The sequence below is a fragment of the Deltaproteobacteria bacterium genome (genome assembly GCA_016875225.1).
GTDB lineage: Bacteria > Myxococcota_A > UBA9160 > SZUA-336 > SZUA-336 > VGRW01.
Genome location: VGRW01000001.1, coordinates 1 through 113179, shown reverse-complemented (window position 1 = coordinate 113179; position 113179 = coordinate 1). Strand labels below are relative to the sequence as shown.

Below are 113179 nucleotides of genomic sequence, written 5' to 3'. Positions count from 1 at the left end.
TCCGGGGCTACGGCCAGATGGTGATCGTGGACCACGGTTCTGGCGATCTGTCGGTTTCGGGCTATCTGGACGCGGTCCACGTAGCGGCCGGCGACAGTGTCGCGCTCGGCCAGCCGATCGGATCGGTGGGCGAGACTGGATCGGCGTCCGGACCCGGGCTTTACTTCGAGATTCGACACGACGGAAAGGCCGTCGACCCGGCGCTCTGGCTAGGGAAATGAGCTCCACCGAGGAAGGCATCCATGAGCACGAAACGAAGCGCACTCGGCAAGATGATCCGGATCGCGGCCCCGCTCGCGCTGCTGGCGGCGCTGGTCGCGGGCGGCGCGCAGTCGCTGCGCTCGAGCCCGACCGGGCCGAGCTACGAGGATCTCTCGCTGCTGACGAACGTCCTGCACCTGGTGCGGCAGCACTACGTGAAGGACGTCGACGAGCACCAGCTCGTCGAAGGCGCGCTGAAGGGAATGCTCGACACGCTCGATCCCCACACCTCGTACCTCTCGCGCGATCTGTACAAGGAGATGCAGCGCGACACGAAGGGTGAGTTCGAGGGCCTCGGCATCGAGATCACCAAGGGCGACGGCGAGAAGGGCGACGGCTTCGTGACCGTGGTCGCTCCGATCGACGGCACGCCCGCGGCGCTCGCCGGTCTGCAGGCCAAGGACCAGATCGTCGCGGTCTGCCCCGATGCCACCGAGAAGTCGTGCAAGGGCACGCAGGACATGAACCTGCTCGAGGCCGTGAAGATGATGCGCGGCCCGCGCGGCACCAAGATCATGATCCAGATCCTGCGCTCGGGCTGGAACCAGCCCAAGCCGTTCATCATCAAGCGCGCGTCGATCCGGGTCTCGAGCGTGCAGCTGCACATGATCGAGAAGGATCTCCCGTACGTGCGCATCTCGCAGTTCCAGGAGCGCACCGCCGAAGACCTGCAGGACGCGCTGAAGCTGGCGCACGCGAAGGCGGGTGGGCCGCTGCGCGGGCTCGTGCTCGACCTGCGCGACAATCCGGGCGGGCTGCTCGATCAGGCCGTCAAGGTCGGCGACGTCTGGCTCGAGAGTGGCCTGATCGTCTTCTCCGAGGGGCGCAGCGGCGGCAATCGCATGGAGTGGCACGCCAAGCGCGAGGGCACCGAGGGCGAGTACCCGATGATCGTGCTCGTGAACGGCGGCAGCGCGTCGGCCTCGGAGATCGTCTCGGGCGCGCTCCAGGACCACAAGCGCGCGCTCCTGCTCGGCTCGCAGACCTTCGGCAAGGGCTCGGTGCAGACCATCATCCCGCTGGAAGACGGGTCGGGCCTGCGCCTGACCACGGCGCTCTACTACCTGCCGAGCGGCCGCTCGATCCAGGAGGTGCGCGTGCAGCCCGACGTCCTGGTCGAGCCGTTCAGCGAGGCGGAGCTCACCGCGGCGCAGGAGTCCCGAACCCAGGAGCGCCGCCGCTCCACCGGCGAGGTCGACCTCGAGGGTCACTTCGAGAACAAGCCCGGTGCAGGCGCCGGAGCAAAGGAAACCGCGCCGATTCCCGAGCCGATCGCAGAGCCGGAGGGCGAGCCCGCCAATACCGAAGAGGCAAAGGAAGCGCGCTTCCAGCAGCAGCTCGGCATCGACCGGCAGCTGACCCGAGCCGTCGAGCTCCTCAAGAGCTGGACCATCTTCTCCAAACTCACCTCCGAAGGCGGCGCCTGACGATCTTCCTCTGACTCCGACCAGCGTCCGCGGCCTCGGCGGCCGCGCCGGCGTCGACGAGGAGGGTCGAGGGTCCTCCCGAGGGGACCCCCGAGGAGACCCGGTGCGGCCGCCGAGGCCCGCCGAGGCCTCGCCCTCCGAGTTCCGGTACCGTCCCGGGATGGTCTCGAAGCCAGGCGACGCCAAGGGCGCACCCGCGCTCCAGGTTTCGGAGCTCGTCGAGCTCCTGCGCGGCACGCTTCGCGAAGCGTTTGGCGAGGTCTTGGTCGAGGGCGAGATCGCCTCGCTCTTCCGCTCGCGGCCGGGGCACCTCTACTTCGATCTGAAGGACGAGGGCGCGCTGCTTCGCGCGGTGATGTTCCGCGGCGCGGCGAGCGCGATCGACTTCGAGCCGCGCGACGGGATGCTCGTGCAGGCGCGCGGCCGGGTCGACCTGTACGCGGAGCGGGGCAGCCTGCAGCTCGTGCTCTCGGAGCTGCGCCCCGCCGGCGAGGGCGCGCTTCGCGCCGCGTTCGAGAAGCTCAAGGCGCGGCTGGCCGCGGAAGGCCTCTTCGACGCCGAGCACAAGCGGCCGCTGCCGTTCCTGCCCCGGCGCATCGGTCTCGTGACGTCGATCCAGGGAGCGGTGATCCACGACTTCCTGCGCGCGCTGCGCGCGCGCTTTCCCGCAAGCGAGGTCGTGGTCTGGGACGCGCGCGTGCAGGGCGAGGGAGCCTGGCGCGAGATCGTGCGCGGGCTGCACCTGCTCGACGCCGACCCGAGCGTCGAGGTGATCGTGCTCGCGCGCGGCGGCGGATCGCTCGAGGATCTCTGGAACTTCAACCGCGAAGAGCTCGTGCGCGCGGTCTTCGAGCTTGCGACCCCGGTCGTCTCGGCGATCGGCCACGAGAGCGACTGGGTGCTCTGCGATCTCGTCGCAGACGCTCGCGCGGCCACGCCGACCGCCGCAGCGGCGCTCGTCGCGCCCGACGCCGCGCAGCTGCTGCAGCGGGTCGACGAGCTCGAGCTGCGCATGGCCAGAAGCGTGCGCGCTCTGCTGCGCGAGCTCTCGCACCGGCTCTTGGCGCTGCGCCGCGGTCTGATCCACCCCGCGCTCCGTCTGCGCGAGAGCGCTCTGCGGCTGCGCGAGCTGCGCCTGCGCCTCTCGGCCGCCGCGGCCCGCGCGCACGAACGGGCCGGCGCCCGGCTCGCGGCACTGGCGGGCCGGCTCGACGCGCTCTCGCCGCTCGCGGTGCTCGGGCGCGGCTTTGCCCTGGCGACCCGCGAGTCCGACGGCGCGATCCTGCGCGACGCGCGCCAGGCGCCGGCCGGTGAGAGTATCCTGGTGAGGCTCGCCCGCGGCCGGCTCCGCGCCACGGTACGCGAGTCCCTGGAGGACGGATGACCCCGCGCCGCGCGCGAAGCAAGGAAGCCGGCGAGCCCGATACTGGAGTCGCCGAGCCGCGCTTCGAGCAGGCGCTCGCGCAGCTCGAGTCACTCGTGCACAAGCTCGAGATCGGCGAGCTCGACCTCGAGCAGGCGCTCGGCACCTTCGAGGAGGGCGTGGCGCTCGCGAAGCTCTGCTCGGCGCGGCTCGAGGCCGCGGAGCTGCGCATCTCGAAGCTCGAAGCGGTCGCCGGCGAGACGGTGGAGCGCGAGCTCGAGCTCGGGGACGACGAGTGAGGGACGAGGACTCGCACGAGGCGTTCCTCGCCGAGAGCGCGGCGCGGATCGACGTCTATCTGGACGACGTGCTGCCGCGAGCGAGCGAGCCGCCCGAATCGCTCCACGAGGGCATGCGCTACGCGGTCTTCTCCGGCGGCAAGCGGCTTCGCCCGGTGCTGGTCTTCGCCGCCGCGCGCGCCTGCGGCCTCGACGCGGATCGCGCGCTGCCGCTCGCCGCGGCGATCGAGCTGGTGCACACCTACTCCCTGGTGCACGACGACCTTCCGGCGATGGACGACGACGACCTGCGCCGCGGCCGGCCCACCGTGCACGTGAAGTTCGGCGAGGCGAACGCGATCCTGGTCGGCGACGCGCTGCTCGCCGAGGCATTCGCCGTGCTGGCTCGCGGCGAGGCTCCGATCCCGGTGTTCGCGCGGCTCGCTCACGCGGCGGGCTCGCGCGCGCTGGTGGGAGGGCAGGTCGACGACCTGGCGTTCCGCCCCGAGCATGCGACGGCGCGGCTGGTGGGCTCGATCCACGAGCGCAAGACCGCGGCGCTGTTTCGCTTCTGCGCCTGGGCGCCCGGCGCGCTCGCGGGCCGGCCGGCGCGCGAGCTCGAGCTCCTGGACCGCTTCGGCCTGGCCTACGGGCTGGCCTTCCAGCTGGTCGACGACTTGCTCGACGACGATCCGCAGGAGTGCTCGATCCTGCGCGTCTGCGACGCGCAGGCGGCCCGCGCGCGGATCGCGAGTGAGGTGGCCGAGGCGATCGACGCCGCCGAGGGCTTCGGCCGTTCGGGTCTGTACCTGCGCGGGCTGGCTAGCGCGGTCAGCGGGCGGCTACCGTAGGGGCCGCATGAGCGAGATCCTGAACTCGATCGATTCCCCCGAGGACCTGCGCAAGCTGCCCGAAGCCCGGCTGCCGGAAGTCGCGACCGCGGTGCGCTCGGCGATCATCGACACGATCTCGCGTACCGGCGGGCACCTGGCGGCAGGCCTCGGCGCGGTCGAGCTCACGGTCGCGCTGCACTACGTCTTCGACACCCCGCGCGACCGGCTGATCTGGGACGTCGGCCACCAGGGCTATCCGCACAAGATGCTGACCGGGCGCCGCAAGGCGTTCGGGACCATCGGGGCGAAGGACGGGATGGGGAAGTTCCTGCGCCGGCAGGAGTCCGAGTACGACGTCTTCGGCGCGGGTCACGCCGGAACCTCGATCTCGGCGGCGACCGGCATCGCCGAGGCGATCCGCCGCCGCGGCGGGCGCGAGAAGGTGGTCGCGGTGATCGGCGACGGCGCGATGACCGCGGGCATGGCCTACGAGGGCCTGAACAACGCCGGCTACCTGCGGCTCTCGAACCTGATCGTCGTGCTGAACGACAACGAGATGTCGATCTCGAAGAACGTCGGTGCGCTGACCAGCTTCCTGGCGCGGCGTTGGTCGGCGCCGCAGACGCGGCGCCTCAAGCACGCGTTGAAGTCGTTCCTCGAGTCGATCCCGCGCGCCGGCGACGAGCTGGTCGAGATGGCGCGCCGCGCGGAGCAGAGCTTCAAGGGCTTCATCTCGCCCGCGCACCTCTTCGAAGGGCTCGGCTTCAACTACATCGGCCCGATCGACGGTCACGACCTGCCGCAGCTGGTCGAGACGTTCCGCAATGCGCGCGACATCGAGAGCAACGAGCACCCGGTGCTGATCCACTGCCGCACCGAGAAGGGCTACGGCTACGAATACTCGCAGGCCGATCCCGTGAAGTACCACGGCGTCGAGCAGTTCGAGGTCAGCTCGGGCGCGATGAAGAAGTCGACGCCGGGCGCGCCGTCGTGGACCGGCGCCTTCGCCGACGCCCTGATCGAGCTGGCCAAGGACGATCCGCGCATCGTCGGCATCACCGCGGCCATGAGCGGCGGCACCGGCCTCGACAAGTTCCAGGCCAGCTTTCCCGACCGCTTCTACGACGTGGGGATCGCCGAGCAGCACGCGGTGACGTTCGCGGCGGGGCTCGCGACCGAGGGGCTGAAGCCGGTCTGCGCGATCTACTCGACGTTCTTGCAGCGCGCCTACGACCAGATCGTGCACGACGTCTGCCTGCAGGGTCTCGGCGTGACGTTCGTGCTCGACCGAGCCGGCCTGGTCGGCGCCGACGGCGCGACGCACCAGGGCTTCTACGACATCGCCTACCTGCGAGCGCTGCCGAACATCGTGCTGATGGCGCCGAAGGACGAGAACGAGCTGCGCCAGATGCTGAAGACCGCGATCGAGTACCCGGGCCCGGCCGCGCTGCGCATCCCGCGCGGCGCGGCGCTCGGCGTCCCGCTGGACAACGACGTGAAGAGCCTCGCGATCGGCGAGGCGGAGCTGCTTCGCGACGGCCGCGACCTCGGCATCGTCGCGCTCGGGCATTCGGTCGCTCCCGCGCTCGACGCCGCCGAGCGGCTCTCCGAGCACGGGATCTCCGCCGCGGTGCTGAACGCCCGCTTTGCCAAGCCCGTCGACGTGGGCCGGATCGGCGAGCTCGCGCGCCGCTGCGGAGCGCTGCTCGTGGTCGAGGAGCACAGCGCGATCGGAGGGATGGGAGATGCCGTGCTCGCCGCGCTGGCGGAGCAGCGCATCTCGATTCCGGTCCGCGAGCTCGGCATCCCCGATCGCGTGATCGAGCACGGCTCCCAGGCGGAGTGGCGCGAAGCGCTCGGAATCGATGCCGCCGGCATCGAGCGCGCGGCCCGCGAGCTGCTCGGGCGCTAGGCCGTGGCGAAGGCGCGCGTGCGTCTCGACGAGCGGCTCGTCGCGCTCGGGCTCGAGGCGTCGCTATCGCGCGCACGCGCGCGAATCCTCGCCGGCGAGGTGAGGCTCGGCGATCGAGTGCTCGACAAGGCGGGCCTGCAGGTGCCGGCCGATGCGCAGCTCGTGCTGGCCACGCGCGCGCGCTTCGTCTCGCGTGGCGGCGAGAAGCTCGCGGGCGCGCTCGACGCGTTCGGGCTCGACGTCACGGGCCTGCGCTGCGCGGACGTCGGCGCCTCGACCGGCGGCTTCACCGACTGCCTGCTCCAGCGCGGCGCGCGGCAGGTTCTCGCGCTCGACGTCGGCTACGGGCAGCTCGCGGCGTCGCTTCGCGGCGATCCCCGCGTTCGGGTGCGCGAGCGCACGAACCTGCGCCACTTCGAGCTCGAGCCGGGCGACGAACGCTTCGACCTCGTCTGCGCCGACGTGTCGTTCATCTCGCTCCGGCAGCTCCTGCCGCGTCTGATCGCGCTCGCACGACCGGGCGCGAGACTGCTGCTTCTGGTCAAGCCGCAGTTCGAGCTCGAGCGCGGCGCGGTCGGGAAGGGCGGAGTGGTCCGCGACCCGGAGCTCCGCGCGCGCGCGGTGCGCGAGGTGCGCGAGGCGGGCCTCGCCGCGGGGCTCGTCGCACTCGGCGAGGCCGAGAGCGATCTTGCCGGACCGAAGGGAAACCTCGAGGTATTCCTGCTGTTCCGGCGGCCCGATTTGCGCGAGGAACCTCGCCGATTAGACTAGGCGCATGTCGGTCATCACTCTCACGGAATCGGCCGCGGCAAAGGTCAAGCAGCTCACCGAACGCGACGGCCGCGCGGGCTACAGCCTGCGGCTCAAGGTCGTGGGCGGCGGCTGCAGCGGACTGCAGTACCAGCTCATGTTCGACGACAAGGTCGGGGACTGGGATCAGACCGGAAGAAGCAACGGCGTGAACGTCGTCGTCGACTCGAAGAGCGCCGTGTACCTGCTCGGAACCAAGGTCGACTACGTCGACGATCTGAACGGCTCGGGCTTCAAGATCGAGAACCCCAACGCCTCATCGACCTGCGGCTGCGGCCAGTCCTTCGGCGCCTAGCGCCTAGAAGGACGGAAGCCGGCCGCGCGCGAGCTGGGTCAGCGTGAAGGCGTCGTCCGGCACGTCGGTCCCGATCAGGATGTTGCGCACCTGCCGCACCGTGTGGCGGCCGCTGCGCAGGTCGATCATCTCGTCCTGCATCGGCACCCACCAGTCGAAGTTCCGCTCGATGTCCTGCGGCCGCGCGCGGTAGCGCTTCCAGAGCCCCTGCTCGTCGAAGTAGTCGGTGCGAAGCATGACCGGCCGCTCCTGCGAGACCCACGCGAGAAGCATCGTGTACGGACCCTCGATCGGTCGCAGTCGCAGCACGCGGCACGCCTCGCCGCCGATCCGATCCTCGCCGAGCACCTCGATCCGGTAGTCCGCCGCCGAGTGCGCGCGGAAGTCGGCGTAGTTGAAGTCGCTGCCGAAGAGCGAGCCCTTGTGGCGCCCGACGCTCACCGCGCGGACCTGTCCGCGGGTGCCCTCCGAGGCGAAGGCGCGGTCCTGGGCTCCGGGACGCTGGAAGAGCAGGAGCCGCGAGGCGTCGCGGCTACCGTCTCCGGTGTAGACCAGCGTGCGCGTCTCGCCGCCCTTGTTCTTGCGCCCGTACGCGAACGTCACGTCTTCGGCGTCGGGCTGGCCCTCGTCGATGCGCAGCTCGACCGCGACGAGCATGTCCGGCGAGTAGAGATTTCGGAACACGGTGTCGAGCGCCTCGCGCGCCTCGGGGCCGTCGAAGCCGGTGAGGAACGGGAAGAGCCCGACGATCAGCAGGAATAGGGGGGTATTCCGACGCATGCCGCACCATGGGTCGCTCCCATCGCGCGGCCGGCTCGGCCTAGTACGAGGGGAAGCGTCCCGCCTTCAGGTTCTGGGTCGTGAAGAGCTGATCGGGAAACGGCGGGTCGAGCATGAGCTGGCCAAGCTCGTACACCTGTGTGCCGGATCCCGGCCGCTCCACGCTGCGGCGGGTGGGCAGGAATCGGCCCGAGTAGTCGCGCACGTCGCCCGGTGCGATCGTGACCCGTCGAACCAGCGTTTCGCGGAGCCACCAGACCGTCTCGAGCGACACACCCGTCTCCTGCGCCAGCGAGTACCGGACGCGATCGAAGCCCAGGTCTCCGGCGCGCGGCCGCGCCTCGATCACGCGGCAGGGCTGGTTCGCGACGACCTGATCCGGGAGGCGCGCGTACGCGTAGTCCGAGATCCGCGGCGGCTGGATCTCGGCGAGCGCGGGCAGACCCGGCACGAAGGGAAGCCGGTCGATCGGCGACGGGACCACGGCCGGCATCACGCGCGCGGCCTTGGCGCCGGCCTTCCAGAGCTTGGGCGTGCGGTAGTAGAGCAGCTCGAGCCGGCCCGCGTCGCCGTCGCGGAGCAGGAAGTTCAGCTCGTCGTAGGCGCGCGGAGAGACCAGGTGGACGAACGTCTCCGGGCGACCGTCCTGCCAGCGGCGCGCCAGCGCGAAGACGATCTCTCCGCCGGCCCACTCCGTCGACCAGGCCTCGATGGAGCTCGCGCCGAAGAGCTGGTCGAACCAGCCCCGGGCGAGCGCCTCCGCAGACGGCTCGGCGGGTTCCTCTGCGCCGACGGACGGCGCGGCCAGCGCGAGAGCCAGGGCGGTTGCGAGCGCGGCCGTCGACCTGTTCATGGCTTCCCCCTTCGTCTGGCGACCCCGGTCGCGACGCCGCAGAATGCCGCGAGTGACGCGCCCGATCTACCTCGACCACAACGCGACGACGCCCTGCGATCCGGCCGTCGTCCGGGCGATGCTGCCGTATTTCAGCGAGGACTTCGGCAACGCCGCCAGCCGCACCCACGCATTCGGCTTCCGCGCCGACGCTGCCGTCGAGCGCGCGCGGGCGCAGGTCGCGGCGCTGGTGGGGGCGGACCCGCGCGAGATCGTCTTCACGTCCGGCGCGACCGAGGCGAACAACCTGGCCTTGCTCGGCGCAGCGCGCGCGCAGCATCGGGCGAGCGGAGGCAAGCGCGATCACGTGGTGAGCTGCCGCACGGAGCACCGCGCGGTTCTGGATCCGTGTCTCGCGCTCGAGCGCGAGGGCTTCCGCGTGACGCTGCTCGGGGTCGACGCGGACGGCCTCGTCGATCCGGACGGTCTTCGCGCGGCGCTCGAGCCGCGCACCGCGCTGGTCTCGATCATGCACGCGAACAACGAGATCGGCGTGATCCAGCCGATCGCGCAGCTTTCGAGGATCGCGGCCGAGGCCGGCGTCGCGTTCCACTGCGACGCCGCGCAGTCGGCGGGCGCGCTCGAGGTCGACGTGACACGGCTCGGTGTGGAGTTCCTGTCGCTCTCGGCGCACAAGCTCTACGGCCCCAAGGGGATCGGTGCGCTGGTCGTGCGCAGGCGCTCGAGCCGGGCGCGGATCGAGCCGATCCTGCACGGCGGGGGACACGAACGCGGTCTGCGCAGCGGCACCCTGCCGGTGCCGCTCTGCGTCGGCTTCGGCGCGGCTGCGGAGCTCGCGGCTGGGGCGCGCGTCGCGGACTTCGCCCGGCACGAGCGCCTGCGCGCGCGGCTGCTGGCGCGGCTCGAATCGTCGCTACCGAACCTGGCGCTGAACGGCCATCCGAGCGCGCGCCTGCCGGGCAACCTGAACCTCTCGTTCCTCGGCGTCGAGGGCGAGGCGCTGCTCGCGGCGCTTCCGGAGCTCGCGCTCTCGGTCGGCTCGGCCTGCACCTCCGCGAAGCGCGAGCCGTCCCACGTGCTGCGCGCGCTCGGCGCGGGCGAGGCGCGCTCCCTCTCCGCGCTGCGCTTCGGCATCGGACGCGGCAACGACGAGGCGCAGATCGACGCCGCCGCGGAGCTCGTGATCGCGCAGGTCCGCCGCCTGCGCGCGCTCTCGCCGGCCTGGGACGATCTCCGGCGGGCCGACGGCCGGACGTGACGCAGTACAGCGCGGCCGTGCTCGAGCACTTCCGGAACCCGCGCGGCCCGGGCCGATTGCCTGCGGGAGCCCCGGGCACGGTCTCTGGCGAGGCGCGACACGACGACGGGGGACAGCGCGTGCGGCTCCACCTCTGCGTCGACGGCGCCGGGCGGATCACGCACGCACGCTTCCAGGCGTTCGGCTGTCCGATCGCGATTGCGGTCGCGAGCGCCGCGGTCGCGCGGATCGAAGGCGCGAGCGTCGAGGCCGCGCTCCGGGTCGGCGCCGACGAGATCGCGCACGAGCTCGAGCTGCTGCCGGAGCAGAGGCGGCTTGCCGAGCTTCCGCTCGCGGCGCTGCGCTGCGCGCTCGCGTATCTTCGCGCGCCGTGACGAGCCAACCACCGAAGAGCCAGAACGTCACCTGGAGCGAGAGCCACGTCTCGAAGGCGGAGCGCGAGGCGCTGCTCGGACACCGCGCGGTGACGCTCTGGTTCACCGGGCTCTCCGGCTCTGGCAAGTCGACGCTCGCGCGCGCGCTGGAGCAGGCGCTGATCCGCCGCCGCGTGCTCGCCTACGTGATCGACGGCGACAACGTCCGGCACGGCCTGAACGCGAATCTCGGCTTCTCGCCCGAGGATCGCAGCGAGAACATCCGCCGCGTCGGGGAAGTCGCGAAGCTCCTGAACGACGCCGGGGCGATCGTGCTCACGGCGTTCATCTCGCCCTACCGGCGCGATCGCGATCGCGTGCGAGAGCTGCTGCCCGCGGGGCAGTTCCTCGAGATCTTCGTCGACTGTCCGCTGGAGGTCTGCGAGCGCCGGGACGTGAAGGGGCTGTACCGGAAGGCGCGCGCGGGCGAGATCCCGGAGTTCACGGGCGTGTCGGCTCCGTACGAGCCGCCGCTCGATGCCGAGCTCCGGCTCGACACCGCCGAGCTCGCGCTCGATGCGTGCGTCGAGCGGCTGGCCGCGCTCCTCGAGCAGCTCGGGGTGATCCCCGCACGCGGCTGAGATCCTCCGGGCAAGCCCGACTCGCCCTGCGCCGATACGGGGTGCAGAGACCCTGCGAAGGTCTGATTGCCGCTCCGCAGGGCCGCTGCTAGTCTGGCGAGATTGCGAGGTTTTTCGGTGACGCGAGCGACGAAGGCGGCAACCCTGCGCGCGGCACTCGGCGCGGCGCTCGTGCTCGTCGCTACCGGCTGCGCGAGCCTCGAGCGATTCTCCGAGCGGCTTCGTGGCGGGGACGACTCCGGAGCCGGCCCGTCCTTCCGCGTGGCTCCCGTCTCGCCCGAAGCCGAGGCCGGAGCCGCCTTCATGCGCGGCCGCGCGCTCGAGCTCGACGGCCGGCTGCTCGAAGCCGCCGAGGCGTACGAGCACGCCGCTCGGCTCGACCCGAACTCGCCCGAGCTGCAGCGTGCGCTCGCGCAGGTCTGGGTCTCCGCGGGCGAACCGGAGCGCGCGCTCGGCTACGCGGAGCGGGCGCTCGCGCTGGAGCCGGACGACCACGAGCTGCGCGCGGGGCTGGCGACGCTGCACGTGCGCATGCGCCAGTACGACCGCGCGGTCGAGCTGCTCGAGCCGCTCTTCGAGAAGGGCGGGCTCGATGACGAAGGCTCGTTCACGCTCTTCACGCTCTACCTGAATCTCGACCGCATCGACGGAGCCAGGCGCGTCGCCGAGAAGCTGATCGCGACCTCGCCCGAAGACGTCCGCGGTCATCTCGCGCTCGGCGCGGTGCAGGAGCGCGAGGGCCGACCGGAGCTCGCGGAGAAGACCTACCGCGCGGGTCTCGTGGTCGATCCGGAGCAGCCGGCGCTCTTCGAGGCGCTCGCCCGGCTGCGCAGCGCGCAGAAGGACGCGAAGGGCGAGCTCGCCGTGCTGAAGGAGCGGCTCGCGGTCATGCCCGGAGATCCGGGCGCGCTGATGCGCATCGCACAGATCCAGGAGGACGCCGGCGAACGCGAAGCCGCGACGCAAACCCTCGAGACGCTGGTATCGGAGCACCCGGAGCTCGCCGGTCCGCAGTTCCGCCTCGGGCTCTTCTACTACGAGGCCGGCCGCTACGACGACGCGATCGCGCGGTTCCAGGCCGTGGCTCGAAGCGGCGGCGAGGGCGGCGCCCCGGAGAGCTACGAGAACGAGGTGCGCTACTTCGTCGGGCTGGTGCACGTCGAGGCCGGGCGCAGCGACGAGGCGCTCGCCGAGCTCGAGCAGGTGCCGCAGAGCTCGCCGCGCTTCGTCGACGCCCGCACGGCGATGGCGCGAATCTGGGAGCGCCGCAAGGACTGGCCGCGCGCCCAGGCGGAGCTCAGGCGCGCGATCGCGGCGTCGCCGGACAATCTCACGCTGCAGGTGTATCTCGCAGGCGTGACCCAGCGCAGCGGCGACCTCGCCGGCGCGGTTGCCATCATGGAGACGCTGATTCAGGCGAATCCGGACAAGCCCGACCTGTACTACGACCTCGGTGTGATCCACGGCGAGGCCGGCGACCGCGACCGATCGCTCGAGCTGATGCACGAGGTGCTCGAGATCGACCCCGACAACGCCAGCGCGCTGAACTACATCGGCTACACCTGGGCGGAGCAGGGCGAGAGGCTCGACGAGGCCGAGCAGATGATCCGGCGCGCGATCGCGCTCAAGCCCGGGGATGGCTACATCACGGACAGCCTCGGCTGGCTCTTCTACCAGCGCGGGCTGAAGCAGCTCGCGGCCGGGGAGAGCGATGCGGCCCGAAGCTCCTTCAACGCCGCGCGCACGCAGCTCGAGCACGCGCTGGAGCTGCTCGACAAGGGCGACCCGGTGATCACCTGGCACCTCGGCGACGCCTACCGGTCGCTCGCGCGACTCGAAGACGCGCTGGTCACCTACGAGCGCGCGCTCGCGCTCGAGCCGGAGGCCGACGACGCGGCGCGGATCCAGCGCGAGATCGAGACCCTGCGACTCGAGCTCCGCGGCGCCAAGCGCGAGTGACGCCGCTCGGATCCGCGCTTCGCGCCTCGGGGGCGCTCGCCCTCCTGCTGCTCTCGGCGTGCGTGTCCGCGCGGGGCGTGCCCGCGTTCCGGACCGTCGTCGGCGAGGACGCCGCCATCCGCGCGCGCGTGGAGCGCGCGATCGGCGAAGCCGAGGCGCGCCGCACGCTTCGCGCCGTGGGCAAGCTCAGCGTCACCGGACCGCGCGGGTCGGGCGACGTGAGGCAGGTGATCCTGGTGGAGCGGCCGGCGCGGCTCCGGCTCGAGAGCCTGAACGTGCTCGGCCAGGCGGCGACGCTTCTGGTCACCGACGGCGAGCGCTACGCGTTCTACGACGGCCGGTCGCTCGACGACGGCGAGGTCTCGTCCGAGGTGCTGCGCGAGCGGCTCGGGCTCGACTTCGCGCCCGACGAGGCTGCCGGGGCGTTGCTCGCCACGCCCAGGCCCGTAGCCTGGCCCGCGCTGGCGATCCGCGCGCGGGAAGCCGAGCGCGAGGTCTCGTTCGCCGACCAGAGCCTGCGCTTCTCGGGCGACGGGGAGCTCGCGGGGATCGAATCGCTCGATGGCTCGGGGGCGGTGCGCTGGACCGCGCAGTACGAGGCGTGGCGGGACGTGCCGGGCGGCCGCTATCCGTTCCGCGTGGTGCTGTCGTTTCCGGAGACCGGACTTCGCGCCGAGCTCGCGCTCGAGTCGGTCGAGCTGAATCCGCGCCTCGAGACGAGCCTGTTCCGGGTCGAGCGCGAGGCGACCCCGTGAGCGAGCCCGTGCTCGCGCTGCGCGGCCTGCGCACCAGCTTCGAGACGCCGCGCGGGAAGCTTCCGGCGGTCGACCGGATCGACCTCGAGCTCTTCGCCGGCGAGACGCTCGGCGTCGTGGGCGAGTCCGGCTGCGGGAAGTCGGTCACGGCGCTCTCGATCCTGCGGCTGCTGCCCCAGCCGCCGGCTTCGATCGAGGCCGGAGAGATCGTCTTCGAGGGTCGCGACCTGCTCCGGCTTGGCGACGAGGAGATGCGCCACATCCGCGGCAACCGGATCGCGATGATCTTCCAGGAGCCGATGACCTGCCTGAATCCGGTGTTCCGGATCGGCGACCAGATCGGAGAGGCGCTCACCGTACACCGAACGGTTTCGCGCACCGAGCGCGACGCGCGCGTGATCGAGCTCCTCGAGCTCGTCGGCATTCCCGAGTCGCGAAAGCGCGCACGCGACTACCCGCATCAGCTCTCCGGCGGGATGCGCCAGCGCGTGATGATCGCGATGGCGCTGGCGAACGATCCGGCGGTGCTGATCGCGGACGAGCCGACCACCGCTCTCGACGTCACGATCCAGGCGCAGATCCTCGAGCTGCTGGAGCGGCTGAAGAGCCGCTTCGCGATGGCGGTCCTGCTGATCACGCACGATCTGGGCATCGTGGCCGAGAGCGCGGAACGGCTGGCGGTTCTGTACGCGGGAAGGGTGGTCGAGACCGGCTCGGTGCTGGAGATCTTCGCGGCGCCGCGGCACCCCTACACGGCCGGTCTGCTCGAGGCGCTGCCTTCGGCCCGCACCCGCCCGGGCGAGCGGCTGCACGTGATCGAGGGTCGCGTCCCCGATCTGGTCTCGCGCCCGGCGGGCTGCAGCTTCCGCGAGCGCTGCACGCGGGCGACCGAAGTCTGCGCGGTGCGCGATCCCGAGCTCGGGCCGGGCTCGTCCGGGCATCGGGTGGCATGTCACAATCCGGTGTCGGGCGCCGGGGCTCGGACGTGACGCAGCCGCTGCTGCGGATCCGCGGGCTGCGCAAGAGCTTCCCGGTCGGGGGCGGAAGCTTCGGACGCCGCGCCCGCCTGACGGCCGTCGACGACGTCGATCTCGACGTGGAGGCCGGCGAGACCGTCGGGCTGGTCGGCGAATCGGGCTGCGGCAAGTCGACGCTCGCGCGCCTCGCGCTGCGCCTGATCGAGCCCGACTCGGGCGAGATCCGCTTCGAGGACTGCGATCTGCGCGCGCTGGGTCGCAGCGAGCTGCGCGGCATGCGCCGGCGCATGCAGATTGTCTTCCAGGATCCGTTCGCATCGCTGAACCCGCGCATGACGGTGGGCGAGGCGATCGCGGAGGGCCTTCGCGTGCACGGGCTCGCGCGCGGCGCAGAGCGCGAGCGCCGGGTCTCCGAGCTGCTCGAGATCGTCGGCCTCGCGCCCGAGCACTCCGCACGCTACCCGCACGAGTTCAGCGGCGGCCAGCGGCAGCGGATCGGGATCGCGCGCGCGCTGGCGCTCGAGCCGCGTCTGGTCGTGGCCGACGAGCCGGTCTCGTCGCTCGACGTCTCGATCCAGGCGCAGATCCTGAATCTGCTCCTCGATCTGCAGCGGCGCTTCGGGCTGGCGTACCTGTTCATTTCGCACGACCTGCGCGTCGTGCGCCATCTGTCCCGGCGGGTCGCGGTGATGTACCTGGGCCGGATCGTCGAGTACGGCCCAGCCGATTCGCTCTACGGTCGGCCACAGCACCCCTACACCGAGGCGCTGCTCTCGGCCGTGCCGACGCCCGATCCGACCCGGGTGCAGCGACGGATCGTGCTGTCGGGCGACGTGCCGAGCCCGATCGCGCCCCCTTCGGGCTGCGCGTTCCACCCTCGCTGTCCGAAGGCGATCCTGCGCTGCGCCGCGGAGCGGCCGGAGCTCCGCGAGGTGGCGGACCGGCACGTCACGGCCTGTCACCTGGCACCGTTCTGATCCCACGCCAAACCGAACCGGAGGAGAACCACAAGATGCGCGTCGAATACACCTTCGACCTGGACAAGGTCGACATTCCGTACTTCTCGGTGGAGGCCATGGAGGGCCCCGAGAAGATGTTCCGGCTGGTCACGCTCGTGATGAACGTGCTCTTCGTCCGTCCGCGCGTGGACGTGATCTTCCACAGTCCCAACAAGGACGACCTGCCCAAGAAGATCGCGGCGTTCGAGTCGATCGTGAAGAGCGCGCCGAGCACGCCGCCGCTCGAATTCCGCGAGGGCTCGAGCGGATCGCTCGCGAGCTCCTATTACCGCTGGGTCAGCATCCTCGCCAATGGTGGGAGCGGCGCAGGCTCTCCGCGATGACGTCGCGGCGCAGGCGCGAGGGATCGTCGGCGTAGCTGCTCTCCGCGAGGTAGCGCGCGAGCGCCGCCTCGCGCAGGGCGGCGGGAACCTGGTTCGGAAGCGCGGCGTTGAGCTGTGCGAGATTCTTCACTCGCCTGCGCCTCGAGACGCGTCGACCGAAGCGCACGCGCCCGTAGTCGAGCAGCCGGGCCTCGCGACCCGGCGACCAGACGACGTTGTTCGCCTTCAGGTCGGCGTGGTAGATGCCGCGCCGGTGCAGGGTAGCCAGAAGCGAGCCGAGCCGCGCGGCGAGCTCGTCGCGGACCGCGCCGCTCGCGCCCGCGAGCTCGCGGTCCACCCAGGCGTCGAGCGTCGGGCCCGCGTCCTCCATCACGAGCCAGCGCCCGACCCAGGCGAGCGGGGTTCCGGTCGACAGACCGCGCGCTTCGAGGCCGTTTCCAGCGAGCCACGCTGCACGCGCGTCGCGCGCGCGCGCGTGCAGCTTCACGACGCGCGCGTCCGCGCGGAAGAGCCGCGTCTTGGCCGCGTCCTTGAACGGTGTCTGGCGGTCGAGCGAGGCGAGCAGACGCGTGAGTCGCGCCTCGTCGGAATCGCGGCGGCGAAATCCCTTCAGCCCCTCGAGCTCGAAGGCGGTGAAGCCGCCGCTCTCCGCGAGACAGCGGCGGCTGCGACTTCGCCAGTGCGTCTGCGCGCGGCGGTCGCGCCAGAGGCGGACCCGTGCGAGCTCGGCCGGCAGCGGCTCGCCGAGCGAGTAGGCCAGGTAGCCCAGCTCCCAGCGGCGCAGGAATCCGGGAACCCAGGGCAGGAAGCGCGCGCGCTGCAGGTCGAGGAAGACGATCCGGCCCCGATCGACGAGCAGGTTTCCCAGGTGCAGATCGCCGTGGAGCAGACCGCGCCGGTGCGCGTCGGCGCTGGCCGAGAGGATCGCGGGCAGGTCGGAGCGCGTGGCGGGCCGAGCGTCCGAGAGAAAGCCCGTCGCGTTCCAGTCCGCGCCCGAGCCGCGAAGCTCCGGAACCGGGACTCCGAGCGCGCGGGCTCGCGCCAGCGCGCGCGCCTCGCGCGCGGCGTTCGCCGGCCGCTCCAGGAAGATCTTGAGCAACGTGTCGCCCGCGCGCGCGACGATTCGTGCGGAGTTCCGCTTCAGGATCTCGACACCCGGAAGTGTCGCCCCGGCCCGGAGCGCGGCGGCGATTTCGGCGGGCTCGCTCATGCGCGCGCGCGAAGCCTCTGCCACAGCGCCAGCACGGCGTCGGCGTGCGCGCCCCAGCCGAAGCGCTCGGCGGTGGTTCGGGCCGCGTCGCCCAGCTCGCGCAGCCGGCGGGGATCGTCGAGCGCGCGAAACGCACGTGAAAAGTCCCCGTCGCAGACGAAGCCGTTCGCGCCGTCCACGAGCAGCTCCGCGGCGCCGTTGCTCGGCGTGGTCGCGACCGCCAGGCCCGCGGCCATCGCCTCGAGACACGCGTTCGCGAACGGGTCGTAGCGCGTCGGCAGGACCAGCAGATCCGCGGCCGCGTAGAGCGCCTCGACGTCGCCGCGCACGCCCAGAAAGCGAAGCCGCGAGCCGACGCCTAGCGCCTCGGCCTGGCGCTGGAACGGGCCCGGATCCCCGGCACCCGCGACCAGGAGCTCCGCCTTCACGCCCGAAGCGGCCAGGCCCGCGATCGCGCGGTCCAAGCCCTTGCGCGCGAAGCCGCTGCCGACGAAGAGTGCGAGCGCGCCGTCGACGCGCAGCTCGGCGCGGAGGCGCGCTCCGAGCGATTCGCGCTCGCGCGGGTGGAAGCGCTCGAGATCCACGCCGTTGTAGATCACCGCCAGACGCTCCGCGGGCACGGCGTGGCGCCGCTCCAGATCCGCCGCGACGAGCCGCGAGTTGCACAGGATCGTCTGGCGCGGATCCCGGAAGATCCTCGCTTCGATCGCGAGCAGCGTCCGGTGCCGCGGCGAGAGCCTCGCGCGCAGACCGGCGCTGCCGTGGACGCTCTCCAGGTACGCGGCGTGACTGCCTCCGCCAGCGCGGTACACGTCCTGGTGCAGCGTGCGCGAGAAGGCCTGCACCAGCTCGAAGCGGCCGCCGCTGCTCGCGCGCGCGGCGCGGCGCGAGAACTCGAGCACGCGAAGCGGCTGCCAGAACGCCGGGCCGCCGAGCGGTAGCACTCGAACGCCGGGCGGCGCCTCCCGGGACGCGACGCGACACAGCACGGTGATGTCCGCGCCGCGGCGGCCGAGCTCGCGCGCGAGCTGCCAGGCGACGCCTTCGACGCCACCCGGGCCGGGCCGGAAGCTCTCGATCGTGATCGCGGCGCGCATGTCCGGAGAGTAGCCTGGCGGCCCCGCTCGATCCCCGGTACCTGATCGTCCATGCCGGGGGGGCGCAGCAGGGCAGGGAGACTGGCCGTCTTCGCGCTGCTCGTCGCGGGCCCGTTCGGCTGCGGCGTCGGGAGCGAGGCGCCCGAGCGCGGCGAGCTGCGCATCAATCTCGAGACCGAGCCTCCCTCGCTCGACTGGAGCCTGGCCACGGACGGGGTCTCGATCATCGCGATCGGGCAGCTGATGCGCGGCCTCACGCGCCTGGATCGCGAGCTTCGCGCCGAGCCCGACCTGGCCGAGAGCTGGTCGGTCTCGCCCGACGGACGCACCTACCGCTTCGCGCTCCGCCCGGGCGTGGTCTGGAGCGACGGCGTTCCGCTTCGCGCGCAGCACTTCGTCGACAGCTGGCTGCGGCTGCTGGCGCCGGCGACCGCGGCCGAGTACGCGTACTTCCTGTTCCCGCTGAAGAACGCCCGCGCGTACAACGCGGGGACGATCGACGATCCGGCACAGGTGGGGGTGCGGGCGCTCGGCGATGCGACGCTCGAGGTCGAGCTCGAGGCGCCGATCGTCTACTTCCCCGCGCTGTTGAACTTCATGGTGACCTTTCCGCAGCGGCGCGACCTGATCGAGCGCTACGGCGAGCACTGGACCGAGCCGCCGAACCTGGTCTCGCTCGGGCCGTTCGTGCTCGACGAGTGGCGCCACGAGTACCGGCTCGTGCTGCGCGCGAACGAGCGCTACTGGGAGGGACGCCCGCCGCTCGATCGGATCGTCGCCTACATGATCGAGGAGGACAGCACGGCGCTGGTGCTCTGGGAGCAGGGCCTGATCGATCTGGTGAAGCTTCCGCCGCTCGAGATCCGCCGCTACGAGAATCGTCCGGAGTATCTGCGCCAGCCGCTGCTGCGCGGCTACTACTACGGCTTCGACGTGCGCACGCCGCCGTTCGACGACGCTCGCGTCCGACGCGCGTTCGCGCTCGCGATCGACCGCGCGGATTTCCCCGCGCTGCTGCGCGGCGGCGAGCAGCCCTGGCCGTCGTGGATCCCGCCGGCCATGCCGCACGCGAACCCGGCGATCGGCCTCGGCTTCGAGCCCGAGCGCGCCCGCAGTCTGCTTCGCGAGGCGGGCGTCGACCCCGCGGCGCTCGCGCCGGTTCGCATCGTCTTCAACAGCGACCAGACGCACAAGCTCGTCGCGGAGCGGGTCCAGGCGCTCTGGCGCGAGCACCTCGGCGTGCGCGTCGAGCTCGAGAACCGCGAGTGGAAGGTGTTCCTGAAAGAGCTCTCGACCGCCCCGCCGCCGGTCTTCCGGCTGGGCTGGGGCGCGGATTTCCCCGACCCCGACAACTTCATGAATCTGTTCACCTCGTACAGCGAGAACAACCACACCGGATGGGCGAATCCCCGCTACGACGAGCTGGTCGAGCGCGCTGCGCGCGCGACCGATCCTGCGGCTCGGCAGGAGCTCTACGACCGGGCGCAGGTGATCCTCTGCGAGCGGGACGTGCCGATCGTCCCGCTCTTCGTGACCGCGTCGAACCACGCGGTGGCGCGGCGCGTGCGCGGCTTCGTGCCCAGCGCCATGGACCTGTACTTCTTCGACCGGGTTCGGGCCGAGTGATCGGCTTCGTCGCGCGCAGACTGATCGCGGGCGCAGGCGTGCTCTGGGTGGTCGCCACGCTCACGTTCGCGCTGCTTCGCTTCCTGCCGGGCGGCCCGTTCGACAAGGAGAAGACGCTTCCGCCGGAGATCCTGCGCAATCTCGAGCGCCGCTACGCGCTCGACGGCACGGTCGCGGAGCAGTACTTCGACTATCTGGGACGGGTCCTGAAGGGAGATCTCGGCCCGTCGTACAAGTACCCGGGCCGCGACGTGCGCGAGATCCTCTTCGACGCGCTGCCGGTTTCGGTCGAGCTCGGGCTGCTCGCGCTCGCGATCGCGATCGCGGGCGGAATCGCGCTCGGGCTCGCGGCGGGCACGCGCCGAGGCACGGCGCTCGACCGCTCGGTCGCGTGGCTCTCGCTGGTCGGTGTCTCGGCGCCGAGCTTCGTGATCGGAGCCGGACTGATTCTCGTCGTCGGGCTCTGGCTCGACTGGCTGCCGGCCGGCCTTTGGGAAGGGCCGCGACACGCGATCCTTCCCGCGCTCACGCTCGCGGCGCTGCCGCTCGCCTACGTCACGCAGCTCACCCGCGCTCAGGTCGTCGCCGTGATGGGCCAGGACTTCGTGCGCACGGCGCGCGCCAAGGGTGTTCCGGAGTCGCGACTGAGGCGCCTTCACGTGCTCCGCAACGCGCTGCTCGCGGTGTCGACGTACTTCGGCCCGCTGCTCGCGACCCTGCTCACCGGCTCGTTCGTGGTCGAGAAGATCTACGCGATCCCGGGAATGGGCCGCTTCTTCGTCACCGCCGTGACCAACCGCGACTACCCGCTCGTGCTCGGCGTGACCCTGGTCTACGCGGTGCTGGTGGTGCTCGCGAATCTCGCGGTGGACCTGCTCTACGCCTGGCTCGATCCGCGAATCCGCGTCTCCGGGGACGATGGATGAGCGGCGCGCGAATGACGGGTCTTCTCGGCGCGCTGCTGATCGCCGCGCTCGTCGCGCTCTCGCTCGCCGGCGATCGGGTCGCGGGCGTCCGCTTCGACGCGCAGGATGCGGAGCATGCGCTCGAGCCGCCATCGCGCGCGCACTGGCTGGGCACCGATGCGCTCGGCCGCGATCTGCTCGCCCGCGTGAGTGAGGGCGCGCGCGTCTCGCTCCTGGTCGCGATCGGAGCGACGACGCTCGCGCTGCTGATCGGCCTCGGCTACGGCCTGCTCGCCGGCTGGGTCGGGGGGCGCGTCGACGGGTGGCTCATGCGAATCGTCGACGTCGTGTACGCGCTCCCCGACGTGCTCGTGATCGTGCTCCTGATCGAGGTGCTGCAGGGAACGCTCGCGGCGGTTCCCGACATCGCGCGTCGGGTCGCGGCGCTGGTCGTGGCGCTCGGCTTCGTGGGCTGGGTCGGGATCGCCCGGCTGGTGCGCGCGCTGGTTCTGCAGGCTCGCGAGGAGCTCTGGGTAGAGGCCGCGCGCGCGCTCGGGCTGAGAGACCGCAGGATCCTGCTGCGCCACGTGCTGCCCAACGTCGCGGGTCCGATCCTGGTCGCGGCCGCGTTCCAGATCCCGGCGGCGATCCTGGCGGAATCGACGCTCTCGTTCATCGGGCTCGGCATCCAGCCGCCGTTCTCGAGCTGGGGGACGCTGGCGAGCGACGGATTCGAAGCAATGCGCTCCTACCCGCATCTGATTCTGTTTCCCTGTCTCGCGATCCTGCTCGCGCTCGTCGGCTTTCATCTTCTCGGCGAGGCGATGCGCGCGGCGCTCGACCCGCGCAGCCGCAGTTAGCGGGCGAAAGCGATGCTTGCCCAACCGATCTCGCGGGTTAAACTCGGGCCACTTGCCGCAGCCAGAAGGGAGCAGAGCACTTGATCAAGGCGGACGCACTGACCAAGCGCTACGGAGGACTCACCGCGATCCGCGGTGTCTCGTTCGAGATCGCCAAGTCCGAGGTCGTCGGGTTTCTGGGCCCCAACGGCGCTGGAAAGACGACCACGATGCGAATCCTGACCGGCTACCTGCCGCCGAGCGAGGGCCGAGCCGTCGTCGGCGGCTTCGACCTCGCGGTCGAGCCGAATTCCGCGAAGCGCGTGACGGGCTACCTGCCCGAATCGCCGCCGCTCTACCCGGAGATGCGAGTTCGCGACTACGTGCGCTACGTCGCCACGCTCCACGACGTGCCGCGCGCGGAGCGCGCGGAGAAGGTCGAGCGCGCGCTCGGATCCTGCGGTCTGGATTCGGTCGCGGATCGGGTGATCCGCACGCTCTCGAAGGGTTACCGTCAGCGCGTCGGACTGGCTCAGGCCATCGTGCACGAGCCGGCGGTGCTGATCCTGGACGAGCCGACCTCCGGCCTCGATCCGATCCAGATCGTGGAGATCCGTGAGCTGATCCGCCGGCTCTCCGCCGAGGAGGGGCGCACGGTGATCCTGTCGACGCACATCCTGGCGGAGGTCGAGGCGATCTGTCAGCGCGTGCTCCTGATCGCCTACGGCCAGCTTCGCGTGGACGCGCGGCTCGACGCGCTTCGCGAGCAGGGATCGCTCGAGCAGGTCTTCATGCGCGAGGTCGAAGCGGCCGCGAGCCGCGACGCCAGGGCGGCCGCGGAAGCCTCGGCCGCCGCCGTCGCCGCGATCGCGGAGGGGCAGCCGTGAGTCACGTTCTGGCCATCGCCGGCCGCGAGCTGCGCTCGATCTTCGCGACGCCCGTCGCCTACGTGCTGATCGCGGTCTACATGCTCTTCGCGGGCTTCGTCTTCTTCGCGAGCCTCGGCATGTTCCTGGTGCAGCTCGAGCAGATCCAGGCGCTCGGCATGACGAACCTGCTCGAGCAGTGGAATCTGCAGGCGATCGTGGTCGCGCAGTCGTTCTCGACCTTCGCGATCTTCCTGGCCTTCGTGGTGCCGCTGCTCGCGATGCGCGCGTTCGCGGAGGAGCGCGCGACGGGCTCGATCGAGCTTCTGCTCACGAGCCCGGTCACGAGCACGCAAATCGTGCTCGGAAAGTTCCTCGCGATCGCCGCGTTGCTCGCGCTGGTCACCGCGCTCACGGCGCTCTACCCGCTGCTGCTCTTCGCCTATGGCGATCCGGAGCTCTGGCAGACGCTCGCGGGGCTGCAGACGCTGCTCCTGTACTCGCTGTCGCTCGCGGCGCTGTGCTGCTTCATCTCCGCGCTCACGCGCAGCCAGATCGTGGCGGGACTGGTCGGCGTCGCGGCCGCGCTGGTGCTGCTGCTGATCCCGTTCGCGGCCGAGAGCTCGCAGAGCGAGACGATGAAGGCGGTGCTGCGCTGGCTCGGCACGAGCACGCACTACGAGGCGGGACTCGCCGGTGACGTGCGCTCCGAGGATCTGGCGTATTTCGGACTCACCATCCTCGCGTCGCTCGCGCTGGCCCGCGCCGCGGTCGACTCGCTGCGCTGGAGGTAGGACCGCGATGGACACGCTGCTCGCGATCCTCGGCACGATTCTCACCGTCTTCGGTCTCTTCGGTCTCTTCGCCGCCGCATCGCCGCCGATCGTCGGCTTCCACCTCGTGCTCGGGCTCGGGCTCCTGCTCACAGCCGCCGTGCGCGGCGCAGGACGGGTCACGGAGCTCTTCGGCTCCTCGACCGCGCGCGGCGGCGCGAACGTGCTGGTGCAGACGGTCCTCCTGCTCGTGATCACCGGCGTGCTCGCCTGGCTGTCGATGCGCCACCCGGTGCACTGGGACTGGACCGAGGCGCAGACGCACTCGCTCGCCCAGGGCACGCTCGACGTGCTGGCGGCGATCCCCGAGGACGGACAGGTCGAGGTCTACGCGTTCTACACGCGCGGTGGCGAGGGGCCGGCGCGTCAGGCGCTGGAGAAGTACGCCTACGCGAGCCCGCGGGTGAAGGTCCGCTATTTCGATCCGAACGAGCGCCCGGATCTCGCGCACAAGTTCGAGATCGCGAGCCGCGAGGGCGTGGTCGTCGTCTGCAACGGGCCCTGCGAGTCCGCCCGAGGAACGGTGAAGGCCGTCGACGTGAGCGAGCAGTCTCTCACCCGCGCCGTGCGCCAGGCGCTCTCGACCCAGAAGAAGATCTACTTCCTGAAAGGGCACGGCGAGGCCGCGCCGAGCGACGACAAGGGCCCGGGCGCCTCGGCCGTGCGCGGCGGGCTCGAGGACGAGAACGTCAGCGTGGCGGAGCTCCTGCTCGCCAGCGAGGACGCGGTGCCCGCCGACGCCGATGCCGTGATCGTGGCCGGCCCCGACCACGCGCTCGCCGACCGCGAGCTCGAGCTGCTCGACCAGTACCTGCAGCGCGGCGGATCGCTTCTCGTGGCGGCCGATCCGACCATGAACACCAACCTCGAGGCGCAGCTCGCGAAGTGGGGCGTCGAGCTCGGCGCCGAGATCGTGGTCGAGCAGCAGGTGCAGCTCTTCGCAGGTCCACAGCTCGGTGTACAGCCGGTGGTGCAGACCTACGGGGCCCACCCGATCACCGAGAAGCTCGCCGGAAATCCGACCGTGTTCCGGCTCGCGCGGCCCGTGCGCAAGGTCGAGGGCTCGGATGCGGCGCTCGTGGAGCTCGCGACGACGAGTTCGGAGAGCTGGGGCGAGAGCGACACCGCGGGCCTGCTGGCGTCGCAGCCGGTCGGCCTCGATCCGGCGAAGGACCGGCCCGGACCGCTGGCGGTCGCGGTCGCCCGCGAGTGGAGCCCGCCTGCGGGAAAGACACGCGGCGGGCGGCTGGTCGTCGTCGGGGATTCCGACTTCATGCGCAATCGCTACGTCACGCAGTTCTACAACGGCGACTTCTTCCTGAACGCCGCGAGCTGGCTCACCGGGTCCGAGGAGTTCGCGACCATCGACCGCAAGCGACCGCGCGTGGCTTCGGTGAACATGACGCTCGAGCAGTTCGCCGACTTCCGCTTCCTGGCGCTCTTCGCGCTGCCCGAGGCGATCCTGCTGCTCGGAGTCGTGAGCTGGTGGCGCCGGCGGACCTGACGTGAGCCTGCGTGGGACGCTCGCCCTGCTCGTCGCCCTGCTCGCGCTCGGCGGCTACGTTTGGTTCTTCGAGATCCGCGGCGCCGAGCGCAAGGCCGAGGCCGAAGCGGCCGCGAAGCTGATCTTCCACGTCGATCCCGCGACCGTGACGTCGCTCGAGCTCGAGACTTCGGACGGATCGAAGGCGCAGCTCGTGCGCGGCGCCGCGGACTCCGCGAGCCCGGGCTGGCGCCTCTCGGCGCCGATCTCCTATCCGGCCGACGCCGACGCGGTGGAGCGCGCGCTGCGCGCGCTCGAGAAGCTCTCGTCGACCGCGACGATCGACGAACGCCCCGCGGATCTCGAGCCGTTCGGTCTGGGCGCGAGCCGGAAGCGCGTGGCGGCTCGGGCTGGCGAAGCCGAGCCGAGGGAGCTGTTCCTGGGCGCGAACACGCCGGTCGGTGGCGGGCGCTACGTCGAGCTCGCAGACGACGGCAAGCGTCTCTTCGTGGTGTCGACGGGATCTCTCGGCGGGCTCACACCCTCGCTCGTCGAGCTGCGCGACAAGCGGCTCCTGCGCGTCGCGACGAGCCAGGTGCAGGAGCTCGAAGTGCTCTCCGGCCAGACGCGGATCGTGCGCGCGAAGCGAACCGAGGCCGGCTGGGAGCTGCTCGAGCCCGAGAGCGCGCCGGCCGACGCCGAGAAGATCGAGCGCCTGCTCGACGATCTCGCGCTCGCGCGCGCGAGCGGCTTCGAGGACGCGCCGCGCGCGCGCGCCGAGTACGGACTCGAGCGCCCCGAGGTCGAGCTGGTCGCGCGCGCGGGTGACGCGGAGGAGCGGCTCCGGCTCGCGAGCCGTGACGGCGGCCACTGGCTCGAGCGCGCCGGCGATCCGGTGATCCTCGCGGTGAACGAGCGCGTGAGCTCGGCCATCCCGCGAGCATTCTTCGCCTACCGCCAGAAGCGCGTGCTGACGCTCGACGTGGAGCAGGTGCACGCGCTCGAGATCGAGTTTCCGCGCGAGGCGCAGACGAAGCGGCTGGTTCGCGAGGGCGAGGTCTGGAGGCTCGAGCCGAAGGGGCCCGAGCCAAAGCCGCTCGAGGTCGAAGATCTGCTCTACGCGCTGGCCGCGCTCGACGCGACCGCGCTCGAGAACGCGAGCGCCGAGCGCAAGGCGATCGGTCTCGATCCGGCGCTCGCGGTGATCCGGGCTCGGGACGCGAGCGGCGGGCTGCTCGGCGAGCTCTCGCTCGGCGATCCGCACCCGGAGCTCGGTCTGTCCGCGCTCTCGTCTCAGGGTCCGCTGGTCTGGCGGGTGAGCAACGATCTCGGGCGCGAGGTTCCGCTCTCGCCCGAGGCGTTCGCGAATCTGCTGCTGCAGTCGGCGCCCGAAGCTGCGCCGAGCCAGGCACAGCCCGTCGAGCCTGGCGCGCCCGCTAGCCCCTGAGCACCTCGAGCATCGCCTCGTGCACGGCGCCGTTGCTCGCGACGACGCGCGCGCCCGATGCGGGCGCAGACGCGCCGTCGATGTCGCTGGTGCGCCCGCCTGCCTCTTCGACCAGGAGCAGTCCGGCGGCGACGTCCCAGGGCGAGAGGTTCAGCTCCCAGTAGCCCTCGAAGCGCCCGCACGCGACGTAGGCGAGGTCGAGCGCCGCGGAGCCCGCGCGGCGGATCGCCTGCGCGCGCGTCATGAAGCGCCCGAAGTAGTCGAGGTTCGGCGTGCGCCGGGTGTGCACGTCGTACGCGAAGCCGGTCGCGAGCAGCGCGCGCCGCAGCTCCGCGATCTTCGAGACCCGGATCGGCGCGGCGTTCAGGCTCGCGCCACGGCCGCGCTGCGCGGTGAAGGTCTCGTCGCGCATCGGGTCGTGCACCACCGCGATCTCGCGCCGGCCATCGACTTCGATTCCGATCGAGATCGAGAAGTGCGGAAAGGCGTGCGCGTAGTTCGTGGTTCCGTCGAGCGGGTCGACGATCCAGCGCACGCCGCTCGAGCCGGCGTGCGCAGTGTTCTCCTCGGTGAGCAGGCCGTCGTTCGACCGCGACGCGAGGATGCGCCCGCGGAGCAGCGCATCGAGCGCGTGGTCGACGTCGGTGACCAGGTCGATCTCGCTCGACTTCGTGGCGATCGTGCGGGGCTCGTGGAAGCGATCGCGCGCGATCCTGCCGGCCTCGCGCGCGATCGAGGTCGCAAGCGTGAGCAGCTCGCTCACGCGGCGTCCTCGATGCGGAAGCGCGTGCGTGCGCGCTCGTCGGTGGCGGCCGCGATCTCGGCCCGGCTCCTGCCGTGAAGCTCGGCCAGGCAGTCCACCACGTGACCGACCCAGGCCGGCTCGTTGCGCTTGCCGCGGTGCGGAACCGGCGCGAGCAGCGGGGCGTCGGTCTCGACGAGCAGGCGCGAGAGGGGAAGGGACTTCGCGACGTCGCGCAGCTCGTTCGAGTTCTTGAAGGTGAGGATTCCGGAGAACGAGATGTCGAAATCCCGCGCGAGACACTCGCGAGCGAACGGCTCGTCGCCGGTGAAGCAGTGGATCACGCCGCCGACTCGCTCCGCGCCCTCCTCGTCGAAGATCGCGAGGATCTCGTCGAGCGCGTCGCGCGACCCGCGGCCATTGCGGACGTGGATCACGAGCGGGCGGTCGACCGCGCACGCGAGTCGGATCTGCGCGCGAAGCGCCTCGACCTGCGCGTCGCGGGGCGAGTGCTCGTACCAGTAGTCGAGTCCGCACTCGCCGACCGCGACCACCTTCGAGTGGGCGAGCCAGCCGTGGAGCGCGGTCTCGGCGATCGGGCTCCACTGCGCGGCGTCGTGCGGGTGCACGCCGACGCTGGCCCAGATGCCCGCGTTCTCGTCGGCGAGCATGACCGCGCCGGCATTCGCGGCGATTCCGTAGCCCGCGCCGACCGCGAGGATTCCGCGCACGTCCGCGGCCATCGCGCGCGCGATCAGATCCGGCGCCTCGGCGAGCAGCTCCGGCGCGCCCACGTGCGCGTGGCTGTCGAAGATCCTCACGCGGCCTCGATGCGCGGGAAGAGCGCCTCGGTCTTCCGCGTCTGCGTGCCGGGCGCGAGCCGGCCCCAGCGCAGCTGCTCCGCGAGCGGAGCGGAGGCGGCTTCCGCACCGAGCGCGCCCAGGATCTTCGCGCTCGTCTGCGGCAGGAACGGCGCGAGCAGCACGCCGATCACGCGGATGCACTCGAAGAGCTCGTACATCACGATTGCGAGCTCGGGCTTGCGAGCGGGATCCTTGGCGAGCACCCAGGGCGCGGAGCTGTCGACGTACTTGTTCGCGGCGCCCACCAGCTCCCAGAGGGACGCGAGCGCGCGTTGGGTGGAGAACGCGCGCAGGTGTCGATCGACGTCGGAGGCGACCTGCGCGGCCTTCGCGCGCAGCTCGCTCTCGCCTCGGCCGTCGGGAACCCGGCCGTCGAAATACTTCCCCAGCATGCCGAGCGAGCGCGAGACCAGGTTGCCCAGGTCGTTGGCGAGGTCCGCATTGATCCGCGCGACCAGAGCCTCCTCGGTGAACTCCGCGTCGAGGCCGAACGACATCTCGCGCAGCATGAAGTAGCGCAGGGTCTCGAAGCCGTACACGTCCTTCAGCCCCAGCGCGTCGACCAGGTTCGTCGCGCTCTTCGAGATTTTCTGGCCGCCGAGCGTCCAGTAGCCGTGCACGCGCAGGGCTCGGTAGAGCGGAATGCCTGCGGCGTGCAGCATGATCGGCCAGAGCACGCCGTGGAACTTCAGGATCTCCTTCGCGATCAGGTGTTGCGCGCCCGCCCAGCGCTCGGTCCAGGCCGGGTCGTCGGGGTAGCCGATCGCGGTGAGATACGTGATCAGCGCGTCGGCCCAGACGTAGGCGACGAATCCCTCGTCGAAGGGCAGGGGAATGCCCCAGTCGAGTCGCTCGCGCGGGCGCGAGATGCACAGATCTCCCAGGCCCGGATCGCGCAGCATCGCCAACACCTCGTTGCGATAGCGTTCCGGCTCGATCAGCGACGGGTTGCGCTCGAGCTCGGCGACCAGCCAGGTGTGGTAGCGCGAGGAGCGGAAGAAGTAGTTCGTCTCGCGCCGGCTCTCGATGTTGCGGCTCGGGTGGCTGGGGCAGCGGCCGCCGGAAAGGTCGCGCTCGGTCTTGAACTCCTCGCAGCCGACGCAGTACATGCCCTCGTACTCGCGGAGCTCGATCTCGCCGCGCTCGTGCAGGGTCTGCCAGAAGTGGCGCACCGCGCGCACGTGCTCGGGATCGGTGGTGCGAACGAAACGCCGCGGCTCGAGACCGAGCGCGCTCCACTGCTCGCGAAAGCGCGCCGCCATGCGATCGACGAAAGCCTGCGGAGCGATGCCCTCGGCGGCCGCGGCCTCGGCCAGCTTCTCACCGTGCTCGTCGGTCCCGGTGATGAAGTACGCGTCGTCTCCAAGCAGCCGGTGGTAGCGGATCAGCGTGTCGGCGTACGTCGTGGTGTAGGCGGTTCCCAAGTGCGGCGCCGCGTTCGGATAGTAGATCGGCGTGGTGACGTAGAAGGGCGTCGGCATCGGGGCCAAGCTTAGCGACTAGGCGCTCGCGCGCAGGTCGAGCAGCAGCCCCTCGACCACCAGCTGGGGATTCAGGTTCCGGCGCACGAGCTCGCTTCGCGCGCGCGACGCGGCCTCGAAGACGCGCATCCAGCGCTCGAGGCCGCTCGCGTCTCCCGACGCGGCCGCGCTCGCGGCGCGATCGCGCGCGAACGCCGCCTCGACCTCCAGGAAGAGCTGCGCGTGTTCGCGGCCGGCTTCACCGGGGCGCCGGAAGCCCTCGGCGAAGTCGAGGATCTCGGTCGCGCCGACTCCGGCGATTCCGGCCAGGAACTCGTGCATCTCGCGCGCGGCCTCGAGCGACGCGTCGGCCCAGGCGCGCGCCGCGAGCGGGCTCGCGCCGCCGAGGGCGCTGGCGAGCGCGGCGTCCCGCGCGGGAACTCCGTCCGCCTCGAGCGCCGCGCGCACGGCCGGCTCCGGGAAGGGCGGAAAGCGGACGCGGAGCGTCCGAGAGCGCAGCGTTCGCGGCAGCGCCTGCGCGCGCGGCGTGACCAGGATCAGGACCGCTCCCGGCGGCGGCTCCTCGAGCGTCTTCAGCAGGGCATTGGCGGACTCGGCGCGCAGCCGATCGGCCTCGGGGATCAGAGCGACCCTGCGCCCGCGCTCGTTCGCCACCAGCGACAGCGCCGCCCGAAGATCTCGCACCGCATCGACCTTGATCCGCGCGCCGTCCGCCAGCACCCAGTGCAGATCCGGGTGGCTCGGGCGCGCGTCGTTCGTCTCGCCTCGAAGCTCGAGCAGATGGCAATCGTGACAGGCGCCACACGGCTCGAGCGCGCCGTCGCCGACCTGCTTGCACAGGAGGAGCCTCGCGAACCAGACGGCGGTGTCTCGCTTCCCGGTGCCCGGCGGACCTTCGAACAGGTAGGCACCGTGCACCTGACCTGCGAGTCTCGCGCGCGCGAGCTCGGTCCGGATGCGATTCACGTCGGTGGCGGTCATAAGCGATCCGCAGGATAGCGCTCGATCCGCGTGAGATCTCAAGCGATGCGGGGTTCGATCCGATCTGCGGTAACGGGAGCTCCGGACGGAGCAGGAGTAGGCGCCAGATGGCATTCAAGGACTTCGGCAAGGGCAAGGAAGGGGGCGCCATGGCTCCCGCGGGTGGCGGCGTTGGCGCTCTCACGGCGTTCATCGACCAGGGCTCCGAGTTCTCCGGCAAGCTCAGCTTCAAGGACACGGTCCGCATCGACGGCCGATTCGAGGGCGAGATCTCGAGCGAGAACACGCTGATCGTCGGCGAGACCGGCTCGATCACGGCGAGCATCCGCTCGAAGATGATCGTGATCTCGGGCGAGGTTCACGGCGAGATCACGGCCAGCGGTCAGGTCGTCCTGCACAAGACGGCGCGCGTCGAGGGCAACATTCACACCGAGCGGCTGGTGGTCGAGGACGGCGCGGTCTTCACGGGGCGGGTCGAGATGAACGCGAAGCCTGCCCGGCCGAACACGTCGACGCCGGCGGCGAAGGATCAGGCAAAGGGCTAGTCCGCCCGCTACGAGACCAGCACCGAGGTCACGCCGGGCACGCGCGCGCGAAGCGCGGGCTCGAGCACCAGCCTGCGCGTCATCTCTCGCGCGGGGCAGCGGGCGCAGGCGCCTTGGAACTCGAGCCGAACGGTGCCGTCCTCGGTCACGCCGATCAGCTCGGCGTTCCCTCCGTCGGCGACCAGCCCCGGGCGGAGGACGTCGAGCGCTCGACGCACGTGCTCCGGCTTCGCGATTCGCGACGCCAGCGCGTTGATCTCCCCGGGGCCATCTCGTAGGCTTGGCGCCATGCGCGTCCGCGTGCTCCTGTTCGCAGCCCTGCGTGAAGCCGTCGGCCAGAAGCAGCTCGAGCTTGAGCTTCCCGCCGATGCGACGCTGGCCGAGCTGATCGCGCGACTCGAGCGCGAGCACGAGTTGCTCGTGCGCTACCGCGGCCGCCTGCTCGTGAGCCTGAACGAGGAGCGCGCAGCGCTCGAAACCCAGCTCGGCGATGGCGACGAGGTCGCGCTGCTGCCGCCGGTCTCGGGCGGATCGGACCGCTCCTGGATCGACACGCGTCCGCTCTCGATGGACGCGCTTCTCGCCGAGGTGACCGGCCCCGAGATGGGCGGCGTGGTCACATTCACCGGCATCGTGCGAAACGAGGCGCGCGGCGCCGAGATCGATCACCTCGAATACGAGGCCTATGCACCGATGGCCGAGCGCGAGCTGCGCAACATCCGCGACGAGGCGGCCGCGCGCTGGCCGCAGGCGCGCCTCGCCATCGCGCACCGGGTCGGGCGGCTCGCGATCGGCGAGGCCGCGGTGATGATCGCCGCCGCCGCACCGCACCGCCCGGAAGCCTTCGAGGCATGCCGCTTCGCGATCGACCGGCTGAAGCAGACGGTGCCGATCTGGAAGAAGGAGTTCGCGACCAGCGGCGCGTACTGGGTCGAGGAGAATCCGTGACCTCGGACGCGCCGTCGCAGCACCGCGCCTACGCGCCGAAGTCGATCCGCTGCGCGGTGCTCACGGTGAGCGACAGCCGCACCGTCGCCGACGACAAGTCCGGCAAGCTGATCTCCGAGCTGCTTCTCGCGGCCGCCCACGCGACGGTCGCGCACGAGATCGTGCCGGACGAGGCGGACGCGATCCGGCTCGCGGTGCTGCGCGCGCTTGCGCGCTCCGAAGTCGATGCGGTGATCGCGACCGGCGGGACGGGTGTCTCGCCTCGCGACGTCACCCCGGACGCGCTCGAGCCGCTGTTCGAGAAGCGGCTGGCCGGCTTCGGAGAGCTGTTCCGGGCCCTCTCGTTCGAGGAGATCGGCGCCGCGGCGGTGCTGTCGCGTGCGACCGCGGGCACCGTCGCGGGGAAGGTCGTCTACGTCATGCCGGGCTCCTCCGGCGCCGTCCGGCTCGGCATGCAGAAGCTGATCCTGCCCGAGCTCGCGCACGTCGTCGGCCAGCTGCGCCGCGCGGATGCGCCGCCTTCAGGGGCTCGCTAGCGGAGCCGAAAACCCAGCGGTGGCTGCGTTCGCACGCCGGCACCTGCCAATCGCGCTGATCCTGCTCGTCGTCGCGGCCGTTCTGCTGCCGAACGAGGTTGCGATCTGGGTCGATCGCGAGGGCCAGACCTGGCTCAGCAATCGCGAGCAGCCCGCCCCCGGGGCGGAGCGCGTCTCCCCGGAGGACCTCGCGATCCGCTGGAACGGCCGCCGCACCGGTGAGCCGCTGCCGCTCGGAACGCGCTCGAGCGACGAGGACGATCGCTATCTCTCGGCGGTGCTCGCCGCGCGTGGCGACATCGAGCGCGGGGACCTGCAGACGGGCCTGCGCGCACTGCGCCGGCTGCTTCGCGAGCAGCCGACGCGGCCCGAGGCCGCGCTTCTGCTCGCGCAGGTGGAACGTCACCGCGGCCGGCTCGAGCCCGCGCGCGAGGCGCTCGATGCCGTGCTCTCCACGGCGAGCCGGGTGCCCGATCGCTGGCGCGAGGCGGCCACGCGCGAGCGGTCGGAGATCGACCAGGAGCTCGCTCTGGCGACGTCGCGCGACGGCCAGACCTGGGAGACGCACTCCTTCGAGTCGAGGCACTTCCTGGTCAGGTTCGATCACCAGTTCGCGGGCCGCGCCTACGGAGAGCAGGTCGTCGACGTGCTCGAGCAGGCGCGCGAGGCGATGCGAGCGAAGCTCGGTCGTACGCTCTCGCGGCCGCTCGAGGTGCGCCTCTACACGCGCGCGCACTACCTCGACGCGTATCAGCACCGCTTCGGCTTCGCGACGGTCGGCTTCTACGACGGCGCGATCCACGTGGTCTCCGCCAAGCGCCCGCGCAACGAGCTCTACGCGCTGGTCGTGCACGAGTACGTCCACGCGCTCTTCAAGGAGGCGACCGGCTCGCATCAGCCGTTCTTCCTGAACGAGGGAATCGCCGACCGCGCCGAGGAGGCCGCGCGCGGGCGCAAGCAGCTCTCGCGCGAGGAATGGCGGCGGCTGGTCGACGCGCTTCGCGGCGGCGAGTGGATTCCGCTCGAATCGCTGGTGCAGGGCTTCTCGGGCCTTGCGGGCGCGCGGGCGCTGCTCGCGTACCTCGAGTCTCGCGCGGCGGTCGAGCTGATCGAAGCCCGGCGGCCCGAGGCGATCGCCGCCTTTCTCGAGGCCTGCGCTGGGGGTGCCGCCTGGCAGAGTGCGCTGAGATCCGCGACCGGCTGGGACACGCGCGAGCTCGAGCAGGCGCTTCAGTCCGAGGTGCGCTCGCGCTTCTCGGACGATCCGCTCGCCTCGGCTGGCGATCCCCGCCTATGATGCCGGCCCGGAGGTGCGTCTCATGGATCCGACCCTGGCTATCGCGCTGCTCTGGCTCGCCTTCACGGCCACGCACGTCGGGCTGTCGAGCCTGAGCTTGCGACCGCGGCTGGTGGCCGCGCTCGGACAGGTCGGATTCCTGGGCCTCTACTCCGTCGTCGCGCTCGCGATCTTCGTGCCGCTGATCCGCCTCTACTTCCAGAACGTCCACGCGGGCGCGCAGCTCTGGACGCTGCCGCGCGGGCCGTTGCTCAGCTGGACCGTCTACCTCGGCATGGGGCTCGCCTTCGTGCTGCTCGTGTCGAGCCTGATGCGTCCGAGCCCCGGCGGCGTGGTCCCGGGCGAGACGACACCGCACGGTGTCTATCGGATCACGCGCCACCCGATGGTGATGGCGTTCGTCGTCTACGCGCTCTTCCACCTGCTGCCGAACGGGTCGAGCGCGGACCTGGCGTTCTTCGGCGGCTTTGCCGTCTTCGCGCTGATCGGCGCCGCGCACCAGGATCAGCGCAAGCTCGTGGTGGGCCCGCCGGGCTACCGCGACTTCTACGAGCGGACGCCGTTCCTGCCCTTCACCGGGCGCGAGACTCTCGCAGGGCTCCGCGAGCTCTCGCCGATCGCCGTCGCGGTCGGGATCGCGCTGACTGTGACGATCCGCTGGTTCCACGCGGGCTGGTTCGGCGGCAATCCCTGACCCGAGCGTCCGGGGTCGGCCGGGAGTTCGCCTCAGCCCTCCGGGGACCAGTACTCGAAGTCGACGAGATTGGCCTTCATGTAGTCGCGCAGGCCGTCGACGAGGTTCTTCTCTAGCTGGCGGATCCGCTCGCGCGTGAGGCCGAGCTCGTCGCCGATCTCCTGCAGGGTCTTCGGCTCCTCTGCGAGCACGCGCTCGCGCAGGATCTTCTGCTCGCGATCGCCCAGATCCACGGCGAAGCGGTCGATGTGCTCGCGCAGCGTTCGGCGCATGTCCTGCTCGGCGACGGCGTCGTCCAATCGGCCGTCGCTCGAAGCCAGCGATTCGCCGAAGCTCGCGCCGCCGGGCTCGTCGCGTCGCACTGGCGCGTCGGTGGACAGGTCTCCGTGCGCGAGCCGGTGCTGCAGATCCACGACCTCGGGCTCGCGCACGCCGAGCCGCTCGGCGAGAAGCCGGGGCTCGGGATCGAGACCCTCGCGCTCGAGCTCGCGCTTGACCCGCGAGAGTTGGAAGAAGAGCTTGCGCTCGGCCCGGCTCGACCCCACGCGCACCATGCGGATGTTGTCGATCAGGTACTTGAGGATGTAAGCGCGGATCCAGTACGACGCGTAGGACGAGAGCTTCACCCCCCGGTGCGGATCGAAGCGTTTCACGCCCTGGAGCAGCCCGACGTTGCCCTCCTGGATCAGATCGAGCGGGTTGGTCCAGACCCGCCGGTACTCGAGCGCGATCTTCACCACGAGGCGCAGGTTCGAGAGCACCAGCCGCTGCGCGGCCTCTGGATCGCCAGACGCGAAGACCCGCTCGGCAAGCGCCAGCTCCTCCTCGCGGCTCAGCAGCGCGTAGCGCCCGACCTCGTAGAAGTAGCGGGAGAGCGCGTCCCGGGGGACCCGTTCGAGCCCGGACGTCGCGACGGGGACCGGAAGGGCGGTCGCCGTCGCGTCGGTATCGTTCTCATCGTCGGCCACGGCGGCAAACGTACCCGGTTCGCGCGGAACTGTCCGTCACGCGCAGGAGTCGATGCGGCGGTCCGAGCGGAAGGGCTACTTCTTGAGCGTGTGGATGAACTTCACGAGCGCCCAGCGGTCGGCCTCGGGAACCACGGCGCCCCAGGGAGCCATCAGCGGCGAGCCGCCCTTCGACGCGGCACCGTTGCTGATCACGTCGAAGAGGTCCTGATCCTTGCCGCCGTACTTGAAGTCGCCGGCCTGGAAGTTGCGCGGGGGCGGGGTGAGCGTCTTGCCGACCGCGCCGTCGCCCGCGCCGGTCGGGCCGTGGCACGTCTCGCAGTACATCTTGTAGACCTTGGCGCCGCTTGCCGCGTCTGCGGCGGCGACCTTCGCGGCTGCATCGTCGGCGGCGACACCGGCGGAGGCGGCGGAGAGAATGATCAGCGAGGCGCCAAGACCGAGAAGTACACGCATGAGATCCTCCAAGGTGAAAAAGCGCGGCCGAGCTTAGAAGCCGACCGCGTCTGCGTCAACGCAACAGTCCGACGCAGCGGAGCGTCGCGCTATTTCCAGCGGCGCAGAAGCTCGATCAGCAATCGGACTCCGAAGCCCGTAGCGCCCTTCACATGGTAGGGGGACTCCTTGGTCGCCCAGGCCGTGCCCGCGATGTCGAGGTGCGCCCAGGGCGTCTCGCCGACGAAATGGGACAGGAACGCCGCGGCGGTCGAGACGCCGCCGTTGCGGCCCCCCGTGTTCACGATGTCTCCGACGGTCCCCTTGATCGCCGTCTTGTGCTCCTCCCAGAGAGGGAGAGGCCAGGCCCGCTCGTGCGTCGCGTCCGCGGCCGCGCGGACCTTTCCGATTAGCTTCTCGTCGTTCCCGAGCACGGCGCAGGCCACCTCCCCCAGAGCGACCAGACACGCCCCCGTGAGCGTGGCGAGGTCGACGATCGCGTCCGGCTTGAAGCTCGTGGCGTGGTGCAGGGCGTCGGAGAGCACGATCCGCCCCTCGGCGTCCGTGTTCAACACCTCGATCGTCTTGCCCTGCGAGCTGCGGATGATGTCGCCGGGCACGTACGCGTTGCCGTCGGGCATGTTCTGCGCCGCGGCGACGATTCCGATCACGTGACAGGGCAGGTCGAGCAGGGCGGCGGCGCGCAGCGCGCCCATCACGGCCGCGCCCCCGGACATGTCGTGCTTCATCTCGTCCATGCTCGCGGCCGGCTTGATCGAGACTCCGCCGGAGTCGAACGTGATGCCTTTCCCGACCAGCGCGAGCCGCGGACGCTTGCGCGCGGGCTTCGCGGAAGCCCCGTGCTCGATCACGATCAGCCGCGGCGGATGCGCGCTGCCGCGTCCGACGGTGAGGATTCCGGCCATCTTCTCGCGCTCGAGCTCCTTCTCCGCGTACACCGTCACTTTCAGGCCGTGCGCGCGCCCGAGCTTGCGCGCCTCCGCTGCCAGGTGCTCGGGCGTGCAGGTCGTGCCCGGCTCGTTGGAGAGGTCGCGCGCGAAGTTCGCCGACTCGGCGAGCACCTGTCCGAGCTTCGCGCCGCGGCGAAGCGCGGCGAGCTGGCGCGCGTCGGACGCGAGCAGCGCGAGCTTCTCGAGGGCGGCGGGTCGATCGTCGTCGCTCTTGTACTTGTCGAAGCGATAGGCGCCCAGCAGCGCGCCTTCCGCGAGCGCCTGAGCGGCCTCTTCGGGTTTCACGCGTCGAAGTGCCGGAACGACGAGCGAAGCCTGCTTCGCCTTCGCGCGCGCGAGCGCCTTGGCTGCGCGGCCGGCTGCAGCCCGAAGCGTCTCGGCGCTCGCGTTCTTCTCGTCGCCGAGCCCGATCAGGATCACGCGCCTGGCGGCGAGCCCGGCCACGGGAAACGAAATCACCTCGCCGGTCTTTCCGGAGAAGTCGCCGGCGCTCCAGACCCGCGCCAGCCAGCCGCCAATCGCGTCGTCGAGCGCGCCCAGCGCGCGCGGCGGAGCATCGGCGCGGGTGAGCGGGATCACCACGGCGTCTCCGCCCGCGGCAGCGGCATCCTTGCGTTGGACCTCGATCTGCATTCGTCCCCCCGAGTGACTGACCGTGAGCCGCTCGAAGCTTAGCGCGATTCCGGCGATTCCGTTGACGCGCAGAGGGGTGACGAGTAGCTTCCGGCGGCCCCGCGCGCTCCGTCCCAGAGTCGCGCGATTCCTCTCCCCGGGGTTCCGACTGCATGCTCGATTACATACTCGGCTCGAGTCCCGTGGTCTCCGCCGTGCTCCTGCTTCTGATCCTCGCGTCGATCTCGTCGTGGGCGATCCTGGTCATGAAGTTCCGCGAGCTGCGCGCAGCCGAACGGGACACCGAGCAGTTCGTCGAGGCCTACCTCGAAAGCCCCGTCGACACCGCGTACGAGGTCTCCCGCCGTCACGGCGCCAGCCCGCTCGCAACCGTGTTCCGTTCCGGATACACGGAGCTCGCGCGGCTCGAGAAGATGCAGGGCGCGCACGGGCAGCTGACCCGCGACCAGGTCGAGGCCGTCGTGAGCCGACTGGGCTGGGTTCGCGGTGAGGAGATGCATCGCCTGGAGCGGGGGCTCTCGTTCCTCGCGACGGTCGCGAGCTCCGGTCCGTTCGTCGGGCTGTTCGGAACCGTCGTCGGCATCATGAACTCGTTCGAGTCGATCGGAGCCTCGGGCTCTGCGAGCCTCGCGGTCGTCGCGCCCGGTATCGCGGAGGCGCTGGTCGCGACCGCGGTCGGACTGTTCGCCGCGATCCCGGCGGCGGTCGGCTACAACTATTCGAGCGCGCGCTTGAACCGGCTCGCCGCTCGGCTCGAGACGTTCTGTCTGGAGTTCTGCGACCAGCTTCGCCGCACTCCAGTGAAGGCGGCATGAACGTCGCCGACGGCCGGGGCCCGAAGCGGCAGCTCTCCGAGATCAACGTCACCCCGTTCGTCGACGTGATGCTGGTGCTGCTCATCATCTTCATGGTGACCGCGCCGCTGATGCAGCAGGGGATCGACGTCGAGCTGCCCAAGACGCAGTCCCAGGGCCTGCGCTCCGACAACCAGCCGCTCGTCGTCACGGTGAAGCGCGAGGGACAGGTCTTCGTCCAAAACGCCGAGGTTCCGATCGATCAGCTCGGCGCCAAGCTGCAAGCCATCTTCGACACGCGTGAGGACCGACTCGTGTATCTGCGAGCAGACGCGAAGGTCGCCTACGGGACGGTGGCGAAGGCGCTCGCAATCCTTCGCGGCGCCGGCGCGACGAGCATCGGCATGGTGACCGAGCCCGAGGCGTGACGGCGTCCTACGTTCCAGTCGAGAGCCTGCTCGAGAGCCGGGCGTTCCGCCGCCTGCTCGCGCTCTCGCTCGCCGCGCACGTGGCTCTCTTTCTGATCATGACGCTCCGGCCGCATCGGTCCGCCGTCCTGATCTCGCCCTCGCCGGTGATGGTGAACGTCGTCGACGTGCCGAAGCCGGCCGCTGCGGCCCCGGCCCGAAAGCCCGCGGCGAAGCCGCCGCCGCCCAAGCCCAAGCCCGAGGCCAAGCCGGAACCACCGAAGCCCAAGCCGAAGGTCGACGAGATCGTGATTCCGAAGGAGCCCGTGCCGCTCGCCGCGAAGCCCAAGCCGGCCGCGAAGCCCGAGCCCGCGCCCAAGTCCGCGGAGGAGCTGCTCGCCGAGCTGACGAAGAAGGTCGAGGCGCGCAATCCTCCGTCGCAGCCGGCGGCCGAGGCCGCGCCGGGTCCGGCCGCGCCGATCGCGGGTGGCCCCGGGGTCTTCGATCCCACGCTCTCGCCCTGGGTCGCGCGCGTGCGGACGGTGGTGCATTCGAACTGGTCCGGTGCGCAGCTCTGCAAGGCCGTGCCGGTCTTCACGCTCGAGGTCGACGAGAGCGGCGCGCTGCGAGATCTCGAGCTCGCGAAGTCGTCCGGCGACCGCTACTGCGACGAGTCGGCCGAGCGCGCGATCCGCAAGTCCGATCCGCTTCCCGCGCCGCCCCGCGGTGCGCTCGCGCTGGAGCTCGGCATGAATCCGAAGGACACGCTTTGACGCCACGCCTGCTCCTGCTCGGAATTCTCCTCACGCTTGCGGCGCCAGCCTCGGCACAGCGGATTCGCGTCGACGTGACGGGCTCGCAGCGCGCGATCCCGGTCGCCGTGCAGCGCTTCGCCGCGGACCCGGGGAGCGGCGCCCTCTCGGAGGAGTTCTATCAGGCGCTCGTCTCGGGGCTGGACTTCTCGAGCGTCGCCGTGCACGTGAATCCCGAGGCCTTCGTCGAGCCGAAGGTGACTCGGGATTTCGAGTCACCGGCCGTGCCCTGCGAGAACTGGCGCGCGATCGGCGCGGAGGGGCTGGTCCAGGGTGAGCTGCGCGTGGCGCAGGGAAAGGTGCAGTCGCGATTCAGGGTCTGGGACACGGCTCGGTGTCGGCTGCTCGGCGACGTGTCGTTTCGTGAGCGCGACCGCGCGGAGCTCGGACTGCTCGCGCGCGTCGTCGCCGACGACATCGTCGAGCGCTTCACGGGGCGGCGCGGAGTCTCCTCGACGCAGGTCGCGTTCGTCTCGGACAACGGGCGCAGGAACAAAGAAATCTGGGTGATGGAGGCCGACGGCTCGGGCAAGCGCCGGGTCACGAACAACGGCTCGATCAATCTGTTTCCCGCCTGGTCCCCCGACGGCAAGACACTCGTCTACACCTCGTTCAAGGCAGGCCTCTCGGAGCTGTTCCTCCTCTATCGCGGCAGCAAGCCGGGCGTGCGACTGATCAACACCAAGGACGAGAAGTACCGCGGCGTCTGGCACCCGACCAACGGCCGGATCGCGGCCGTCGTCGCTCGCCAAGGGAACACCGACATCTACTCGGTCTCGAGCAACGGCTCGGCTCCGGTCCGTCTCACCGAGTCGCGCGCGATCGAGACCTCGCCGACGTTCTCGCCGGACGGACGCAGGATGGCATTCGTCTCCGATCGCAGCGGCGCACCGCAGGTCTGGATCAAGGATCTCGAGAGCGGGGAGGAGCACCGTCTGACCTTCAGCGGGGTCTACAACTCCAGCCCCGCCTGGTCGCCCACGGGCGAGTGGATCGCCTACGCAGCGCAGGCGGGGAACAACTTCGACATCTACCTGATCAATCCCGAGGGCACCTTCACGACGCCGTTGGTCACGCACCCCCGGAGCGACGAGGATCCCGCCTGGTCCGCGGACGGGCGCAAGCTCGCCTTCACCTCGAACCGGCGGGGCCGCAAGGAGATCTACCGCATCGACATCGACGGGCAGAACGTCACGGTCCTGACCGACGGATTCGGCAACTCCTCCAGCCCGTGCTGGTCCAACTGGCTTCAGTGAACGTGGCCAAGAGGGCCCTCGAGGGCAGAATCTGTTTGCAAATCCGCGGATTCCCGGGTACAGAATGCGCCGGTTTTCAAGGATGTGATCGCGCGCTGGATTGTGCGTTGGGTCACAGAACAGGAGGGTTCACGGTGGTCAAGCGAGTATTCGGATTGGCGTTGGTGGTGGTTGCGTTCGCGGCATGTGCGAAGACTCCGCCGCCGGCACCGACCGACAAGACCGGGTTCGGGTCCGAGGCTCCGACGAGTCGGCCGGCTTCCGGGATGGGCGACAACAGTGCATTCCGCACCATCTACTTCGATTTCGACCGGTCGGACCTGCGCGCCGACGCTCGCGAGGGGCTGCAGGCCAACGCCAGCTACCTGAAGAGCAACCCGGGCGTGAACATCACGATCGAGGGCAACTGCGACGAGCGGGGCAGCGCCGAGTACAACCTGGCTCTCGGCAAGCGCCGGGCCGACGCGGCGTACACGTACCTCGCGGACCTCGGCGTCGACTCCTCGCGCATGACCACGGTGAGCTACGGCAAGGAGCGCCCGGCGGTCGAGGGTCACAACGAGCTGGCCTGGGCGAAGAATCGCCGCGACGACTTCAAAGTTCGCTGATTTGGGTCGAGCTGCGCTCCGCTTCGCGCTGTCCCTCGGCGCGTTGTCCCTGCTCTGCGCTTGCGTCACCGTTCCGGAGTTCCAATCACTCCGGCGCGATGTCGAGAAGCTGAAGCGAAGCGGGGGCAGCGCGCCGGCGGCCGCGGACTCCTGGGCCCAGAGGCCGGCCGCCGCTGGAGACCGGCTTGCCGAGCAGGGCGCGGAGATCGACGAGCTGCAGGCAGAGGTCGCGAGGCTGCGCGGCGAAATCGAGACGCTGCGCAGGCAGCTCGAGCAGAGCCCCGTGTCCGCGGCGCCGGCCACGGGCGCGATGCCCGAGCCGGGCGGCGAAGTCGCCGCGGTCCCGGCTCCCCAGACCGGAGTCGACGAACCTGCACCGGGCGCAGGCAGCGCGCCCGCCGAGGAGGTGCGCGACTACGAAGAAGCCTTCCGCCGCTACCGCGCCGCCGATTACCCCGGCGCCATTGACCGCTTCCAGGTGTTCCTACAAACTCACCCGTCCTCCGATTATGCGGACAACGCGCTCTTCTGGATGGGTGAGTCGTACTTCAAGATGAACGACTACGAGCAGGCGGCAGTGGCGTTCGACAAGGTCGTGAAGCGCTTCCCGGACGGGAACAAGGTTCCGGACGCGCTCTACCGTCAGGGCGTGTCGCTGCTCGAGATCGGCGCTCGCACCAAGCAGCAGAAGACCTATACGCCCGCCGCGTGTCAGATCTTCCGCAGGATCGCCGACGAGTTCCCGAACTCGGACCGTGTTCCCGAGGCGCGCAGGCAGCTGGAGAAGTGTCCGACGTGAAGAAGGCCGACCAGAAGAAGTTCCAGAAGATGCTGATCGAGCAGCGAGACAAGCTGGTCGTGAACGCGCGCCGAGCGCTGACCGGCGACATCCATCTCGATCCGGACGACTTCTCGGACGAGATCGATTCGGCGTCGGCCGAGAGCGGCCTTGCCTTCGTGGGCCGACTGCGTGAGCGCGAGCGGGCGCTCCTGCAGAAGATCGAGGCGTCGCTGGCGAAGATCGAGGCGGGGACCTTCGGCACCTGCGTGCAGTGCGGCGAGGACATCGGCCTGAAGCGCCTCGAGGCGCGGCCGGTCGCGAGCCTGTGCATCGACTGCAAGAGCCAGCAGGAGAAGCTCGAACACTGAGCTTCCGGGAGGCGCGATGGCGCTGATCCTGGCGCTCGAGTCGTCGTGCGATGATCTCGCTGCGGCGGTCGTTCGCGATGGCGTCGAGGTGCTGGCCTCGGTGGTCCAGAGCCAGGACGCCGTGCACGCTCCGTACGGCGGCGTCGTTCCCGAGCTCGCCAGCCGCGATCACGTCCGGCACCTGCACTCCACCGTGAGTGCGGCGCTCGCGCGCTCGAACGTCGCGCTCGACGAGATCGACGCGATCGCCGTGACCTCCGGGCCGGGGCTGATCGGCTCGCTTCTGGTGGGGCTCTCGTTCGCAAAGGCGCTGGCGTACCGCCTGCGCAAGCCGCTCGTATCGGTGCACCACATCGAGGGGCATCTCGCGTCCGCGCGGCTCGGCGAGCACCCGCTCGCTCTGCCGTTCCTGGGTCTCGTCGTCTCCGGCGGCCACACCGCCCTCTACTGGGTCGAGACCCTCGCGAGCGCGCGGCTGCTCGGCCAGACCCGAGACGACTCCGCGGGGGAGGCCTTCGACAAGGTCGCAAAGCGTCTCGGGCTGGGGTATCCGGGCGGGCGCGAGGTGGATCTTCACGCGCGGCGCGGCCGCGCCGATGCCTTCGCATTTCCTCGTCCGATGCTGCACGAGCCAGCGCTTGCGATGAGCTTCTCGGGGCTGAAGACCGCGGTCGCCCTGGAGGCTGCGCGGCTGGAGGCGCTCGCGGGTGGGATGCTTTCGGCGGACGAGATCTGCGACCTCTGCGCCTCGTTCCAGGAGGCGGCGATCGACGTTCTGGTGGCGAAGGCCCGTCGGGCCCTCGCCGAGACCGGACTGAGGCGATTTGCGCTGGTCGGCGGGCTCGCGGCGAACTCGAGGCTTCGCGAGCGGATGGCCGAGCTCGCGGACGAGCTCGGGATCGAGACGCGCTTTCCCGCGCTGGCGCTCTGCACCGACAACGCCGCGATGATCGGAGCGGTCGCGGACGGCATGCTGCGCGAGGGCCGCACGGCCGGGCTCGACCTCGAGGCCTTCTCGCGCGTGCCCGTCGGCCGATCGGGGTCCCGATAGCCTCCGAGCGGCGCCGACTCGCGTCCCGCGGCCTCGCGCCCTCGCGCGCGCGCGGTCAGAACTTCCTGCGCCGCCCCGAGCTCGCCGGTCGGATCGTGTCGCTCGTCGGTGTAGAGCCGAGCGACGCGGCGATCGAGATCGGACCCGGCACCGGTCAGCTCACGCGCCCGCTCGCGCGCATCGCGCGCAGGACGATCGCGCTCGAGGTCGACCGCGGGCTCGTGCGCCTGCTGGCCGAGGAGGGCGAGCTGCCGGCCAGCGTGGAGGTTCGCGAGGCCGACGCGCTCGCGACCGACTTCCCGGCACTCGTGCGCGAGCTGGGCGCGCCGGTGATCCTGATCGGGAACCTTCCGTACAGCGTCGCGGGAAGGCTGCTCGGCAACCTGCTCGCGCCCGCGATTCCGTTCCGGCGCATGGGGTTCATGCTTCAAGCCGAGGTCGCCGATCGGCTCCTCGCCGCCCCCGCGACGCCCGAGTACGGCGTGCTCTCGGTGTGGGCGCGGCTCTGGACCGTTTCGCGGCGCGTGCTCGACCTGTCGCCCGAGGAGTTCTCGCCGCGGCCGAAGGTGCGCTCGAGCTTCCTGGTCCTGGAGCCCAGGTGCGGCGGGCCGACCGTGAGCGATCCCGGGCTCTTGCGCCGCGTGGTGCGCGCGGCGTTTCAGCAGCGTCGAAAGCAGCTCAAGCGCGCGCTTCGCGCCGAGTTCCCCAACGCGGAGACGGCGCTCCAGGCCGCCGGCATCGACGCGCAGCGCCGCGGCGAGACGCTCGACGAGATCGAGTTCGCGCGCCTCTCCGACGTGCTCGCGGCGGCGCCGCCGTTGACAGACCCGGGAGCTCGCCCGTAGGCTCTGCCGCGTAGGTTCTGGTTCGCATCGAGATAGAGCCCGGAAGCTGGGATCCCCAATCCGCCAGGAGCGGGGACCGAGACCGAAGGCGCGATGTTCGATGAGGACGGCCGGGCGAGAAGCCGCCGTCCGCAGTCTGCACGCGAGAGCGCCTTTCGATCTTCGGCACGGATCGGGGCGCTCGATTCGTATGCGGGCCGCGGGAGGTGGAAGATGAACGAAGCTCGCATCACCGTGCCGGCACTCGCCCGCCGCAAGGCGCGCGGCGAGAAGCTCGCGATGATCACCGCGTACGACTTCGCCTTCGCGCGGATCTTCGATGCGGCCGGCGTCGACGTGCTGCTCGTGGGCGACAGCCTCGGCAACGTCGTTCAGGGCAACGAGACGACGCTTCCCGTGACGCTAGACGAGATGGTCTACCACACGCGAATGGTGAGCCGCGCCGCGCGGCGAGCGCTGGTCGTCGGCGACATGCCGTTCGGCAGCTACCACACGGGTGTCGCTCAGGCCGTCGAAAGCGCCGTCCGGCTGATGAAGGACGGCGGCGCGCACGCGGTCAAGCTCGAGGGCGGCGAGCGGGTCGCCGACCGGATCGAGGCGATCGCGCGGATGGAGATCCCGGTGATGGGCCACGTCGGGCTCACGCCGCAATCGGTGCACCAGTTCGGTGGCTTCCGCGTGCAGGGCCGCGGCGACGCCGGTCACGATCGCGTGTTGCGCGACGCGCGCGCGGTCGAGGCCGCCGGCGCGTTCGCGGTCGTGCTCGAGTGCGTGCCCAAGGATCTGGCGCGCGAGGTGACGCAGGCGCTCTCGATCCCGACGATCGGAATCGGCGCCGGCGTGGGCTGCGACGGGCAGGTGCTCGTGATGCACGACCTGCTCGGCCTGTCGGAGACGCCTCCACCGCGCTTCGTGCGCCAGTACGTCGCGCTGGGCGAAATCGCGCGCCGCGCGGCCGAGATGTGGGCCGAGGACGTCCGCAACCAGAAGTTCCCCGGCGATGCTGAATCGTACTGAGCCACAGCTGATCCGCACCTGCGCGGAGCTCCAGCGCTGGAGCGACGAGACGCGCGCCTCCGGTCGGCGCATCGCGCTCGTGCCGACGATGGGCGCGCTGCACGAGGGCCACCTCTCGCTGGTGCAGGCGGGCCATCGTCTCGCCGATCGCGTAGTCGTGTCGATCTTCGTGAACCCCACGCAGTTCGGCCCGGCGGAGGACTTCGCGCGCTACCCGCGCGATCTCGCACGAGACGTCGAGAGCCTGCGCAAGGTGGGAACGGACGTCGTCTTCACGCCTTCGGTCGAAGAGATCTACCCCGGCGGCGACGCCACCTGGGTGACGGTCGAACGACTCACCGCGGGACTCTGCGGCAGCAGCCGCCCCGGGCATTTCCGCGGCGTGACGACGGTGGTCGCGCGGCTCTTCAACGCCGCCCGCCCGCACGTGGCCATCTTCGGCGAGAAGGACTACCAGCAGCTGGCGGTGATCCGGCGCATGACGCGCGATCTCTGCTTCGGGATCGAGATCATCGGCGGGCCGATCGTACGCGAGCCGGATGGACTTGCGATGAGCTCGCGAAACGCGTTCCTCTCTTCGCGCGCGCGCCAGCAGGCCACCGCGCTCAACGCCGCGCTCCACGAGGCACGCGCGCTCGTGCGCGCCGGCGTGCGCGATGCGGCCAGTGTCTGCGCGGAGGCGCGGCGGCGGATCGAGAAGGAGCCGCTGGCCGAGATCGACTACGTGCAGCTCGTCGATGCCGAGAGCCTCGAGCCGGTGCGCCAGGTCGCGGGGCGCTCGCTGCTCGCGCTCGCGGTGCGCTTCGAGGGCACGCGCCTGATCGACAACGCGATCCTGGAGGCCCCGTGATGCTCCGCACGCTGATGAAGTCGAAAATCCATCGCGCGACCGTGACCGAGGCGAACCTCGAGTACGAAGGCTCGATCACGATCGACGCGGAGCTCGCGAGTGCCGCCGATCTGCTGCCGAACGAGCGCGTCGAGATCTACGACGTGACCAACGGCTCGCGGCTCGCGACGTACGTGATCCACGGCGAGCCGGGGAGCGGCGTGATCGGGATCAACGGCGCGGCCGCGCACCTGGTGAAGCCGGGCGATCTCGTGATCATCGCGAGCTACGCGCAGATGACGACGGACGAGGCGCGCGCCTACCAGCCTCGGATCTGCTTCGTCGACGGGCAGAACGCGCTCCGCTAGGCTGGCGGGGCTTGGCCGAGCCCGCCCGAAAATCGATCTGCAAGAACCGCAAGGCGCGCTTCCAGTACCACATCGACGAGACCGTCGAGGCCGGAATGGTGCTGACCGGGTCCGAGGTGAAGTCGCTCCGCGCCGGTGCCGCCAACCTCTCCGACGCCTACGCGCAGGTCCGCGGCAGCGAGGTCTACCTGATGAAGGCGCACATCGCGCCCTACACGCATGCGGGTCGCGAGAACCACCTGCCCGAGCGGCCGCGCAAGCTGCTTCTGCACCGCCGCGAGATCGATCGACTCGGCGGACGCCTGCGCGAGAAGGGCCTGACGCTCGTGCCGATCGAGCTCTACTTCAAGGAAGGCCGCGCGAAGGTCGAGCTGGGACTCGGGCGCGGCAAGAAGCTGCACGACAAACGCGAGTCGATCGCGACGCGTGAATCGGAGCGCCGTGTGCGTCAGGCGGTCCGGCGCCGCGCCAGGCGGGGATGAGCCGGCTCGCGGCTCTCGCGCTGGGAGCCTGGCTCCTCGCGGGCTGCTCGACCGATGGGCCGGACTACCAGCCGAATCGGCACGACTACTGGAGCTTCCGCGAGCGAGCGGGAGCGCTGCCCGAGCCGAACTACCTGCCCTGGGTGATGCACCGCGAGCGACTGCCCGACGGCTCCGAAGCGCTGGTCGCCTGCCGCTGGCCGGACTCCGCGTTTCCGCTGCGCTATTTCGCGCTCGCCCCCGAGCTTCCGGACGTCGCCGACGACGACGAGCGGATCCGACCCGCGGAAGACTACGTCGCCGCGGTCGACGACGCCTTCGCCGTCTGGGAGCGCGCGATCGGCCCGCCGCTGCGCTTCGAGCGCGCCCTCCGGCGCGAGGACGCGGCGATCGAGGTGCGCCTGGTCGCGCGAATGCAGCCGGTGGAGGAGGGCGCGCTGCTCGGGGTGGTGGAGGATGAACGCGGTCGCTGTCGCGTCGAGGCGTCCGGTCCGACACCGGATCGTGTCGAGATCAGGTTTGCCCCGAGCGAGGCGACGCTCTTCATCGCCGACGCGCACGGTCTGCTCACGCCGCGACAGGTGCGCGCCGTCGCGCTGCACGAGATCGGGCACCTGCTCGGCGTCTCCGGTCGGCACAGCCCGCTCGCCGGCGACGTGATGTACCCGGTCGCGGGCGACCGCCGCATCGAGGCGCTCTCCGAGCACGATCGGGGCTCGCTCCGCGCCCTCTACTCCATCCCGCCGGGAGCGGTCTTCGCGCACATTGGCGCGCCGCGCGCGGAGCCCCTCTCCGCGGTGCGGCGCGGACCGCCCAGGCTCGCGGGCGCGATGCGCGACGCGCGAAACGGCTTCTCCGTCCGCTTCCCGAACGAGTGGCAGGTGATCCGCACGCCGAGCGGGTTCATCGCAGTGGACGGCGTGTCGTGGGACTACGACGCCTCGATCCAGGTCGTGACGTCGCGGGGCACGCCCGGCGGGCACGTCTCGCTCCTGGCCGCGCGCGCGCGCGCACGCGGAGACGACGTCCGCTCGGAGGTCTTCGAGCTCGATGGCGAGCCGATCGTGCGGATCCTGGCGAGCGGGGGCGAGCGCGCCGAGCAGACCGACGTGATGCGCCTTCGCGACGGCTGGGTGCTGGTCGTGATCGCGGACAGCAACGCGCGGGACTTCGCGCTGTATCAGCCCTGGTTCCAGCTCGTGCTGCTCTCGCTCGAGCCGCTCGACGCGCAGCCGCCTCGCTCAGGACGTCCGGAATAGACCGCGCGCGCCCCAGGTGAGCGCGATCGCGAGCGCGATGATCGCCCCCGCGACGACCAGATTCGCCAGTGAGGGCTCCGCGGCGGCTCTCCCCGCGAACGTGAAGACGCTGGTGCGCGGCAGCAGCCCGACCGCGATCGCGCCGCAGAACGGCGCGAGCGGCATTCGCGAGACGCCAGCGCTCGCGTAGATCGGCGTGAGCGGCGAGATCGGCACCGCGGTGTAGAGCGCGAGCCACGGCACGCCGCGTGCGGCGAGGAGCTCGTCGAAGATCCGCAGCGCGCCGCCGATCCGCGACTGCACCGCGTCGCGACCGAAGGCGCGCGCGATGCCGAAGATCAGCACGCCGCCGAGGAACGCGCCGATCGCGCCGTAGAGCGCACCGAGCCAGGGCCCGAAGAGCATCCCGCAAGCGAAGAGCACCAGCCACGAAGGCAGCACGAGCAGCGGTCGCAGCGCCATGATCGCGACGAAGGCGAGCGGGCCGAAGACGCCGAGCGCGGCGACGTGGTCGCGCAGCACCTCGGGCTTCCACTCCAGCCCGGAGCGCACGTGCAGCCAGTAGAAGCCGCCCGCGCCGAGCGCGACGACGGCGAGCGAGAGCGCCCGCTCGATCCGGCGGCGCGTCAACTCGGGGCTCCGGAGACGCGCAGCAGGAGACCCTTCAGGTACTCGCCCTGCGGATGGCGCAGCGAGACCGGGTGGTCGGGCGGCGCCGCGAGCAGCGCCAGCAGCTGGACCTCTCGCCCTGCGTCGTGCGCGGCCGAGAACACCACCTTGCGGAACAGCTCGCTCTCGACATGGTGCGAGCAGGTGAACGTGAGCAGATGCGCTCCGTCGGCCGCGCGCCGCAGCGCGTGCAGGTTCAGGTCCTTGTAGGCGCGACACGCGGCGTCGACGTCGCGCTTGCGCTTGGCGAACGGCGGCGGGTCGACCGAGATCAGATCGAAGCTTCGAGACTCACGGCGCAGGAACTCGTTCACGTCCCCCAGCACCACCTGGCAGCCCGGCGCGTTCTGCTCGAGCAGCCTCGCGGCCTGCTCCGACGATTCGACCGCGACCACCTCGGCCGCGCCGCCGTCCTGCGCCGCGCGCGCGAAGCCCCCGGTGTGGGCGAAGAGATCGAGCGTGCGCGTCCCCTTCGCGAGGCGCGCGAACAGGTCGCGGGCATCGCGCTGGTCCAGGTAGAAGCCGGTCTTCTGGCCGTGCCGCAGATCGACCCGATAGCGCCGTCCGCGCTCGTCGATCGCGACCGGCTCGGCCGGAACCTCGCCGGCGAGAAGCGCACCGGGCGCGCCCTCGGCGCGCAGCCAGATGCCGCGCGCGCCGGTCTTCGCGATCAGGATCGCGGCGATCTTCGGCGCGCGGCGCAGCATTGCGGGCGTGCCCACGCGAACGCTTAGCCAGTCCGCGTAGCGGTCGATCGTGAGCCCCGGCAGGCCGTCCGCCTCCGCGTGCGCGAGCCGCAGGCCGTCGGTTCCCTGCAGAAGCGGGTGCGCAGCTCGCCAGCCAAGTGCACGCGAGATCGCGCTGTCGAGCCAGGCTTCCTCGTCGATCTCATCCTTGCCGAAGGCGAACAGGCGCACGCGGATCTGCGCGACAGGGTCCCAGTCGCCGGTGCCGAGCCGCGTGCCCGCCGCGCTTCGAACCTGCACGACGTCGCCGGGCGCCGGATCTCCCTCGACCCGCTCGACGCTTCCCGATAGCACCCACGGGTGCCCGAGACCGACCGACCGCTCGCGGCCGGGACGCAGCACGACGCTCGCGAGCTTCACTGGAGACTCCTCGGGGACGTCGTCTTGACGCCCATGGGGGGCCGTTTAGTATGCCAAACGTTCTTTGGGGGCGATCGGTTTCGACGGATGGTCGAGGACGCTCACTGCGTGCCGAGGTGCCGGATCCTCGCAAAACTTGCGGCAAAGCCAATCTAATTGGCGACAACACTCTCGCTCTCGCTGCCTAGCTAATACCTAGAGCAACGAGCACGCCCGCGCCCGATGTCTGCTGAGGCGCGGGGGTGTCATACCAGCAGGCTGGTCCAAGCCCTCGTCGGGGGGAGGCGGACGAGAAAACACCCGACTCGCGATCGGCCCGGCGAGCACCGAAGCCAAGCCGATCGCTAAATCAAACACGGGGCTACGCACGTAGACGTGGGCGGAAGAAGCCATTCGGACCCGGGTTCAATTCCCGGCGCCTCCAGACTCCCTATTCGCTCTTGGCGGAGGCCACCTCGGCGGCGAGCGCGAGCGCGTCGGCGACGGTCTTGCAGTCGTACGTGCCGAGGCCGTTCTCACTCACGGTCTTTGCCCAGCGCTTGGCGCCCATCGCGGCGACTGCGCTGGTGCCGAGAACGTTGATCACGGCGCGGAGCCCGTTTCGCAGGCCGATCTCGACGCAGTCGGTGTTGATCCAGGCGAGGTCCGCTTGCGAGGGCACGCCGGGATTGCGGGTGAGGTCGACGATCCAGGTCGGGGCGCCGAGCCGGCCGCACTCGTTCAGGCCGCGCTCGAGGGCCTCGCGAAAATGCGGCGTCGTCATCGAGTGCCAGGTCGAGACCAGCGCCTTCTCCGCGCGGTGGTGCGTGACGTCGACGGTCCCCGCGATCGAGTAGAGCGGCACTCCGGCCATTTCCGCAGCCTCCTCGTTGAATCCATCGATGCGTTCGGCGGGCTGCTGCGAGTGCTTGATCCTGCGGCGCGCTTGGCGCTGGCGGCGGCATCTGTCAGGCTCGGAGCGAGCCGATGGACTCGAACGCGCCACTGATCGTCTACGTCGACTTCAAGAGCCCGTACGCGTACGTCGCGATCGGCCCGACGCGAGCGCTCGCGGAGGAGCTCGGCATCGAGGTCGACTGGCGTCCGCTCACGCTCGACATCCCGAGCTTTGCCGGCTCCGCTCGTCTCGGCGAGCGCGATCAGGTGGTCGAGAGCCGCCGCTCTTCGGACCAGTGGGCGTGGGTTCGCTACGCGTACCGCGACGCGCGCCGCTACGGCGCGCTTCGCGGTCTGGTCGTGCGCGGCACCACGAAGATCTGGGACTCGTCGCTCGCCGCGATCGGGATGCTCTGGGCGAAGAAGCAGGGCGCGGAGATTCTGCGCCGGTACATGGACACGGTCTTCGAGCGCTTCTGGCGCCGCGAGCTCGACATCGAGGACGTCGCGGTGATCGAGGCGGTGCTGCGCGAGTCCGGCGCGCGCACCGACGGGTTCCGCGCCCACGCGGCGGGGGAAGGGCGAGCGGCGCACGATGCCGACCAGCGCGAGATCTTCGCGTCGGGGATCTTCGGCGTGCCCTCGTACGTGGTCGCGGGCGAGCTGCTGTGGGGGCGCGAACACCTGCCGCGGATCCGCTGGCTGCTCTCCGGGCGAAAGGGGGCGAGCCCGGACATCGCGTACGAGCGCGCCGCGGATTCTCGCGCGACCGCGAAGACCGCAGCCGACCGACACCTCTCCGTGTCGATCGACTTCAAGAGCCCCGCGGCGCATCTCGCGCTGGGGCCGTCCTGCGCGCTGGCCGACGAACTCGGGGTCTCGATCGAGTGGCAGCCGTTCCTGGTGGCGCAGCGGCGCCGGCCCGAGGCGCCCGACGCGGACGAGGATCGCGGCGCGCGACACCGCCGCTTTCGTGCGGAGTACCAGGCGCGGGAACTCGCGCGCTACGCGGAGGCGCGCGGTCTCGAGCTCAAGGATCGCTATCGCGAGGCCGACTCCACGCCAGCGGGGCTCGCGCTCCTCTGGCTATCGGGGCAGCCGAACTCGCTCGTACGCGCCTTCGTGACGCGCGTCTTCGAGCTTCACTTCTGCGGCGCGCTCGAGCTCGACGACCTCGAAGCGCTCTCGCGAGTCCTCGTCGAGGTCGGCGCGCCGGCCTCGGGCTTCGATAGCTTCGCGCGCGAGCAGGGCCCCGCGGCGCTCGAAGCGCTTCGCGCGGAGCTCGTCGAGGCGGGCGTCTTCGACGTTCCCACCTATCGACTCGGCGGCGAGCTCTTCATCGGCCGCCAGCACCTGCCGCGGATCGGCGAGCTGCTGGCGAGAGCGCCGGTCTCGCGCGCCGCGGAACGAGTATCCTGAGTCAGACGGGCAAAGCCCGCGGAGGATCGTGCGTGAAGCTCTGGCGTGCCGAGACAGGGACGAACGGGGTGGTCGTGGCGACGTACACGAATCCGCCCATGAACTATTTCTGCGCCGAGGCCACGCAGGAGCTCGGCACGCTGATCCGGCAATGGGCCGACCCGTCGGTGCGCGCGGTCGTGCTCACCGGCGGGATGCGCGGAAAGTTCATCACACACTACAGCGTCGAGGAGCTGGCCCAGCTCGCGAGCGACCGGCCGATGCTTGCGGCGCTCGGCCGCAGCCTGAATCACGGCTACCACGAGCTGCTCGGGTCGCTGCGCGATCTGGCAAAGCCGGTGATCGCGGCGCTGAACGGCGACACCATGGGCGGCGGCTTCGAGCTCTCGCTCGCGTGCGACATCCGCATCGCCGCGGCGGGCGATCACCGCATCGGCCTGCCGGAGATCACGCTCGGCATCCTGCCCGGCGGCAGTGGAACGCAGCGGCTCTCCCGCCTTCTGGGTGCGAGCCGCGCGATCGACTTCATCCTGCGCGGGCGGATCTGCCGGCCAGAAGAGGCGCTCGCGTTCGGGCTCGTGCACGAGGTCGCCGACGACGCGCTGGCGCGCGCGAACGCGCTCGCCGCGGGTCTCGCCGAGCTCTCGCCGGTGGCCGTGGCCGAGATCAAACGCTCCGTGTACCAGGGATCGGAGCTGCACCTCGAGGCGGGGCTCGTGATCGAGGCCGAGGCGTTCATGACGACGATGCGCTCCGACGAGGGGCTCGCGGCGATGAACGAGTACGTGGCGCTCCCGCTCGAGAAGCGGCGCGGCTGGCTGGAGCGGCGCGCTCCGCTGTTGCACCCGAAGCGCTAGCCCGCGAAGGATGCCAGCGCCGCGCGCGCGACCACGTCGCCCCACTCCTGCACGAAGTGGCCCGCCTCGGGAAGCTCGAGCGGCGTCGGGCAGCCGCGGATCGTCGCGCGCAGCTCCTCCATCACGGGCTTGCCGAGCACCGGGTCTCGCAGGCCGATCGCCATGAAACTCTGGCCTCGCCACTCCTCGGCGAAGTACCTGCGCGCGCGCTGGCAGTGCTCGATTCCCGCCATGCCGGGCTCGACCGGAACCAGCTGCGGGAAGCGGCGCACTCCCGCCTTGTAGCGCGCGTCGGGAAACGGCGCGTCGTAGGCGGCGGCATCGAACGGATTCAGCGCGCCCGGCGAGGAGAGCGCGATCAGTCCCGCGACGGGGACGTCGTGGAATTGCGCGGCGAAGCTCTTCCAGGCCGCGAAGCCGGGCCCGAGCGACAGGCCTGCGGGAAGCGCGGTGTTCATCGCGATCAGGCTCGCGAAGCGGCCGGGCAGCTCCATCGGCAGCGTCAGCCCGAGAATCCCGCCCCAGTCCTGGACCACGAGCGTGACGTTGCGCAGGTCGAGCCGCTCGACCAGCCGCAGCAGGGACTCGCGGTGGAACGCGAACGTGTAGTCGGCGTCGCGGACCGGCTTGTCGGAGCGGCCGAAGCCGAACAGGTCGGGAGCCACGACGCGGCCGCCGGCCTCGCGGAAGACCGGGAGCATCTTCCGGTACAGGTACGACCAGGTCGGCTCGCCGTGCAGACACAGATAGGTGTCGCGCGGGTCGCGCGGGCCCTCGTCGACGTAGTGCATGCGCAGCCCCGCAAAGCCGGGCAGGTCCTCGACGTAATGCGGCGCCCAGGGAAAGAACGGGAGCACCCCGAAGCGCTCCTCCGGCGTGCGCAGCGCCTCGATTCCGCCGGTGCCCTCGCTCACCACGTGTCCACGCAGGGGCGCTTCTTGCCGGTCCGCGGCGCCGGCGGCGGCACCGAGCGCAGCGCGCGCGTGATCCAGCTTCGCGACTCGGCCGGGTCGATCACGTCGTCGATCTCGAAGTGCGACGCGGTCGAGACCGCCTTTCCGTGCTGGTACATGCGCTCCACCATCTGGTCGTAGAGCGCCTTGCGCTCGGCCGGGTTCTCGAGCGCGGCGAGCTCGTTGCGGTAGCCGAGCTTCACCGCGCCCTCGAGGCCCATTCCGCCGAACTCCCCCGTCGGCCAGGCGATCGTGAAGATCGGCGCCTTGAAGCTCCCGCCCGCCATCGCCTGCGCGCCCAGGCCGTAGCCCTTGCGCAGCACGATCGTGAAGTACGGCACCGAGAGGCTCGCGCTGGTCACGAACATTCGCGAAGCGTGTCGGACCAGCGCCGTCTTCTCGGCCTCGGGCCCCACCATGATCCCCGGCGTGTCGCACAGGAACAGCAGCGGCAGGTCGAACGCGTCGCAGAGCTGCATGAAGCGCGTCGCCTTGTCGGCGCCGTCGCTGTCGATCGCTCCGGCGAGGTGCGTCGGATTGTTCGCGATCACGCCGATCGGCCGGCCGTCGATTCGCGCCAGCGCCGTGACCATCCCCGGGCCGAAGCCGCGCCGGAGCTCGAGCACCGAATCGCTGTCGGCGAGCGTCTCGATCACGCGCCGCACGTCGTAGATGCGCAATCGGTTCTCGGGGATGATCGCGCGGAGCTCGCGTTGATCGGCGCAAGCCCCGTCGGGGAGCGCACCCTGGAAGTACGACAGGTACTTCCTCGCGACCTGCACGGCCTCGGCCTCGTCGCGGACCGCGATGTCGACCACGCCGTTTCGCACCTGCACGTCGAGCGGGCCGACCTCTTCGGGGCGGAACACGCCGAGCCCGCCGCCCTCGATCATGGCCGGGCCGCCCATGCCGATGTTCGAGCCCTGCGTCGCGATCACGACGTCGCAGCAGCCGAGCAGGGCGGCGTTTCCGGCGAAGCAGCGACCCGAGGTGATCCCGACCAGCGGCACCAGCCCCGACAGCCCGCCGAAGTAGTGGAACGCCATGCAGTCCAGGCCCGCCACGCCTAGCGCGTCGGTGTCGCCCGGCCGGCCGCCCCCGCCCTCGGTGAAGAAGACCAGCGGCAGGCGCCACTTCTCGGCCAGCTCGAACATGCGGTCCTTCTTGCGGTGGTTCTGCATGCCCTGCGTGCCGGCGAGCACCGTGTAGTCGTACGACATCAGAACGCAGCGCGCGGCGGACTCGCCGAAGAGCGCAGAATTCACCGCGCCGATCCCCCCGACCAGACCGTCGGCGGGCGTGCGTGCAATCAGGTCTTCGAGCGTGCGGCGGCGACGCTGCGCTGCGATCACGAGCGGGCCGTATTCGACGAACGTGCCCGGATCGCAGAGGTCCATCACGTTCTCGCGCGCGGTGCGCTGGCCGGTCTTGCGCCGCCGCTCGACCGCGTCGGGCCGCGCGTCGTCCTGACCGACCGCGTGTCGGTCGAGCACCTCGGCGAGATCCGGCCGGACGTGCTCGAGGTCGATCGCTCGGGTCTGCTCGCTCCTGGAAGGCGCGACGTCCGAGGGCTCCATGCGCAGCAGAACGCGGTCCGCGAAGACCGCGTCGCCCTTCGCCACCTCGATGCGCCGCACCACGCCGCCGCTCTCGGCCTCGACGACGTGTTCCATCTTCATCGCTTCCATCACGAGAAGCGGATGACCCGCGGCGACCATCTCGCCCTCACTCACGTCGACGGACACGATCGTGCCCTGGAGCGGAGCGCGCACTTCGAGCAGCCCCTCGGGCGGCGGCTCGGTGACGGTGGCGGCCTCAGGAGTCGCGGCGCGCGCCTTGCCGTAATCGAGTACCGCGAGCGGATCGCGCGCGTCGACCCGCGCGCCCGCAAGACCCGCGACCGGCGCCGCCGCCGGAATCGCCGCGAAGAAGCGCTGCTGCTCGGCGCGGCTCTGGCCGGAGACGAGCTCGGCCGCGTGATCCTCGACGAAGCGCGTGCTGATCCCGCCGGCCGCGAGCTCCCGCCGGGACAGCAGGCTCTGCAGGAACGCCAGATTCGTGGCCAGGCCTTCGATCCGGAACTCGCCGAGCGCGCGATACGCGAGCGCGAGCGCGTCCGCGAAGTCGGCGGACGGCGAGCGCACCACGAGCTTGGCGAGGAGCGAGTCGAAGCGGGGATTCGTCGTGTAGCCCGCGTAGCCGCAGGCATCCACGCGCAGGCCGCGTCCCGACGGCGGCTCGAACGCGGTGAGCGTACCGCCGGACGGCCTCGTGGTTCCGTCGTGCCCCATGGTCTCCGCGTTGATCCGCGCCTGAAGCGCGAAGCCGCGCGGCTCGTCGGAGCAGGCTCGATCGAGCCCGAGCTCGGCGAGCGTGCGTCCCGCGGCCAGGCCGAGCTGGGCGTGGACGAGGTCGATTCCCGTCACCTCCTCGGTCACCGTGTGCTCGACCTGCAAGCGCGCGTTGGCCTCGATGAAGGCGAAGCCGGGCTCGCCCGGCCGCGCGTCCAGATCGACGAGAAACTCGATCGTGCCCAGGTTGTCGAAGCGCGCGGCCTCGCCGAGGCGCACCGCGGCATCGAGCAGGCGCTGGCGAAGCGCCTTGTCCAAGCCCGGGCTCGGCGCGATCTCGACCAGCTTCTGGTTGCGCCGCTGCACGCTGCACTCGCGCTCCCACAGGTGCACCACCGCGCCCGAGCCGTCGCCCGCGATCTGCACCTCGACGTGGCGCGCGCGTGGCAGGAGCGCTTCGAGATACACCTCGTCGTTTCCGAAGGCGCTCTTCGCCTCGGAGCGGCAGCGCGGATACGCGGCCTCGAGCTCCGCCGCGCTGCGGACCGCGCGCATTCCGCGCCCGCCGCCGCCGGCGATCGCCTTGATCATCACCGCGCCGTGTCGGCGCTGGAACTCGAGCGCCTGGTCGAGATCGGCCGGGCCTTCCGTGCCGGGCAGCACCGGAATGCCGCAGCTCCGCGCGAGCATGCGAGCGCGAGCCTTGTCGCCGAAGGCCGCGAGCACGTCGGGCCGTGGCCCGACGAAGCGGATCCCCGCCTCGGCGCAGGCGATCGCGAAGGCGGGGTTCTCGGCCTGGAATCCGTAGCCGGGGTGGATCGCGTCGCAGTCCGCTTCGCGAGCCATCGCCACGAGCTGCGCGATGTCGAGGTACGCCGCGGCGCCGCTGCCGCGGAGCAAGCGCGCCTGGTCCGCGCGGCGGACGTGCAGCGAGCGTGCGTCGTCCTCGGAGTAGACCGCGACCGTGCGCAGGCCGCGCTCGGCGGCCGCGCGCGCGATGCGGATCGCGATCTCGCCACGGTTTGCGATCAGAAGGCTCGTGATGGTCATCGCCGCTCCCCCGGGATCGCGATCATCGCAGACGCGGGGAGACGAGTCCGTTGCGCAGCGCGGGCTCGCCGGTCGCGGTGCGCACCTCGAAGCGGGTCGAGCCGTCGGGCTCGGCCGCGAAGATGCGAAGTCCCAGGGTCTGGGGAAGCCGCACCATCGCGCCGAAGCGGCCGGCGACCCGTGCGACCCGCTCGGGGTCGAGGCCCGGCACTCGGTCGACGACCGCGCCGACGGCGAGCGCGAGCGTGGCCGTCCCGTGCAGGATGATCCCGGGCAGGCCCGCGCGTGCGGCGACCGCGGCGTCGGTGTGGATCGGATTCCAGATCCGCGCGCACTCCGTGTAGACGTGCGACGCGTTCGCGGCGACCGGGATCTCGAGCTCGCAGGCCGGCTCGGCCGCAGGTGAGATCGGCGCGGGGGCCTGCGGCTCGTCGCCGAGCGCGCGATCGCCGCCTTCCACTTCGACGCCGCGGAACAGCGAGCCGTACCAGGTCGTGCAGACCGGCTCGCCCGAGAGCTCGCGCGTCTCGAGCCTCACGACCTGGAACGCTCCGGACGGACGGCGTTCGACGCGGCTGATGCAGGCGCGCGTCTCGAGCTGCATCCCCGCGCGAAGCGGCGCGTGCAGCACCAGGTCGTGCGAGGCGTGCACGCCGCGAACACGCTCCTCGGAGGAGAGCCGCTCCCCGACGGGCAGGTGCCGCGTCGACAGGAAGGCGGGCCATTCGAAGCAGACCGGGAAGAGCGGGTGGGCCAGCACGTCCGGCCGGGAACGCGTATCGGTGTAGAGCGGACGCGAATCCCCCAGGCCCGCGGAAAAGGCCATCGTCCAGCGCGCGTCGATCGCGCTGCGCAGCGGCTCGCCGGAGATCCCGACGCTCAAGGAATCGAGCGGCACGCGGCCATTCTATCGTAGGATCACCTCTCAATTTGGAGGGCCTCCCTTTGCACACCGAGCTCTGCGATCGACTGGGCATCGAGTTCCCGATCTTCGCCTTCAGTCACTGCCGGGACGTGGTCGCCGCCGTCTCGCAGGCGGGCGGGTTCGGGGTGCTGGGTGCGGTGGGCTTCACGCCGGGACAGCTCGAGATCGAGTGCCGCTGGATCGACGAGCACATCGGCGACCGGCCCTACGGCGTGGATCTGGTGATCCCGCAGAAGTACGAAGGGCAGGGCGAGATCGACCCGGCCAAGCTCGAGGCCCACCTTCGCTCGCTGATCCCCGCGCGCCACCGCGAGTTCGCGGCGAAGCTCCTCGCGGATCACGGAGTTCCCGAGCTGCCGCCCGAGAACCGCGCGCGCGAGCTGCTCGGCTGGACCGGCGCCACGGCGGCGCCGCAGCTCGAGGTCGCGCTGAAGCACGACAAGGTCCGGCTGATCGCGAACGCGCTGGGCACGCCGCCGGCCGACGTGATCGATCTGGTCCACCGCAGCGGCCGGCTGGTCGCCGCGCTCTGCGGGCGCGTGCACCAGGCCGTGCGCCACCGCGAGGCGGGCGTCGACATCGTGATCGCGCAGGGAACCGAGGGCGGCGGGCACACCGGCGATGTCGGCAGCCTCGTGCTCTGGCCGCAGGTGATCGAGGCGGTCGCGCCGGTTCCGGTGCTCGCGGCCGGCGGCATCGGCACGGGCTCGCAGATCGCCGCGGCGCTCGCGCTCGGCGCGCAGGGAGTCTGGACCGGATCGCTCTGGCTCGCCGTCGAGGAAGCCGAGGCGCAGCCCGCGCAGATCGAGTCGTACCTGCGCGCCAGCAGCGAAGACACGGTCCGCACCCGCTCGTTCACGGGCAAGCCGTGCCGGATGCTGCGCAACGACTGGACCGAGGCGTGGGAGCGCGAGGACGCTCCGAAGCCGCTGGGCATGCCGCTGCAGGGAATGGTCACGATGGACGCGATCGCGCGCACCGGCCGCTACGCCTCGTCGCCGCACGCGCAGGCGGTCGCGTTCAACCCGATCGGCCAGACGGTCGGGCTGATCCACGAGGTGCAGTCCTGCCGCGAGCTGATCTACGAGCTCGTCCTTGGCTACGTCGAGGCGAGCGAGCGACTCGCGCAGCTTCAGCCGCGCTGAGACGAGAGGGGGAAAGCATGGCGATTCTCGAGAGCGAGCTGCGACAGGCCCGGAACTGGTCGGCGGACGCCAAGGGATCGATCCACGACGACGCGACCGCCGGAAAGCTCGGCTTCCGCGGCGGAACCGTCGCGGGAAGCATCCACATGGACCAGTTCCCGCCGCTGCTGCTCGGCTGCTTCGGTGAGCGCTTCTTCCGCGACGGCGCGCTCTCGCTGTACTTCCTGAACGCCACCGTCGATCGGGAGCCCGTGCGCGCCTTCGCCGAGGAGCCGAGCTCCGGCTCGACGCAGGTCCGGATATGGATGAAGCGCGAGGACGGACTCGACGTGTCCGAGGGAACCGCCTCGGTCGGCGACGCGTCGAAGTCGGCGCTTCGCGAGCGGGACCTGCGCGCCTGCGATCCGGGCGAGCTGCGCATGCTCCGCGGGCTCGCGCCCGGCACGTCGCTCGGCGAGACGAAGGTCCGGCTCGGGCCGGAGCGGCAGCGCGAGCGGATCGAGCGCGGGCTCTGCAGTGGCCCGCTCGGCTGGTACACGGGGCCGTCGCCGTTCGGCGGTCCGATCGCCGCTCCGTCCGCGCTGGTCGAGCTGCTCTGGGCGCCGCCGACGAAGGCGCTGCGACCCCACGTCGGCGAGGCCGTCGGCCTGTTCGGCGCGATCGAGGTCGCGCACCTGGCCGGTCCGGTCTTCCTCGACCAGACCTACACCGTGACGGGTCAGGTCGTGGCGGTCGGCCAGAGCCCGAAGACCGAGACCCTGTGGTTCGACGCGCTCGCGAGCGATGCGGGCGGACGCGGCGTCGCGAGCATGCGCATGCTGCTCCGCTTCATGAAGGCCTCGTCGCCGCTGTACTCCTGAGAGCCCCGCGCGCCGGAGGCGCGGCTGTCCGCGAGCGCGCACTGCCGGGCGGATCTGCGCCCCGGCCACTCCCGAACGGCTGTCCGAGCCGCGCGCAACCGGTACTCTCTCGCGCCCCCGCACCGATCCGCTCGCCTGGAGATCCCCATGACCGCCAAGCTTCGCGCGTTCCTTCGCGACTTCTGGACCCTGGCGGCTCCGTACTGGAGCTCGGAGGAGCGCTGGAAGGCGCGCGGGCTGCTGCTCGTCGTCGTGTGCATGAGCCTCGGTCAGGTGTATCTGCTGGTTCAGCTCAACACCTGGAACCGCGACTTCTTCGACGCGCTGCAGCAGTACGATCAGAGCGCCTTCGGCGCGTTGCTTCTGCGCTTCGCGATCCTCGCCGCGATCTTCATCGCGGCCGCCGTCTACAGCATGTACCTGCAGCAGATGTTGCAGATTCGCTGGCGCCGCTGGCTGACCGAGCGCTACGTGGGCGATTGGCTGGAGGGGCGAGCGTACTACCGGATGCGGCTGCTCGACGTCGGCACCGACAACCCGGACCAGCGCATCGCGGACGATCTGCGCCTGTTCGTCGAGCAGAGTCTCGGGCTCTCGCTCGGGCTTCTGAGGCAGGTCGTCACGCTCGCGTCGTTCGTCGCGATCCTCTGGGGGCTCTCGGGCGCGTTCTCGTTCAGCGTGGGGGGCGTCTCGCTCGCGCTTCCGGGTTACATGGTGTGGGCTGCGCTCGCCTACGCGATCGCCGGGACCTGGCTCACGCACAGGATCGGACGGCCGCTTCCGCGGCTCAACTTCAACCAGCAGCGCTTCGAGGCGGACTTCCGCTTCAGCCTGGTGCGCGTGCGGGAGAGCGCGGAGGGGATCGCCCTGTACCGCGGCGAGGGCGACGAGGCGCGGCGGCTCTCGGATCGCTTCGGCGACGTGTGGCGGAACTGGTGGGAGATCATGCGCCGGCAGAAGCGGCTGCGGACCTTCACCGTCGGCTTCGATCAGGCCGCGGTGCTCTTCCCGTACCTGACCGCGGCTCCGCGCTACTTTGCGAAGGAGATCACGTTCGGCGCGCTCACGCAGACGGCGAACGCGTTCGGCCGGGTGCAGGACGCGCTCTCGTTCTTCGTCGCAGCCTACATCGAGATCGCCGACTGGAAGGCCACCGTCGATCGCTTGATCACGTTCCGCGGCGCGCTCGCGGCCATGCACGGGCAGGCGCCCGAAACCGCCGGGATCGAGCTCGCCGAGGGGGCGGGCGATGCCATCGTGTTGCAGGGGCTCTCACTGGCGCTTCCCGGTGGAGAGACGCTGCTGCGCGGGGTCGAGGCGAAGCTCTCGCGCGGCGAGGCGGTGCTGCTGACCGGCCCGTCCGGAAGCGGCAAGAGCACTCTCTTCCGTGCGCTCGCGGGAATCTGGCCGTTCGGCCGCGGGCGGATCGAGCGGCCCGACACCGAAAGGTGTCTGTTCCTGCCGCAGAAGCCCTACCTGCCGATCGGCAGCCTGCGCGGCGCGGTGTCGTACCCGTCCGCCGAGGGCGCCTTCCCGGACACCGAGATCGGCCGCTGGCTGGCGGAGTGCCGGCTCACCCACCTGGTCGAGAAGCTGGACGAGCACGACCACTGGGAGCAGCGGCTCTCGCCCGGCGAGCAGCAGAGGCTCGCCTTCGCGCGAGCGTTCCTGCACAGGCCGCAGTGGCTCTTCCTCGACGAGGCCACCTCCGCCCTGGACGCCGGGAACGAGGAGCACCTCTACGCCCTGGTCGCGAGCGAGCTGCCGGGAACCACGCTGGTCAGCATCGGGCATCGGACCGCGATCGAACGGTTCCACCGGCGCCGGCTGCAGATCACCGGGGAAGGGGCCCTGGTGTCCCTACCTATTGGCGAGGCCACCGCGCCGGCGGGCTAGCCGGCCGAATCTGGCGATTCCTCGCAACAGCCGCGGGTTGGATCAAATCTTGCCAGTGGCATGCGAATCCGTATGTCAATGCCGAATAAGCCAATGATTTCGGTGGCTTGGGCTTGTATCGCGGGTCGGCGGTGTGGTACTGATCGCCCGTTCGTCGAGCAAGAACCGCCGGCGAAATCGAAATGGAGTTGGACATGCGGACGTTCCTGCAGAGAGCCGTGGTCGGGGTCGTGATCGTTGCGGGGCTCGCCGGCTTCTCGAGCCGTGCCGCCGCGGTGACGGTCGACAGTGTCGGCGACAGCTTCACCGTGAACTTCGGCGGGAACATCAAGGGCGTCGACGTCTCCGGTCTCTCCGCATCCGCTCTCTTCGAGGTGACGTCGATCTCGGGCAACACGCTCGTGATGGACATCACCCTCACGAACACCACCAGCGTGCTCTGGGAGTCGGCACGAGTCAGCGCGTTCGGTTTCAACACGAATCCCGAGATCGTCAGCGCGTCGGTCGACAGCACGGTGTTCGCGAACGTGAACCTGGGCGGTCAGTTCCCGAACGGCTTCGGCTCGGTCGATCTGTGCGTGATCAACAATCGCAACAACTGCACGGGCGGCCGCAAAGGCGGTTTGACCATCGGGCAGTCCACGGGCATCACGCTCTCCCTCACGTTCCAGAACCCGATCAGCGCCGTCGATCTCGACAACTTCGGCGTGCGCTACCAGAGCCTGACCTCGAGCGCGCTCGGCTTCGACGGCGCCTCGGGAACCGGCCGACCCAGCAATCCGATTCCGGAGCCCCGCTCGACGGCGATGTACCTGCTCGGCGGCCTGCTCGTGGCGGGACTGATCCGCAAGCAGCTGGTGGCGGCTCGCTAGTTCGGGCGTAGACTCGGGTCGAGATGACGCTCGACCCGGCGAAGCTCGGCGCAAATCCGCCGCGTCGCACCCGGATCGTCGTCCCCTGCTACAACGAGGCCGCGCGCCTGGACGCGGGCGCGTTCCGGGCCTTCGCTGCGCGCGAGCCCTCGGTCGGGTTCGTGCTCGTGAACGACGGCAGCCGCGATGGGACGCCCGCGCTTCTGCGCGAGCTGGAGGCGGGCGATCGCGATGCCTTCTCGGTCGTCGACCTGCCGCGAAACGTCGGCAAGGCGGAGGCCGTTCGCGCAGGGCTCCTCGCCGCGTTCGGCTCGAGCGTTGAGTTCGTCGGCTACTGGGACGCCGATCTCGCGACCCCGCTCGAGGAGATCCCGCGCTTCGTCGAGGTGCTGACACGTCTGCCGGGGATCGACCTGGTCTTCGGCGCGCGCGTGCAGCTGCTCGGTCGGAGCGTGCGGCGCAGCAGCGTGCGCCACTACCTGGGCCGCATCTTCGCGACCGCGGTCTCGCACGTGATCGGCCTGCCGATCTACGACACGCAGTGCGGCGCGAAGCTGATGCGGCGCACGCCCGAGCTCGCGGCGTTGTTCGCGACCCCCTTCGCGGTCGGCTGGACGTTCGACGTCGAGATCCTCGCGCGGCTGATCCGATCGCGAGAGGGAGGACGGCTCCCGCCCGCCGCCGAAGCCGTCTACGAGCTTCCGCTCGACCGCTGGCACGACGTCGCGGGGTCGAAGGTCCGGCCGGTCGATTTCTTCGTCGCGTTCTTCGAGATCGCGAAGATCTGGTACAGATATCGCTGGAGGGGCGAGTGAGTCGGCGAAGAGTGCAACGGCCGCCACTGGTGCGATTGCGCGAGCCGGAGGTCGCGCGCGTGCGCGAGCTGCTCGGCGAGATGGTCGGGCGCCGCGTGGTCGTCGTGGGCGACGCGACCCTGGACGCCTACGTCGTCGGCGAGGTCGAGCGGATCTCTCCCGAGGCCCCGGTTCCGGTGCTCGCGGTCGAGCGCGAGGAGTTCATGCTCGGCGGCGCGGCCAACGTCGCGAAGTGTTTGGTCGCGCTCGGCGCCCAGGCGCGGCTGTGCACGGTGATCGGCGACGACGCCGATGGCGCGATCTTCCGCAGCGAGGCGGCGAACCTGGGCATTGCCCAGGCGGGAATCCTCTCCGATCGCGAGCGGCTCACCACGCGCAAGACGCGCATCGTCGCGCGTCACCAGCAGGTGATCCGGCTGGATCGCGAGACCGTGGCTCCGCTCTCTGCGGCGCTCGAGAAGCGCCTGCGCGCGCGGATCGCCTCGGCCGTGCGCGCGGCCGACGCGGTGATCCTGTCCGATTACGCGAAGGGCGTGTTGACGCCGGCGGTCTGCCGCGCCGCGATCGCGGCGGCCGGAACCCGGCCCGTGCTCGTCGATCCGAAGAGCCCGCCCTGGGAGCCGTTTCGCGGCGCCACGGTGCTGAAGCCGAATCTGCGCGAGGCGGAGTCGTTCGCGGGCTCGCCGCTCGCGAGCTCGGACGACGCGTCGCGAGCGGCGCTCGCAATGGCGGCGGAGCTCGGCGTCGGCCACGTCCTGATCACGCGCGGACAGGCGGGCATGACGCTCGCGAGCTCCGCGCGTGACGGTGAGAGCGCCGTGGTCGAGATCGCCGCGCGTCCGCGCGAGCTCGTCGACGTGACGGGCGCGGGTGACGTGGTGGCGGCGAGCGTCGCGCTCGCGCTCGCGGCGGGAGCCGAGATCGGCGAGGCGGCGTGGATCGCGAACGTCGCGGCGGGCGTGAAGGTCGGGAAGTTCGGAGCGGCCACCGTCACGGGGCAGGAGATCCTCGCCGAGCTCGGCGCGAAGAGCGCTCGCTCCCACGAGAAGGTCTTGGATCGCGACCAGGCCGCCGAGCTTGCCGCGAAGCTTCGCGGGCAGGGGCGAAGCGTGGTGTTCACCAACGGCTGCTTCGACATCCTCCACCTCGGTCACGTCCGCTACCTCGAACGCTCGCGCGCGCTTGGCGAGGCGCTGATCGTGGGCGTGAACACGGACGCCTCGGTACGCCGGCTCAAAGGGGCGGGCCGTCCGCTCCAGAGCGAGCACGACCGCGCGCAGATCCTGGCATCGCTCGAGTGCGTCGACGCCGTCGTGCTCTTCGACGAGGACACGCCGCTGCGGCTGATTCGCGCGCTGCGCCCTGCGGTCCTGACGAAGGGCGCGGACTACAAGACCAAGCGCGACGTGGTCGGCTGGGACGCGGTCGAGAAGTGGGGCGGACGCGTGGAGCTGGTGGAGCTGGTCGCCGGCCGGTCGACCTCGAGCCTGGTCTCGAAAGCGCGAACCTAGCGACGCGCCTGATCTTTCGTCGCTGTGCGAGATCGGGCTTGCGATTAATCGAACGATCGAATAATTTCGACCCGTGGCCAGCCGAAAGACGCCAGCGCGGAGCCGACGGGTAGGGCGACCGGTTCGGAGCGAATCGGCGGACGACGTGCGCAAGCGCCTGGTCGAGGTCGCGCGCGAGCTCTTCGTCCGACGCGGTTTCGGCGAGGTCGGAATCCGCGAGATCGCGCGCGCGGCGGGCGTCACGCCGGGAATGATCTCGTACTACTTCGGCGGGAAAGTCGGCCTGTACGAGGCGATGCTCGCCTCGGTCTTCGAGGAGATGTTCGGACGCGTGCGGGAGCTCGCCGCGAAGCCCGCCGAGGGCAAGGGGCCGCTCGCTTCGCTGATCCGCACGTACATCGCGACGATCGCGGACCATCCGTGGGTGCCGCTGCTCCTTCTGCGCGAGATCGTGACCGGAGACTCTCGTGCGCGGGCTCGCTTCATCGAGCGCTTCGCCTCGCGTGTCTCCAGTCTTCTCCCGAGCCTCGTCGAAGCGGAGATCGCGCGCGGCGAGCTGCGCGCGGATCTCGACCCGAAGCTCGCGGTGCTCTCGCTGCTCGGGATGAGCTTGTTCCCGTTCCTGGCCCACCCGCTCGCGGGCAAGGTGTTCGGCTACGAGCTCGACCCCGCATTTGCCGAACGACTTCTCGCGCACACGACGCAGCTCTTCTTCGACGGCGCCCGCCCGCGCGCGGAGACGACGTGAGGAGCCGCGGGCTCGTCGCGCTCGCGCTCTGGCTCGGCGCCTGCGGCGCCGACCCGGCCGATCTGCCGTCGCTCGGAACCCTGGAACGGGATCGGATCGAGCTCGTCACGGAGGCCAACGAGCCGATCGCCTCGATCCCGGTTCGCGAGGGCGAGTCGGTCGTCGCGGGCCAGCTCCTGCTCGCGCAGGACGACGCGCTTCTCGCGGCGCAGCGCGCTCGCTTCGCGGCTGTGCGCGACCAGCTGGGCGCGCGTCTGGCGGAGCTCGAGCGCGGACCGCGCGCCGAGCGCATCCGGGAGGCGCGCGCGCGACTCGTCGGAGCGGAAGGAACCCTGCGCAACGCGAGCTCCGAGTGGGAGCGCGCCCGCGCGCTCGAACGGCAAGCCTTCGAGTCCGCGGCGACGCGGGATCGGACGCGCTCGCGGCTCGACGAGGCACTCGCACGCCGCGACGAGGCGCGCGCCGCGCTCGAGGCCCTCGAGAGCGGAAACACCTCCGAGGAGCTCGAGCAGGCGCGCGCGGGGCTGGCCGGCGCCGAGGCCCAGCTTGCCGAGATCGAGGTCCGAATTGCACGTCTCGAGGTGCGCGCTCCGTGCGCGGCGCGCGTGGATGCGCTGCCGTTCGAGCTCGGCGAGCGCCCACCATCTGGCGCGGTCGTGGTGATCCTGCTCGCGGCGGGTCCGCCGTATGCGCGCGTCTACGTGCCGGAGCCGGTGCGCGCGCGAATCGGCAGCGGAAGCCGCGCGCGTGTCCAGGTCGCGGGGCTCGAGGCCGAGCTCGACGGTCGCGTGCGCAGGCTCGCGAACGAGGCGGCCTTCACGCCGTACTACGCGCTGTCCCAGTACGACCGCGGGCGTCTTTCGTACCTCGCCGAGGTGGAGATCGGCGGCGACGCGACGGCAGCGCTGCCGACCGGCGTGCCGGTGGAAGTCCGCTTCGTCCTCGATTCGGACGCGAGCTCACGCACCGAGGGTCCGCCTCGATGAGCTCGGAGATCGCGATCCACACCCGAGGACTCACGCGCCGCTTCGGCCGTCTCGTCGCCGTGGATCACGTCGATCTCGAGATTCCGCGCGCCGCGATCTACGGCTTCCTCGGCCCCAACGGCTCGGGAAAGTCGACCACGATCCGCATGCTCTGCGGACTTCTCACGCCGAGCGAGGGCGAGGCGGAGGTGCTCGGGCTGCAAATGCCGCGCGACGCCGAGAAGCTGCGCCGCAAGCTCGGCTACATGACCCAGCGCTTCTCGCTGTACGAGGACCTCTCGGTGCGCGAGAACCTGGAGTTCCTCGCAGAGATCTACTCCCTCGATTCCGCGCGGCGTGCGGCGCGGATCGCGGCGCTGCTGGACGAGTTCCGGCTCGCCGACCGCGCGGAGCAGCGCGCGGGCACGCTCTCGGGTGGCCAGCGTCAGCGGCTTGCGCTCGCCGCGGCCACACTGCACGAGCCCGAGCTGCTCTTCCTCGACGAGCCGACCAGCGCCGTCGACCCGCAGAGCCGTCGCGACTTCTGGGAGAGTCTGTTCGATCTGGTCGAGCGGGGCACGACGATCCTCGTCTCGACGCACTACATGGACGAGGCGGAGCGCTGCCACGGCCTTGCGATCCTCGACCGCGGGCGGATCGTCGCGTCGGGAGCGCCCGAGCGCCTGATGCGCGAGATCGACGCGGCCGTGCTCGAGATCGAGGGGTCGGAGCTGCGCGCGGTGCGCGAGGTGCTCGCGCAGATCCGCGAGGTGCAGAGCGTCGCCCAGCTCGGCCAGCGGCTGCACGCGCTGGTCGACCGCGCGGTCGCCGAGCCGGAGGTTCGCCTGGCGCGTGCGCTCGACAGCGCTGGAGTCGAGGCGAGGGTGTCGCTGGCGCGCGCGAGCCTCGAGGACGTCTTCGTGGCAGCGACGCGCGGCCGGCGCGAGTCGGAGGTTCGCGCGTGACGGGCCTCTCGCGCTCGCTCTCGCGCGTGGCCGCGATCGCGCGAAAGGAGTTCCGCCACCTGCGCCGCGACCGCCTCACGGGCGGTAGGGTCGCCGGCGTTCCGCTGATGATGACGGTCCTGTTCGGTTACGCGATCAACCAGGACGTGCGCCACCTGCGCGCGGGCGTCGTGGATCTCGCAGGAACGCAGAGCGCGCGCTTGCTCGTGCAGGAGGCGCAGGCGACGCAGGTGATCGACGTCGTCGCGAGGGCGGAGTCCGTCGCGGCGCTCGAGCAGCTTCTCGTCGCGGGCCGGATCGCGGTCGGGATCGTGATCCCTGCGGACTTCGAGCGCCGTTCGGCGAAGGGTGATCGGGCGCGCGCGCAGCTCCTGGTCGATGGCGGCGATCCGATCGTGCTCGGCGCCGCGCGCGGCCTGGTCTCGCTGCCGGTCGCCGACCGCTTCGCGAATCCCGCGCTCGCGGCGTGGCCCCGCGCGCCGACCTTCGAGCTTCGCGCCTACTACAACCCTGAGCGGCGCTCGCCGGTCCACATCGTTCCCGCGCTCTGCGGCGTGATCCTCACGCTCACGCTCGTGCTCTTCACCGCGGTCGCGATCGTGCGCGAGCGGGAGCGCGGCAATCTCGAGCTCTTGATCACGACTCCGGTCCAGACGCCGGAGCTCATGATCGGGAAGATCGCGCCGTACGTGGGGATCGGATACGCGCAGGTCACGCTGATCCTGCTGCTCGGCCGCTACGTCTTCGGCGTGCCGATCCAGGGCAGCCTGATCGACCTGTACCTGGGAAGCGGCGTCTTCGTCGCGGCGGCGCTGACCTTCGGCCTGCTGATTTCGACGCTGGCCGAGACCCAGTTCCAGGCGTTCCAGCTGGCATTCGTGACGTTCCTGCCGCAGATCCTGCTCTCGGGTTTCATGTTCCCGTTCGACGGGATGCCCTGGCCCGCTCGCTGGCTGGCCGAGGTGCTCCCGCTCACGCACTTCCTGCGCATCGTGCGCGGAATCATCCTGCGGGGCGCGACGCTCGGCGACGTCTGGCCGGACATCTGGCCGCTGCTGCTCTTCTTCGCGGTCGCGATCAGCCTCTCGATCCTGCGCTTCCGGAAGCGCCTGGACTGACGAAGACCGCGCGCTCGGATACCTTGCCGCCACCTCCCTCCCCGGAGTGCGAATGCTCGAGAAGTGGCAGGCCGCGGTTCTCGGTCTGGTCGAGGGAATCACCGAGTATCTGCCGGTGAGCTCCACCGGCCATCTGATCCTGACCCAGTCGCTGCTGGGGCTCGACGATCCGGCGACGAAGCCCGCGCTCGACGCGTTCTCGATCGTGATCCAGGGAGGCGCGATCCTGGCCGTGCTCGGCCTGTACTGGCCGCGCGTGCTGCAGATGCTGCGCGGGGTCGCCGGGCGCGACGAGGTCGGCAGGCGCCTGCTCGTGAACCTCGCGATCGCGTTCCTGCCCGCGGCGCTCGTGGGGCCGACGATCGACGATTGGCTCGAGCAGAATCTGTTCAGCCCGCTTCCCGTGCTCGCCGCGTTGCTCGCGGGTGGCGTCTGGATGATCTGGCTCGATCGGAATCGCGACGATTCGAACGCCGCGCGCGGGCTCACGCTCGCGGAGCTCGACTGGAGACACTCGGTCGCGATCGGCCTGCTCCAGTGTGTCGCGATGTGGCCCGGGACGTCGCGCTCGATGATGACGATCGCCGGCGGGACCTGGGTGGGCCTGCGCCCGCGCGAGGCCGCGGAGTTCTCGTTCCTGCTCGGTGTTCCGACGCTGGGCGGGGCGTGTCTGTACCGACTGGCGAAGAACCTGATCTCCGCCTCGCGAAACGGAACCCCCGACCTGATCGAGACGCTGGGCGCGGGCTCCGTGCTGGTGGGAATCGCCGTCGCCACGCTCTCGGCGGCGCTCGCCGTGCGCTGGCTCGTCGCGTTCCTGAATCGACACGGGCTCGCGGCGTTTGGCTGGTATCGGATCGCTCTCTGCGCCGTGATGGCGCTGGCGCTCTGGACCGGCTGGGTGAGGATGGTCTGAGCGACCGCGCGGCGGGGGTCGAGACGCTAGCTCGGCGCGCCCACGAGCAGCGGCAGAACCTGGCCGATCGGGCCGCGCACGACCGCGTCCGCTAGATCGTCCATCTCGGTCGGATCGGCGTTCACGATCACGATTCGCGCGCCGGCGCGCTTTGCCACCGGGACCACGCCTGCGATCGGAAACACCGAGAGCGTGCTTCCGATCGCGAGCAGCAGGTCGCAGCTCTCCGCCGCCGCCTCCGCGCGCTCCAGGTCGCGCGCGACCAGGTTCTGGCCGAACGAGATCGTCGCCGACTTCAGGATTCCGCCGCAGCTGCGACACTCGGGGTCGTCCTCGCCGGCGCGCACCCGCGCGAGCGCGCGCTCCATCGGAGCGCGCTCGCCGCAGTCGAGGCAGGCCACCTCGTGCAGCGTGCCGTGGATCTCCACCACGCGCTCCGGCGACGAGCCGGCGGCCTGGTGCAGACCGTCGACGTTCTGGGTGATCAGCAGCTCGAGCCGTCCGGTCCGCTCGAGCGCCGCGAGCGCCAGGTGACCGGCGTTGGGTTTGGCCTGCCAGGCGGAGGATTCGAGCCGACTTCGCCAGGCGCGCCTCCGCACCTCCGGATCGGAGACGTAGTGGGAGAGGGTCGCCATCTTCTCTGCGCCGGGGTTGCGGGTCCAGACTCCCTTCGGGCCCCGGAAATCGGGAATGCCGGATTCGGTCGAGATCCCCGCCCCGGTCAGGGCGACGATCCGCCGCGCCTCTGCGATCCACCCGGCGACCTCCGAGAGGTCCGATCTCGCATCGCTCATCATTTCATTCTCGCATGCACTGGCGCGCTCGGACGAAATTCTCCTACGATCCGACCATGAGCGAACACCCGACGTCGTACCACTGTCCGAAGCTCCAGCCTCGGCGGATCGACGGAAAGGGAGGCCGAGCGCTGGTCGTGCGAGAGCCGATCGAGGCCGGCGAGCTGGTCGTGGTCTGGGGCGGCGAGGTGCTGCACGCCTCGCGGCTCGAGTCTCTCTCTCCCGCGGAGCGGCTGCTCACGATCCAGGTCGAAGAGGATCTGTACCTGGTCTCGGCGACGGACGGCCCCGCGGACTGGGTCAATCACTCGTGTGCCCCGAACTGCGGGCTCTCCGGGCAGATCGCGCTGGTCGCCATGCGCCGGCTCGAGCCCGGCGAGGAAGTCTGCTTCGACTACGCGATGAGCGACGGGTCGCCGTACGACGAGTTCTCGTGCGGCTGCGGCGCTGCGACCTGTCGCGGCCAGATCCGCGGCGACGACTGGAACCGCCCGGAGCTCTGGAAGCGCTACAGGGGGCATTTCTCGCCCTACCTTCAGCGGCGCATCGACGCCAAGCTGGCGGCCAGGCGGCGAGTGCGTTCTCATGCCGATACGGGGCGGCAGGTCGGGCAGCAGGGGAGGCGAACGTGAGCGAGCCAGTCCAGGAGTACACCGGAGCGATCGACCGAGGCCTCGAGGGCGTCGTCACGTGCACGACCTCGATCAGCACCATCGAGGGCTCGACGCTGCTGTATCGCGGCTACACGATCGAGGACCTCGCCGCGCACGCGAGCTTCGAGGAGGTCGTCTACCTGCTCTGGTACGGCTGGCTGCCGACCCGCCGCGAGCTGGAGGAGTTCTCGACCGACCTCCACCACAGCATGGCGCTGCCGCCCGAGTCGTTCGGCTGGTTCCACGGGCTCCCGACGCGCGTGCACCCGATGGACTTCCTGCACGCGGTGATCGCCGGCATGACGCTGCACGATCCCGACGCGAATCTGGTGAACGCCGCCGCGACGCTGCGCAAGTCGACGCGCCTCGCCGCCCGGATCGGCACGATCGTCACCGCCTACCAGCGCGTGCGCAGCGGCCAGTGGCCGCTGCAGCCGCTGCCCGACCAGTCGATCGCCTGGAACTTCCTCTACATGCTGAAGGGCGTGGAGCCCGACGAGCAGGAGGTCCGGCGCTTCGACACCTGCCTGATCCTGCACGCGGACCACGAGCTCAATGCCTCGGCGTTCTCGGCGCGCGTCACCTCGAGCACGCTCTCCGGGATCTACTCCAGCGTGATGGCGGCGATCGGCACGCTTAAGGGCCCGCTCCACGGCGGCGCGAACGAGCAGGTCGCGCGGATGCTGCTCGAGATCAAGTCGCCCGATCGGCTCGAGGCCTGGCTCGAGGCCGCGCTCGCCAGCGGCGAGAAGATCATGGGCTTCGGCCACCGCGTGTACAAAGAGGGCGACCCTCGCGCGAAGATCCTGAAGGCGATGAGCCGCGAGATCACGCGCGAGGTCGGTCATCCCGAAATGTACGAGATGAGCGCGCGCCTCGAGGAGCTGATGGGTCAGCGCAAGGGGCTGATCTGCAACGTCGACTTCTACTCGGCGTCGGTCTACCACAGCATGGGCATCCCGATCGACCTGTTCACGCCCGTGTTCGCGACCAGCCGCGTCGCCGGCTGGTGCGCGCACGTGCTCGAGCAGTACCAGAACAACCGGATCTACCGGCCGCGCGGGAAGTACGTCGGACCCACCGGAGAGGTCTACACGCCGATCGACGAGCGCTGAGGCCGGCTCGATCCGAGGCCTGGCTCCGAGCCCGTGACCGCACTCCTTCCCGGCGAGCTCGCGCTTCTCCTGCTCGCGGTGGGCCTGCTGCTCGCCACGGCGCAGCTCTGCGCGTCCGGTGCGCGTGCTCTCGGCCAGCCGTCCGTCCTCGGCGAGCTGCTCGCCGGAATCCTGCTCGGCCCCACGCTCTTCGGGCGCATCGCTCCCGAGCTCTCTGCGGCGCTCTTTCCGCTCGAAGGTGGACAGGCCGCGGCGTTCCAGGGTCTCTCGGTGATCTCGATCGTGCTCTTCCTGGCCGTGGCCGGGCTCGAGGTGGATCTCGGCCGGCTGCTCGCCCGGCTGCGCGTCGCGTCCAGCGTCGGCCTCGCGGGAATCCTGGTTCCGTTCGCATTCGGCTTCGGGGCCGCCTACGCCTGGCCGGCGGGATTGGGCGCCGACGGCTCGGCCGACCCCGGGGTCTTCGCGCTCTTCATCGGGACGGCGCTCTCCATCTCGGCGCTGCCGGTGATCGCGAAGACACTCGTCGACCTCGACCTCTACCGCACCGATCTCGGCGCGCTCATCGTCGGGGCCGCGGTCTTCAACGACCTGATCGGCTGGACGCTGTTCGGCGTGGTGGTCGCCACGTTCACGACCGGCGCTCCGACGATCTCGGGCGTGGCCGGCGGGATCGGGCTGACGCTCGCGGCCGTCGCGCTCGCGCTCAGCGTGGGCCGAGCGCTGGTCCTTCGGATCTTGCGCTGGATCGGGAGCGGCGCCCGCGACTCGGGGGGGATCGTCGTCTTCGTCGTCTGCGCGGCCCTTGCGTCGGCGGCCCTGTCCGAGCTCAGCGGCCATGGCGCGCTGATGGGCGCGTTCCTCGCCGGCGTGGTGATGGGCGGGACGCTCGAGACCTCGCCGCGGCGCCTGATCGCGCTCGAACGCCTGGTCGGGGTCGTCTTCGCGCCGCTCTTCTTCGGAAGCCTGGGTCTGCGCGCCGACTTCGTCGCGAGCTTCGACCCCTGGCTCGTCGTCGTCGTCTTCGCGATCGCCTGCGTCGGGAAGGTGATCGGCTGCGGGTTGGCCGCGCAGTGGAGCGGCCTGCCGCTGCGCGAGGCCTGGGCGGTTGGATTCGGCATGAACGCGCGCGGCGCGATGGAGATGGCGATGGCGTTCGTCGCGCTCCAGTACCGGATCATCTCGGAGGAGCTCTTCGTCGCGCTCGTGGTGATGGCGCTCGCGACGTCGGCCATGAGCGGCCCGGCGATGCGCTGGCTGGTGGGGCGCCGCACGCGCCGGCTCTTCCTGGCGCACCTGCAGCCGCGCACGTTCGTGCCGATCCTGGCCGGCGAGGACCGCACCGAGGTGATCCGAGCGCTTGCCCGAGTCGCCGCGCCGGCCGCGGGTCTCGGAGCCGAGGTTCTCTGCGAGGCCGTGCTCGCGCGCGAGGCGATCATGCCGACGGGCGTGGGGCAGGGGATCGCGATCCCGCACGCGCGCATGCCCGGACTCGGCGCGCCGGTCGTCGCGCTCGGGCTCTCGAACCTCGGAGTGGACTTCGGCGCGCCCGACGGCGAGCTCGCGCGGCTCGTGGTGCTCGTCGTCACTCCAGAGCACGACGACCTGATCCAGATCGAGCTTCTCGCGGAGATCGCGCGCTCTCTCCAAAACGCGGAAACCCGCCTTGCGGTGTCGCACGCGCGCAGCTTCGAGGACCTTGCCGACGCGCTGCGCGCTGCGCCGCATCCGGGGGGGAAGGGCTAGCCGGTGGGCGAGGACGGGGGGAAGCAGCCGCCGAGCAAGGAGTCGATCGCCAGCCAGCTGCTTCGCGGCGCGTGGCGGATGATCGTGCTCGTGGTCGGAGGGACGGTGCTCCTGATCGGCGTCGCCATGATCGTCCTGCCCGGCCCCGCGTTCGTCGTGATTCCCGCGGGTCTGGCGATCCTCGCTAGCGAGTTCGTCTGGGCGCGCCGCCTGCTCGTGCGCGTGCGGGACTACGCGCGCAATTCGCTCGGCCGGACCTAGCGCGGCGCGACGCGCTGGCCCTCGGCCAGGTCCGCGGCCTCGCCCACGACGAGAGCCTCGCCGCCGGAAAGCCCCTCGAACACCACCGCCTGCTCGCCCTGATTGGCGCCGGTGCGCAGCGCCTGCCGGCGCAGGCGGCCATTGGTGACGACCCAGGCGTAGCTCCCGTTCGCATCGCTGCGCACGGCCGAGCGCGGCGCGAGCACGAGCGCGGGACCGCCGGCACGGGCAGGCTCTTCGTCACCGAGAAAGTGGATCCGCACGCTCATGTCGGGGAGCAGAGCCTCGTCCGGGTTCGATATCGAGACCTCGATCTTCAGCGTGCCCTTCTGCCGGTTCACCTGCGGGTAGAGCTTCACGACCCGCGCGTCGTAGCGTAGGTCGGGATACGCATCGGGGACCACCTCCGCCTTGCCGCCGAGCCGTACGCGCGCGAGGTCCGCCTCCGAGACGTCCACCTCGGCCCGGAGCTCGTCCAGGTTCGCAAGCCGGATCAGCTCGCCGGAGCCAGCGAAGCCGCCGGGCACCGCCATCTCTCCGACCTCCTTCAGCTTCGCCAGGATCACGCCGCCGGTCGGCGCGCGCAGGACCGTGTAGTCGAGGTTCACCTGCGCCTGTGCGACCTCGGCCTCGAGCTGCGCGATCTGCGCGCGGTCGACGCGGAGCTGTGTCTGCGCGCTGTCGAGCTCGGACTGCGAGGCGTAGTTCTCCTCGCGGAGCCTGCGCACGCGCTCGGCGTCGATCCGGTGCAGGCTCGCGTTCGCGCGCACGACCTCGAGCCGCGCCTTCGCGCTCGCGAGCGCGGCGCGGTAGTCGCGGTCGTCGAGCTGCACCAGCGGGTCGCCGGTCTTCACGCGGTCCGCCTCGTCGACGAAGAACTTCTCGATCCGGCCGGGAATCCGCGTGCCGACGGAGATGTACTTGTCGGCGGTGACGACGTAGCCGGAGCCGGAGAGCACGGGCGCCGCGGGTGCGCTCCCCCCCGCCTCGATCCGGCTGGCGTAGGCGACGGCGACCTCGCGAGGTCCGCTCCAGAGCAGCCAGGCCGCGAGGGCGAGCGCCAGCAGAGAGCCGACCGCCAGGGCGCCGAGCCAGTGCCTGCGCGGCGGGCGACCGCGCGGAACCGAGGTCGGCGCGCCGCGGTCGATGCGCAGCGCCTGCAGGTCGTCGCGCAGATTCCGCGGGGCGTCGGCGGGCATGCTAGGCCTTCCTCAGCGCGTCGACCGGACGCATTCGCGCGGCGCGCGCCGCGGGCGCCAGGCCCCCGAAGACGCCGATCAGCAGCGACAGAGCGAGCGGCATCAGCAGGTCGCCGGCCGCGACGTGCAGCTGGATCACGTTGGTGGTGAAGGTCGCCGCTCCGAAGGCGATGCCGCCGAGCAGCCACGAGATCGAGCGCCCGAGCAGCGATGCACCGATCGCCCCGAGTGCGAACGCGAACAGCGCCATCATCACGGACTCGGAGAGGAACGCGAGCAGGATCGAGCCGCGCGAGAAGCCCAACGCCCGGAGCGTGCCGATCTCGGCTGTACGCGACTGCACCGCGGCGTACATCGTGTTCGTGGCGCCGAATACCGCCCCCACGCCCGCCAGCACCGCGAGCCCGATCACGATGACGTAGAGCGTGTTCGCCGACGACGAGAGACTCTCGTAGTAGTCGATCTCGCGCGTGGCCTCCAGCGCGTAGCGCGGGTCGTCGCCGATGCGCCGCACGAGCGCGTCCATGTCGGCGCCGGGAGCGACGCGCAGCCGGACGCCCGAATAGGGCAGGGTGCGCTTGGCGTCGTTCGCGAGCTCGCGCGCGTCGACCCAGACCTCGCTCTCGAAGGACGACCCGCCCGCTTCCAGGATGCCGACCACCTTCCAGGTGCCGCGACCGAACTTCAGCTCGTCGCCGAGCGACGCTCCTTTGTAGCGCCTGGAGACGCCGCGGCCGACGACCGTCTCGCCGCTCGACGGAGTGAACATGCGGCCCTCGGCGATCACGACCTCGTCGTGGACGCGCAGGGCCATCGGCTCGACGCCGCGCACCAGCACGTTCTCCCGCCCGCCGTCCGTCGTGGCGAAGAACGGCTGTACCACGAGCTCCGGCGAGATCAGCGGGTTGCCGTCGGCATCGCGCGCGATGCCCTCGAAGAAACGGATCGCCTGGAGCGATTCCAGCGTGAGCTGGCTCGAGCCGTCGTTCGTCGCGCCCTTCCGCATCACCACCAGGTTCTCCGGCGATCCCGACGAGACGAGCGTCCGCTTCAAGCTGGCGATCAGGCTCCAGAACAGAGTCGTCGCGATCACGACGAGCGCGATCACCAGCACCGTGAAGGTCGTGCGGGTGCCGCGCGCGATCAGGCTGCGCCAGCTGTAGGAGATCGGCAGCGCCATGGGCTTCAGAACACTTCGCGCAGCGTCTGCGCGACGCTTCGCCTCGATGCGCCCAGCGCCGGCAGCCAGCCGGAGAGGATCCCGATGAAGAACGCGATGAAGATCGCCTGGACCAGGATCGCGTCGGTGACGACGAAGCCGGTGAGCGGCCCGAGCTGCGGCCCGGTCGAGACGAGGCTCGAGCGCAGTAGCGAAGTCAGGGCCAGCGAGATCAGCGCACCCGCCGCGCCGGCGACGGTGGAGAGCAGGACCGCCTCGGCGAGAAGCGTGGTGAAGATCGTCCGGCTGCGAAAACCGATCGCCTTCAGGATCGCGATCTCGCCCACCCGCTCGCGCACCGACATGCTCGCGGTGTTCGCAGCGATGAAGACGATGCAGAGCGTCACGATTCCGGCGACGATCATGATCACGGTCACGATGCCCTTCAGGCTGCCGAAGAAGTTCCCGAAGAAGCTCTTCTCCGTCTCCGACGTGGTCTCGGCCTCGCCGTTCCGGAACATCTCGTCGATCTGCCGCATCACCGGCCCGACCCGCTCCGGATCGTCGATCCGCGACCAGATCATCCCGGTCGAGTCGAGCGGCGTGCCCAGGGCGGCGAAGGCCTGAACCAGATACTCGCGCTGGAAGTACAGCTGGACCGCTCGCGGATTCGGAACCTCTCCGACGATCCGGAACGAGAGCTCGAGGCCGAAGAGGGTGCTCTGCAGCGTGATGACGTCACCGAGCTTCCAGCCCTTCTTCTCGAGCGTGCCGCGGCCCACGATCGCGGCGTCGCGGTACTTGCGGAAATCGTCGAGCGCCTGCTGCGACACGTTCCAGTCCTCGTAGACCCTGCCGAAATCCTCGGGGTCGACGGCGAAGTTCGGGAACTCCACGCCGCGCGACGCATCGACCGCGCCCCCGAACCACTGCCAGCTGATCGCCGCGACCACGCCCGGAACGGCGCGAACCTTCTGCAGGTACGAGTACGGCATCTGGTAGACCATTCCCGCCTCGTTGTGCGTCGAGATTCGCGTGTTCGAGGCGATCGAGCTCAAGAACGCGTCCATCCCGGCGGGCATCGTGCGCAGGATGCAGACCAGCGCGATCGCGAGCGCGATCGCCGAAGCGGTGAGCAGCGAGCGCAGCTTGTTGCGGGCGAGGTTGCGCAGGACGAAGGGCAGGAACTTCACCGCGAGACCGCCATCTCGCGGGATCCCCCACCGGGGCGGGTCTCGAGCAGCACGCCCTTGTCGAGGTGGATCACCTCGTCCACCCATTTCTCGGCACGCGGGTCGTGCGTGACGATCACGACCGTCTTGTTGAAGTCGCGCTTCAGCGTCTGCAGCAGCGAGAGAATCTCCTCGGCGTTCCGGGCGTCGAGGTCGCCGGTCGGCTCGTCGGCCACCACCAGATCGGCATCGGTCACGATCGCGCGCGCGATCGCCACGCGCTGCTGCTCGCCGCCGGAGAGCTGCCGGGGCAGGTGCGACGCGCGATCGGAGAGCCCCACCACGCGCAGCGCCGTCTCGGCGCGCCGGCGCCGGTCCGCGCGCGGCAGATTCGTGAGCAGCAGCGGAAGCTCGACGTTCTCGAGCGCGGAGAGCACCGGTATCAGGTTGAAGAACTGGAACACGAATCCGACGGTCTGTGCGCGGAACTCCGCCAGCTCGTCCTCGCTGAGCTCGTTCAAGCGTCGCTCCGCCACCGTCACCTCGCCCGAGCTCGGGCGGTCCAGGCCCGCGAGCACGTTCAGGAGCGTGGACTTGCCGGAGCCGGACGGCCCCATCAGAGCGACGAAGCGGCCTCGGGGCACGTGAAGGCTCACGTTCTCCAGCGCGTGGATCACGTCCGCTCCGCGCTGATAGACACGGGAGACGTTCTCGAGGTCGATCAAGGGCCGGCTCCTGGCTCGAAGCGAATGGCCCGATCATATCGGATCGTGGGGTGAGTCGCGCCGGGCTCCGACTCGTGCGCGGTCAGAGCCCGTGTCGCAGCTCGGTGACGACCTCGATCAAGCTGTCGAGCACCCGGCGGGCGTCGCGCGCGACGACACGGGTCCCCGAGGTCCGCCTCTCGGGGTTCAGATCCTGGAGGTTCACGAACTCGGCGATCACGCGGATCAGCCCGCCGCGACCGAGCCTGCGGCGATGGCGCAGCAGCCGGTCGGTCGCGTACTCGGCGCCGTCGCCGGTGATGCGCTCGCGGCGGTTGATCACGGCGCTGCGCCGCGCCACGTCGGAGAGCAGCTCGGAGAGCGGCCGATTCTCGTGGCGAGCGGCCGCGTGCAGGAGCGCGAGATACTCCCGCTGCAGCGCGCGGGCCCGGCGCGCTCGCTCGGGGGTGCAGGCGCGATCGGCCGGCCTTGCATAGCTCGAGCTCGCCAGCCGGAGCAGCTCGCGCGCGGGCAGCTCGCCTTCGCCGCCGGCGAGCCGGCGCGTGAGCTCGCGCAGAAGGTCGCGCGTGCTGAAGATCGCGTTCCAAGTCAGACCATCGGCCGCCTTCGTCGGGCCTCGTGCCGCGCGCGCGCTCTCGAACCAGGAGTGCGCGCGACGCAGGCGCGACAGCGATGCGGAATGCGCGCGCGTGATCCAGGCGCCGGTCTCCGGCGTGAAGCCCAGTTTGTGTACGAAGAGACGCGTCTTGGTCGCTTCGAACTCCGCGTCGAAGATGCGCAGCACGGGGTCGCGCCGGAACTCGGAGAGGGGGCGCTTGCGGCCGTTCGAGACGAAATCACGGATCTGCGCGAAGCACTGCGCGACGAAGCGCGCCTTCGTGCGCTGCTCCGGAATCGTCGTCGACCAGCGGTCGTCGTCGTCGAAGCGGTACTCGCGGTGGTACAGGCCGAACTGGCGCACCGAGCCATAGTCGACGATGCCCCCGTTCGCGAGCACGTTGTCGCCATCCCAGTCCAGCCAGCAGAACACGTACTCGCTCTCGAAGGTGGCCGCGGCGCGCGCGAACACACGCGCGGTCTCTGCGGCCATGAAGCGCAGGCGCGCACGCCCGGGCGGCAGCTCCGGCCAGTCGCCGTTCGCGATCTGTCGCTCGCAGAACAGCTCGACGCCCGCTCTCAGGCGAACCAGGTCGTTCTGTCGCAGTGGCGCGAAGAGATGCGAGGGGCGGATCAGGTTCCGGCCCGCGCGAACGTTGATCGCCTGGCCGTTCGGCAGCGCGATCAACGCCAGCACGCGCTCGGTCTCGATGCCGTTGCGGTGGAAGGTCTCGGAGAGGAGCGCCGCCGCGATGCCCTCGCCGAGCGCCGCCGTTCCGCAGCCGTAGGATGCGGTTCGCGAGCCCGAACGGAAGTACCGCCCGGACTTCGCGGTCGCGGGGCAGAGCCGGGTCACGCCCGTGCCGCAGCTCGAGACGTCCCAGGTGACTCCGGCGTGGCGGATCGTTCCGTTCCAGATGCTGCGCCCGTCGCCGGAGGTCTTCCCGCTCCGCCCCGGATGCTGCAGCTGCAAGTAGCGCGTGGCCATGTACGTGCCGGGCAGACGTTCGCGCGCGGGCACCCGGATACGGTGCAGATAGTCCCACTCGTTGATGATGCGCAGGCCGAAGGTGCGCAGGATCGCGCGCTCGAGCTCGCGGTTCAGACGCTCGCGGTGGGCGCGCGGGATCAGCCCCATCTGCTTCGCCAGCGGGAAGTTGAAGAAGACGACCTGGCCGTTGCCGCGGCGGCGCGCGGCGTAGTCGACGAACGCACCGGGCACACGGCGCTTCCACGGGTGGGTCCCGTCGATGCGCCCGAAGCGCGGATAGCGGCGTGCGCGTGCGGCTCGTCCTGCGGCCACCGTGGCTTCCTCGACGTCGCATCGGAGGAGAGTCGGGGGGCCTTTAGGGTAGGATGCGCCCAGGAGGCGCCAACGTGGTCAAGATCATCGGAAACGTGAAGCCGGAGGACGATTACACCCACCCGCTCGGACCCGAGCCGAACTTCAACGAGTCGGTGTATTTCAACTTCTTCGACCGCGCCCAGAACCGCGGCGGGTTCCTGCGCATCGGCAATCGCGCCAACGAGAAGCAGGCCGAGATGACCGTGATCGTCTACAACGCGGACGGATCGGCGCTCTTCAACTACAAGCGGCCCGCGATCGAATCGAACGACGGCTGGAACGCCGGCGGGCTCGAGGTCACCGTGCTCGTGCCCGGCGAGAAGCTGCGCACCCGCTACGAGGGCTCGGCCGTCTACCTGGCGGATCCGCGCGCGATGAAGGATCCGGGGCGCGCATTCAAGCAAAACCCGCACCGGAAGATCGTGATCGATCTCGTGCACGACGGAGTCGGCCCGATCTACGGACACGTCGGAAAGCCGGACGACGGCAACGACTTCGCGCGCGCCCACTACGAGCAGCACATGAAAGTGTCGGGCTCGATCGAGATCGAGGGCGAGCCTGCGATCGAGATCCGCGGTCACGGCCTGCGCGATCACTCCTGGGGCCCGCGCTACTGGCAGTCGACACCCTCCTACCGCTGGATCACCGGGAACTTCGGCGACGATCTGGGCATGGTGATCTCGATCGTCGGCGACCACGTCGGAGGTGTGTTCCACAAGGGGCAGGAGCTGCTGCGCATCACCGGTATCGACCTCGAGACCGACTATGAGAGCGGCACCAACTACCACTCGGTGCTGCGCGCGAACGTGACGCTCTCCGACGGCGCGAAGCACCGCGTCGAGGGGCGGGTGCGCGGCTTCATCCCGCTGCGCAACCGCCGCGCGGGACAGAACACGCACATCGGCGAGGGCATGACGGAGTACACGCTCGACGGCGAGCGCATCGGCTACGGCCTCTCGGAGTATCTCGACCAGGGCGCATGACCGCCTACGGGCGTCGCACGTTCGGTATCGATTTCGGAACCACCAACTCTGCGCTCGCGCTGGCGGAGGGAGACGGTGCTCCGCGGCTGGCGCGCTTTGCGCGCGGCGGCGGGAAGACCACGACCGCCTTCCGCTCGGTCGTGTACCTCGAGCGAGCTTCGAACCGAAGCGGGGCGCTTCGCGAGCTGGCGGGGCCTCGCGCGATCGCGCGCTACCTCTCCGTCGACGAGCCGGGCCGGCTGGTCCAGTCGCCGAAATCGTTCCTTGCCGCGCGGGACTTCTCGTCGACGCGGATCTTCGAACGCGAGTACCGGCTGGAAGCCCTGATCGCGGTGCTGCTCCGCGCGCTGATCCGCGAGGCCGAAGCGCAGCTCGGCCCCCTCGACGGGCCGGTCGTGGTCGGTCGTCCGGTCCGCTTCGTGTCTGCACGCTCCCGCGAGGACGAGGCGCTCGCGCTTTCGCGGCTGCGCGCGGCGTTCGCCAGCGCGGGGGTGGCGGACGTGGTCTTCGAGTACGAGCCGATCGCCGCGGCCTACCACTACGAGCGGACCCTCTCGCGCGACGAGCTGATCCTGATCGGCGACTTCGGCGGAGGCACGAGTGACTTCTCGCTGCTCCGCGTCGGTCCGGATGCGCGCCGCGAGCGGGCGCGCGGCGAGAGCGGTGGCGTGCTCGGCAACGCGGGTGTGCCGGTGGCCGGCGACGTCTTCGACGGGAAGATCGTGCGCGCGGCGGTCTCGCCCGCGCTCGGCCTCGGCAGCGAGTTCCGCTCCATCTTCGGCACCGTGCTGCCGGTTCCTCGCTGGATCTACGGCCACCTCGAGCGCTGGCATCATCTCTCGTTCCTGCGCTCGCCGCGCACGCTGTCGCTGCTCCACGAGCTGCAGCGCGACGCGCTCGAACCCGCTCGGCTCGAGGCGCTGATCCGGGTGGTCCGCGAGGACCTCGGATTCCCCCTGCACCGCTCGGTCGAGCGCGCCAAGCTCGCGCTGACGCGGGAGGAGGCGACCCGACTGCGCTTCGCCCGCGACCCGATCGCGATCGAGCGGGCGATCGCGCGCGACGAGTTCGAGACCTGGATCGAGCCCGAGCTCGACGCGCTCGCGGCCTGCGTCGACGGTCTGCTCGAGGGCTCGAAGATCGCGCGCGGCGACGTCGATCGCGTCTTCCTGACCGGCGGCTCGTCCCTGGTGCCCGCGGTGCGCGCTCTCTTCGCGTCGCGCTTCGGGGTCGATCGCGTGCGCGCTGGCGACGAGCTGGTCTCGGTCGCGAGCGGTCTGGCGCTGCGCGCGCAGGAGCTCGCGGACTAGTCGGGCTCTACGGGCTCTGCGATCGGGTCGAGCCGGACCGGCACGGATCTGGAGCCGTCGCGGAGCAGGCTCACGATCCGATCGGCCATGCCGTAGTCCTGGCGCATTCGCTGGTGGATCCGGTCGCGGATGGCCGGGTCGTCGCGAACCGGCACCGCGCGGAAGCGCAGCGACTCGCCGCCGCGCTCGACCACGACCTCCGGATTCGCGTCGATGCGCAGCAGCCAGCCGTTCTCGGGAACGCCCGCGCGAAGCCAGGCGTAGCCCGCGTCGGCGACGATCCAGATCCTCGTCGTGACCTCGCCATCCGGCGACGCGGTGTGAAGCGTGACGACCTCGCCGCCGAGCTCGGAGGCGCCCATCACCGCGATCCCGATCGCGAGCGCGACGACGAGCGCGGCCACCACGATCCTGCGAAGTCCGCGCATCCAAGCTCCTCCTCGCCTCGGCCGAGCGGAGTCTATCCGAGGGCCGGACCGGGGCGGGCCCTTTTCTGCGGCTGTTGACATCGTCAATTGACAGTGTCAAAAATGCGCCGTGCCCCGGAACCTGTCCCAGGACGACGTCGACGCCTTCCGCCAGAGGCTCTGCGCGGTCGCCGAAAGGCTCTTCGCGCAGCGCGGATTCGAGGGCGTGAGCTTCCGCGTGCTCGCCGACGCGCTCGGCGTGAGCCGGATGACGCCGTACCGCTACTTCCGGGACAAGGCCGAGATCTTCGCGTTCGTGCGCACGGCCGCCTACCAGCGCTTCGCGGCGAGCCAGGAGAAGGGTGGAGCCGACGAGTCCGATCCCGCGGCGCGACTGCTCGCGCTCGGAAAGGCGTACGTCGACTTCGCGCTCGCGGAGCCGCACGCGTACCGGCTGATGTTCGAGCTCGGCCAGCCCGATCCCGACGGCCATCCGGAGCTTCGCGAAGCGGAGCTGCGCGCCTGGGCTCCGCTGCGCGAGGCCGTGCGCGCCGCGGTCGAGGCTGGCCGCCTGCGGGGCGACGTGGATCTGCTCGCGCACGGCTTCTGGGCGGGCGTACACGGACTGGTGTCGCTCCAGCTCGCCGGCAAGCTCGCGCACGGCCTCGGCCTCGCCGAGCTGGTGGAGCCGCTTCTGCTGCAGCTGGTCTCCGGCTGCAGCGCGATCGAATCCCGCATCGAGGAGGAACCCCCATGACCCGGCAGGACCCGAAGCTCGACGACCACTGGGACGTGATCGTGATCGGATCGGGGCTCGGCGGACTCGCTGCCGCGGCTCGCCTGTCGCGGACCGGCCTGCGGGTGCTCGTGCTGGAGCAGCACGTCTTCGCCGGCGGCTACGCGCACCACTTCCTGCGCAAGGTCCGCGGGACGAAGCTCGTCTACGACTTCGACGTCGCGCTGCACCAGACGGGCGATCTGCTTCCTGGGCGCTCGGTGCACCGGCTGCTCTCCGAGCTCGACGTGCTGCCGCAGCTGGAGCTGCGGCGCTTCGACATCGCCTACCGCAGCCGCGGTCCGCGGCACGACCTGCAGATTCCCGCGGACGCGGGCGCCTACGAGGCGCTGCTCGTCGAGACGTATCCGGCTCAGGCGCGCGGCGTTCGCGACCTGTTCCAACATCTGCGCGAGATCGACGCGCAGGGCGCCGACGGTGGGCCGAGCGAGGCGGCGCTCGCGACGCTTCCGCTCACGCTCGCGGAGCTCCTCGACGCGCACCTCCGCGACGAACGGATCCAGGCGATCTTCGCCACCATCTGGGGCTACCTGGGCCTGGTGCCAGCGGAGGTCTCGGGCTTTCTCTACGCGCGAATGTGGGCGAGCTACCACTTCGGCGGCTGCTTCTACGTCAAAGGAGGCGGGCAGGCGCTCTCCGACGCGTTCGTGCGCGTGATCGAGCGCAACCGCGGGCGCGTCCTGCTGCGCCGCGAGGTCGCGCGCATCGACACCGAGAACGGACGCGTGGTCGGCGTGCAGACGCGGCGCGGAGATCGCTTCCGTGCGCCGGTCGTGATCAGCAATGCCTCGGCGCCGCTCACCTACCACGGGCTGCTCGACGACGCCCGGCTCGGCGCGGCCGAGCTGCCCCGGGTCGACGGCCTGCCGATCGCCTGCTCGATCCACCAGGCCTACGTGGGGATTCGCGGCGACGCCGCCCGGCTCGGTCTCTCCGACCGCGGCGCATTCTTCATGCAGACCTACGACTTCGAGCAGGAGCGCGAGGCGATGCTCGCCGGCGACTACCGCAAGCAGGGATACATGATCGGCAACCACGACCTCGCCGATCCCGACCATTCGCCGGCGGGGCGCTCGATCCTGCACGCGGCGGTCATGGCCGACGGCCGGCTCTGGCGCGACGACGAGGCGATCTACCGCGAGCGCAAGCGAGAGCTCGAGGCGTGGCTGGTCGATCGGCTCGCGCAGGCGATCCCCGACCTGCGCGAGCGGATCGAGGTGGTCGAGGTCGGCACACCGCACACGATGGAGCGCTACTCGTCGAATCCGCAGGGATCGATCTACGGGTACGCTTCGTCGGCGAGCTCGCACAGCATCCACCGGCCCGAGGCGCGAAGCTCCGTGCCGGGTCTCTACCTCGCCGGTGCGTGGACGTTCCCCGGCCCTGGGTTCTCCGGCGCGATGCACTCCGGCCATCGCACCGCGGGGCTCGTGATCGAGGACTTCGAGGGGCGACCCGCCGACGCTGCGTGACGCGCAGGCGGGTCCGTGCGATTCTCGTGCCCTACTTCAGGGGGTGGAACGCCGGATGATCCGATCGCTCTGCATCACGCTCGCGCTGTGCCTGGCCTTCGTTCCTGCGAGGGCGCGCGCGGAACAGGACGAGGGCGAACTCGCCGCCGAGATCGCGCTTCCCGACCAGGGCCATCACTGGCTCGCGGAGAAGCCGGTCGGCACCTCGGTGGGGCCGGTCTCGCAGGAGATGCTCGATCGCGGGGCGTCGGATCCATCGCGTTGGCTGCTCTACGGCGGGAACTACCGGAACTTCCGCCACAGCCCGATCGCGGCGCTCACGCCGGCGAGCGCGGCGAAGCTCGAGGTCGCGTGGGCGTTCCCGAGCGGGACCACGGGCCAGTTCGAAGTCTCGCCGGTCGTCTACGGCGGAGTCATGTACGTGACGTCGTCGTACAACCGGATCTTCGCGCTGGACGCGAAGACCGGCGCGCTGCTCTGGCGCTACGACCATCCGAATCCGAAGAACCTGCGGCTCTGCTGCGGGCCGCCGAATCGCGGCGCTGCGATCGCGGGCGATCTGGTGCTGATGGCCACGCTCGATGCGCACCTGCTCGCGTTCGACCGGAAGACCGGCGAGATCAAGTGGAGCGTCGAGCTCGCGAGCTACAAGGAAGGCTTCAGCGCGACCTCTGCGCCGCTGGTGGTCGGCGATCTCGCGATCATCGGCATCGCGGGCGGCGAGTACGGTGTGCGCGGCTTCTTCGACGCGTACGACGTGAAGACCGGCGCGCGCGCCTGGCGGCACTACACGATTCCCGGCGAGGGCGAGCCCGGCGTCGAGACCTGGGCGGGCGATTCGTGGAAGCGTGGCGGCGCGCCGGCCTGGACGCAGGGCGCCTACGACGCGGAGAGCGACACGCTCTTCTGGGCCACCGGCAATCCGTCGCCCGACTGGAACGGCGACGATCGAGCCGGCGACAATCTCTATTCGGATTCGCTGCTCGCAGTCGATCCGAAGACCGGAAAGCTCAAGTGGTACTTCCAGTTCACGCCGCACGATCTCTGGGACTACGACGGCAACACCCAGCTCTTCCTGGTCGACACGGTCGTCGCCGGAAAGCCCGTGAAGGCGATCGCCCAGGCGAACCGCAACGGGTACTTCTACCTGCTCGATCGCACGACCGGGAAGTTCCTGCGCGCGACGAAGTATCTGGAGCAGGTGAACTGGGCGACGATCGATCCGGTGACCGGCCGCCCGAACGTCGATCCCAAGGCGCTCCCCGGCGAGGACACCACCGAGCGCATCTGTCCGAGCAACCTCGGTGGAATGAACGGCGCGTGGACGGGGGCCTACAACCCCGAGCTCGGCCTCGCGTTCATCCCCGCGGTCGAGGCGTGCCAGATCTTCGCGAAGGGAATCGCGGTGTACTCGAAGGGCATGCCGTATCTGGGCGGGCTCCCCGACACGCTGGATGCAAACGAAGGCAAGTCGTACGGAACGTTCTCGGCGATCGACGTCGCGACCGGCGCGGTGCGCTGGGTCTACAAGGATCGCTTCCCGCTCGGCGGCGGCACGCTCAGCACCGCGGGCGGCGTGGTCTTCACCGGAAACCTGACCGGCGACGCGCTTGCCTTCGACTCGAAAACGGGCAAGGAGGTCTGGCGCTTCCGGATGGGCGGCGGGGTGCGCAGCCAGCCGATCGCGTACCAGCTCGACGGGCGCACCTACGTCGCGATCGCCTCGGGCAGCTTCTCGGCGCTGGACGCCTTCATGGGCGGACCGAAGAACACGACGGAAGGCGGCACGCTCTTCGTCTTCGCCCTGCCGAAGTAGTGTCTCGGCTCGCGGTGCTCCTCGCTGCGGGCGCCGCGCTCGCCGTCGCGGCGAACTGCGCGAAGCCGGAGCCGGCGGCGCCGAAGCCGTCTCCGGCCGCGGTGTTCGCCGGCGACCCGGCCGCCGTGAAGCGCGGCAAGAGCTTGTTCATCGGCATGTGCGGAGCGTACTGCCACAGCCTGCGTGGCGGCGCTCGCGGCGACATCCCAGACCTGTTCGACTGCGCCTGGAAGAATGGTGGGAGCGACGAGGAGATCTTCCGCTCGATCTCGCAGGGGGTGCCCGGGACGCGAATGGATCCCTTCAGCGGCGTGCTCCCCGACGGTGACACCGACATCTGGAAGCTCGTCGCGTTCCTGCGCGCCAATTCGAGCTGCGCGAAGCTATGATGCGCGCGGAGGAGAGAGCGACGATGGCCAGCGCGAGACGACGGTACTGGGGTTTCGTGAGCGCGCTTCCGGCGCCGATCCTCTCGGTGATGGCGCGGCAGGCCGAGGCGCAGGGGCTGGAGGGCCTGTTCGCCGCGCAGGTCTACGGCCCGCCGTGGATTCCGCTCGCGGCCGCGGCGATGGCGACGGAGCGCGTGAAGCTCGCCAGCGGCATCGCGATCGCCGCCGCGCGAAGCCCGTTCGAGACCGCGATGGCGGCGATCGACATGGACCGCGTCAGCAGCGGGCGCTTCGTGCTCGGCCTCGGCGCGAGCGTGCAGTCGTGGACGCGCGGCGTGTTCGGCGCGCCCGAGCACAAGCCGCTGGCACACCTGCGCGAGACGGTCGCGGCGGTGCGCCACGTGATCCGCGGCGCACACCGCGGGCTCGAGCCGTTCAACGGCGAGTACTACCGGGCGGACTTCGCCGAGCTGCAGCCCACCGCGCCGCCGGTACGCGAAGAGATTCCGGTCTGGATCGCGGCGCTGCGCGGTCCGGCCGTGCGGCTGGCGGCCGAGATCGCCGACGGAGTGATGGGCCACCCGATGTGGTCGCTCGACTGGGCGGTCGAGAAGATCCAGCCCGAGCTGCGCGCCGGGCTCGCGCGCGCGGGCCGCAAGCGCGAGGACATCGACCTGAACCTCTGGCTCTGGTGCGCGCCGGGCGCCGACGAGCGCGAGGCGATCGAGGACGCGCGCGCGACCGTCGCCTTCTACGCGGGGATCGAGCAGTACGAGTCGTTCTTCGCCGCGCACGGCTTCGCAGACGTTGCGCGCCGCCTGCAGGCAGAAGTGAAACGCGGCGACGTGCTCGCGCACGCGCGGCTGGTTCCAGACGAGATGGTGCGCTGCTTCGTGCTGCTCGGCGACGCCGATCGAATGCGGGCGCAGGTCGAGCGCGCCTGGACGGTGGCGGACTCGCTGGTCCTGATCCCGCCGTTCTACGCGATCGCGCCGGAGAAGCTGCTCGCCTATCAGGAACGGCTCGCGAAGCTGTTCTACGCGGGCTGACCGCCGGCGCTCCCGCGGGCGACGCCCGCGTTCATCATGACGCCGTTGTGGATCAGGAACGACAGCACGTCGGCCGAGAGCTGTCGCGACTCGCGCGCGGGCAGGGCGCGCTCGGCGACCCAGGCGGCGAGCTTGGCGGCGAGCTCCGCGCGGCGCGCGACGCTCACGAAGCGCTCCTTCGTCTCGCGCTTGCGCAGAAAGCAGAACGCGACCAGCGCGTCGGGATCGAGGCCGGTGTACGCGCAGAAGCCGGCGAGGCTCTCCAGCCGGTGCGGATCCTCGGCGAGCGGATCTCCGCCCCACTGCTCCTGCAGTCCGGCGCGCCAGCTCGCCACGCTCGCGTAGGCCTCGAGCGCCCGGTCGAGCTCCATCACCTCATTCCGGAAGCGCGAGGCGGCGCGCGAGCGCCCGGACCTCCTCGCGGCGTCCAGGCAGAGGTGCGGGCGTCTGCAGCATGCCCGTCTTCTCGAGCTCGCTCACCACTTCCGGATCGCGTGCGAATGGCTTTCCCACGCGCCCCTCGAAGTACAGCTCCTCGAACGCGGGCCGCGGGCGCTGGCCGCCGGCCTCCTTCGACTCGAGCGAGTAGCCCAGGTTCAAGCAGTACAGCGGCACCCAGTCGTCGGGAATGCCGAGCAGCTCCTTCGCGGGCACGGGATTGAATGCGGTCCAGCACGCGCCGAGCCCTTCGTCGACGGCGACCAGCAGCCCCTGCGTGCCCGCGCCGCCGCAGTCGAACGCGGACGAGACGAGGTAGCCGGGGCTTTTCGTCATCGGTTCGAGGATCTGCGGATAGACGAACTCGTCGACGAAGCGGTGGCTCCAGCCGTGCGTCGGATTCAGCGCGCCGACGTCCACGAGCTCCTTCAGCCGCGCGCCCTTCATCCGCGTGACGACGCCCGCGTCGAGGTAGCAGTAGATGTGGACCGGAGCGAGCTCCTGGACCAATCCCGCGACGGGTGTCTTCAGCGCTTCGAGCGTCGCGGCCGGGATCTCCGCGCGGTTCACCACGACCGCGCGCAGCCAGTGCGCGTTCACCGCGCACGAGGCGATCCGCATCGCCTCCAGGATTCTCTGGATCTTCGCTCGCTCGACCGGGCGGTCCGGGTCGAAGAAGCGGATCGAACGTCGCCCACCGAGAACGCTGCGCAGCTCCATGAAAATCATCTTACCCCATCGCGCGACCGGCTCGTATGATGAATCTTGTCCAGCAGGAGGGACGAGCCATGGCGATGGATTCCGAGACGCGCAAGCTGCTCGAAGAAGTCTGGTCGACGCCGCTCTTCGAGTCGATCTTCACCCGCCGCTCACGCCGCTTCGGCCTGGGCATGGAGATTCCGCGCGGACCCAACGCGTACAAGTCGCACGCCGAGCCGCTGCCGCTCTCGTTCGAGGAAGAGGCGCTGCTCTGCATGGCGGCGACGGGGATGTCGGGAATGAACCTGGCCGACATGCCGCACACGCGTAAGGAGGAGCTCGCTCCGGGAGAGGTCTGGGACGGCAACTGCAACACCATGCTCGAGTACAGCGGCCGGACCTTCCCGAGCCCGTGCGGATCGCACGCCACGGAGCTCTTCTACAGCAACGACGAGGGCACCTACGTCGTGAAGATCCGCGGCACGCATCCCGAGCGGATGCAGGAGATCTCGCGCATGGACGATCTCGAGAAGCTCGTCGCCGTCTTCGTCGACCGGCGCGTGCAGATCTCGAGCGAGCGGATCGACCTGCCGCACAGCTCGCCCGCGTTCATGTCGTTCAACACCTGGAACGCGAACCAGCCCGGCACGACGCTCTTCATGCCCGTCTGCGACGTCACCGAGGAGCTGATCAACGGCCTGATGCTTTTCCTGGAGCAGGGCAACTATCCGGTCGACGTCGAGGACGGCATGAAGCCGCTCGGCTGCGAGAAATGGGTGAAGCAGGGACTGGCGACGATCCCGGTGCCGTACCAGAGCCTCGAGCCGCTGGTCGCGTTCGGCGCGTCCAACGTCGAGGTCGGCTTCATGGCGCAGAACCTGCTGCTCACCGAGACGGCGCTCGGCCTGGGCGGTTGGCCGTTCGGCGGCTTCAACGCGATGATGGCGCTGGGCGGCACACCGCTGTGTCGCGGCCTCGGCTTCCGTTTCGAGACGGCCGAGCACGGACCGCTGGCGGGCTTCCCGTACCCGATCGGGAAGGACGACGTCTTCGAGACGCACCATCCCTACTACTTCAAGGGCTCGATCGACGACGCCGTCGACGACGTGATCGAGCGGAAGTGGGGCTCGGCCGGGATCTTCCACCCCGCGAATGCAGCCGGGGCGCCGTACAAGCGGCCGGGCCAGATGGAGGTCGCGATTCCGCGCACGGATCCGGCGATCGTGGAGTGCACGAAGGACATCCTGAAGGCGGTCTGGCGCAAGTGGGGCCGGTTTCCGGCGTTCGCCGATCCCTGCCTTCTGACGGTGATGGTGCAGGCACAGCACATCGACTGCGGCTTCTACGACGAGCACTACCGCGAAGGCGCCTACACCGAGCGACACAGGCGGCATCTCGAGAAGTGGCACGCGCGCCGCGGCCGGGCGCTGCGGGCCGCCTGAGATGCGGGTCGAGTCCCAGGCGGGCCGCTTCATCCTCTCCTTCGACAAGATGGAGCCGGGCGACGGCGAGATCGTGATCAGCGGAAAGATGGGTGTTTGGGATGCGCGCACCCACATGACGCTCGCGGAGTTCCTGCGACTGCTCGGCATGACCCTGCGGCCGCGCATGCTCGGCTTCCTCGCGCTCGCGCTGCTGGGCCTCTCGCGCCGCAAGAGCTCGAAGCCGGGCTAGAGGCCGTCGGGCGAGGTTGCCCGGTGCGTCTCGAGCCAGTACGTTGCGCGACTTGTGGCGCGAGGGGACCATCCGATGACTCCGCTGAGGCCGCCTGGCACATCCTCGCGCTCGTCGGGCGAGTCGGAGGACGGCGGAGGCGAGCCAGTAGATGGCCCGTCGCTTGCACTGCGGCGGCGCGGAATGTCCCCCGGCGCAGATCTGATTGCCGCGTGCGTGGAGCTCCGCGCCGCTTCTCGCCGATGGCTCGCGCTCTCGCTGCTGGTGCTGGTGCTGGCCGGGCTCTTCGCGCTCGCGGTCGTCGTGGGGCGCATGCCCCCGTTCGACCGCTTCGTGACCGATCCGGTCTTCTTCAAGCGCTGTCTCGTCGCGCACGTGAACCTGGCGCTCGTCGCCTGGTTCTACTCGATCGCCGCGGCGCTCTTCTTCCTGCTTCCGGCGCGGCGTCGAGCCGGATGGCTGGCCCGGCACTCGGTTCACGTCGCCGGAACCGGCATCGCGATGCAGCTATTCGGTGCGGGGATTCCCGGGGCGGCTCCGCTGCTCTCCAACTACATTCCGACAGTGGATCACTGGATCTTCCAGGCGGGGCAGCTGCTCTTCGGAGCTGGCGTGCTCGCGAGCTTCGCGGACGCCAGGCTGCTGCCGGGCGGCACCCGGATCGTGGTCGTGCCGCTGCCGAAGGGCGTGGAGAGCGGTCTGCGCGCGACTCTGCTCGCACTGCTGCTCGCCTCGTTCACCCTCGCGATCACGTGGCTGCGCGCGCCGAGCGGCCTCGCGCCCGACGTCTTCGCGGACCTGCTCGTCTGGGGCGTCGGGCACGTGCTCCAGCTCGCGTGCACGCTCGCGATGCTCTCGCTCTGGCTCTGGCTTCTCGAGAGCGTGATCGGCGAGGCGCCGGTGAGCGAGGCGGCGTCGCGCTGGCTCTTCTTGGCCCTGCTTCTGCCCTGGTTCTGTGCGCCGCTCTTCGCCCTCGCGGGCACGAGCAGCGCCGGCTATCAGGTGGGCTTCACGGAGCTCATGCGCTGGTGCATCGCTCCGGTCGTGACGATCTTCCTGATTCTCTCGCTCGGCGCCGTCGTGCGCGCTTGGAAGTCGGGCACCCTCTCCGCTGCCTCGCTCGCGGACGCGCGGCTATCGGCGGTTCTCGTGAGCGGAGCCCTGACCGTGCTCGGCTTCGCGCTCGGTGCCTCGATCCGCGGCCAGAGCACGATGGTCCCGGCGCATTACCACGCCTCGGTCGGAGCGATCACCGTCTCGTTCATGGCCGCGAGCTACCTCCTTCTGCCCCTGCTCGGACTTCGGCTGCCTGGCGCCTGGCTGGTCCGCACGCGAAGCTGGCAGCCCCTCGTCTACGGAGCCGGGATGCTCGTCTTTGCCGCGGGCTTCGCGCTCGCGGGCGCGCACGGCATGGGGCGCAAGATCTACGGCGCCGAGCAGGCGGCGCGCGGCACGGCCGAGACGCTGGGCTTGGGGATGATGGGCGTCGGCGGCTTCGCGGCGATCGCGGGGGGGATCATGTTCCTCGCCGTCGCCGGCGGTGCCTGGATCCATAGGGTAAGAGTCGGGCCCGCGTCGGAAGCGCTGGCCGCGTCGAGGAGGTTGGAGTATGGCGCCGAAGGTCCCGGGTGAAGTCCACCCGATTCAGAAGCTGATGGACAACCCGTGGCTTCTGCTCTTCCTCGGGGTGGTCATCCCGACCGTCTCGTTCACGTTCTGGGCGTGGTACGAGATCTATTTCCTGCCGCCCGCGACACTGCCCTGAGCGAGGACTGAAGCCATGAGTATTCGACCGCCGGCGGCCGGCTGGTTCAAAGCACCCCACGGGGCCGAGCGGCTCTGGATCGGCTTGGCTCTGTGCTGGTGCTTGGTCATGTCGATCGCGATGCCGTACTGGCATTTCTACGGCAAGCAGAACAGCACGGGCGAGGCGTACCGGGTCGAGCCCGGCGCGTTCGCGCAGCGGGTGCAGCGCTTCGTCGCCACCAACCAGGTCGGGGAGCTGAACGGCATTCCGATCGTGCAGCCGGCGCCCGGCGGCGACGCGTACCTGCAGGCCCAGATGTGGTCCTGGTTTCCGGTCCTGAAGCTCAAGAAGGGGCAGACCTACCGGGTGCACATCTCGTCGATCGACCTGCAGCACGGATTCTCGCTTCACCCGCTGAACATGAACTTCCAGGTTCTTCCGGGCTACGACCACGTGCTCACCCTGACGCCGACGAGCTCGGGCGAGTTCACGATCATCTGCAACGAGTTCTGCGGCATCGGCCATCACATGATGGCCGGGCGCATCCTCGTCGAGGAGTAGGGCGATGACGACCACCACCATCGGCCCGGACGTGACAGCCGGAGAGGCGGCTGGAAACCACCCGCGAGGGGAGGTCCGGGTCTGCGACACGACGGGACTCGCGATCTGCACGACCGCGGAGCGCTTCATGAAGCTGCACGCGGTCTTCGCCGTCGTCTCGCTGCTGATCGGCGGCGTCGCCGCGATCCTGATCGGCCTCACGCGCTGGCCGGCCGTGCACCTGCTTCCCGCGGACTGGTACTACCGGCTGGTCACGCTCCACGGTCTGGACATGCTGATCGTGATGATCCTGAACTTCGAGATCGCGATCCTCTACTTCGCGGGCGCGGTGCTCCTGAACAGCCGCCTGTACTCGAAGTCGCTCTCCTGGGCCACGCTCGGGCTGATGCTCGTCGGCGCGGTGATGTGCAACGCGACCGTGCTGATGGGCAAGGCCGACGTCATGGTCACGTCGTACGTGCCGCTGCGCGCGGACCCGCAGTTCTACCTGGGCCTGATCCTGTTCTCGGTCGGGACGCTGCTCGGCGTGATCAACTTCTTCGGCACGCTCTACATCGCCAAGCGCGACCACACCTACGAAGGCTCGGTGCCGCTCATCACTTTCGGGGCGACCGCGGCGGCGATCATCGCGGTCGTGACGCTGCTGCACGCGGCCACGACGATGATCCCGACCTACCTGTGGTCGATCAACCTGCTCTCGTCGATCGACCCCGAGTGGTACCGGGTCACCTGGTGGGGGCTGGGCCACATGAGCCAGCAGGTGAACGTCTGCGCGATGGTCTCGGTCTGGTACCTGCTCGGCCACCTCACGGTCGGCTCGAAGCCGCTCTCCGAGGCGGTCTGCCGGAGCGCGTTCCTGCTCTACATCCTGTTCATCAACCTCGCCTCGGCGCACCACGAGCTGGTCGATCCGGGCGTCGGCGCCACCTGGAAGATCTGGAACACCTCGTACGCGATGTACCTCGCGGTGCTCGCGTCGATGATCCACGGCTTCACGGTTCCGGCGTCGATCGAGGTCGCGATGCGCGCGAAGGGATTCCAGCGCGGTCTGTTCGGTTGGCTGGCCAACGCCCCGTGGTCGAATCCGGGCTTCTCGGGGTTCTTCCTGTCGCTGGTGATCTTCGGCTTCGGCGGAGGAATCACCGGAGTCACCCTGGGCACGCAGCAGATCAACATCATGGCGCACAACACGCTGCGCATTCCGGGCCACTTCCACGTCACCGTGGTCGGAGGCACGGCGCTCGCGTTCATGGCGCTGACCTACTACGTCGTGCCGCTGATCTTCCAGCGCGAGTTCTACGCCAAGGCCCTGTGTCGCCTGCAGCCGTACCTCTTCGCGATCGGCATCACGACCATGTCGATCGGCATGTCGTTCGCCGGGTCGTACGGCGTTCCGCGCCGCCACTGGGACGTCGAGTTCAGCGGCTCGCCCTTCGCGCCCGCGTTCGATTCGGGCGCGCACGTGATGCTCGGCCTGCTCGGCGTGGGCGCGGTCATCGCGTTCACCGCCGTGCTCCTCTTCGTCCTGCTCGTGGTCGCGGCGGTCTTCTTCGGCCGCTCGAACGCGGGTCGCCCGATGGAGCCCTGGCACGTCGAGCGCGGCGTGACCGCGGCCGTGCGAGCTTCGCACGGCGCGGGCGAGGACGAGGAGCACCGCACGCCCGGGACGCTGGTGCTGGTGCTCGTGTTCCTGGCGTCGTTCGCGGTGTACTACTTCGCGAACTGGCTCTGGCTGTCGGACGTCTGGCACGTGAGATGACGATCGCTTCGCGGACCGGAGACGCCGCGCGATTCTTCGACGGCGGCAGCTTTCCCGCTTTTGCTCTCGGCGTGCTGGTGTTCTGGGAGATCCTGCTCCTGGCGATGCTGATCGGCCCGGGCGAGGACTCGAGCATGCGCGGATTCGCGGACGAGTTCCGCATCTGGTGCTTCGGGTACGACCCGGCGACCGGGCGCATGAATCCCGGACTGGTCATGGCGATGACGAGTCCGCCGGTCGTGATCGCTCCGGTACTCGCGCTGGTCTGGTGGCAGCCGCTGCGGGATCTGCTGGCGAGCCGCCGCGGATGGCTCGCGCCGTGCGTCGCGAGCGCGTTCACGGTGGCCGTCGCGGCATGGGGACTCGTGGCGATCGCGCCGAAACCCGACGTCGCGGAGCTGCCGTTTCCCGCGGAGTCCCTGCGCACCCAGCTGCACTCGCCGCAGCTGCGGCTGGTGAACCAGGACGGCGACACGGTCGATCTGGCCGGACTGCGCGGAAAGGTCGTGATGCTCACGGCCGTGTACTCGACGTGCCCGCTCAGCTGCCCGCTGATCCTGGGCCAGGCGAAGGCGGCGATCGCGCAGGTGCCCGAGGCGCTTCGCGACGATCTGCACGTGATCGCGGTCAGCATGGATCCGGCCAACGATTCGCCCGCGGTGCTCGCCAAGCTCGCGCGCGAGCACGAGATCGCCGCTCCGCAGTACTCGCTCGTCACGGGTGATCCGGTCGAGGTCGAGCGCGTCCTCGACGACCTCGGCATCACGCGCTCTCGGAATCCCGAGACGGGCGTGATCGACCACGCGAATCTGTTCCTGCTCGTCGATCGCGAGGGGCGCATCGCCTATCGGCTGACGCTCGGCGGCCGACAGCAGCGCTGGCTGACGTCGGCGCTGGAGGTCCTCCTGCGCGAGGGGTCCGGTGGAGCATGACGCCATCGGCCTGGCCTCGGAGGTCGCCCACGGAGGCGAGGCCAGGGTTCGCGGAGACGCTGCGCTTCGCGCGCTCGAGCGGCCGTTCCTCGCCCTCGATCGCGCGCTCGGGCGCGTGCTTCCCGATGCGCTGAACCCGTTCCTGCAGACCGGTGCGGTGGCGGTGACCGCGATCCTGATCGCCGTGATCAGCGGCGTGCTTCTGCTGTTCTGGTACCGGCCGAGCGTGCACCTGGCGTACTCCTCGGTGGCGGCGATGTCCGATTCGCCTGCGAGCGCGGGGCTGCTGCGCTCGCTGCACCGCTACAGCTCCGACGCCGCGATCTTCTTCGCGCTCGTGCACGCGGCGCGGCTCTTCTTCGAGCGGCGCTTCGCCGGCGCGCGCTGGCTCGCCTGGGTGACCGGCGTGCTGTCGCTCGTGGTGGTCTGGGTCCTGGGCTGGACCGGCTACTGGCTGGTCTGGGACGTGCGCGGCAAGTACGTGGCGCTCGAGACCGCGCGGCTGCTCGACGTGCTGCCGATCTTCGCCGATCCGATGGGCCGCTCGTTCCTCTTCGACGAGGGCATCAACTCGCTGCTCTTCTTCGTCGTGTTCTTCTTCCACATGCTCGCGCCGCTGGCGCTCGCGTTCGTGCTCTGGCTGCACCTGACCCGGACCGCGCGCGCGCGCTTCCTCACGCGACTTCCGATGACGATCTGGGTGCTCGGAACCCTCGCCATCCTCTCGGTCGCCTACCCGGCGACGAACGCCGAGCCCGCGAAGATGACCGCGCGCGGCGAATCGTTCGGCATGGACTGGTGGTACCTGTTTCCGCTCTCGCTCGGGCCGGGACTCTCGGGCGGCGCGATCTGGGCGATCTGTCTGGTCGGCGGCGCCCTCGCGGTTTCCGCGCCGTGGACGATGCGAAAACGGGTCGGGCGCAGCGCGGTGGTCGAGCCCGCGCGCTGCAACGCCTGCGAGCAGTGCTACCGGGACTGCCCGTACGAGGCGATCTCGATGATCCCGCGCGCGAATCCGGTGAAGCGCGAGAAGTATGCGACCGAGGCGTTCGTCGATCCCGCGAAGTGCGTCTCGTGCGGAATCTGCGTCGCGTCGTGCAACTCGATCGGCACGGACCTGCCGGGATTTCCGCTTCGCGATCAGCGCCAGCAGGTCGCGAGCTGGCTCGACGCCGCGAAGTCGGGTGGCGATCCCTCGGGCGTGGCCTTCGTCTGCGCGCAGTCGGCTGGCGCCGGGCTCGAGATCGATCCAGCGACGGGGATCTGCCGCGAGCTTCCCGGTTGGCGCGTGCTCGAGGTCCCGTGCGCGGGCTGGGTGCACTCGATGTCGATCGAGCTTGCGCTCCGGCGTGGCGCGAAGAAGGTCCTGATCGCGAGCTGCCCGCCGGGGTCGTGTCACTTCCGCGAAGGGCCGGAGTTCCTCGATCAGCACCTGGCGGGCACGCGACCCCCGGCCATCCGCGAGAAGTTCGTGGCCCGCGACTCCGTCGAGGTCGTCTACCTCGACCGCGGAAGCAAGCGCGAGCTCCTGAAAGCCGCGGGCGCAGCGCTCGAGGGCGCGAGCCCGTCACCGGCCGCGGTTCCCGGCCGAGCGCTGGCCGGCATCGCCTCGGTCGCCGTCGCGTTCGTCACCAGCGCCATCATCGGTGTCGTGAGCGACTGGGGCCACGCCGCGCACGCGTCTCCGGGCGCCGAGCTCGTCGTCACCTTCAAACACCCCGGCGAGCGGAGCGAAGTCTGCCGCGACCGGACGCCGGAGGAGCTCGCGCAGCTCCCGCAGCACATGCGCCAGGCGAAGGTCTGCGAGCGGGCGCGCGCCGCGGTGCGCCTGCGCGTCAGCGTGGACGGCGAGCGCCGGGTCGACCAGGCCTACTCGCCGAGCGGAATCTGGAGCGACGGCTCGAGCGTCGCGGTGGTACCGTTCGGCCTCACGCCGGGGGAGCATGTGATCCGGGTCGAGATCGGGGACAGCCACGATCCGGACGAGTGGTCCCATGTCAGCGAGCAGACGATCGAGTTCGACGAGCGGTTCCGGCGCGTGATCGCGTTCGATCGCGCGTCGGGATTCAAGCTGCACTAGGAACGAAGCCATGACGACGGGCTCTCAGGTGATCGCGACTCTCGCGCCGCGCGTCTCGCGCATTCGCGACCACATCGACCTGACGCGCCCGGGCGTGCTCGTCGGCGTGCTTCTGACGGCGCCGCCGGCCTTCTGTCTGGGCGCGGCGTCGCGCCCGGCGATCGCGACCGTCCTCGGAGTCCTGCTCGGGATCGCGCTGGTCGGCGCCGGCTCGAGCGCGCTCAATGCCTGGTGGGAGCGCGACGCCGACGCTCGAATGGAGCGAACGCGCTGGCGCCCGCTCCCCTCTGGCCGACTGACCGCCTCGCGCGCGCTCGGCTTCGGCATCGCGACCTCGACTCTCGGGCTGCTCGCGCTCGCGGTCGCAGGCGGCGGGCTCGCCGCGGCGATCGGCGCGGCGACGCTGGCCCACTATCTGCTCGTCTACACGGTCTGGCTGAAGCCGCGGAGCGCATGGAACACGTTCGTGGGAGCTCTGTCCGGATCGACGGCGCCCCTGATCGCCGACGCATCGGTCGACGGGCGCCTCGGCATCTGGGGTCTCACGCTCGCCGCGATCGTCTTCCTCTGGCAGCTCCCGCACGTGTACGCGATCACCCTGTACCGCCGCGACGAGTACGCGGCCGCGCTGTTCCGGATGCTGCCCGCGGCCGTCGGCGATACGCGCACGCGGCGCCTCATGCTCGCCTTCGCCCTGCTGCTGATCCCGGTCACGCTGCTCCCGTACGCCGGCGGGGTTCTCGGCGCCGGCTACGCGGCAGTGGCCATGATCGGAGGTGTCGCGTTCTGCGCCTCGATCGTCGCCGCGATGCGGGCGCGAGAAGACGCGGCCGACCGGCGGGTCTTTCTCGTCTCGCTCCTGTACCTGTCGAGCCTGTTCGGCGCGATGATGCTCGAGATCGGGGCGAGGGAGGCAGGAGTCGGGATGCGCGATGCCTTGCCGCACGTGAACGGCGCGCTGAACGCCGCGATCGCGGCGCTCCTGATCGCCGCGTTCGTCGCGATCCGCCACGGCCGGCGGGGGCTGCACCGACGGCTGATGCTCTCGGCGGTCTCGCTCGGGACCGTGTTCGTCGCTCTCTACGTCGTCCAGACTGCGCTGCTCGGACACCAGCGCTTCCCCGGCGACGACTGGGTGCGGACGCTCTTCCTGGTGGTCCTGTCGACGCACACGGCCCTGGCCGTCGCCGTGGTTCCGCTCGTCGCGCGCGCCCTGCAGCTCGCGCTTCGCGGGCGCTTCGCCGAGCACCGCCGCATCGTGCGCTTCGCCTACCCGATCTGGATCTACGTCGCGCTCACGGGCCTGTTCATCTACTGGATGAACAACTTCGTTCGCCCCGGGGCGTAGCCGGGATTCGGACCGGCTAGCTCGTCGAGAGCTCCTCGAGTCGGGCGATCAGCTTCGCCTCCTCGACTTCGTGCGCGTGGAACCGCTCCAGCAATACGTCGAGTCCGGAGCGAGTCGCGGCCAGATCTCCGCCTTCGATCAGGGAGCGCAGATCCTCGAGGCTCTTGCGGAGCAGGCGGTGCGAGAGCTGGGCGGCGTGGACCGCCGTTCCGTGCTCGGGCGAGAGCCGCTCGACCATCGGGAAATAGGCGCTCTCCTCGATTCCGAAGTGCGTCTCGAGCGCGGCCGCGAGAGCCTCGAGACCCCTCACGGCGGGCGCGATCTCGCCGCGCCCGAGCGCCTCGACCACCACCGCGACGAGGGCGTCGAGCTCGCTGTGCTCCTCCCACCAGCGCCTCACTCCCCGGGCCGTCTCGGGAGCCGTCATTCGAACCTCCGGGGCCAAACTGCAGGATCGCCGCGCGAGGCGGCTATGACCGCGATCATATCCGAGATCCGCCCATGAGACCCTCCCGGCCCGTCGTGGACGCGTCGACGGATGGCGAATAGACTGACCTCGATCGACCCCCTCCAGGAGACGTTCCATGGCGATCACGGACATCGAAGTCGGACTCAGCGACGAGCAGCGAAGCATCCGCGACAGCGCGCGGAAGTTTGCCGACGAGGTGTTGCGACCGGCCGGGATCGCGCTCGATCGACTCCCGGACCCCGCGCAGGTGATCGCGCCGGACTCGCCGCTCTGGCGGGTGTTCGAGAAGTCGCGCGAGCTCGGGCTCGAGCAGCTCGAGACCGGCGCGACCGACTTGCCGCCGGGAGAGGCCGCGCGCGTGCGCTACCTGGTGAACGAGGAGATGGGCCGCGGGGACTCGGGCCTCGCGATCAGCCTGGCGGTCGCGGGCTTCCACCGGATCTTCGCGCAGATGTCCGGGCGTCCCGCGCTGATCGAGCGCTTCTGCGGCGAGTCCTCGCGCGAGATCGGCTGCTGGGCGATCACCGAGCCCGACCACGGCAGCGACTCGCTGGCGTTCAGCGAGCCCCACTTCCGCGACTCCTCGCTGAAACCGAACTGTGTCGCCCGCAAAGATGGCAAGGAGTGGGTGATCCAGGGTCAGAAGGCGGCGTGGGTCTCGAACGGCACGATCGCGACGGTCGCGACGCTGTTCTGCACCATCGACCCGAGCGGCGGCTTGCAGCGCGGGGGAGTCTGCCTGGTCCCGCTCGACCTGCCGGGCGTGTCCCGCGGCAAGCCGCTCGACAAGCTCGGGCAGCGCGCGCTGAACCAGGGCGAGATCTTCTTCGACGGCGTGCGCATCCCCGAGGAGTTCATGATCGTCGGCGCGGACGCGTACGGCACGGTCGTGGAGATGGTGCTCACGATGGCCAACGCCTCGATGGGTGCGATCTTCATCGGCGTGGCGCAGGCCGCGCTCGAGCTCGCGGTCGGCTACGCCAAAGAGCGCGTGCAGGGAGGGGTCCCGATCATCTCGCACCAGAGCGTGCGCTCGCGCCTGTTCAAGATGTTCGCCCGTGTCGAGGCGGCGCGCGCGCTCGCGCGCCGCGTGGCGCTGTACAACGCCACGAATCCGCCGCTCGTGCAGTACTCGATCGCATCCAAGACGTTCGTCACGCAGACCGCGTTCGAGGTCGCCAGCGACGCGCTGCAGATCTTCGGCGGCAACGGCCTGACGCGCGAGTACCCGATCGAGAAGCTGGTGCGCGACGCTCGCGCGTCGATGATCGAGGACGGCTGCAACGAGGTGCTCGGACTCGTCGGCTCGACGCGGCTGTGAGCGCTCGAAATCAAGGGTCACGGACTGACCTGACCCGTCACCGGGAGGATCACCCATGAGGATGAATGCGGTCGTTGCCGGGGTTGGCATGACGAAGTTCGGAAAGCACCTCGATCAGGGGCTGAAGGCGCTCGGCGGCGACGCGGTGCGCGTCGCGCTCGCCGACGCGGGCATCGACGCCAAGGATCTCGAGGCCGCGTGGGTCGGCAACGCCGCGGCGGGGCTGATCACCGGACAGGAGTCGATCCGCGGGCAGGTGATCCTGCGGCCGCTCGAGATCGGCAAGATTCCGGTGGTCAACGTCGAGAACGCCTGCGCGAGCGCGTCGACGGCGTTCCAGCAGGCGGCGGCGATGGTCAGCGCCGGGCTCTACGACGTGGTTCTCGCGCTGGGGGTGGAGAAGCTCTACCACGTCGACAAGAAGCGCAGCTTCTCCGCCTTCACCGGCGCGGTCGACGTCGAAGCGCTGCAGGGGATTCTCGAGGCGCTGCAGAAGGGCGCAGCCGACACGGGTGCGAAGAGCGCGTCGAGCGGAGCCGGCGAGAGCCGCTCGATGTTCATGGACATCTACGCGGCGGCCGCGCGCGCACACATGAAGCGGTACGGCACGACCGTCCGGCAGTTCGCGGCGGTCGCGGCGAAGAACTCCTACCACGGCAGCCTGAACGCGCGCGCCCAGTTCCGCGAGGCGCTGAGCGTCGACGAGGTGCTCGCGTCGCCGATGATCGCGGAGCCGCTGACGCGACCCATGTGCTCGCCGATCGGCGACGGCGCAGCGGCAGCGGTGATCATGAGCGAGCGGAAGGCCCGCCAGTTCGGTGTCGCGAAGGGCGTGCGCGTCGTATCGTCCGTGCTCCGCTCGGGGTGGGATCACGGCGCCGAAGAGGCCGGCACCGTCGAGCTCGCCTCGAGCGAGGCCTTCGAGGAAGCGGGGATCGGCCCCGCCGACCTCCATCTGGTCGAGTGTCACGACGCCTCCGCGCCGGCGGAGGTCATCGCCTACGAATCCCTCGGGCTCTGCGCGAAGGGGGAGGGCGGGCGATTCGTCGAGAGCGGCGCGACCCGGCTCGGCGGGCGCATTCCCGTGAACACCTCGGGCGGCCTGCTCCGCAAGGGGCACCCGGTCGGCGCGACGGGTCTCGCGCAGATCGTGGAGATCACCGAGCAGCTGCAGGGGCGGTCGGGCGCGCGGCAGGTCGAGGGCGCGCGCGTGGGGCTCGCGCACAACGGCGGCGGAAACATCGGCAGCGACGCTGCCGCGATGTGCGTGACGATTCTCCGGATCTGAAGGGAGCGCGAATGCGAGCGCAGAGTCCGATGATTCTCGGCGACCTGGTCCGGATCCGAGCGAACGAGAAGCCGGACCTGGACGTGCTCACCTTCGAGCACCTCTCGCTCGACGACGGCCGGACGCCGGACGAGGTGCGCACCTACGCGGACCTCGCGACCCGCTCGAACCAGATCGCGGCGACCCTCGTCGCGCGCGGACTCGTGCGCGGCGACCGGTTCGGGCTGATGATGCGCAACCACCCCGAGTACGTGGAGACGATGGCGGCGGCGTCGATCACCGCGACCGTCTTCGTGCCGATCGATCCGCGCACGCGAGGGGACAAGCTCGCGTTCTTCCTGAAGCGGTCCGGCTGCAAGGGAATCATCTGCGCGGACTACTGCCTGCCGGCGCTCGAGGCCGTGCGCGAATCGCTCCCGGCGCTCGAGTGGATCCTGGCTCTCGAGACCGGCGAGAGCGACGAGGCGGTGCCGCTTTCGTCGGTTCGCGGGGCCGAGTCGCTGCGCGAGGTGTTCGCGAAGCCGGTGCCGACGGTCGATTCGCGCCTGGTCGACGCGAACGATCCCCTGCAGATCATCTTCACCTCCGGCACGACGGGCGATCCGAAGGGCGTCGTGTTCCAGAACGCGCGCTTCGGCGCGTTTGCGATGCTGAGCGCGCTGTTCGGCTATCGGCCCGACGATCGGCCCTACACGGGGCTCTCGCTCACGCACGGAAACGCGCAGGCGGTGACGCTCGGCCCGTCGCTCTCGATGGGGCTGCGCGCGGTGTTCAGCCGGAAGTTCACGAAGTCCAGGCTCTGGGACGTCTGCCGCCGCCACGGCTGCACCACGTTCTCGCTCCTGGGGGGAATGTCGACCGCGATCTACAGCGAGCCGGTGCGCAGCAACGACGCCGACAACCCGGTGCGGATGGTGTGCAGCGCGGGAATGCCGGCGGCGATCTGGGCCTCGTTCGAGAAGCGCTTCGACGTGAAGGTCTTCGAGTGGTACGGAGCCGTCGAGGGCGGGCTCGCCTTCAAGCCGATCGGAGAGGGCCCGATCGGATCGTTCGGCAAGCCCGGGCCCGGGCTCGACATGCGCGTGCTCGACGAGAGCGACCGCGAGTGCGCCGCGGGCGAGATCGGCGAGATCTGCTCGCGCCCGTCGAGCGGAGCGTCGGCCGAGGTCGAATACTTCGAGAACGCCGAGGCGTCGGCACAGAAGACCCGCGGCGGCTGGCTGCGAAGCGGCGACATGGGCTGGCGCGACGAGCAGGGCTGGCTGTTCTTCTCGCATCGCAAGGGCGGCGGAATCCGCCACAACGGCGACTTCGTGAACGCGGGATTCGTGGAGAAGCTGATCGCCGAGCAGCCGAGCGTCTCCGACGTCTTCGTCTACGGCGTGCCCGCGGCGTCCGGCTCGCCCGGCGAGAAGGACGTGGTCGCAGCGATCGTCGCGCAGCCAGGGGCCGTCTTCGACGCGAAGGCGATCTTCGCGGCCTGCCGCGCCGGGCTCGAATCGAACTTCGTTCCGACCTACCTTCAGGTCGTGGACGAGATTCCGAAGACGGCCTCCGAGAAGCCGCAGGAGAGGTTCCTGCTGGAGCGCTTCGCGCCGAACGCGCCGAACGTCCACGTCGAGCGGTAGCGGAGCCGCGCGCGACTTGACCCGTCCAACCATCGAGCTCGATCCGGAGCGAGCCGAGGCCATCCTGTTGCGCTACGCGGGAAGCGGGCCGCGTTACACCAGCTACCCCACCGCTCCCACCTGGTCCGACGCCTACGGAGCCGCGGACTTCGAGGCCGACCTGGCTTCGAGCGCGAGCGGAGCGGACCTGTCGGTCTACGTGCACGTGCCGTTCTGCCGCAGCCTCTGTCATTTCTGCGCGTGCAATCGCGTGATCACGCGCAAGTCCGAGCCGCCGGCGCGCTACCTCGACACGATCGAGCGCGAGATCGGCCGCGTGCGCGCCGCGCTTGCGCAAGAACGCCCGGTCGTGCAGCACCACTGGGGCGGCGGCACGCCGACGCACCTCGACCCCGCGCAGGTGAAGCGGTTGTTTCGCGCGGTGAACGACGCGTTTCCGGCCGTGCCGGGCGCGGAGATCTCGCTCGAGGTCGATCCGCGCGTGACCAGCGACGCGCACATCGACGCGCTGCGCGAGTGCGGATTCAACCGCATCTCGCTCGGTGTGCAGGATTTCGAGCCACGCGTGCAGACGGCGATCCACCGCGAGCAGAGCCCCGAGATGACGGGGAGACTCGTCGAGCGCGCGCGGGCCAGCGGCTTCGAGAGCGTGAACCTCGACCTGATCTACGGGCTTCCGTTCCAGACGCTCGAGTCGACCGAGCGCACGCTCGACGAGGTGATCGCGATCGCCCCCGATCGGATCGCGCTCTACGCCTATGCGCACGTGACCTGGGTCGCGAAGCAGCAGAGAGGCTTCGAGAGCAAGGATCTGCCGGCGCCCTCGCTTCGCCTGCGCCTTCAGCTCGGCGCGATCCGCCGCCTGCTCGAGGCCGGCTACGAGTACATCGGCATGGATCACTTCGCGCGACCCGACGACGAGCTCGCCAGAGCCGTGCGCGAGCGCACGCTGCGGCGCAACTTCATGGGCTACACCACGCGCGCGGGCGTGGATCTGATCGGCCTGGGCCCGAGCTCGATCAGCGAGCTCTCCAGGAGCTACGCGCAGTCCGTCCGCGAGCTCGAGCCCTGGCACGAGGCCGTCGACGCCGGCCGGCTCGCGACGCTGCGCGGCCACCGGCTCACGCCCGACGATCTCGAGCGGCGCTGGGTGATCGGCGAGATCATGTGCCACGGAGAGGTCCGCGCGGCCGAGTGGCGCGCGCGCTTCGGGACGGACTTCGCCAACCGCTTCGCTTCCGAGCGGGCCGCGCTCGAGCCCTTCGTTTCCGACGAGCTCGTCGAGCTCGAGCCCGAGGGCGGGCTGCGCGTGACTCCGCTCGGGCGCCTGGTGCTGCGCAACGTCGCGATGGTCTTCGACGCCTACCTGGCGGAGCAGCGCTCGGCTTCGAAGCCGCTCTTCAGCCAGACGGTCTGAAGCTGCGCTAGGCGGGATCGGACTCTTCGGCGAGCACCGCCGCCATCGGGCGCAGCGCGACCGGAAACCAGTGCGGCTCGGCGTGGCCGTCGGGCGGAATCGCCTTCTCGACCGGCAGCGCCAGCACCCGGCCGTCCCTGCGGTACGCCGAGTGGTGTACGGGCTTGGCCGCCAGACGTCCCTCGTCGAGAAGCTCGAGGATGGCGTCGAAGAGCTCGCGCGGCATCCCGGTCCAGATCACGCGGTTTCCGGGCAGCACGATCTCGGTCGGCTCGCGCGAGTCGCCCGCCAGGCGCTTGTGCAGCGCGGCGAACGTGACCCAGTCGTCGGCCTCGACCTGGGCGAGGACCGCCGACCGGTACTCGTCCTTCGACTTCGGCCGGCTCGGGATCGGCTTTCTCGCGGAGTCCATCCGCGAAGCATACACGCCTAGTCCGAGCGCGAGGTCGCCGCCAAGAGCACTCCCGCGTAGCCGTTCGCCACGCACGCTCGCTCGAGCACTCCGCGCTCGCGCAGAAGACGGTGGAAGCGCGGCAGCTTGTAGTGCGGGACCGTCATGATCAGATGGTGCTCGAGGTGGAAGTTCACCCGGTTGGGCGCGAAGAAGAGGCGCTCCCAGGCCGAGGCGAGCGTGGTGCGGGTGTTGTTCAGCGGGTCGGTCGCATCCGGCGTGAGCGCGTGCTCTGCGATCGAGCGGATGCGCGTGAACAGGCGATTCGTGGTGAGCCACGCGACGACCCAGAGCAGGTACAGCGCGGGATGCCCCGCGAGCGCGAGGATCGCGAAGAGCGCGAGGTTCGTGACGGCGACCGGGGCGAGCTTGTGCCAGCCTACGTCGGGCTGCTCTCCGCGGCTCATGCCCTGATTGCGCTGCGAGCGTCCGCCGGCGCGGCCGATGTCGCGCAGGAACACCGCTCTCGCCTGCGAATAGCCGGTCTGCCCAGACAGGTCGCGAAAGACCTTGCGCGCGAAGCTCGCGCGGGTGATCGGGAACGGCGTGACCAGCCCGAGATCCGGATCCTTCTCGGTTCCGGTGTGCGCGTGGTGCAGCAGGTGATAGCGGCGGTACGGCTCGACCTCCGCCCAGATCGGATACGCCGCCAGCCAGTTCCCGGCCCAGTCGTTCAAGGAGCGCTTCCGAAACAGAACCCGGTGCGCGGCGTCGTGCATCAGGATCGCGAACCCCAGCTGGCGCGCGCCGATCACGAAGAGCGCGAGCAGGATCGTGAGCGGATTCGGCGTCCAGGCCACCAGCGCCATCGCTGCGAAGACGAGCCCCCAGTTCGCGGCGAGCGAGAGTGCTCCGTGCAGGTCGTCCACCTCGAGCAGATCGCGTCGCTCCTCCGCGGAGAGCGCGTCGCTCCAGTTCCACGCTTCCGCGTCGCCGGTCGTCGTGCTCATGCCAGGCTCCTCGAAGCCGCTCCGAGCGCGGCCGCGCGCGCCTGACCGGAGAGTCCGGCCAGGTTCACCGGCGAGCTGCGGTGCGGAGCGCCGTGATCGCGCATGAAGTCGCTCCAGTACTCGCGCCCGGCGTGGTCGTATTCGCGCATCGCCGCGACGAGCGCCCGATACTCGGCCTCGGGCGCGATCGCGTCGGGCAGGCGCGGGTCGAGTGCGATCTGCCGGATCGCGCGGCCGCCGACGAGGAAGGTCTCGACCATCGCCGCTCGGCGCGGGAGTCGGGGCAGGCGCGAAGCGCTGCGCTCGAGCTCGACGAGCGCGGTCCGGTGCGCGCGGGAGATCGCGGCGCCGCTCCAGAGCCGTCTTGCCCGGGCTTCGCCGCTCTCGTCGAGCGAGCCGAGGCCGAAGACGCGCGCCTCGATCGCGAGACCGAGCTCGTGCAGCTCTTGCCGGGTCTGCGCGACCCCGCCACGCAAGTTGTCGGGCCGGATCAGAAGGCCGGGATCGAGCTCCGCGAAGCCCAGGAACGCCAGCGCGCGAGCGTCGCTGCGGCGGCCGCGGCGGTCGGCCCGAGGCAGTCCGTGCACGAGCACTCCGACCCAGCCGCCGCTCCAGCGCAGCGTTCGCGCGTCGGCGCTCGACCAGCCGCCGACCCGGCGCGAGACCGGCTGCGCTCCCGCCGCCAGGCGGTAGGACCCGGGCTCGTCGCGCTCGACCAGCCCACGCGCGAGCAGACGAGCGAGCGCCACTCGCACGCCGTTCTCTGCCAGACCGAAGAGCGCGCCGGCCTCGACCAGCGCTCGCACCGACATCGAGCGCCCACGCAGCGTCTGCAACAGGTCGAGAATCAGGCTCTTGGCGCTCGGCTCCACGGAGCCCTCATATTACGCTGAGCGTCCGGTGCAGACAACTCACGTAATACGAGTCGCCGGAGCGAGCAAACGCTCGGCCTTTCGCTCCATGCGCAACAGGCTCTCCTCGCCGAGCAGCTCGGCGGCGCGCTCGCGCGCGAACCAACGCAGGTCGTTCGACTCGCTCGAGACGCGAAGCTCCTGATCGCTCGCGGCGACGAGCAGGAAGCGGAAATCGTGGTGCAGGTGCTCGGGCTCCTCTCCACGCGCCGGAATCCGGTGCACGTCGAGATCGAGCGGAAGCGCGAGCCCGCCTGGCCGCACGACTTCGAACTCGTCCATTCCCGACTCCTCGCGCGCCTCGCGCAGGGCGACCGCGACGAGATCGGTGTCGCCATCGGCGTGCCCGCCGAGCTGCAGCCAGCGTCCGAGCTTGCGGTGGTGGGCGAGCAGGAAGCGGCGCCGGTCGTGCGAGACGATCCAGGCCGAGGCGGTCAGGTGGCCGTCGACGCAGGACCGCTCGAAGCAATCGGGATTCGCGCGCACGAACTGCCGGACGTGATCCACGCCGATGCGCTCCTCGGGATACTGCACCAGGTAGCGTTCGAGCAGGTCGAGCAGCGGTCGGCGGTGCAATTGGAGTCCGAGCCTAGTCGAGCGCGTCGAGCGCGCGAGAGAGCGCGCCGACCAGCTCCTCGACCTCGTTCTCGGCGAGGATCAGGGGCGGCGCCAGGGCGACGCTGCCGGCCACGACCCGCGCGATCACGCCATCGGCCAGGAGCAGGGCTGCGAGCCGTTTCGCGTCGTCGGCGGCGCGGGGTTCGAGCGCGGCGATCAAGCCGACGCCGCGAACGTCGCGGAGCCTCGGGTGGCCCGCGCAGCGCCCGCGGAGCCGGGTCTGCAGGAGCGCGCCGACGCGGTCCGCGCGCTCGACCAGGCCCTCGCGCTCGAGGACGTCCAGGTTGGCGAGAGCCGCCGCAGCGGCGACCGGGTGACCCGAATAGGTGTAGCCGTGCGCGAACGGGCCGACCTCGCGGGACGCCCCGCGAAGCACCTCGTGGATCGGCTCCGAGATCAGACACGCGGACATCGGCACGTATCCGCTGGTGAGGCCCTTCGCCACCGTGATCAAGTCCGGCTCGATCCCGTAGCGCTGCGATCCGAACCAGCGCCCGAGCCGGCCGAAGCCGCAGATCACCTCGTCGGCGACGAGCAGCACGTCGTGGCGGCGAAGCACCGGCTGGATCCTCTCGAAGTAGCGCTGCGGCGGCAGCAGCACGCCGCCGGCTCCCATCACGGGCTCCGCGAAGAACGCCGCGACGGTCTCCGGTCCCTCGCGCAGGATCGCGAGCTCGAGCTCCTGCGCGAGGCGCTCGGCGCATTCGTCTTCGCTCTCCTGCGGATCCGCGCCGGCGGGCCAGTGCGCGGGCGAGACGTGCTGGAATAGCTTCGAGAGCGGCAGGTCGAAGCGCGCGTGCACGTACGGCAGCCCGGTGAGCGACGAGGCGCCGAGCGTCGTCCCGTGATAGCCGCGCGAGCGCGCGATCAGCTTCTTCTTCGCCGGCCGAAAAAGCAGATTGTTGTAGTGCCAGATCAGCTTGATCTGCGAGTCGTTCGACTCCGATCCGGAGCTGGCGAAGAAGACCTGCGCATTCGGCATCGGAGCGAGCTCGCGGAGGCGCGCGGCGAGTCGGATCGCCGGCTCGTTCGAGGCGCCCGCGAACCCGTGGTAGTAGGGCAGGCGCCGCGCCTGTGCGGCGATCGCGTCGGCGATCTCTTCGCGGCCATATCCGGCGTTCACGCACCAGAGGCCCGCCATCGCGTCGAGGTACCAGCGGCCCTCCGTGTCGCGCACGCGGCAGCCGCGGCCCTCGACCAGAACCAGGCCGGGATGCGCTTCGTGCTCCGCGATCGACGTGAACGGATGGAGCCAGGCGCGATCGAGCTCGCCGAGGGATGCGGCCGTCATGGCGCTGCTATCATGGCACGAGGAACAGCGGAGAGCCGATGAAACGCGTCGATCCAGAGCTCTGCGTCCGCCTCGCCCGCGAGCACGGGACGCCCTTCTATCTGTACGACGCCGCCGTGATCCGCGCGCGGATCGCGGAGCTGCGCGGCTTCGACGTGATCCGCTACGCGCAGAAGGCCTGCTCGAACGTCCATCTGCTCCGGCTGATGCGCGCCGAGGGCGTGCTCGTCGACGCGGTTTCGAACGGCGAGATCGCCCGCGCGCTGCGCGCCGGATACGTCGGGGTGGGCGAGCCCGCGGGCGTGGTCTACACGGCGGACCTGATCGACGAGGCGACGCTCGATCGCGTGATCGACCGCGACATTCCCGTGAACGCGGGCTCGACGGACATGCTGGAGCAGGTGGGCCGACGCAAGCCCGGTCATCGGGTCTGGCTGCGCGTGAATCCGGGCTTCGGGCATGGTCACAGCCGCAAGACGAACACCGGCGGACCCTGGAGCAAGCACGGAATCTGGCACGAGTGTCTCGACGAGGCGCTGCGCGCGGTGGAGAAGCACCGGCTCGATCTGGTCGGCCTGCACATGCACATCGGATCCGGGGCGGACTTCGAACATCTCGGCCGCGTCTGCGACGCCATGGTCGCCAGGGTGAGGGAGCTCCGGATCGACGTGCGCGCTCTCTCGGGCGGCGGCGGGCTGCCGATTCCGTACAAAGCCGACGCGCCGCGCTTCGACACGGCCGCGCTGCACCGGCTCTGGGACGAGGCGCGGAGCAAGGTCGAGGCGAGCGTCGGTCACCTGTTCTCGCTCGAGATCGAGCCGGGCCGGTTCCTGGTCGCCGAGGCGGGGCTGCTGGTCGCGCAGATCCGCGCGGCGAAGCGGATCGGGGCGACTCGCTTCCTCGTCGTCGACGCTGGCTTCGACAATCTGATCCGGCCGGCCATGTACGGCAGCTACCACGAGATCTCGATCCTGCGCGCCGACGGCACCCGCGCGAGCGGCGCGAGCGAGCCGACGGTCGTGGCCGGACCGCTCTGCGAGTCCGGCGACGTCTTCACGCAGGAGGAGGGCGGGGTGGTGGTGCCGCGCGAGCTGCCAGCGGCTTCGGTCGGCGACTTCGTGGTGCTGCACGACGCGGGCGCGTACGGAGCGTCGCAGGCCAGCAATTACAACACGCGTCCGCTCGCGCCCGAGATCCTGCTCGAAAACGGCGTCGCGCGTCCGATCCGGCGCCGGCAGACCGTCGAGGAGCTGCTCGGTCTCGAGGACGTCTAGTCGCTGCGCCGCCGGGCTACGGCTTCTTGCGCGAGGCGCGGCGCCTGGCGAGTTCGGCATCGATCGCGGCCGGGGCGTAGCGGCCGCGGTCGGCCGAGGCGCGGCGCGCGAGCCGCTCGCGCAGGCCGGGGTCGCCAAGCGCGAGGATCCGCGCCGCTAGCAGCGCCGCATTGCGGGCGCCGTTCACGGCCACTGCCGCGACGGGCGTTCCCGGAGGCATCTGCATCGTGGAGAGCGCCGCGTCGAAGCCCTGCAGCGGGCCGCTCGCGCACGGGACGCCGATCACCGGCAGGAGCGTGTGCGCGGCGGAGACCCCGGCCAGCGCCGCGGACATTCCCGCGAACGCGATCACCACGCGGATCCCCTCCTTCTCGGCGTTCTTGATCGTCTCCGCCGTCTCGTCGGGCGTGCGGTGGGCGGAGAGCACGCGCGCGGTCGAGGCGATCTCGAGCTCGCCGAGCGCCTCCTCGCATTCGAGCAGCAGGTCGAGGTCGCTCGGGCTGCCGCAGATCAAGAGCACGGTGGGCGGTGCGGATTCCATCGGTGGATCTAAGCGCACGGAGCCTTGACTCCGCAACTTTGCGGAGGGTACCGTCCTCCGCTGACATGAACGTCAGTGCGCGACGCGAGCGATCGGGGAACGGGGCGGGCGCCCGGGCGCGTGCGCTGACGCGTTCGAGGCTGCGCGCCAGCGCCCGAAGGCTCTTCGCGGAGCGCGGCCTTCACGCCGTCACCAGCCATCAGATCGCCGAGGCCGCGGGCGTGGCTTCCGGCACGTTCTACCTGCACTTCCACGACAAGAACGAGCTTTTCCGGGAGCTGGTCTTCGAAGCGCTCGCGGAGCTCGAGCGACGCCTCGAGGTCGCGGTCCATCCGCTCGAGGCGCAGCCCGAGCCCGCGGCTCGCGCGCGCGCGGAGGTCCTGCTCGGCTTTGCCGAGGATCACGGAGAGCTGGTGCGGATGCTCTTCGGCCGCGGCTCCGAGGGGGCGAGCCTGGGCGCCGACGC

113 protein-coding genes, 1 other RNA gene and 1 pseudogene (1 of these 115 cut by a window edge) are annotated in these 113179 nt (G+C 70.5%); 81 read left to right on the top strand and 34 right to left on the bottom strand.

Translation table 11 applies throughout. The features are described from left to right. From FJ108_00575 to erpA, 8 genes are all read left to right on the top strand, one after another. Window positions 1-221: the final stretch of a hypothetical protein gene (locus tag FJ108_00575; GenBank protein ID MBM4334392.1), read on the top strand. Its footprint begins 946 nt before the window's first position; only the last 221 of its 1167 coding nucleotides appear in the window; the start codon falls outside the window, past its left edge; the stop codon is at window positions 219-221. Window positions 222-242: 21 nt separating this feature from the next. Then, window positions 243-1688, top strand: coding sequence for a S41 family peptidase (locus FJ108_00570; GenBank protein MBM4334391.1), 1446 nt, complete (start codon window positions 243-245; stop codon window positions 1686-1688). 160 nt (window positions 1689-1848) lie between these two features. Next, a complete protein-coding gene (gene xseA / locus FJ108_00565) occupies window positions 1849-3072 on the top strand; it encodes an exodeoxyribonuclease VII large subunit (GenBank protein ID MBM4334390.1) in 1224 nt (407 codons plus the stop codon). Then, window positions 3069-3350, top strand: coding sequence for an exodeoxyribonuclease VII small subunit (locus FJ108_00560; protein ID MBM4334389.1), 282 nt, complete (start codon window positions 3069-3071; stop codon window positions 3348-3350). Before xseA ends, FJ108_00560 begins: the two co-directional genes overlap by 4 nt. 113 nt (window positions 3351-3463) lie before the next feature. Further along, the gene (locus tag FJ108_00555) at window positions 3464-4180 is read left to right on the top strand and encodes a polyprenyl synthetase family protein (GenBank protein MBM4334388.1); all 717 of its coding nucleotides are present in this window, start codon (window positions 3464-3466) and stop codon (window positions 4178-4180) included. A 7-nt stretch (window positions 4181-4187) separates the two neighbouring features. Then, window positions 4188-6074 (top strand): 1-deoxy-D-xylulose-5-phosphate synthase, encoded by a 1887-nt coding sequence (dxs, locus tag FJ108_00550; GenBank protein ID MBM4334387.1) that lies wholly within the window; start codon window positions 4188-4190, stop codon window positions 6072-6074. A gap of 3 nt (window positions 6075-6077) precedes the next feature. Further along, window positions 6078-6845, top strand: coding sequence for a TlyA family RNA methyltransferase (locus tag FJ108_00545; GenBank protein ID MBM4334386.1), 768 nt, complete (start codon window positions 6078-6080; stop codon window positions 6843-6845). Between the two features lie 4 nt (window positions 6846-6849). Next, complete coding sequence (gene erpA, locus FJ108_00540; protein MBM4334385.1) at window positions 6850-7179, top strand: iron-sulfur cluster insertion protein ErpA; 330 nt, start codon at window positions 6850-6852, stop codon at window positions 7177-7179. 3 nt (window positions 7180-7182) lie between these two features. Here erpA and FJ108_00535 read toward each other — a convergent pair whose 3' ends face one another. Both FJ108_00535 and FJ108_00530 read right to left on the bottom strand, forming a co-directional pair. Continuing rightward, window positions 7183-7959: an outer membrane lipoprotein-sorting protein gene (locus FJ108_00535; protein MBM4334384.1), complete on the bottom strand. Its 777-nt coding sequence runs from the start codon at window positions 7957-7959 to the stop codon at window positions 7183-7185. Between the two features lie 40 nt (window positions 7960-7999). Continuing rightward, a complete protein-coding gene (locus FJ108_00530) occupies window positions 8000-8812 on the bottom strand; it encodes an outer membrane lipoprotein-sorting protein (GenBank protein MBM4334383.1) in 813 nt (270 codons plus the stop codon). A 52-nt stretch (window positions 8813-8864) separates the two neighbouring features. Between FJ108_00530 and FJ108_00525 the strand changes: the two genes are divergently transcribed. From FJ108_00525 to FJ108_00490, 8 genes are all read left to right on the top strand, one after another. Continuing rightward, the gene (locus FJ108_00525; protein ID MBM4334382.1) at window positions 8865-10070 is read left to right on the top strand and encodes an aminotransferase class V-fold PLP-dependent enzyme; all 1206 of its coding nucleotides are present in this window, start codon (window positions 8865-8867) and stop codon (window positions 10068-10070) included. Next, window positions 10034-10444 carry an iron-sulfur cluster assembly scaffold protein gene (locus FJ108_00520; protein ID MBM4334381.1) on the top strand — a complete coding sequence of 137 codons (411 nt, stop codon included), beginning with the start codon at window positions 10034-10036 and terminating at the stop codon, window positions 10442-10444. The genes FJ108_00525 and FJ108_00520 overlap by 37 nt, the downstream gene beginning before the upstream one ends. Beyond that, complete coding sequence (gene cysC, locus FJ108_00515; protein MBM4334380.1) at window positions 10441-11064, top strand: adenylyl-sulfate kinase; 624 nt, start codon at window positions 10441-10443, stop codon at window positions 11062-11064. Before FJ108_00520 ends, cysC begins: the two co-directional genes overlap by 4 nt. Before the next feature lie 117 nt (window positions 11065-11181). After that, window positions 11182-13023, top strand: coding sequence for a tetratricopeptide repeat protein (locus FJ108_00510; protein MBM4334379.1), 1842 nt, complete (start codon window positions 11182-11184; stop codon window positions 13021-13023). Beyond that, entirely contained in the window at window positions 13020-13778 is a 759-nt protein-coding gene (locus FJ108_00505) for an outer membrane lipoprotein LolB (protein ID MBM4334378.1), read from the top strand. Before FJ108_00510 ends, FJ108_00505 begins: the two co-directional genes overlap by 4 nt. Then, entirely contained in the window at window positions 13775-14767 is a 993-nt protein-coding gene (locus FJ108_00500) for an ABC transporter ATP-binding protein (protein ID MBM4334377.1), read from the top strand. Before FJ108_00505 ends, FJ108_00500 begins: the two co-directional genes overlap by 4 nt. After that, complete coding sequence (locus FJ108_00495) at window positions 14764-15732, top strand: dipeptide ABC transporter ATP-binding protein (GenBank protein MBM4334376.1); 969 nt, start codon at window positions 14764-14766, stop codon at window positions 15730-15732. The genes FJ108_00500 and FJ108_00495 overlap by 4 nt, the downstream gene beginning before the upstream one ends. A gap of 35 nt (window positions 15733-15767) precedes the next feature. Further along, window positions 15768-16097 (top strand): hypothetical protein, encoded by a 330-nt coding sequence (locus FJ108_00490; GenBank protein MBM4334375.1) that lies wholly within the window; start codon window positions 15768-15770, stop codon window positions 16095-16097. On the opposite strand, the gene FJ108_00485 is transcribed toward FJ108_00490, so the two are convergent. Next, the gene (locus FJ108_00485; GenBank protein MBM4334374.1) at window positions 16051-17307 is read right to left on the bottom strand and encodes a hypothetical protein; all 1257 of its coding nucleotides are present in this window, start codon (window positions 17305-17307) and stop codon (window positions 16051-16053) included. The two genes, FJ108_00490 and FJ108_00485, sit on opposite strands and share 47 nt — an antisense overlap. Continuing rightward, window positions 17304-18404, bottom strand: a complete 1101-nt coding sequence (locus tag FJ108_00480) for a glycosyltransferase family 4 protein (GenBank protein MBM4334373.1) — start codon at window positions 18402-18404, stop codon at window positions 17304-17306. Before FJ108_00480 ends, FJ108_00485 begins: the two co-directional genes overlap by 4 nt. A 51-nt stretch (window positions 18405-18455) precedes the next feature. Here FJ108_00480 and FJ108_00475 point away from each other — a divergent pair, with 51 nt between their 5' ends. From FJ108_00475 to FJ108_00445, 7 genes are all read left to right on the top strand, one after another. Beyond that, entirely contained in the window at window positions 18456-20030 is a 1575-nt protein-coding gene (locus FJ108_00475) for a peptide ABC transporter substrate-binding protein (GenBank protein ID MBM4334372.1), read from the top strand. After that, window positions 20027-20956 carry an ABC transporter permease gene (locus FJ108_00470; GenBank protein MBM4334371.1) on the top strand — a complete coding sequence of 310 codons (930 nt, stop codon included), beginning with the start codon at window positions 20027-20029 and terminating at the stop codon, window positions 20954-20956. Before FJ108_00475 ends, FJ108_00470 begins: the two co-directional genes overlap by 4 nt. Continuing rightward, window positions 20953-21795: an ABC transporter permease gene (locus FJ108_00465; protein MBM4334370.1), complete on the top strand. Its 843-nt coding sequence runs from the start codon at window positions 20953-20955 to the stop codon at window positions 21793-21795. The genes FJ108_00470 and FJ108_00465 overlap by 4 nt, the downstream gene beginning before the upstream one ends. 80 nt (window positions 21796-21875) lie before the next feature. After that, entirely contained in the window at window positions 21876-22661 is a 786-nt protein-coding gene (locus FJ108_00460) for an ABC transporter ATP-binding protein (GenBank protein ID MBM4334369.1), read from the top strand. Beyond that, the gene (locus FJ108_00455; GenBank protein MBM4334368.1) at window positions 22472-23434 is read left to right on the top strand and encodes a hypothetical protein; all 963 of its coding nucleotides are present in this window, start codon (window positions 22472-22474) and stop codon (window positions 23432-23434) included. Before FJ108_00460 ends, FJ108_00455 begins: the two co-directional genes overlap by 190 nt. Window positions 23435-23441: 7 nt before the next feature. Continuing rightward, window positions 23442-24977, top strand: coding sequence for a hypothetical protein (locus FJ108_00450; GenBank protein MBM4334367.1), 1536 nt, complete (start codon window positions 23442-23444; stop codon window positions 24975-24977). A gap of 1 nt (window position 24978) precedes the next feature. Continuing rightward, on the top strand, window positions 24979-26403 hold the full coding sequence (locus FJ108_00445; GenBank protein ID MBM4334366.1) for a DUF4340 domain-containing protein: 1425 nt from the start codon (window positions 24979-24981) through the stop codon (window positions 26401-26403). Here FJ108_00445 and FJ108_00440 read toward each other — a convergent pair. Genes FJ108_00440 through FJ108_00425 form a run of 4 tightly spaced genes read right to left on the bottom strand, consistent with a single transcriptional unit; the run spans window position 26393 to window position 30584 of the window. Beyond that, window positions 26393-27166, bottom strand: a complete 774-nt coding sequence (locus FJ108_00440; GenBank protein ID MBM4334365.1) for an inositol monophosphatase — start codon at window positions 27164-27166, stop codon at window positions 26393-26395. The genes FJ108_00445 and FJ108_00440 overlap by 11 nt on opposite strands. Continuing rightward, entirely contained in the window at window positions 27163-28149 is a 987-nt protein-coding gene (locus FJ108_00435; GenBank protein MBM4334364.1) for a TatD family deoxyribonuclease, read from the bottom strand. The genes FJ108_00440 and FJ108_00435 overlap by 4 nt, the downstream gene beginning before the upstream one ends. Beyond that, window positions 27963-29489: a methionine--tRNA ligase gene (gene metG, locus FJ108_00430; GenBank protein ID MBM4334363.1), complete on the bottom strand. Its 1527-nt coding sequence runs from the start codon at window positions 29487-29489 to the stop codon at window positions 27963-27965. The genes FJ108_00435 and metG overlap by 187 nt, the downstream gene beginning before the upstream one ends. Before the next feature lie 18 nt (window positions 29490-29507). Beyond that, window positions 29508-30584 carry a DNA polymerase III subunit gene (locus FJ108_00425; protein MBM4334362.1) on the bottom strand — a complete coding sequence of 359 codons (1077 nt, stop codon included), beginning with the start codon at window positions 30582-30584 and terminating at the stop codon, window positions 29508-29510. On the opposite strand from FJ108_00425, the gene FJ108_00420 reads away from it, so the two are divergent. Beyond that, entirely contained in the window at window positions 30578-31015 is a 438-nt protein-coding gene (locus FJ108_00420; protein ID MBM4334361.1) for a polymer-forming cytoskeletal protein, read from the top strand. The genes FJ108_00425 and FJ108_00420 overlap by 7 nt on opposite strands. Window positions 31016-31023: 8 nt before the next feature. Here FJ108_00420 and FJ108_00415 read toward each other — a convergent pair whose 3' ends face one another. After that, window positions 31024-31305 (bottom strand): NifU family protein, encoded by a 282-nt coding sequence (locus FJ108_00415; protein ID MBM4334360.1) that lies wholly within the window; start codon window positions 31303-31305, stop codon window positions 31024-31026. Here FJ108_00415 and FJ108_00410 point away from each other — a divergent pair. From FJ108_00410 to FJ108_00395, 4 genes are read left to right on the top strand one after another with little or no spacing between them, the layout of a single operon-like run. Continuing rightward, a complete protein-coding gene (locus FJ108_00410) occupies window positions 31304-31963 on the top strand; it encodes a molybdenum cofactor biosynthesis protein MoaE (GenBank protein ID MBM4334359.1) in 660 nt (219 codons plus the stop codon). The two genes, FJ108_00415 and FJ108_00410, sit on opposite strands and share 2 nt — an antisense overlap. Further along, entirely contained in the window at window positions 31867-32499 is a 633-nt protein-coding gene (locus FJ108_00405) for a molybdenum cofactor biosynthesis protein MoaB (GenBank protein ID MBM4334358.1), read from the top strand. Before FJ108_00410 ends, FJ108_00405 begins: the two co-directional genes overlap by 97 nt. Beyond that, the gene (locus tag FJ108_00400; protein MBM4334357.1) at window positions 32474-33796 is read left to right on the top strand and encodes a tetratricopeptide repeat protein; all 1323 of its coding nucleotides are present in this window, start codon (window positions 32474-32476) and stop codon (window positions 33794-33796) included. The genes FJ108_00405 and FJ108_00400 overlap by 26 nt, the downstream gene beginning before the upstream one ends. Before the next feature lie 22 nt (window positions 33797-33818). Continuing rightward, on the top strand, window positions 33819-34490 hold the full coding sequence (locus tag FJ108_00395) for a hypothetical protein (protein ID MBM4334356.1): 672 nt from the start codon (window positions 33819-33821) through the stop codon (window positions 34488-34490). A 32-nt stretch (window positions 34491-34522) separates the two neighbouring features. On the opposite strand, the gene FJ108_00390 is transcribed toward FJ108_00395, so the two are convergent. The 3 genes from FJ108_00390 to FJ108_00380 all read right to left on the bottom strand — a co-directional run bounded on the left by FJ108_00390 (window position 34523) and on the right by FJ108_00380 (window position 37497). Then, the gene (locus FJ108_00390; GenBank protein ID MBM4334355.1) at window positions 34523-35458 is read right to left on the bottom strand and encodes a sigma-70 family RNA polymerase sigma factor; all 936 of its coding nucleotides are present in this window, start codon (window positions 35456-35458) and stop codon (window positions 34523-34525) included. A 75-nt stretch (window positions 35459-35533) separates the two neighbouring features. After that, on the bottom strand, window positions 35534-35914 hold the full coding sequence (locus FJ108_00385; protein MBM4334354.1) for a cytochrome c: 381 nt from the start codon (window positions 35912-35914) through the stop codon (window positions 35534-35536). 89 nt (window positions 35915-36003) lie between these two features. Next, window positions 36004-37497 (bottom strand): leucyl aminopeptidase, encoded by a 1494-nt coding sequence (locus FJ108_00380; protein MBM4334353.1) that lies wholly within the window; start codon window positions 37495-37497, stop codon window positions 36004-36006. 152 nt (window positions 37498-37649) lie between these two features. Here FJ108_00380 and FJ108_00375 point away from each other — a divergent pair, with 152 nt between their 5' ends. From FJ108_00375 to FJ108_00310, 14 genes are all read left to right on the top strand, one after another. Beyond that, the gene (locus tag FJ108_00375) at window positions 37650-38312 is read left to right on the top strand and encodes a Tol-Pal system subunit TolQ (GenBank protein MBM4334352.1); all 663 of its coding nucleotides are present in this window, start codon (window positions 37650-37652) and stop codon (window positions 38310-38312) included. Continuing rightward, window positions 38309-38719, top strand: a complete 411-nt coding sequence (gene tolR / locus FJ108_00370; GenBank protein ID MBM4334351.1) for a protein TolR — start codon at window positions 38309-38311, stop codon at window positions 38717-38719. The genes FJ108_00375 and tolR overlap by 4 nt, the downstream gene beginning before the upstream one ends. Beyond that, window positions 38716-39471 (top strand): TonB C-terminal domain-containing protein, encoded by a 756-nt coding sequence (locus tag FJ108_00365; protein MBM4334350.1) that lies wholly within the window; start codon window positions 38716-38718, stop codon window positions 39469-39471. Before tolR ends, FJ108_00365 begins: the two co-directional genes overlap by 4 nt. Further along, window positions 39468-40766, top strand: coding sequence for a Tol-Pal system beta propeller repeat protein TolB (locus tag FJ108_00360; protein ID MBM4334349.1), 1299 nt, complete (start codon window positions 39468-39470; stop codon window positions 40764-40766). Before FJ108_00365 ends, FJ108_00360 begins: the two co-directional genes overlap by 4 nt. Before the next feature lie 155 nt (window positions 40767-40921). Continuing rightward, the gene (gene pal, locus FJ108_00355) at window positions 40922-41374 is read left to right on the top strand and encodes a peptidoglycan-associated lipoprotein Pal (protein ID MBM4334348.1); all 453 of its coding nucleotides are present in this window, start codon (window positions 40922-40924) and stop codon (window positions 41372-41374) included. A gap of 43 nt (window positions 41375-41417) precedes the next feature. Continuing rightward, a complete protein-coding gene (ybgF, locus tag FJ108_00350; GenBank protein MBM4334347.1) occupies window positions 41418-42173 on the top strand; it encodes a tol-pal system protein YbgF in 756 nt (251 codons plus the stop codon). After that, the gene (dksA, locus tag FJ108_00345; GenBank protein ID MBM4334346.1) at window positions 42170-42523 is read left to right on the top strand and encodes an RNA polymerase-binding protein DksA; all 354 of its coding nucleotides are present in this window, start codon (window positions 42170-42172) and stop codon (window positions 42521-42523) included. Before ybgF ends, dksA begins: the two co-directional genes overlap by 4 nt. A 16-nt stretch (window positions 42524-42539) precedes the next feature. Then, complete coding sequence (gene tsaD, locus FJ108_00340; GenBank protein ID MBM4334345.1) at window positions 42540-43574, top strand: tRNA (adenosine(37)-N6)-threonylcarbamoyltransferase complex transferase subunit TsaD; 1035 nt, start codon at window positions 42540-42542, stop codon at window positions 43572-43574. Beyond that, on the top strand, window positions 43451-44419 hold the full coding sequence (rsmA, locus tag FJ108_00335; protein ID MBM4334344.1) for a ribosomal RNA small subunit methyltransferase A: 969 nt from the start codon (window positions 43451-43453) through the stop codon (window positions 44417-44419). The genes tsaD and rsmA overlap by 124 nt, the downstream gene beginning before the upstream one ends. A gap of 213 nt (window positions 44420-44632) precedes the next feature. Beyond that, window positions 44633-45436 carry a 3-methyl-2-oxobutanoate hydroxymethyltransferase gene (panB, locus tag FJ108_00330; GenBank protein MBM4334343.1) on the top strand — a complete coding sequence of 268 codons (804 nt, stop codon included), beginning with the start codon at window positions 44633-44635 and terminating at the stop codon, window positions 45434-45436. Further along, window positions 45420-46286 (top strand): pantoate--beta-alanine ligase, encoded by an 867-nt coding sequence (locus FJ108_00325; protein MBM4334342.1) that lies wholly within the window; start codon window positions 45420-45422, stop codon window positions 46284-46286. Before panB ends, FJ108_00325 begins: the two co-directional genes overlap by 17 nt. Further along, a complete protein-coding gene (locus FJ108_00320; GenBank protein ID MBM4334341.1) occupies window positions 46286-46633 on the top strand; it encodes an aspartate 1-decarboxylase in 348 nt (115 codons plus the stop codon). Before FJ108_00325 ends, FJ108_00320 begins: the two co-directional genes overlap by 1 nt. 11 nt (window positions 46634-46644) lie before the next feature. Next, on the top strand, window positions 46645-47115 hold the full coding sequence (gene smpB, locus FJ108_00315) for an SsrA-binding protein SmpB (protein MBM4334340.1): 471 nt from the start codon (window positions 46645-46647) through the stop codon (window positions 47113-47115). After that, window positions 47112-48374 (top strand): matrixin family metalloprotease, encoded by a 1263-nt coding sequence (locus FJ108_00310; GenBank protein MBM4334339.1) that lies wholly within the window; start codon window positions 47112-47114, stop codon window positions 48372-48374. The genes smpB and FJ108_00310 overlap by 4 nt, the downstream gene beginning before the upstream one ends. On the opposite strand, the gene FJ108_00305 is transcribed toward FJ108_00310, so the two are convergent. Then, the gene (locus FJ108_00305; GenBank protein MBM4334338.1) at window positions 48357-49004 is read right to left on the bottom strand and encodes a TVP38/TMEM64 family protein; all 648 of its coding nucleotides are present in this window, start codon (window positions 49002-49004) and stop codon (window positions 48357-48359) included. The genes FJ108_00310 and FJ108_00305 overlap by 18 nt on opposite strands. After that, the gene (locus FJ108_00300; GenBank protein MBM4334337.1) at window positions 49001-50149 is read right to left on the bottom strand and encodes a class I SAM-dependent rRNA methyltransferase; all 1149 of its coding nucleotides are present in this window, start codon (window positions 50147-50149) and stop codon (window positions 49001-49003) included. The genes FJ108_00305 and FJ108_00300 overlap by 4 nt, the downstream gene beginning before the upstream one ends. Window positions 50150-50215: 66 nt before the next feature. Here FJ108_00300 and ssrA point away from each other — a divergent pair. Continuing rightward, window positions 50216-50574: a transfer-messenger RNA gene (gene ssrA, locus FJ108_00295) on the top strand. A 5-nt stretch (window positions 50575-50579) separates the two neighbouring features. On the opposite strand, the gene FJ108_00290 is transcribed toward ssrA, so the two are convergent. Beyond that, complete coding sequence (locus FJ108_00290) at window positions 50580-51002, bottom strand: hypothetical protein (protein MBM4334336.1); 423 nt, start codon at window positions 51000-51002, stop codon at window positions 50580-50582. A gap of 113 nt (window positions 51003-51115) precedes the next feature. On the opposite strand from FJ108_00290, the gene FJ108_00285 reads away from it, so the two are divergent. Further along, window positions 51116-52444 carry a hypothetical protein gene (locus FJ108_00285; protein ID MBM4334335.1) on the top strand — a complete coding sequence of 443 codons (1329 nt, stop codon included), beginning with the start codon at window positions 51116-51118 and terminating at the stop codon, window positions 52442-52444. Between the two features lie 32 nt (window positions 52445-52476). Continuing rightward, window positions 52477-53301 (top strand): enoyl-CoA hydratase/isomerase family protein, encoded by an 825-nt coding sequence (locus FJ108_00280; protein ID MBM4334334.1) that lies wholly within the window; start codon window positions 52477-52479, stop codon window positions 53299-53301. Here the strand turns inward: FJ108_00280 and FJ108_00275 are convergent. The 3 genes from FJ108_00275 to FJ108_00265 are packed head-to-tail and all read right to left on the bottom strand — an operon-like array spanning window position 53298 to window position 58493. Then, on the bottom strand, window positions 53298-54194 hold the full coding sequence (locus FJ108_00275; GenBank protein ID MBM4334333.1) for an alpha/beta fold hydrolase: 897 nt from the start codon (window positions 54192-54194) through the stop codon (window positions 53298-53300). The genes FJ108_00280 and FJ108_00275 overlap by 4 nt on opposite strands. Window positions 54195-54211: 17 nt before the next feature. Continuing rightward, the gene (locus FJ108_00270; GenBank protein ID MBM4334332.1) at window positions 54212-57595 is read right to left on the bottom strand and encodes a carbamoyl-phosphate synthase large subunit; all 3384 of its coding nucleotides are present in this window, start codon (window positions 57593-57595) and stop codon (window positions 54212-54214) included. 22 nt (window positions 57596-57617) lie between these two features. Continuing rightward, window positions 57618-58493 carry a hypothetical protein gene (locus tag FJ108_00265; GenBank protein ID MBM4334331.1) on the bottom strand — a complete coding sequence of 292 codons (876 nt, stop codon included), beginning with the start codon at window positions 58491-58493 and terminating at the stop codon, window positions 57618-57620. 47 nt (window positions 58494-58540) lie between these two features. On the opposite strand from FJ108_00265, the gene FJ108_00260 reads away from it, so the two are divergent. The 11 genes from FJ108_00260 to FJ108_00210 all read left to right on the top strand — a co-directional run bounded on the left by FJ108_00260 (window position 58541) and on the right by FJ108_00210 (window position 70331). Next, window positions 58541-59665, top strand: coding sequence for a nitronate monooxygenase (locus FJ108_00260; GenBank protein MBM4334330.1), 1125 nt, complete (start codon window positions 58541-58543; stop codon window positions 59663-59665). A gap of 17 nt (window positions 59666-59682) precedes the next feature. After that, a complete protein-coding gene (locus FJ108_00255) occupies window positions 59683-60525 on the top strand; it encodes a hypothetical protein (protein ID MBM4334329.1) in 843 nt (280 codons plus the stop codon). Between the two features lie 147 nt (window positions 60526-60672). Further along, a complete protein-coding gene (locus tag FJ108_00250; GenBank protein MBM4334328.1) occupies window positions 60673-62421 on the top strand; it encodes an ABC transporter ATP-binding protein/permease in 1749 nt (582 codons plus the stop codon). A 194-nt stretch (window positions 62422-62615) separates the two neighbouring features. Then, complete coding sequence (locus FJ108_00245) at window positions 62616-63293, top strand: hypothetical protein (GenBank protein ID MBM4334327.1); 678 nt, start codon at window positions 62616-62618, stop codon at window positions 63291-63293. A gap of 23 nt (window positions 63294-63316) precedes the next feature. Continuing rightward, window positions 63317-64108, top strand: a complete 792-nt coding sequence (locus tag FJ108_00240) for a glycosyltransferase (protein MBM4334326.1) — start codon at window positions 63317-63319, stop codon at window positions 64106-64108. Window positions 64109-64188: 80 nt separating this feature from the next. After that, window positions 64189-65619: a D-glycero-beta-D-manno-heptose 1-phosphate adenylyltransferase gene (rfaE2, locus tag FJ108_00235; GenBank protein ID MBM4334325.1), complete on the top strand. Its 1431-nt coding sequence runs from the start codon at window positions 64189-64191 to the stop codon at window positions 65617-65619. Between the two features lie 73 nt (window positions 65620-65692). After that, window positions 65693-66367, top strand: a complete 675-nt coding sequence (locus tag FJ108_00230) for a TetR/AcrR family transcriptional regulator (protein MBM4334324.1) — start codon at window positions 65693-65695, stop codon at window positions 66365-66367. Further along, window positions 66364-67353 (top strand): HlyD family efflux transporter periplasmic adaptor subunit, encoded by a 990-nt coding sequence (locus FJ108_00225; GenBank protein MBM4334323.1) that lies wholly within the window; start codon window positions 66364-66366, stop codon window positions 67351-67353. The genes FJ108_00230 and FJ108_00225 overlap by 4 nt, the downstream gene beginning before the upstream one ends. A 14-nt stretch (window positions 67354-67367) precedes the next feature. Further along, window positions 67368-68297: an ABC transporter ATP-binding protein gene (locus FJ108_00220; protein MBM4334322.1), complete on the top strand. Its 930-nt coding sequence runs from the start codon at window positions 67368-67370 to the stop codon at window positions 68295-68297. Further along, window positions 68294-69415, top strand: a complete 1122-nt coding sequence (locus FJ108_00215; protein MBM4334321.1) for an ABC transporter permease — start codon at window positions 68294-68296, stop codon at window positions 69413-69415. The genes FJ108_00220 and FJ108_00215 overlap by 4 nt, the downstream gene beginning before the upstream one ends. Before the next feature lie 52 nt (window positions 69416-69467). Further along, window positions 69468-70331, top strand: a complete 864-nt coding sequence (locus FJ108_00210; protein MBM4334320.1) for an undecaprenyl-diphosphate phosphatase — start codon at window positions 69468-69470, stop codon at window positions 70329-70331. A gap of 26 nt (window positions 70332-70357) precedes the next feature. Here FJ108_00210 and FJ108_00205 read toward each other — a convergent pair whose 3' ends face one another. After that, the gene (locus FJ108_00205; GenBank protein MBM4334319.1) at window positions 70358-71125 is read right to left on the bottom strand and encodes an NAD-dependent deacylase; all 768 of its coding nucleotides are present in this window, start codon (window positions 71123-71125) and stop codon (window positions 70358-70360) included. A 56-nt stretch (window positions 71126-71181) separates the two neighbouring features. On the opposite strand from FJ108_00205, the gene FJ108_00200 reads away from it, so the two are divergent. The 4 genes from FJ108_00200 (at window position 71182) to FJ108_00185 (ending at window position 74897) form a co-directional block, all read left to right on the top strand. After that, entirely contained in the window at window positions 71182-71757 is a 576-nt protein-coding gene (locus FJ108_00200; GenBank protein MBM4334318.1) for an SET domain-containing protein, read from the top strand. Next, window positions 71754-72893, top strand: a complete 1140-nt coding sequence (locus FJ108_00195; protein MBM4334317.1) for a citrate synthase — start codon at window positions 71754-71756, stop codon at window positions 72891-72893. Before FJ108_00200 ends, FJ108_00195 begins: the two co-directional genes overlap by 4 nt. A 33-nt stretch (window positions 72894-72926) precedes the next feature. Beyond that, on the top strand, window positions 72927-74636 hold the full coding sequence (locus tag FJ108_00190) for a cation:proton antiporter (GenBank protein ID MBM4334316.1): 1710 nt from the start codon (window positions 72927-72929) through the stop codon (window positions 74634-74636). A 78-nt stretch (window positions 74637-74714) separates the two neighbouring features. After that, on the top strand, window positions 74715-74897 hold the full coding sequence (locus FJ108_00185; protein MBM4334315.1) for a hypothetical protein: 183 nt from the start codon (window positions 74715-74717) through the stop codon (window positions 74895-74897). Here the strand turns inward: FJ108_00185 and FJ108_00180 are convergent. The 5 genes from FJ108_00180 to FJ108_00160 form a co-directional block, all read right to left on the bottom strand. Then, window positions 74894-76096 (bottom strand): efflux RND transporter periplasmic adaptor subunit, encoded by a 1203-nt coding sequence (locus FJ108_00180; GenBank protein MBM4334314.1) that lies wholly within the window; start codon window positions 76094-76096, stop codon window positions 74894-74896. The two genes, FJ108_00185 and FJ108_00180, sit on opposite strands and share 4 nt — an antisense overlap. A gap of 1 nt (window position 76097) precedes the next feature. Next, a complete protein-coding gene (locus FJ108_00175) occupies window positions 76098-77276 on the bottom strand; it encodes an FtsX-like permease family protein (protein ID MBM4334313.1) in 1179 nt (392 codons plus the stop codon). A 5-nt stretch (window positions 77277-77281) separates the two neighbouring features. Further along, entirely contained in the window at window positions 77282-78535 is a 1254-nt protein-coding gene (locus tag FJ108_00170; protein MBM4334312.1) for an ABC transporter permease, read from the bottom strand. After that, the gene (locus tag FJ108_00165; GenBank protein ID MBM4334311.1) at window positions 78445-79152 is read right to left on the bottom strand and encodes an ABC transporter ATP-binding protein; all 708 of its coding nucleotides are present in this window, start codon (window positions 79150-79152) and stop codon (window positions 78445-78447) included. The genes FJ108_00170 and FJ108_00165 overlap by 91 nt, the downstream gene beginning before the upstream one ends. Window positions 79153-79234: 82 nt before the next feature. Continuing rightward, window positions 79235-81052 carry a hypothetical protein gene (locus tag FJ108_00160; protein MBM4334310.1) on the bottom strand — a complete coding sequence of 606 codons (1818 nt, stop codon included), beginning with the start codon at window positions 81050-81052 and terminating at the stop codon, window positions 79235-79237. A gap of 74 nt (window positions 81053-81126) precedes the next feature. Here FJ108_00160 and FJ108_00155 point away from each other — a divergent pair, with 74 nt between their 5' ends. Continuing rightward, window positions 81127-82077: a hypothetical protein gene (locus FJ108_00155; GenBank protein ID MBM4334309.1), complete on the top strand. Its 951-nt coding sequence runs from the start codon at window positions 81127-81129 to the stop codon at window positions 82075-82077. Continuing rightward, window positions 82074-83387: an Hsp70 family protein gene (locus FJ108_00150; GenBank protein ID MBM4334308.1), complete on the top strand. Its 1314-nt coding sequence runs from the start codon at window positions 82074-82076 to the stop codon at window positions 83385-83387. The genes FJ108_00155 and FJ108_00150 overlap by 4 nt, the downstream gene beginning before the upstream one ends. Here FJ108_00150 and FJ108_00145 read toward each other — a convergent pair. Beyond that, on the bottom strand, window positions 83384-83815 hold the full coding sequence (locus FJ108_00145) for a nitroreductase family deazaflavin-dependent oxidoreductase (protein MBM4334307.1): 432 nt from the start codon (window positions 83813-83815) through the stop codon (window positions 83384-83386). The genes FJ108_00150 and FJ108_00145 overlap by 4 nt on opposite strands. A gap of 109 nt (window positions 83816-83924) precedes the next feature. Between FJ108_00145 and FJ108_00140 the strand changes: the two genes are divergently transcribed. The 5 genes from FJ108_00140 to FJ108_00120 are packed head-to-tail and all read left to right on the top strand — an operon-like array spanning window position 83925 to window position 89316. After that, window positions 83925-84551 carry a TetR/AcrR family transcriptional regulator gene (locus FJ108_00140; protein ID MBM4334306.1) on the top strand — a complete coding sequence of 209 codons (627 nt, stop codon included), beginning with the start codon at window positions 83925-83927 and terminating at the stop codon, window positions 84549-84551. Next, window positions 84548-86062 (top strand): NAD(P)/FAD-dependent oxidoreductase, encoded by a 1515-nt coding sequence (locus FJ108_00135; protein MBM4334305.1) that lies wholly within the window; start codon window positions 84548-84550, stop codon window positions 86060-86062. The genes FJ108_00140 and FJ108_00135 overlap by 4 nt, the downstream gene beginning before the upstream one ends. Window positions 86063-86117: 55 nt before the next feature. Then, window positions 86118-87878, top strand: a complete 1761-nt coding sequence (locus FJ108_00130; protein MBM4334304.1) for a PQQ-dependent dehydrogenase, methanol/ethanol family — start codon at window positions 86118-86120, stop codon at window positions 87876-87878. Window positions 87879-87892: 14 nt separating this feature from the next. Beyond that, window positions 87893-88267 (top strand): hypothetical protein, encoded by a 375-nt coding sequence (locus FJ108_00125; GenBank protein ID MBM4334303.1) that lies wholly within the window; start codon window positions 87893-87895, stop codon window positions 88265-88267. Next, window positions 88264-89316, top strand: a complete 1053-nt coding sequence (locus tag FJ108_00120) for an LLM class flavin-dependent oxidoreductase (protein MBM4334302.1) — start codon at window positions 88264-88266, stop codon at window positions 89314-89316. Before FJ108_00125 ends, FJ108_00120 begins: the two co-directional genes overlap by 4 nt. Here the strand turns inward: FJ108_00120 and FJ108_00115 are convergent. Next, a complete protein-coding gene (locus tag FJ108_00115) occupies window positions 89304-89687 on the bottom strand; it encodes a hypothetical protein (GenBank protein MBM4334301.1) in 384 nt (127 codons plus the stop codon). The genes FJ108_00120 and FJ108_00115 overlap by 13 nt on opposite strands. Window positions 89688-90345: 658 nt before the next feature. Next, window positions 90346-90474 (bottom strand): annotated as a pseudogene (locus FJ108_00110) (nitroreductase). 68 nt (window positions 90475-90542) lie between these two features. On the opposite strand from FJ108_00110, the gene FJ108_00105 reads away from it, so the two are divergent. From FJ108_00105 to cyoE, 8 genes are all read left to right on the top strand, one after another. Beyond that, complete coding sequence (locus FJ108_00105; protein MBM4334300.1) at window positions 90543-91895, top strand: hypothetical protein; 1353 nt, start codon at window positions 90543-90545, stop codon at window positions 91893-91895. A 1-nt stretch (window position 91896) separates the two neighbouring features. After that, on the top strand, window positions 91897-92127 hold the full coding sequence (locus FJ108_00100; GenBank protein ID MBM4334299.1) for a hypothetical protein: 231 nt from the start codon (window positions 91897-91899) through the stop codon (window positions 92125-92127). Window positions 92128-92202: 75 nt separating this feature from the next. After that, window positions 92203-93759 (top strand): hypothetical protein, encoded by a 1557-nt coding sequence (locus FJ108_00095; GenBank protein MBM4334298.1) that lies wholly within the window; start codon window positions 92203-92205, stop codon window positions 93757-93759. Between the two features lie 148 nt (window positions 93760-93907). Continuing rightward, a complete protein-coding gene (locus tag FJ108_00090) occupies window positions 93908-94435 on the top strand; it encodes a cytochrome C oxidase subunit II (GenBank protein MBM4334297.1) in 528 nt (175 codons plus the stop codon). Window positions 94436-94439: 4 nt separating this feature from the next. Further along, entirely contained in the window at window positions 94440-96194 is a 1755-nt protein-coding gene (locus FJ108_00085; protein ID MBM4334296.1) for a cytochrome C oxidase subunit I, read from the top strand. Continuing rightward, window positions 96191-97126 (top strand): SCO family protein, encoded by a 936-nt coding sequence (locus FJ108_00080; protein ID MBM4334295.1) that lies wholly within the window; start codon window positions 96191-96193, stop codon window positions 97124-97126. The genes FJ108_00085 and FJ108_00080 overlap by 4 nt, the downstream gene beginning before the upstream one ends. After that, window positions 97116-99206, top strand: a complete 2091-nt coding sequence (locus FJ108_00075; GenBank protein MBM4334294.1) for a hydrogenase iron-sulfur subunit — start codon at window positions 97116-97118, stop codon at window positions 99204-99206. The genes FJ108_00080 and FJ108_00075 overlap by 11 nt, the downstream gene beginning before the upstream one ends. Before the next feature lie 10 nt (window positions 99207-99216). After that, entirely contained in the window at window positions 99217-100554 is a 1338-nt protein-coding gene (gene cyoE, locus FJ108_00070) for a protoheme IX farnesyltransferase (protein MBM4334293.1), read from the top strand. A 16-nt stretch (window positions 100555-100570) separates the two neighbouring features. Here cyoE and FJ108_00065 read toward each other — a convergent pair whose 3' ends face one another. Continuing rightward, complete coding sequence (locus FJ108_00065) at window positions 100571-101188, bottom strand: hemerythrin domain-containing protein (GenBank protein MBM4334292.1); 618 nt, start codon at window positions 101186-101188, stop codon at window positions 100571-100573. Here FJ108_00065 and FJ108_00060 point away from each other — a divergent pair. Genes FJ108_00060 through hemN form a run of 4 tightly spaced genes read left to right on the top strand, consistent with a single transcriptional unit; the run spans window position 101139 to window position 106677 of the window. Then, window positions 101139-102344, top strand: coding sequence for an acyl-CoA dehydrogenase (locus FJ108_00060; GenBank protein MBM4334291.1), 1206 nt, complete (start codon window positions 101139-101141; stop codon window positions 102342-102344). The genes FJ108_00065 and FJ108_00060 overlap by 50 nt on opposite strands. 55 nt (window positions 102345-102399) lie before the next feature. After that, window positions 102400-103632 (top strand): thiolase family protein, encoded by a 1233-nt coding sequence (locus FJ108_00055; protein ID MBM4334290.1) that lies wholly within the window; start codon window positions 102400-102402, stop codon window positions 103630-103632. 11 nt (window positions 103633-103643) lie between these two features. Beyond that, window positions 103644-105260 (top strand): AMP-binding protein, encoded by a 1617-nt coding sequence (locus FJ108_00050; GenBank protein ID MBM4334289.1) that lies wholly within the window; start codon window positions 103644-103646, stop codon window positions 105258-105260. Between the two features lie 16 nt (window positions 105261-105276). Next, window positions 105277-106677 (top strand): oxygen-independent coproporphyrinogen III oxidase, encoded by a 1401-nt coding sequence (hemN, locus tag FJ108_00045; GenBank protein MBM4334288.1) that lies wholly within the window; start codon window positions 105277-105279, stop codon window positions 106675-106677. 7 nt (window positions 106678-106684) lie between these two features. Here the strand turns inward: hemN and FJ108_00040 are convergent, their stop codons facing one another. The 5 genes from FJ108_00040 to FJ108_00020 are packed head-to-tail and all read right to left on the bottom strand — an operon-like array spanning window position 106685 to window position 110898. Then, on the bottom strand, window positions 106685-107089 hold the full coding sequence (locus tag FJ108_00040) for a hypothetical protein (protein ID MBM4334287.1): 405 nt from the start codon (window positions 107087-107089) through the stop codon (window positions 106685-106687). Window positions 107090-107106: 17 nt separating this feature from the next. Next, window positions 107107-108078, bottom strand: coding sequence for a fatty acid desaturase (locus tag FJ108_00035; protein ID MBM4334286.1), 972 nt, complete (start codon window positions 108076-108078; stop codon window positions 107107-107109). Beyond that, complete coding sequence (locus tag FJ108_00030) at window positions 108075-108950, bottom strand: PaaX family transcriptional regulator (protein ID MBM4334285.1); 876 nt, start codon at window positions 108948-108950, stop codon at window positions 108075-108077. The genes FJ108_00035 and FJ108_00030 overlap by 4 nt, the downstream gene beginning before the upstream one ends. Before the next feature lie 39 nt (window positions 108951-108989). Continuing rightward, entirely contained in the window at window positions 108990-109565 is a 576-nt protein-coding gene (locus FJ108_00025; GenBank protein ID MBM4334284.1) for an NUDIX hydrolase, read from the bottom strand. Between the two features lie 13 nt (window positions 109566-109578). Beyond that, on the bottom strand, window positions 109579-110898 hold the full coding sequence (locus FJ108_00020) for an aminotransferase class III-fold pyridoxal phosphate-dependent enzyme (GenBank protein MBM4334283.1): 1320 nt from the start codon (window positions 110896-110898) through the stop codon (window positions 109579-109581). A 38-nt stretch (window positions 110899-110936) separates the two neighbouring features. Between FJ108_00020 and lysA the strand changes: the two genes are divergently transcribed. After that, window positions 110937-112172 carry a diaminopimelate decarboxylase gene (lysA, locus tag FJ108_00015; GenBank protein MBM4334282.1) on the top strand — a complete coding sequence of 412 codons (1236 nt, stop codon included), beginning with the start codon at window positions 110937-110939 and terminating at the stop codon, window positions 112170-112172. Window positions 112173-112188: 16 nt separating this feature from the next. On the opposite strand, the gene purE is transcribed toward lysA, so the two are convergent. Further along, complete coding sequence (purE, locus tag FJ108_00010; protein MBM4334281.1) at window positions 112189-112713, bottom strand: 5-(carboxyamino)imidazole ribonucleotide mutase; 525 nt, start codon at window positions 112711-112713, stop codon at window positions 112189-112191. A gap of 65 nt (window positions 112714-112778) precedes the next feature. On the opposite strand from purE, the gene FJ108_00005 reads away from it, so the two are divergent. Beyond that, window positions 112779-113179: helix-turn-helix transcriptional regulator (locus tag FJ108_00005; protein MBM4334280.1), on the top strand; the 401-nt coding region annotated here is incomplete at its 3' end.

Coding starts and splice junctions, on each gene's coding strand:
- FJ108_00060 (MBM4334291.1), top strand. CDS start 101,139: ATGGCGATCACGGACATCGAAGTCGGACTCAGCGACGAGCAGCGAAGC.
- FJ108_00270 (MBM4334332.1), bottom strand. CDS start 57,595: ATGACCATCACGAGCCTTCTGATCGCAAACCGTGGCGAGATCGCGATC.
- FJ108_00240 (MBM4334326.1), top strand. CDS start 63,317: ATGACGCTCGACCCGGCGAAGCTCGGCGCAAATCCGCCGCGTCGCACC.
- FJ108_00255 (MBM4334329.1), top strand. CDS start 59,683: ATGGCGATTCTCGAGAGCGAGCTGCGACAGGCCCGGAACTGGTCGGCG.
- rfaE2 (MBM4334325.1), top strand. CDS start 64,189: ATGGTCGGGCGCCGCGTGGTCGTCGTGGGCGACGCGACCCTGGACGCC.
- FJ108_00050 (MBM4334289.1), top strand. CDS start 103,644: ATGCGAGCGCAGAGTCCGATGATTCTCGGCGACCTGGTCCGGATCCGA.
- FJ108_00310 (MBM4334339.1), top strand. CDS start 47,112: ATGAGCCGGCTCGCGGCTCTCGCGCTGGGAGCCTGGCTCCTCGCGGGC.
- FJ108_00065 (MBM4334292.1), bottom strand. CDS start 101,188: ATGCTTCGCTGCTCGTCGCTGAGTCCGACTTCGATGTCCGTGATCGCC.
- purE (MBM4334281.1), bottom strand. CDS start 112,713: ATGGAATCCGCACCGCCCACCGTGCTCTTGATCTGCGGCAGCCCGAGC.
- FJ108_00020 (MBM4334283.1), bottom strand. CDS start 110,898: ATGACGGCCGCATCCCTCGGCGAGCTCGATCGCGCCTGGCTCCATCCG.
- FJ108_00150 (MBM4334308.1), top strand. CDS start 82,074: ATGACCGCCTACGGGCGTCGCACGTTCGGTATCGATTTCGGAACCACC.
- lysA (MBM4334282.1), top strand. CDS start 110,937: ATGAAACGCGTCGATCCAGAGCTCTGCGTCCGCCTCGCCCGCGAGCAC.
- FJ108_00035 (MBM4334286.1), bottom strand. CDS start 108,078: ATGAGCACGACGACCGGCGACGCGGAAGCGTGGAACTGGAGCGACGCG.
- FJ108_00395 (MBM4334356.1), top strand. CDS start 33,819: ATGGATCCGACCCTGGCTATCGCGCTGCTCTGGCTCGCCTTCACGGCC.
- xseA (MBM4334390.1), top strand. CDS start 1,849: ATGGTCTCGAAGCCAGGCGACGCCAAGGGCGCACCCGCGCTCCAGGTT.
- FJ108_00120 (MBM4334302.1), top strand. CDS start 88,264: ATGATGCGCGCGGAGGAGAGAGCGACGATGGCCAGCGCGAGACGACGG.
- FJ108_00450 (MBM4334367.1), top strand. CDS start 23,442: ATGGACACGCTGCTCGCGATCCTCGGCACGATTCTCACCGTCTTCGGT.
- FJ108_00115 (MBM4334301.1), bottom strand. CDS start 89,687: ATGGAGCTCGACCGGGCGCTCGAGGCCTACGCGAGCGTGGCGAGCTGG.
- FJ108_00555 (MBM4334388.1), top strand. CDS start 3,464: ATGCGCTACGCGGTCTTCTCCGGCGGCAAGCGGCTTCGCCCGGTGCTG.
- metG (MBM4334363.1), bottom strand. CDS start 29,489: ATGCCGACGCCCTTCTACGTCACCACGCCGATCTACTATCCGAACGCG.
- tolR (MBM4334351.1), top strand. CDS start 38,309: ATGAACGTCGCCGACGGCCGGGGCCCGAAGCGGCAGCTCTCCGAGATC.
- FJ108_00175 (MBM4334313.1), bottom strand. CDS start 77,276: ATGGCGCTGCCGATCTCCTACAGCTGGCGCAGCCTGATCGCGCGCGGC.
- FJ108_00410 (MBM4334359.1), top strand. CDS start 31,304: ATGCGCGTCCGCGTGCTCCTGTTCGCAGCCCTGCGTGAAGCCGTCGGC.
- FJ108_00245 (MBM4334327.1), top strand. CDS start 62,616: ATGCGGACGTTCCTGCAGAGAGCCGTGGTCGGGGTCGTGATCGTTGCG.
- FJ108_00085 (MBM4334296.1), top strand. CDS start 94,440: ATGACGACCACCACCATCGGCCCGGACGTGACAGCCGGAGAGGCGGCT.
- FJ108_00485 (MBM4334374.1), bottom strand. CDS start 17,307: ATGAGCGAGCCCGCCGAAATCGCCGCCGCGCTCCGGGCCGGGGCGACA.
- FJ108_00170 (MBM4334312.1), bottom strand. CDS start 78,535: ATGGGTGGACGAGGTGATCCACCTCGACAAGGGCGTGCTGCTCGAGAC.
- FJ108_00320 (MBM4334341.1), top strand. CDS start 46,286: ATGCTCCGCACGCTGATGAAGTCGAAAATCCATCGCGCGACCGTGACC.
- FJ108_00210 (MBM4334320.1), top strand. CDS start 69,468: ATGCTCGAGAAGTGGCAGGCCGCGGTTCTCGGTCTGGTCGAGGGAATC.
- FJ108_00145 (MBM4334307.1), bottom strand. CDS start 83,815: ATGCGCGGACTTCGCAGGATCGTGGTGGCCGCGCTCGTCGTCGCGCTC.
- FJ108_00090 (MBM4334297.1), top strand. CDS start 93,908: ATGAGTATTCGACCGCCGGCGGCCGGCTGGTTCAAAGCACCCCACGGG.
- FJ108_00325 (MBM4334342.1), top strand. CDS start 45,420: ATGCTGAATCGTACTGAGCCACAGCTGATCCGCACCTGCGCGGAGCTC.
- FJ108_00380 (MBM4334353.1), bottom strand. CDS start 37,497: ATGCAGATCGAGGTCCAACGCAAGGATGCCGCTGCCGCGGGCGGAGAC.
- FJ108_00130 (MBM4334304.1), top strand. CDS start 86,118: ATGATCCGATCGCTCTGCATCACGCTCGCGCTGTGCCTGGCCTTCGTT.
- erpA (MBM4334385.1), top strand. CDS start 6,850: ATGTCGGTCATCACTCTCACGGAATCGGCCGCGGCAAAGGTCAAGCAG.
- FJ108_00475 (MBM4334372.1), top strand. CDS start 18,456: ATGCCGGGGGGGCGCAGCAGGGCAGGGAGACTGGCCGTCTTCGCGCTG.
- FJ108_00080 (MBM4334295.1), top strand. CDS start 96,191: ATGACGATCGCTTCGCGGACCGGAGACGCCGCGCGATTCTTCGACGGC.
- FJ108_00185 (MBM4334315.1), top strand. CDS start 74,715: ATGATCGTGCTCGTGGTCGGAGGGACGGTGCTCCTGATCGGCGTCGCC.
- FJ108_00420 (MBM4334361.1), top strand. CDS start 30,578: ATGGCATTCAAGGACTTCGGCAAGGGCAAGGAAGGGGGCGCCATGGCT.
- FJ108_00100 (MBM4334299.1), top strand. CDS start 91,897: ATGCGGGTCGAGTCCCAGGCGGGCCGCTTCATCCTCTCCTTCGACAAG.
- FJ108_00105 (MBM4334300.1), top strand. CDS start 90,543: ATGGCGATGGATTCCGAGACGCGCAAGCTGCTCGAAGAAGTCTGGTCG.
- tsaD (MBM4334345.1), top strand. CDS start 42,540: ATGGCGCTGATCCTGGCGCTCGAGTCGTCGTGCGATGATCTCGCTGCG.
- FJ108_00490 (MBM4334375.1), top strand. CDS start 15,768: ATGCGCGTCGAATACACCTTCGACCTGGACAAGGTCGACATTCCGTAC.
- FJ108_00095 (MBM4334298.1), top strand. CDS start 92,203: ATGACTCCGCTGAGGCCGCCTGGCACATCCTCGCGCTCGTCGGGCGAG.
- FJ108_00400 (MBM4334357.1), top strand. CDS start 32,474: ATGCGCCGCCTTCAGGGGCTCGCTAGCGGAGCCGAAAACCCAGCGGTG.
- FJ108_00560 (MBM4334389.1), top strand. CDS start 3,069: ATGACCCCGCGCCGCGCGCGAAGCAAGGAAGCCGGCGAGCCCGATACT.
- panB (MBM4334343.1), top strand. CDS start 44,633: ATGAACGAAGCTCGCATCACCGTGCCGGCACTCGCCCGCCGCAAGGCG.
- FJ108_00180 (MBM4334314.1), bottom strand. CDS start 76,096: ATGCCCGCCGACGCCCCGCGGAATCTGCGCGACGACCTGCAGGCGCTG.
- FJ108_00465 (MBM4334370.1), top strand. CDS start 20,953: ATGAGCGGCGCGCGAATGACGGGTCTTCTCGGCGCGCTGCTGATCGCC.
- FJ108_00570 (MBM4334391.1), top strand. CDS start 243: ATGAGCACGAAACGAAGCGCACTCGGCAAGATGATCCGGATCGCGGCC.
- FJ108_00205 (MBM4334319.1), bottom strand. CDS start 71,125: ATGAGCGATGCGAGATCGGACCTCTCGGAGGTCGCCGGGTGGATCGCA.
- FJ108_00200 (MBM4334318.1), top strand. CDS start 71,182: ATGAGCGAACACCCGACGTCGTACCACTGTCCGAAGCTCCAGCCTCGG.
- FJ108_00250 (MBM4334328.1), top strand. CDS start 60,673: ATGACCGCCAAGCTTCGCGCGTTCCTTCGCGACTTCTGGACCCTGGCG.
- FJ108_00535 (MBM4334384.1), bottom strand. CDS start 7,959: ATGCGTCGGAATACCCCCCTATTCCTGCTGATCGTCGGGCTCTTCCCG.
- FJ108_00135 (MBM4334305.1), top strand. CDS start 84,548: ATGACCCGGCAGGACCCGAAGCTCGACGACCACTGGGACGTGATCGTG.
- dxs (MBM4334387.1), top strand. CDS start 4,188: ATGAGCGAGATCCTGAACTCGATCGATTCCCCCGAGGACCTGCGCAAG.
- cyoE (MBM4334293.1), top strand. CDS start 99,217: ATGACGACGGGCTCTCAGGTGATCGCGACTCTCGCGCCGCGCGTCTCG.
- FJ108_00375 (MBM4334352.1), top strand. CDS start 37,650: ATGCTCGATTACATACTCGGCTCGAGTCCCGTGGTCTCCGCCGTGCTC.
- FJ108_00415 (MBM4334360.1), bottom strand. CDS start 31,305: ATGGCGCCAAGCCTACGAGATGGCCCCGGGGAGATCAACGCGCTGGCG.
- FJ108_00405 (MBM4334358.1), top strand. CDS start 31,867: ATGCCGCTTCGCGATCGACCGGCTGAAGCAGACGGTGCCGATCTGGAA.
- FJ108_00055 (MBM4334290.1), top strand. CDS start 102,400: ATGAGGATGAATGCGGTCGTTGCCGGGGTTGGCATGACGAAGTTCGGA.
- FJ108_00040 (MBM4334287.1), bottom strand. CDS start 107,089: ATGGACTCCGCGAGAAAGCCGATCCCGAGCCGGCCGAAGTCGAAGGAC.
- FJ108_00290 (MBM4334336.1), bottom strand. CDS start 51,002: ATGGCCGGAGTGCCGCTCTACTCGATCGCGGGGACCGTCGACGTCACG.
- FJ108_00480 (MBM4334373.1), bottom strand. CDS start 18,404: ATGCGCGCCGCGATCACGATCGAGAGCTTCCGGCCCGGCCCGGGTGGC.
- FJ108_00385 (MBM4334354.1), bottom strand. CDS start 35,914: ATGCGTGTACTTCTCGGTCTTGGCGCCTCGCTGATCATTCTCTCCGCC.
- FJ108_00425 (MBM4334362.1), bottom strand. CDS start 30,584: ATGCCATCTGGCGCCTACTCCTGCTCCGTCCGGAGCTCCCGTTACCGC.
- FJ108_00530 (MBM4334383.1), bottom strand. CDS start 8,812: ATGAACAGGTCGACGGCCGCGCTCGCAACCGCCCTGGCTCTCGCGCTG.
- FJ108_00285 (MBM4334335.1), top strand. CDS start 51,116: ATGGACTCGAACGCGCCACTGATCGTCTACGTCGACTTCAAGAGCCCG.